At 60.5% G+C, this 111007-nt stretch carries 109 protein-coding genes (1 of these 109 cut by a window edge); 53 read left to right on the forward strand and 56 right to left on the reverse strand.

Annotation, left to right across the window (positions count from 1 at the left end; genetic code table 11):
- From glmS to mnmG, 16 genes are all read right to left on the reverse strand, one after another.
- Positions 1–1791, reverse strand: a 1791-nt coding sequence (gene glmS / locus DBR46_RS16330) for a glutamine--fructose-6-phosphate transaminase (isomerizing) (protein ID WP_124527122.1), incomplete at its 3' end; no start/stop codon positions are given.
- Between the two features lie 10 nt (positions 1792–1801).
- Positions 1802–2569 (reverse strand): DeoR/GlpR family DNA-binding transcription regulator, encoded by a 768-nt coding sequence (locus DBR46_RS16335; RefSeq protein WP_124527017.1) that lies wholly within the window; start codon positions 2567–2569, stop codon positions 1802–1804.
- Between the two features lie 228 nt (positions 2570–2797).
- A complete protein-coding gene (gene glmU, locus DBR46_RS16345; RefSeq protein WP_124527019.1) occupies positions 2798–4165 on the reverse strand; it encodes a bifunctional UDP-N-acetylglucosamine diphosphorylase/glucosamine-1-phosphate N-acetyltransferase GlmU in 1368 nt (455 codons plus the stop codon).
- A gap of 123 nt (positions 4166–4288) precedes the next feature.
- On the reverse strand, positions 4289–4705 hold the full coding sequence (locus tag DBR46_RS16350) for a F0F1 ATP synthase subunit epsilon (protein ID WP_003177061.1): 417 nt from the start codon (positions 4703–4705) through the stop codon (positions 4289–4291).
- 44 nt (positions 4706–4749) lie between these two features.
- Entirely contained in the window at positions 4750–6126 is a 1377-nt protein-coding gene (atpD, locus tag DBR46_RS16355; protein ID WP_010207684.1) for a F0F1 ATP synthase subunit beta, read from the reverse strand.
- Positions 6127–6153: 27 nt separating this feature from the next.
- Complete coding sequence (gene atpG, locus DBR46_RS16360; RefSeq protein WP_010565870.1) at positions 6154–7014, reverse strand: F0F1 ATP synthase subunit gamma; 861 nt, start codon at positions 7012–7014, stop codon at positions 6154–6156.
- Between the two features lie 50 nt (positions 7015–7064).
- Positions 7065–8609: a F0F1 ATP synthase subunit alpha gene (gene atpA, locus DBR46_RS16365; RefSeq protein WP_010207686.1), complete on the reverse strand. Its 1545-nt coding sequence runs from the start codon at positions 8607–8609 to the stop codon at positions 7065–7067.
- A gap of 21 nt (positions 8610–8630) precedes the next feature.
- The gene (locus DBR46_RS16370) at positions 8631–9167 is read right to left on the reverse strand and encodes a F0F1 ATP synthase subunit delta (protein ID WP_017736229.1); all 537 of its coding nucleotides are present in this window, start codon (positions 9165–9167) and stop codon (positions 8631–8633) included.
- Positions 9168–9179: 12 nt separating this feature from the next.
- Positions 9180–9650, reverse strand: coding sequence for a F0F1 ATP synthase subunit B (locus tag DBR46_RS16375; RefSeq protein ID WP_017736230.1), 471 nt, complete (start codon positions 9648–9650; stop codon positions 9180–9182).
- 56 nt (positions 9651–9706) lie between these two features.
- Positions 9707–9964: a F0F1 ATP synthase subunit C gene (gene atpE, locus DBR46_RS16380; protein ID WP_002555987.1), complete on the reverse strand. Its 258-nt coding sequence runs from the start codon at positions 9962–9964 to the stop codon at positions 9707–9709.
- 134 nt (positions 9965–10098) lie between these two features.
- Positions 10099–10968 carry a F0F1 ATP synthase subunit A gene (atpB, locus tag DBR46_RS16385; RefSeq protein ID WP_017736231.1) on the reverse strand — a complete coding sequence of 290 codons (870 nt, stop codon included), beginning with the start codon at positions 10966–10968 and terminating at the stop codon, positions 10099–10101.
- A 16-nt stretch (positions 10969–10984) separates the two neighbouring features.
- Complete coding sequence (locus DBR46_RS16390) at positions 10985–11392, reverse strand: F0F1 ATP synthase subunit I (protein ID WP_010565865.1); 408 nt, start codon at positions 11390–11392, stop codon at positions 10985–10987.
- Positions 11393–11540: 148 nt separating this feature from the next.
- Complete coding sequence (locus DBR46_RS16395) at positions 11541–12413, reverse strand: ParB/RepB/Spo0J family partition protein (RefSeq protein WP_124527020.1); 873 nt, start codon at positions 12411–12413, stop codon at positions 11541–11543.
- Positions 12414–12422: 9 nt separating this feature from the next.
- On the reverse strand, positions 12423–13220 hold the full coding sequence (locus DBR46_RS16400; RefSeq protein WP_017736233.1) for a ParA family protein: 798 nt from the start codon (positions 13218–13220) through the stop codon (positions 12423–12425).
- Positions 13221–13238: 18 nt separating this feature from the next.
- Positions 13239–13883, reverse strand: a complete 645-nt coding sequence (rsmG, locus tag DBR46_RS16405; RefSeq protein ID WP_071494728.1) for a 16S rRNA (guanine(527)-N(7))-methyltransferase RsmG — start codon at positions 13881–13883, stop codon at positions 13239–13241.
- The gene (gene mnmG / locus DBR46_RS16410) at positions 13880–15772 is read right to left on the reverse strand and encodes a tRNA uridine-5-carboxymethylaminomethyl(34) synthesis enzyme MnmG (RefSeq protein WP_026136734.1); all 1893 of its coding nucleotides are present in this window, start codon (positions 15770–15772) and stop codon (positions 13880–13882) included. The genes rsmG and mnmG overlap by 4 nt, the downstream gene beginning before the upstream one ends.
- Before the next feature lie 563 nt (positions 15773–16335).
- Between mnmG and DBR46_RS16415 the strand changes: the two genes are divergently transcribed.
- The 3 genes from DBR46_RS16415 to DBR46_RS16425 all read left to right on the forward strand — a co-directional run bounded on the left by DBR46_RS16415 (position 16336) and on the right by DBR46_RS16425 (position 20303).
- Positions 16336–16842, forward strand: coding sequence for a sigma-70 family RNA polymerase sigma factor (locus DBR46_RS16415; protein WP_124527021.1), 507 nt, complete (start codon positions 16336–16338; stop codon positions 16840–16842).
- Entirely contained in the window at positions 16842–17786 is a 945-nt protein-coding gene (locus tag DBR46_RS16420) for a FecR domain-containing protein (RefSeq protein WP_124527022.1), read from the forward strand. Before DBR46_RS16415 ends, DBR46_RS16420 begins: the two co-directional genes overlap by 1 nt.
- Positions 17787–17876: 90 nt before the next feature.
- Positions 17877–20303, forward strand: coding sequence for a TonB-dependent siderophore receptor (locus tag DBR46_RS16425; protein WP_124527023.1), 2427 nt, complete (start codon positions 17877–17879; stop codon positions 20301–20303).
- Between the two features lie 19 nt (positions 20304–20322).
- Here DBR46_RS16425 and mnmE read toward each other — a convergent pair whose 3' ends face one another.
- The 5 genes from mnmE to rpmH all read right to left on the reverse strand — a co-directional run bounded on the left by mnmE (position 20323) and on the right by rpmH (position 24272).
- Entirely contained in the window at positions 20323–21693 is a 1371-nt protein-coding gene (gene mnmE / locus DBR46_RS16430) for a tRNA uridine-5-carboxymethylaminomethyl(34) synthesis GTPase MnmE (RefSeq protein WP_124527024.1), read from the reverse strand.
- Between the two features lie 79 nt (positions 21694–21772).
- The gene (gene yidC / locus DBR46_RS16435; protein ID WP_124527025.1) at positions 21773–23476 is read right to left on the reverse strand and encodes a membrane protein insertase YidC; all 1704 of its coding nucleotides are present in this window, start codon (positions 23474–23476) and stop codon (positions 21773–21775) included.
- A 2-nt stretch (positions 23477–23478) separates the two neighbouring features.
- The gene (gene yidD, locus DBR46_RS16440; RefSeq protein WP_080752880.1) at positions 23479–23724 is read right to left on the reverse strand and encodes a membrane protein insertion efficiency factor YidD; all 246 of its coding nucleotides are present in this window, start codon (positions 23722–23724) and stop codon (positions 23479–23481) included.
- Positions 23717–24121: a ribonuclease P protein component gene (gene rnpA, locus DBR46_RS16445; RefSeq protein WP_207040237.1), complete on the reverse strand. Its 405-nt coding sequence runs from the start codon at positions 24119–24121 to the stop codon at positions 23717–23719. The genes yidD and rnpA overlap by 8 nt, the downstream gene beginning before the upstream one ends.
- Before the next feature lie 16 nt (positions 24122–24137).
- Positions 24138–24272, reverse strand: coding sequence for a 50S ribosomal protein L34 (gene rpmH, locus DBR46_RS16450; RefSeq protein WP_003213577.1), 135 nt, complete (start codon positions 24270–24272; stop codon positions 24138–24140).
- A gap of 586 nt (positions 24273–24858) precedes the next feature.
- Between rpmH and dnaA the strand changes: the two genes are divergently transcribed.
- From dnaA to gyrB, 4 genes are read left to right on the forward strand one after another with little or no spacing between them, the layout of a single operon-like run.
- Positions 24859–26370, forward strand: a complete 1512-nt coding sequence (gene dnaA / locus DBR46_RS16455; protein ID WP_124527027.1) for a chromosomal replication initiator protein DnaA — start codon at positions 24859–24861, stop codon at positions 26368–26370.
- 38 nt (positions 26371–26408) lie between these two features.
- Entirely contained in the window at positions 26409–27512 is a 1104-nt protein-coding gene (gene dnaN / locus DBR46_RS16460) for a DNA polymerase III subunit beta (RefSeq protein ID WP_017736244.1), read from the forward strand.
- A 10-nt stretch (positions 27513–27522) separates the two neighbouring features.
- A complete protein-coding gene (gene recF, locus DBR46_RS16465) occupies positions 27523–28626 on the forward strand; it encodes a DNA replication/repair protein RecF (RefSeq protein WP_124527028.1) in 1104 nt (367 codons plus the stop codon).
- A 4-nt stretch (positions 28627–28630) separates the two neighbouring features.
- Positions 28631–31048: a DNA topoisomerase (ATP-hydrolyzing) subunit B gene (gene gyrB / locus DBR46_RS16470; RefSeq protein ID WP_017736246.1), complete on the forward strand. Its 2418-nt coding sequence runs from the start codon at positions 28631–28633 to the stop codon at positions 31046–31048.
- Positions 31049–31145: 97 nt separating this feature from the next.
- Here the strand turns inward: gyrB and DBR46_RS16475 are convergent, their stop codons facing one another.
- On the reverse strand, positions 31146–31865 hold the full coding sequence (locus tag DBR46_RS16475; RefSeq protein ID WP_124527029.1) for a response regulator transcription factor: 720 nt from the start codon (positions 31863–31865) through the stop codon (positions 31146–31148).
- Between the two features lie 325 nt (positions 31866–32190).
- On the opposite strand from DBR46_RS16475, the gene DBR46_RS16480 reads away from it, so the two are divergent.
- The gene (locus DBR46_RS16480) at positions 32191–34473 is read left to right on the forward strand and encodes a CHASE2 domain-containing protein (protein ID WP_124527030.1); all 2283 of its coding nucleotides are present in this window, start codon (positions 32191–32193) and stop codon (positions 34471–34473) included.
- A gap of 181 nt (positions 34474–34654) precedes the next feature.
- On the opposite strand, the gene DBR46_RS16485 is transcribed toward DBR46_RS16480, so the two are convergent.
- The 4 genes from DBR46_RS16485 to glyQ form a co-directional block, all read right to left on the reverse strand.
- Positions 34655–35425 carry a 1-acyl-sn-glycerol-3-phosphate acyltransferase gene (locus tag DBR46_RS16485; protein WP_124527031.1) on the reverse strand — a complete coding sequence of 257 codons (771 nt, stop codon included), beginning with the start codon at positions 35423–35425 and terminating at the stop codon, positions 34655–34657.
- A gap of 82 nt (positions 35426–35507) precedes the next feature.
- Entirely contained in the window at positions 35508–36044 is a 537-nt protein-coding gene (gene gmhB / locus DBR46_RS16490) for a D-glycero-beta-D-manno-heptose 1,7-bisphosphate 7-phosphatase (protein ID WP_177414067.1), read from the reverse strand.
- 2 nt (positions 36045–36046) lie between these two features.
- Positions 36047–38101, reverse strand: a complete 2055-nt coding sequence (gene glyS / locus DBR46_RS16495; RefSeq protein WP_124527032.1) for a glycine--tRNA ligase subunit beta — start codon at positions 38099–38101, stop codon at positions 36047–36049.
- Positions 38098–39051, reverse strand: coding sequence for a glycine--tRNA ligase subunit alpha (glyQ, locus tag DBR46_RS16500; RefSeq protein WP_003187265.1), 954 nt, complete (start codon positions 39049–39051; stop codon positions 38098–38100). The genes glyS and glyQ overlap by 4 nt, the downstream gene beginning before the upstream one ends.
- Positions 39052–39132: 81 nt before the next feature.
- Here glyQ and DBR46_RS16505 point away from each other — a divergent pair, with 81 nt between their 5' ends.
- Both DBR46_RS16505 and DBR46_RS16510 read left to right on the forward strand, forming a co-directional pair.
- On the forward strand, positions 39133–39690 hold the full coding sequence (locus DBR46_RS16505; RefSeq protein WP_124527033.1) for a DNA-3-methyladenine glycosylase I: 558 nt from the start codon (positions 39133–39135) through the stop codon (positions 39688–39690).
- Between the two features lie 40 nt (positions 39691–39730).
- Complete coding sequence (locus DBR46_RS16510) at positions 39731–40618, forward strand: lysophospholipid acyltransferase (RefSeq protein WP_017736254.1); 888 nt, start codon at positions 39731–39733, stop codon at positions 40616–40618.
- A gap of 130 nt (positions 40619–40748) precedes the next feature.
- Here the strand turns inward: DBR46_RS16510 and DBR46_RS16515 are convergent, their stop codons facing one another.
- From DBR46_RS16515 to def, 5 genes are all read right to left on the reverse strand, one after another.
- Complete coding sequence (locus DBR46_RS16515; RefSeq protein WP_124527034.1) at positions 40749–41060, reverse strand: hypothetical protein; 312 nt, start codon at positions 41058–41060, stop codon at positions 40749–40751.
- An 18-nt stretch (positions 41061–41078) separates the two neighbouring features.
- Positions 41079–42452 (reverse strand): Trk system potassium transporter TrkA, encoded by a 1374-nt coding sequence (gene trkA, locus DBR46_RS16520; protein WP_017736256.1) that lies wholly within the window; start codon positions 42450–42452, stop codon positions 41079–41081.
- A gap of 23 nt (positions 42453–42475) precedes the next feature.
- Positions 42476–43786 (reverse strand): 16S rRNA (cytosine(967)-C(5))-methyltransferase RsmB, encoded by a 1311-nt coding sequence (rsmB, locus tag DBR46_RS16525; RefSeq protein ID WP_124527035.1) that lies wholly within the window; start codon positions 43784–43786, stop codon positions 42476–42478.
- On the reverse strand, positions 43783–44736 hold the full coding sequence (gene fmt, locus DBR46_RS16530) for a methionyl-tRNA formyltransferase (protein WP_124527036.1): 954 nt from the start codon (positions 44734–44736) through the stop codon (positions 43783–43785). Before fmt ends, rsmB begins: the two co-directional genes overlap by 4 nt.
- A 69-nt stretch (positions 44737–44805) precedes the next feature.
- Positions 44806–45312, reverse strand: a complete 507-nt coding sequence (def, locus tag DBR46_RS16535; RefSeq protein ID WP_017736259.1) for a peptide deformylase — start codon at positions 45310–45312, stop codon at positions 44806–44808.
- A gap of 135 nt (positions 45313–45447) precedes the next feature.
- Here def and DBR46_RS16540 point away from each other — a divergent pair, with 135 nt between their 5' ends.
- From DBR46_RS16540 to DBR46_RS16550, 3 genes are all read left to right on the forward strand, one after another.
- Complete coding sequence (locus DBR46_RS16540; RefSeq protein ID WP_124527037.1) at positions 45448–46224, forward strand: peptidoglycan-binding protein; 777 nt, start codon at positions 45448–45450, stop codon at positions 46222–46224.
- Between the two features lie 63 nt (positions 46225–46287).
- On the forward strand, positions 46288–47382 hold the full coding sequence (gene dprA, locus DBR46_RS16545) for a DNA-processing protein DprA (protein ID WP_124527038.1): 1095 nt from the start codon (positions 46288–46290) through the stop codon (positions 47380–47382).
- A gap of 54 nt (positions 47383–47436) precedes the next feature.
- Complete coding sequence (locus tag DBR46_RS16550; RefSeq protein ID WP_124527039.1) at positions 47437–47994, forward strand: L-threonylcarbamoyladenylate synthase; 558 nt, start codon at positions 47437–47439, stop codon at positions 47992–47994.
- 130 nt (positions 47995–48124) lie between these two features.
- On the opposite strand, the gene DBR46_RS16555 is transcribed toward DBR46_RS16550, so the two are convergent.
- The gene (locus DBR46_RS16555; protein ID WP_124527040.1) at positions 48125–49102 is read right to left on the reverse strand and encodes an NADPH:quinone reductase; all 978 of its coding nucleotides are present in this window, start codon (positions 49100–49102) and stop codon (positions 48125–48127) included.
- A gap of 159 nt (positions 49103–49261) precedes the next feature.
- On the opposite strand from DBR46_RS16555, the gene hemF reads away from it, so the two are divergent.
- Entirely contained in the window at positions 49262–50194 is a 933-nt protein-coding gene (hemF, locus tag DBR46_RS16560) for an oxygen-dependent coproporphyrinogen oxidase (protein ID WP_124527041.1), read from the forward strand.
- Complete coding sequence (gene aroE, locus DBR46_RS16565; RefSeq protein ID WP_124527042.1) at positions 50194–51012, forward strand: shikimate dehydrogenase; 819 nt, start codon at positions 50194–50196, stop codon at positions 51010–51012. Before hemF ends, aroE begins: the two co-directional genes overlap by 1 nt.
- 114 nt (positions 51013–51126) lie before the next feature.
- On the opposite strand, the gene DBR46_RS16570 is transcribed toward aroE, so the two are convergent.
- The 3 genes from DBR46_RS16570 to betC all read right to left on the reverse strand — a co-directional run bounded on the left by DBR46_RS16570 (position 51127) and on the right by betC (position 55298).
- The gene (locus tag DBR46_RS16570) at positions 51127–52695 is read right to left on the reverse strand and encodes a SulP family inorganic anion transporter (RefSeq protein ID WP_124527043.1); all 1569 of its coding nucleotides are present in this window, start codon (positions 52693–52695) and stop codon (positions 51127–51129) included.
- A gap of 158 nt (positions 52696–52853) precedes the next feature.
- On the reverse strand, positions 52854–53768 hold the full coding sequence (gene choX / locus DBR46_RS16575; RefSeq protein ID WP_124527044.1) for a choline ABC transporter substrate-binding protein: 915 nt from the start codon (positions 53766–53768) through the stop codon (positions 52854–52856).
- 15 nt (positions 53769–53783) lie between these two features.
- The gene (betC, locus tag DBR46_RS16580; protein ID WP_124527045.1) at positions 53784–55298 is read right to left on the reverse strand and encodes a choline-sulfatase; all 1515 of its coding nucleotides are present in this window, start codon (positions 55296–55298) and stop codon (positions 53784–53786) included.
- A 103-nt stretch (positions 55299–55401) separates the two neighbouring features.
- On the opposite strand from betC, the gene DBR46_RS16585 reads away from it, so the two are divergent.
- The 6 genes from DBR46_RS16585 (at position 55402) to DBR46_RS16610 (ending at position 60991) form a co-directional block, all read left to right on the forward strand.
- The gene (locus DBR46_RS16585) at positions 55402–56352 is read left to right on the forward strand and encodes a LysR family transcriptional regulator (protein ID WP_124527046.1); all 951 of its coding nucleotides are present in this window, start codon (positions 55402–55404) and stop codon (positions 56350–56352) included.
- 31 nt (positions 56353–56383) lie between these two features.
- Positions 56384–56713 (forward strand): DOPA 4,5-dioxygenase family protein, encoded by a 330-nt coding sequence (locus DBR46_RS16590; RefSeq protein WP_017734738.1) that lies wholly within the window; start codon positions 56384–56386, stop codon positions 56711–56713.
- A gap of 95 nt (positions 56714–56808) precedes the next feature.
- Positions 56809–57768 (forward strand): 2-dehydro-3-deoxygalactonokinase, encoded by a 960-nt coding sequence (locus DBR46_RS16595; RefSeq protein ID WP_124527047.1) that lies wholly within the window; start codon positions 56809–56811, stop codon positions 57766–57768.
- A 1-nt stretch (position 57769) separates the two neighbouring features.
- Complete coding sequence (locus tag DBR46_RS16600) at positions 57770–58390, forward strand: 2-dehydro-3-deoxy-6-phosphogalactonate aldolase (RefSeq protein ID WP_124527048.1); 621 nt, start codon at positions 57770–57772, stop codon at positions 58388–58390.
- Positions 58391–58437: 47 nt separating this feature from the next.
- Positions 58438–59586 carry a galactonate dehydratase gene (dgoD, locus tag DBR46_RS16605; RefSeq protein ID WP_124527049.1) on the forward strand — a complete coding sequence of 383 codons (1149 nt, stop codon included), beginning with the start codon at positions 58438–58440 and terminating at the stop codon, positions 59584–59586.
- Between the two features lie 94 nt (positions 59587–59680).
- Positions 59681–60991 (forward strand): MFS transporter, encoded by a 1311-nt coding sequence (locus DBR46_RS16610; protein WP_124527050.1) that lies wholly within the window; start codon positions 59681–59683, stop codon positions 60989–60991.
- A 60-nt stretch (positions 60992–61051) separates the two neighbouring features.
- Here the strand turns inward: DBR46_RS16610 and DBR46_RS16615 are convergent, their stop codons facing one another.
- The 3 genes from DBR46_RS16615 to trpB form a co-directional block, all read right to left on the reverse strand.
- Positions 61052–61495 carry an anti-virulence regulator CigR family protein gene (locus DBR46_RS16615; RefSeq protein WP_124527051.1) on the reverse strand — a complete coding sequence of 148 codons (444 nt, stop codon included), beginning with the start codon at positions 61493–61495 and terminating at the stop codon, positions 61052–61054.
- A gap of 139 nt (positions 61496–61634) precedes the next feature.
- On the reverse strand, positions 61635–62444 hold the full coding sequence (gene trpA / locus DBR46_RS16620) for a tryptophan synthase subunit alpha (RefSeq protein WP_124527052.1): 810 nt from the start codon (positions 62442–62444) through the stop codon (positions 61635–61637).
- Positions 62445–63671: a tryptophan synthase subunit beta gene (trpB, locus tag DBR46_RS16625; RefSeq protein ID WP_017734731.1), complete on the reverse strand. Its 1227-nt coding sequence runs from the start codon at positions 63669–63671 to the stop codon at positions 62445–62447.
- Between the two features lie 110 nt (positions 63672–63781).
- On the opposite strand from trpB, the gene DBR46_RS16630 reads away from it, so the two are divergent.
- Positions 63782–64678 (forward strand): LysR family transcriptional regulator, encoded by an 897-nt coding sequence (locus tag DBR46_RS16630; protein ID WP_124527053.1) that lies wholly within the window; start codon positions 63782–63784, stop codon positions 64676–64678.
- Here the strand turns inward: DBR46_RS16630 and DBR46_RS16635 are convergent.
- Complete coding sequence (locus DBR46_RS16635) at positions 64675–65001, reverse strand: YqjD family protein (RefSeq protein ID WP_003170746.1); 327 nt, start codon at positions 64999–65001, stop codon at positions 64675–64677. The genes DBR46_RS16630 and DBR46_RS16635 overlap by 4 nt on opposite strands.
- Before the next feature lie 156 nt (positions 65002–65157).
- Between DBR46_RS16635 and DBR46_RS16640 the strand changes: the two genes are divergently transcribed.
- Both DBR46_RS16640 and DBR46_RS16645 read left to right on the forward strand, forming a co-directional pair.
- Positions 65158–65373 (forward strand): dodecin, encoded by a 216-nt coding sequence (locus DBR46_RS16640; RefSeq protein ID WP_003220389.1) that lies wholly within the window; start codon positions 65158–65160, stop codon positions 65371–65373.
- A gap of 103 nt (positions 65374–65476) precedes the next feature.
- The gene (locus tag DBR46_RS16645) at positions 65477–65701 is read left to right on the forward strand and encodes a DUF1161 domain-containing protein (protein ID WP_124527054.1); all 225 of its coding nucleotides are present in this window, start codon (positions 65477–65479) and stop codon (positions 65699–65701) included.
- Positions 65702–65824: 123 nt separating this feature from the next.
- On the opposite strand, the gene DBR46_RS16650 is transcribed toward DBR46_RS16645, so the two are convergent.
- Entirely contained in the window at positions 65825–66826 is a 1002-nt protein-coding gene (locus tag DBR46_RS16650; protein ID WP_124527055.1) for an LLM class flavin-dependent oxidoreductase, read from the reverse strand.
- A gap of 219 nt (positions 66827–67045) precedes the next feature.
- Between DBR46_RS16650 and DBR46_RS16655 the strand changes: the two genes are divergently transcribed.
- Both DBR46_RS16655 and DBR46_RS16660 read left to right on the forward strand, forming a co-directional pair.
- A complete protein-coding gene (locus DBR46_RS16655) occupies positions 67046–67477 on the forward strand; it encodes an OsmC family protein (RefSeq protein ID WP_124527056.1) in 432 nt (143 codons plus the stop codon).
- Positions 67478–67687: 210 nt separating this feature from the next.
- Entirely contained in the window at positions 67688–67927 is a 240-nt protein-coding gene (locus DBR46_RS16660) for a DUF1161 domain-containing protein (protein WP_017734725.1), read from the forward strand.
- Here DBR46_RS16660 and DBR46_RS16665 read toward each other — a convergent pair whose 3' ends face one another.
- Positions 67928–68350 carry a hypothetical protein gene (locus tag DBR46_RS16665; protein WP_124527057.1) on the reverse strand — a complete coding sequence of 141 codons (423 nt, stop codon included), beginning with the start codon at positions 68348–68350 and terminating at the stop codon, positions 67928–67930.
- A gap of 101 nt (positions 68351–68451) precedes the next feature.
- Here DBR46_RS16665 and DBR46_RS16670 point away from each other — a divergent pair, with 101 nt between their 5' ends.
- Entirely contained in the window at positions 68452–69495 is a 1044-nt protein-coding gene (locus DBR46_RS16670; protein ID WP_124527058.1) for an aminopeptidase, read from the forward strand.
- Positions 69496–69590: 95 nt separating this feature from the next.
- Here the strand turns inward: DBR46_RS16670 and DBR46_RS16675 are convergent, their stop codons facing one another.
- Positions 69591–70250 (reverse strand): HAD family hydrolase, encoded by a 660-nt coding sequence (locus DBR46_RS16675; protein WP_124527059.1) that lies wholly within the window; start codon positions 70248–70250, stop codon positions 69591–69593.
- Positions 70247–70789 carry a gamma carbonic anhydrase family protein gene (locus DBR46_RS16680; protein WP_124527060.1) on the reverse strand — a complete coding sequence of 181 codons (543 nt, stop codon included), beginning with the start codon at positions 70787–70789 and terminating at the stop codon, positions 70247–70249. Before DBR46_RS16680 ends, DBR46_RS16675 begins: the two co-directional genes overlap by 4 nt.
- 76 nt (positions 70790–70865) lie before the next feature.
- On the opposite strand from DBR46_RS16680, the gene prlC reads away from it, so the two are divergent.
- Both prlC and DBR46_RS16690 read left to right on the forward strand, forming a co-directional pair.
- Entirely contained in the window at positions 70866–72941 is a 2076-nt protein-coding gene (gene prlC, locus DBR46_RS16685) for an oligopeptidase A (protein WP_177414069.1), read from the forward strand.
- Positions 72938–73213: a YheV family putative zinc ribbon protein gene (locus DBR46_RS16690; protein ID WP_017528719.1), complete on the forward strand. Its 276-nt coding sequence runs from the start codon at positions 72938–72940 to the stop codon at positions 73211–73213. Before prlC ends, DBR46_RS16690 begins: the two co-directional genes overlap by 4 nt.
- A 7-nt stretch (positions 73214–73220) precedes the next feature.
- Here DBR46_RS16690 and DBR46_RS16695 read toward each other — a convergent pair whose 3' ends face one another.
- Positions 73221–73907 carry a tyrosine-protein phosphatase gene (locus DBR46_RS16695; RefSeq protein WP_124527062.1) on the reverse strand — a complete coding sequence of 229 codons (687 nt, stop codon included), beginning with the start codon at positions 73905–73907 and terminating at the stop codon, positions 73221–73223.
- A gap of 233 nt (positions 73908–74140) precedes the next feature.
- On the opposite strand from DBR46_RS16695, the gene DBR46_RS16700 reads away from it, so the two are divergent.
- The 6 genes from DBR46_RS16700 to DBR46_RS16725 all read left to right on the forward strand — a co-directional run bounded on the left by DBR46_RS16700 (position 74141) and on the right by DBR46_RS16725 (position 81656).
- Positions 74141–74893 (forward strand): gluconate 2-dehydrogenase subunit 3 family protein, encoded by a 753-nt coding sequence (locus tag DBR46_RS16700; protein ID WP_124527063.1) that lies wholly within the window; start codon positions 74141–74143, stop codon positions 74891–74893.
- A 2-nt stretch (positions 74894–74895) separates the two neighbouring features.
- Entirely contained in the window at positions 74896–76680 is a 1785-nt protein-coding gene (locus DBR46_RS16705; RefSeq protein ID WP_124527064.1) for a GMC family oxidoreductase, read from the forward strand.
- A 12-nt stretch (positions 76681–76692) separates the two neighbouring features.
- A complete protein-coding gene (locus DBR46_RS16710; protein WP_124527065.1) occupies positions 76693–77943 on the forward strand; it encodes a cytochrome c in 1251 nt (416 codons plus the stop codon).
- 81 nt (positions 77944–78024) lie between these two features.
- Complete coding sequence (locus DBR46_RS16715; protein WP_124527066.1) at positions 78025–79083, forward strand: PA0069 family radical SAM protein; 1059 nt, start codon at positions 78025–78027, stop codon at positions 79081–79083.
- A gap of 226 nt (positions 79084–79309) precedes the next feature.
- Positions 79310–80041 carry a carbonic anhydrase gene (locus DBR46_RS16720; protein WP_124527067.1) on the forward strand — a complete coding sequence of 244 codons (732 nt, stop codon included), beginning with the start codon at positions 79310–79312 and terminating at the stop codon, positions 80039–80041.
- Between the two features lie 85 nt (positions 80042–80126).
- On the forward strand, positions 80127–81656 hold the full coding sequence (locus DBR46_RS16725; RefSeq protein ID WP_124527068.1) for a SulP family inorganic anion transporter: 1530 nt from the start codon (positions 80127–80129) through the stop codon (positions 81654–81656).
- Between the two features lie 143 nt (positions 81657–81799).
- Here the strand turns inward: DBR46_RS16725 and DBR46_RS16730 are convergent, their stop codons facing one another.
- Positions 81800–82447, reverse strand: a complete 648-nt coding sequence (locus tag DBR46_RS16730; RefSeq protein ID WP_017734712.1) for a hypothetical protein — start codon at positions 82445–82447, stop codon at positions 81800–81802.
- A 366-nt stretch (positions 82448–82813) separates the two neighbouring features.
- Between DBR46_RS16730 and coxB the strand changes: the two genes are divergently transcribed.
- From coxB to DBR46_RS16750, 4 genes are all read left to right on the forward strand, one after another.
- On the forward strand, positions 82814–83941 hold the full coding sequence (coxB, locus tag DBR46_RS16735; RefSeq protein WP_124527069.1) for a cytochrome c oxidase subunit II: 1128 nt from the start codon (positions 82814–82816) through the stop codon (positions 83939–83941).
- Positions 83942–83999: 58 nt separating this feature from the next.
- A complete protein-coding gene (ctaD, locus tag DBR46_RS16740) occupies positions 84000–85586 on the forward strand; it encodes a cytochrome c oxidase subunit I (protein WP_124527070.1) in 1587 nt (528 codons plus the stop codon).
- 150 nt (positions 85587–85736) lie between these two features.
- Positions 85737–86288, forward strand: coding sequence for a cytochrome c oxidase assembly protein (locus DBR46_RS16745; protein WP_124527071.1), 552 nt, complete (start codon positions 85737–85739; stop codon positions 86286–86288).
- Positions 86289–86323: 35 nt separating this feature from the next.
- Positions 86324–87211: a cytochrome c oxidase subunit 3 gene (locus tag DBR46_RS16750; RefSeq protein WP_124527072.1), complete on the forward strand. Its 888-nt coding sequence runs from the start codon at positions 86324–86326 to the stop codon at positions 87209–87211.
- Positions 87212–87217: 6 nt separating this feature from the next.
- Here the strand turns inward: DBR46_RS16750 and DBR46_RS16755 are convergent, their stop codons facing one another.
- On the reverse strand, positions 87218–87421 hold the full coding sequence (locus DBR46_RS16755) for a twin transmembrane helix small protein (RefSeq protein WP_017734707.1): 204 nt from the start codon (positions 87419–87421) through the stop codon (positions 87218–87220).
- Positions 87422–87449: 28 nt separating this feature from the next.
- Between DBR46_RS16755 and DBR46_RS16760 the strand changes: the two genes are divergently transcribed.
- The 5 genes from DBR46_RS16760 to DBR46_RS16780 are packed head-to-tail and all read left to right on the forward strand — an operon-like array spanning position 87450 to position 91373.
- Positions 87450–88214 (forward strand): SURF1 family protein, encoded by a 765-nt coding sequence (locus DBR46_RS16760; RefSeq protein ID WP_124527073.1) that lies wholly within the window; start codon positions 87450–87452, stop codon positions 88212–88214.
- A complete protein-coding gene (locus DBR46_RS16765; RefSeq protein ID WP_124527074.1) occupies positions 88180–88764 on the forward strand; it encodes a hypothetical protein in 585 nt (194 codons plus the stop codon). Before DBR46_RS16760 ends, DBR46_RS16765 begins: the two co-directional genes overlap by 35 nt.
- Before the next feature lie 10 nt (positions 88765–88774).
- Positions 88775–89854: a heme A synthase gene (locus tag DBR46_RS16770; protein ID WP_124527075.1), complete on the forward strand. Its 1080-nt coding sequence runs from the start codon at positions 88775–88777 to the stop codon at positions 89852–89854.
- Positions 89842–90741, forward strand: coding sequence for a heme o synthase (cyoE, locus tag DBR46_RS16775; RefSeq protein WP_124527076.1), 900 nt, complete (start codon positions 89842–89844; stop codon positions 90739–90741). Before DBR46_RS16770 ends, cyoE begins: the two co-directional genes overlap by 13 nt.
- Entirely contained in the window at positions 90738–91373 is a 636-nt protein-coding gene (locus DBR46_RS16780) for an SCO family protein (protein ID WP_124527077.1), read from the forward strand. The genes cyoE and DBR46_RS16780 overlap by 4 nt, the downstream gene beginning before the upstream one ends.
- A gap of 142 nt (positions 91374–91515) precedes the next feature.
- Here DBR46_RS16780 and DBR46_RS16785 read toward each other — a convergent pair whose 3' ends face one another.
- Genes DBR46_RS16785 through DBR46_RS16795 form a run of 3 tightly spaced genes read right to left on the reverse strand, consistent with a single transcriptional unit; the run spans position 91516 to position 94019 of the window.
- Positions 91516–92286: a MetQ/NlpA family ABC transporter substrate-binding protein gene (locus DBR46_RS16785; protein ID WP_124527078.1), complete on the reverse strand. Its 771-nt coding sequence runs from the start codon at positions 92284–92286 to the stop codon at positions 91516–91518.
- A 51-nt stretch (positions 92287–92337) separates the two neighbouring features.
- A complete protein-coding gene (locus tag DBR46_RS16790) occupies positions 92338–93012 on the reverse strand; it encodes a methionine ABC transporter permease (protein ID WP_124527079.1) in 675 nt (224 codons plus the stop codon).
- Positions 93012–94019, reverse strand: coding sequence for a methionine ABC transporter ATP-binding protein (locus DBR46_RS16795; RefSeq protein WP_017734699.1), 1008 nt, complete (start codon positions 94017–94019; stop codon positions 93012–93014). Before DBR46_RS16795 ends, DBR46_RS16790 begins: the two co-directional genes overlap by 1 nt.
- A 228-nt stretch (positions 94020–94247) precedes the next feature.
- Here DBR46_RS16795 and katE point away from each other — a divergent pair, with 228 nt between their 5' ends.
- A complete protein-coding gene (gene katE, locus DBR46_RS16800) occupies positions 94248–96377 on the forward strand; it encodes a catalase HPII (protein WP_124527080.1) in 2130 nt (709 codons plus the stop codon).
- Positions 96378–96478: 101 nt separating this feature from the next.
- On the opposite strand, the gene DBR46_RS16805 is transcribed toward katE, so the two are convergent.
- From DBR46_RS16805 to DBR46_RS16820, 4 genes are read right to left on the reverse strand one after another with little or no spacing between them, the layout of a single operon-like run.
- Positions 96479–97198, reverse strand: a complete 720-nt coding sequence (locus tag DBR46_RS16805) for a PA5502 family lipoprotein (RefSeq protein WP_124527081.1) — start codon at positions 97196–97198, stop codon at positions 96479–96481.
- A 37-nt stretch (positions 97199–97235) separates the two neighbouring features.
- Positions 97236–98024, reverse strand: a complete 789-nt coding sequence (gene znuB, locus DBR46_RS16810) for a zinc ABC transporter permease subunit ZnuB (RefSeq protein ID WP_017734696.1) — start codon at positions 98022–98024, stop codon at positions 97236–97238.
- Positions 98017–98802: a zinc ABC transporter ATP-binding protein ZnuC gene (znuC, locus tag DBR46_RS16815; RefSeq protein ID WP_124527082.1), complete on the reverse strand. Its 786-nt coding sequence runs from the start codon at positions 98800–98802 to the stop codon at positions 98017–98019. Before znuC ends, znuB begins: the two co-directional genes overlap by 8 nt.
- Positions 98802–99296, reverse strand: coding sequence for a Fur family transcriptional regulator (locus DBR46_RS16820; protein ID WP_169898891.1), 495 nt, complete (start codon positions 99294–99296; stop codon positions 98802–98804). Before DBR46_RS16820 ends, znuC begins: the two co-directional genes overlap by 1 nt.
- 46 nt (positions 99297–99342) lie before the next feature.
- Between DBR46_RS16820 and DBR46_RS16825 the strand changes: the two genes are divergently transcribed.
- Positions 99343–100272, forward strand: coding sequence for a zinc ABC transporter substrate-binding protein (locus DBR46_RS16825; protein WP_124527083.1), 930 nt, complete (start codon positions 99343–99345; stop codon positions 100270–100272).
- 127 nt (positions 100273–100399) lie between these two features.
- On the opposite strand, the gene DBR46_RS16830 is transcribed toward DBR46_RS16825, so the two are convergent.
- Together DBR46_RS16830 and DBR46_RS16835 are read right to left on the reverse strand one after the other, a co-directional pair.
- Positions 100400–101353 (reverse strand): homoserine kinase, encoded by a 954-nt coding sequence (locus tag DBR46_RS16830; RefSeq protein ID WP_124527084.1) that lies wholly within the window; start codon positions 101351–101353, stop codon positions 100400–100402.
- Positions 101354–101409: 56 nt separating this feature from the next.
- Positions 101410–101700 (reverse strand): DUF2782 domain-containing protein, encoded by a 291-nt coding sequence (locus DBR46_RS16835; RefSeq protein WP_017734691.1) that lies wholly within the window; start codon positions 101698–101700, stop codon positions 101410–101412.
- A 74-nt stretch (positions 101701–101774) separates the two neighbouring features.
- Here DBR46_RS16835 and polA point away from each other — a divergent pair, with 74 nt between their 5' ends.
- Positions 101775–104552 carry a DNA polymerase I gene (gene polA, locus DBR46_RS16840; RefSeq protein WP_124527085.1) on the forward strand — a complete coding sequence of 926 codons (2778 nt, stop codon included), beginning with the start codon at positions 101775–101777 and terminating at the stop codon, positions 104550–104552.
- 270 nt (positions 104553–104822) lie between these two features.
- Here polA and yihA read toward each other — a convergent pair whose 3' ends face one another.
- A complete protein-coding gene (gene yihA, locus DBR46_RS16845) occupies positions 104823–105464 on the reverse strand; it encodes a ribosome biogenesis GTP-binding protein YihA/YsxC (RefSeq protein WP_124527086.1) in 642 nt (213 codons plus the stop codon).
- Positions 105465–105656: 192 nt separating this feature from the next.
- Between yihA and DBR46_RS16850 the strand changes: the two genes are divergently transcribed.
- The 6 genes from DBR46_RS16850 to DBR46_RS16875 all read left to right on the forward strand — a co-directional run.
- Complete coding sequence (locus DBR46_RS16850; protein ID WP_124527087.1) at positions 105657–105959, forward strand: cytochrome c5 family protein; 303 nt, start codon at positions 105657–105659, stop codon at positions 105957–105959.
- 34 nt (positions 105960–105993) lie between these two features.
- Positions 105994–106605, forward strand: coding sequence for a cytochrome c4 (locus tag DBR46_RS16855; RefSeq protein ID WP_124527088.1), 612 nt, complete (start codon positions 105994–105996; stop codon positions 106603–106605).
- Between the two features lie 168 nt (positions 106606–106773).
- On the forward strand, positions 106774–107409 hold the full coding sequence (gene dsbA, locus DBR46_RS16860) for a thiol:disulfide interchange protein DsbA (protein ID WP_017734686.1): 636 nt from the start codon (positions 106774–106776) through the stop codon (positions 107407–107409).
- A 10-nt stretch (positions 107410–107419) separates the two neighbouring features.
- The gene (locus DBR46_RS16865; RefSeq protein WP_017734685.1) at positions 107420–108298 is read left to right on the forward strand and encodes an endonuclease/exonuclease/phosphatase family protein; all 879 of its coding nucleotides are present in this window, start codon (positions 107420–107422) and stop codon (positions 108296–108298) included.
- Positions 108295–110328, forward strand: a complete 2034-nt coding sequence (locus tag DBR46_RS16870) for a GGDEF domain-containing protein (protein ID WP_124527089.1) — start codon at positions 108295–108297, stop codon at positions 110326–110328. Before DBR46_RS16865 ends, DBR46_RS16870 begins: the two co-directional genes overlap by 4 nt.
- 88 nt (positions 110329–110416) lie before the next feature.
- Positions 110417–111007, forward strand: partial view of an N-acetylmuramoyl-L-alanine amidase gene (locus DBR46_RS16875; protein WP_124527090.1) — the 5' portion only. It continues 186 nt past the right edge of the window; 591 of the gene's 777 nt are visible here — the first part of the coding sequence; its start codon is at positions 110417–110419; the stop codon falls past the right edge of the window.

Below are 111007 nucleotides of genomic sequence, written 5' to 3' on the forward strand. Positions count from 1 at the left end.
AACGTCTGTGCCCTTGAGCACGGCAACGTAGTACGACAGCAGTTGCAGCGGGATGGTGTAGAGGATCGGCGACAGGATGTCGTGGATATGCGGAACGTTGATGACGTGGGTGCCTTCGCCGTTGGTCATGCCGGCTTTTTCGTCGGCGAATACCACCAGTTGGCCACCACGGGCGCGCACTTCCTGCAGGTTGGACTTGAGCTTCTCCAGCAGTTCGTTGTTGGGTGCAACGGTGACCACCGGCATGTCGTCGTCCACCAAGGCCAATGGGCCGTGCTTCAACTCGCCGGCTGGGTATGCTTCGGCGTGGATGTAGGAGATTTCCTTGAGCTTGAGCGCGCCCTCCATTGCCACTGGGTATTGCGCGCCACGGCCGAGGAACAGGGTGTGGTTCTTGTCGGCAAACAGCTCGGCGACTTTTTCCACGGTGCTGTCCATGGCCAGGGCTTCGCCGAGGCGAGTGGGCAGGCGGCGCAGTTCTTCGACCAGGGTGGCTTCGATGCCTTCGGCGAGGGTGCCCCGCACTTGGCCCAGGGACAGGGTCAGCAGCAACAAGCCAACGAGCTGGGTGGTGAAAGCCTTGGTGGAGGCGACGCCGATTTCACGGCCGGCCTGGGTCAGCAGGGTCAGGTCGGATTCACGCACCAGGGAGCTGATGCTCACGTTGCAGATCGCCAGGCTGGCGAGGAAGCCCAGTTCCTTGGCGTTACGCAGGGCGGCCAGGGTGTCGGCGGTTTCGCCGGACTGGGAAATGGTCACGAACAGGGTGTCGGGCTGCACCACCACCTTGCGGTAGCGGAACTCGCTGGCGACTTCGACCTGGCACGGGATGCCGGCCAGTTCTTCCAGCCAGTAACGGGCAACCATGCCGGCGTGGTAGCTGGTGCCACAGGCGACGATCTGCACGTTGCGCACTTTGGCAAACAACTCGGCAGCTTGTGGACCGAAGGCGTTGACCAGCACCTGGTTCTGGCTCAGGCGCCCTTCCAGAGTGCGTTGCACCACAGCCGGTTGCTCATGGATTTCCTTGAGCATGAAGTGGCGGAACTCGCCTTTGTCGGCCGCTTCGGCGCCGTCGCGGTACTGCACGGCTTCGCGCTCGACGGTGTTGCCGTTTACGTCCCAGATCTGCACGCTTTCACGGCGGATGTCGGCAATATCGCCTTCCTCCAGGTACATGAAGCGGTCAGTGACCTGGCGCAGGGCCAGTTGGTCGGAGGCGAGGAAGTTTTCCCCCAGGCCCAGGCCAATCACCAGCGGGCTGCCACTACGGGCGGCGACGACGCGGTCGGGTTGGCTGGCGCTGACCACGGCCAGGCCGTAGGCGCCGTGCAGTTCCTTGACCGTGGCCTTGAGGGCGGTGGTCAGGTCGCTGTGGTCCTTGAGTTTGTGGTTGAGCAGGTGGGCGATGACTTCGGTGTCGGTGTCCGAGGTGAACACGTAGCCCAGGCCCTTGAGTTGTTCGCGCAGCACTTCGTGGTTTTCGATGATGCCGTTGTGCACCACCGCCAGGTCGCCGGAGAAGTGTGGGTGGGCGTTACGCTCGCACGGCGCGCCGTGGGTGGCCCAGCGGGTGTGGGCGATGCCCAGACGACCGACCAGCGGCTCGCCTGCCAGGGCCTGTTCCAACTCGCTGACCTTGCCCGGACGGCGCATGCGCTCCAGTTTGCCGGCGTTGGTGAAGACGGCCACACCGGCGCTGTCGTAGCCACGGTATTCCAGGCGCTTGAGGCCTTCGAGCAGGATGGCGGTTACGTTACGTTCGGCGACTGCGCCAACAATTCCACACATGATGTTTCTCCTAGATGATTGCCGCGCATATCAGCGTAATGCCGCGGGCTTGGATCTGGTCGCGGGCCTCAAGCGGCAGGCGATCATCGGTAATAAGGGTATGGACGCTGCTCCAGGGCAGTTCCAGGTTGGGAATCTTGCGGCCGATCTTGTCGGATTCGACCATCACCACCACTTCCCGGGCGACCTCGGCCATCACGCGGCTCAGGCCCAGCAATTCGTTGAAGGTGGTGGTACCGCGCTGCAGGTCGATGCCATCGGCACCGATAAACAGCTGATCAAAGTCATAGGACCGTAGCACCTGCTCCGCGACCTGGCCTTGGAACGAATCCGAGTGAGGGTCCCAGGTGCCGCCGGTCATCAACAGCACCGGCTCGTGTTCCAGTTCGCTCAAGGCGCTGGCCACGTGCAGGGAGTTGGTCATCACCACCAGGCCGGGCTGGTGGCCCAGTTCGGGGATCATCGCGGCGGTGGTGCTGCCGCTGTCGATGATGATGCGTGCGTGTTCGCGCAGGCGCAGCACGGCGGCACGGGCGATGGCGCGCTTGTACACCGAGATGGGCTGGGCGGCGTCGCCGACCAATTCCTGGGGCATGGTGATGGCGCCACCGTAGCGACGCAGCAACAGGCCGTTGCTTTCGAGGGCCGCCAGGTCCTTGCGGATGGTCACTTCCGAAGTTTCGAAATGCTTGGCCAATTCGTCCACGCTCACTTCGCCCTGTTCATTGAGCAAGGTCAGAATGTTGTGGCGTCGTTGGGGTGTATTTCGTTTCGACATGGTGATGATAAGTTTCGTTTCGAAAGATAACGAAGGCAATCAAAACCTATTGGCGAAAGATCGTCAAGCGGGGTGCAACAAATTTTTGCGTCGACGCAGGTCAAATGTGGGAGCGGGCTTGCTCGCGAATGCGGTGTATCAGTCGAATCATCGGTGACTGATACTCCGCATTCGCGAGCAAGCCCGCTCCCACATTGGATATTTGTCGCAGGTGAAATTGTGGGTAACTCAGGTCTTTTTGATTTTGACCGGACGCTTCCAACCATCGATGTTGCGTTGGCGGGCGCGGGCTACCGCCAGTTGAGACTTATCCACATCCTGATTGATCGTTGAGCCGGCGGCGGTGTTCGAGCCATCACCAATAGAGACAGGCGCAATCAGTGAGTTATTGGAGCCGATGAAGACGTCCTCACCAATAGTCGTCTGGTATTTGTTGGCGCCATCGTAATTGCAGGTAATGGCGCCCGCACCAATGTTACTGCGTGCACCAATCACCGCATCACCGAGGTAGGCCAAGTGGCCGGCCTTGGCATCGTCACCCATTCGGGCGTTCTTTAGTTCGACGAAATTGCCCACATGCGCCCTGGCACCCATCACGGTTCCCGGACGCAGTCGCGCAAACGGACCGGCATCGCTGCCCTCCCCCATCACCGCACCGTCCAGGTGACTGTTGGCCTTGACCACCACGCCTTTGCGCAGGGTGCTGTCCTTGATCACGCAGTTCGGGCCGATCACCACGTCGTCTTCGATGATCACGCGGCCTTCGAGGATCACGTTGATGTCGATCAGCACGTCGCGGCCCACGGTCACTTCGCCGCGTACATCGAAACGCGCCGGGTCGCGCAGGGTCACGCCCTGGGCCATCAGGCGGCGGCCTTCACGCAGCTGGTAGTGACGCTCCAGTTCGGCGAGTTGCTTGCGGTCGTTGGCGCCCTGCACTTCCATGGGGTCGAGGGGCTGCTCGGTGGCGACCAACAGGCCATCGCTCACGGCCATCTCAATCACGTCGGTGAGGTAGTACTCGCCCTGGGCGTTGTTGTTGGACAGACGGCTCATCCAGTCGGCGAGCTTATTGCCCGGCACCGCCATGATTCCGGTGTTGCCTTCGGTGATGGCGCGCTGGGCTTCGCTGGCATCTTTGTGCTCGACGATGGCCGCGACCTTGCCGTCAGCGTTGCGCACGATACGGCCATAGCCGGTAGGATCATCCAGCTCGACGGTGAGCAGGCCCATCTGCCCTGGCACCACGTGCTTGAGCAGGCGTTGCAGGGTTTCCACTTCGATCAGCGGTACGTCACCGTAGAGGATCAGCACGGTGTCGGCAGTGATGAACGGCACGGCTTGCGCGGTGGCGTGGCCGGTGCCGAGTTGCTTGTCTTGCAATACGAAATTCAGGTCATCCGCGGCCAGGCGTTCACGCACAACATCGGCACCGTGGCCGATCACCACGTGAATGCGCTGTGGATCGAGCTGCCGCGCGCTGTGGATAACATGGCCAAGCATGGAATTGCCGGCAACCGGATGCAGCACCTTGGGCAGGGCCGAACGCATGCGGGTGCCTTGGCCTGCGGCGAGAATGACGATTTCAAGAGACATGAATGGCTACCAATCCTGGGCGGTCCGACGTCAGACCAGAGAAGTGTATTGCTGAAAAAGAAAAAGGGTAGCCGAGGCTACCCTTTTTAATCAATCGCACATGAAACAAGACGGCGTGGCCGCTTACTTCTTGCGGATCTGCTGGAGCGTGCGCAGCTGGGCTGCAGCCTCGGCCAGACGTACAGCAGCAGCGCTGTAGTCGAAGTCCGCACCCTTTTCGTTCAGGGCCTTCTCGGCAGCCTTGACGGCTTCCTGAGCGGAGGCTTCATCCAGGTCGCCAGCACGTTGCACGGTGTCGGCAAGTACCTTGACCATGTTCGGCTGAACCTCAAGGAAACCACCGGAGATGTAAAACACCTCCTTTTCCCCGCCTTGCTTGGTCAGAGTGATCGGACCCGGCTTCAAGCTGGTGATCAACGGCGCGTGACCCATGGCAATACCAAGGTCACCGAGTTCGCCGTGTGCAATCACCATCTCTACCAGACCGGAGAAGATTTCCCCTTCCGCGCTGACGATATCGCAATGGACTGTCATAGCCATCTGATTGCCTCAACCTGATGAGCGCCCGTTTCCGGGCGCTTGGATTACAGTTTCTTGGCTTTCTCGATCGCTTCTTCGATGCCGCCAACCATGTAGAACGCTTGTTCTGGCAGGTGGTCGTAGTCACCGTTGAGGATGCCTTTGAAGCCAGCAATGGTGTCTTTCAGGGAAACGTATTTACCCGAGGCACCGGTGAAGACTTCAGCCACGAAGAACGGCTGCGACAAGAAACGCTGGATCTTACGAGCACGGTTTACCAACTGCTTGTCGGCTTCCGACAGCTCGTCCATACCCAGGATCGCAATGATGTCCTTCAGTTCTTTGTAACGCTGCAGCACGTACTGAACGCCGCGAGCGGTGTCGTAGTGCTCCTGGCCGATCACGTTCGGGTCCAGCTGGCGCGAAGTCGAGTCGAGTGGATCGACCGCTGGGTAGATACCCAGGGAAGCGATGTCACGGGACAGAACGACGGTGGCGTCCAAGTGGGCGAAGGTGGTCGCTGGCGACGGGTCAGTCAAGTCATCCGCAGGTACGTATACCGCTTGGATCGAAGTGATCGAACCTTCTTTGGTCGAAGTGATACGTTCTTGCAGAACGCCCATCTCTTCGGCCAGGGTCGGCTGGTAACCTACTGCGGAAGGCATACGGCCCAGCAGTGCGGATACTTCAGTACCGGCCAAGGTGTAACGGTAGATGTTGTCGACGAACAGCAGAACGTCGTTACCTTCGTCACGGAACTTCTCGGCCATGGTCAGGCCGGTCAATGCTACGCGCAGACGGTTACCCGGCGGCTCGTTCATCTGACCGTAAACCAGTGCCACTTTGTCCAGAACGTTGGAGTCCTTCATCTCGTGGTAGAAGTCGTTACCCTCACGGGTACGCTCGCCCACACCGGCGAACACGGAATAACCGCTGTGCTCGATGGCGATGTTACGGATCAGTTCCATCATGTTTACGGTCTTGCCTACACCGGCACCACCGAACAGACCGACTTTACCGCCTTTGGCGAACGGGCAAACCAGGTCGATAACCTTGATGCCAGTTTCCAACAGGTCGTTGCCGCCAGCTTGTTCCGCGAACGAAGGTGCTGGACGGTGAATGCCCCAACGCTCTTCGGTGTCGATCGGACCAGCTTCGTCAATCGGGTTGCCCAGTACGTCCATGATCCGGCCCAGGGTCGCTTTACCGACCGGTACGGAGATGGCTGCGCCAGAGTCGACAACGTCCAGACCGCGCTTCAAGCCTTCGGTGGAACCCATCGCAATGGTACGAACTACGCCGTCGCCCAGCTGTTGCTGAACTTCCAGAGTAGTGTCCGCGCCTTGTACTTTCAGCGCGTTGTAGATGCTCGGTACGCTGTCGCGTGGAAATTCCACGTCGATAACGGCGCCGATGATTTGAACGATACGTCCGCTACTCATAGCTGGATCCTCTGAATATTTGAACCGTTAAACCGCGGCAGCGCCGCCGACGATTTCCGAGATCTCTTGGGTGATCGCAGCCTGACGCGCCTTGTTGTAGATCAGCTGCAAATCGCTGATCAGATCACCGGCGTTATCGGTAGCGTTTTTCATCGCGATCATCCGCGCCGCTTGTTCAGCTGCGTTGTTCTCGACCACCGCCTGGTACACCTGCGACTCCACGTAGCGCACCATCAAGCCGTCAAGCAGCTCTTTGGCGTCTGGTTCGTAGAGGTAGTCCCAGTGGTGCTTGAGTTCCTGATCCGGAGTCGCCACCAGTGGAATCAATTGCTCCACGGTTGGCTGCTGGGTCATGGTGTTGATGAACTTGTTGGATACCACGGAGAGGCGGTCAATCCGGCCTTCCAGGTATGCATCCAGCATCACCTTCACACTGCCGATCAAATCATTGATCGACGGCTCTTCACCCAGGTGGCTGATAGCTGCTACGACGTTGCCGCCGAAGTTACGGAAAAAGGCCGCACCCTTGCTACCAACTACACACAGATCGATCTCGACGCCGTTTTCGCGGTTTACCGCCATGTCCTTGACCAGGGCCTTGAACAGGTTGGTATTCAAACCACCGCACAAACCACGGTCACTGCTCACAACCACATAACCCACACGCTTAACTTCGCGGTCGATCATGAATGGGTGGCGGTATTCCGGGTTGGCGTTGGCCAGATGCCCAATTACCTGGCGGATACGCTCCGCATAAGGACGGCTAGCAGCCATGCGCATTTGTGCCTTGCGCATTTTGCTGACCGCCACTTTTTCCATGGCGCTGGTAATTTTTTGCGTGCTTTTGATGCTCGCAATCTTACTGCGAATCTCTTTTGCGCCTGCCATGTAACACCTATCAGGTTAGCAAGCGGGAGCCTTGCGGCCCCCGCTGCGGCTTACCAGGTTTGGGTGGCCTTGAACTTCTCGATACCGGCTTTCAGGCCAGCGTCGATTTCGTCATTGAAGTCACCCTTCACGTTGATCTTGGCCAACAAGTCGGCGTGATCGCGGTTGAAGTAAGCAATCAGCGCTTGTTCAAAGCTGCCAACCTTGGCGATTTCAACGTCAGTCAGGAACCCACGCTCAGCGGCATACAGCGACAACGCCATGTCAGCGATCGACATTGGGGCGTATTGCTTCTGCTTCATCAGCTCGGTAACGCGCTGACCATGCTCAAGTTGCTTACGGGTCGCTTCGTCCAGGTCAGAAGCGAACTGGGCGAATGCCGCCAGTTCACGGTACTGAGCCAGAGCGGTACGGATACCACCGGAGAGCTTCTTGATGATCTTGGTCTGAGCGGCACCACCCACACGGGATACCGAAACACCGGCGTTCACTGCAGGGCGGATGCCCGAGTTGAACATGGCCGATTCCAGGAAGATCTGACCGTCGGTGATGGAAATCACGTTGGTCGGAACGAACGCGGAAACGTCGCCAGCCTGGGTTTCGATGATCGGCAGTGCGGTCAGGGAACCGGTTTTGCCGGTCACTGCGCCGTTGGTGAACTTCTCTACGTACTCTTCCGAAACGCGGGATGCGCGCTCCAGCAGACGGGAGTGGAGATAGAACACGTCGCCTGGGTAGGCTTCACGGCCTGGTGGACGGCGCAGCAGCAGGGAAATCTGGCGGTAAGCCACTGCTTGCTTGGACAGATCGTCATAAACGATCAGCGCGTCTTCACCGCGGTCGCGGAAGAATTCACCCATGGTGCAACCGGCATACGGAGCCAGGTATTGCAGCGCAGGAGATTCCGAAGCACTGGCAGCCACGATGATCGTGTTTTTCAGTGCGCCGTTCTCTTCCAGCTTGCGAACTACGTTGGCGATGGTCGATTGCTTCTGACCGATGGCTACGTAGACGCAGAAAATGCCGCTGTCTTTCTGGTTGATGATCGCGTCGATGGCCAGAGCGGTTTTACCGATCTGACGGTCACCGATGATCAGCTCACGCTGGCCACGGCCGACAGGGATCATGGCATCGACAGCCTTGTAGCCAGTCTGTACAGGCTGGTCTACCGACTTACGCCAGATCACGCCTGGAGCAACTTTCTCGACCGCGTCGGTCTCGGTGTTGCCCAGTGGACCTTTACCGTCAACAGGGTTACCCAGTGCGTCGACTACGCGACCCAGCAGTTCCTTACCAACCGGAACTTCCAGGATGCGGCCAGTGCACTTGGCGCTCATGCCTTCAGCCAGGGACTGGTATGCGCCGAGAATAACGGCACCTACGGAGTCCTGCTCCAGGTTGAGAGCCATACCGAAGACGCCGCCCGGAAACTCGATCATCTCGCCGGACATTACGTCGGCCAGACCGTGAATCCGCACGATACCGTCAGATACGCTGACGACAGTGCCTTCGTTACGGGCTTGGGAGGTCACATCGAGCTTGTCGATGCGGCCCTTGATAATTTCACTTATTTCGGAAGGATTGAGTTGCTGCATTGCTCTGCTGCCCCTTCAAACTCAAGATTTCAATGCTTCGGCAAGATTCGCGAGTTTGCCGCGAATCGAGCCATCGATAACCAGGTCGCCGGCGCGAATGACAATGCCCCCAATGAGGGATTTGTCTTCCGCAACTTGCAGGCGCACTTCCCGGTCGAGTCGTGCACTGAGAACCTTGGCGAGTTTGTCTTGCTGTTCTTGGTTCAATGCGAAAGCACTGGTCACTTCAACGTCTACCGATTTCTCTTGCTCGGCCTTGTACAGGTCGAACAGAGCGGCAATCTCCGGCAAAAGCAGGAGACGGTCGTTTTCGGCAACGACGTGCAAGAAGTTCTGCACTTTCACATCAAACTTGTCGCCGCACACTTCAATAAAAGTGGCGGCCTTGTCTGCGCTCGTCAGTCGCGGGGCCTTGAGCACGCGCTGCATGGTGTCGTCTTGCGACACTGCTGCAGCCAGGCCGAGCATGGCTGACCAAGAGGCCAGCTGCTGGTGGGCCTGGGCGTGCTCGAAGGCTGCCTTAGCGTAAGGTCGGGCCAACGTGGTCAATTCTGCCATGATCGCCCTCGCTTAAATTTCAGCAGCCAGTTTGTTAACCAGCTCCGCGTGCGCGTTTTGATCGATTGTGGCACCCAGGATCTTCTCAGCACCGCCAACGGCCAGGGCACCCAGTTGGGCACGCAGCGCGTCTTTGACACTATTCAGTTCCTGCTCGATCTCGGCCTGAGCCTGAACCTTCACACGGTCAGCGTCGATACGGGCTTTTTCAACAGCCTCTTCAACAATCTGGTTACCGCGTTTCTTGGCTTGCTCAATGATTTCGGCTGCTTGAGCTTTCGCTTCGCGCAGTTGTTGACCCGCTTTATCTTGGGCCAACTCCAGGTCGCGAGCTGCTCGTGCTGCAGCGTCCAGTCCATCCGCAATCTTCTTCTGACGTTCGTGCAGAGCTGCGATGACCGGAGGCCATACGAACTTCATGCAGAAAACGACAAAAATCAAGAACGCTAAGGACTGACCAATAATGGTTGCATTAATGTTCACGCCAATACCTCGCTCATTCGTTGCACAACACACCAATCACTCGAAAAGACGAGTGATTAACCGGCGAGTTGACCAACGAAAGGGTTCGCGAAGGTGAAGAACAGAGCGATACCAACACCGATCATGGTCACGGCGTCGAGCAGGCCGGCGACGATGAACATTTTAACTTGCAGCATTGGAACCATTTCTGGCTGACGCGCTGCGCCTTCCAGGAACTTGCCGCCCAGCAGGCCGAAACCAATGGCAGTACCCAGGGCGCCCAGGCCGATCAACAGTGCAACAGCGATAGCGGTTAGACCAACTACAGTTTCCATCTTTCCTCCCGACTTTTACGTCGTATGGTTTAGGTTTTTTAGATTTTAAAGCGGTAAAACAAATCGTTTCATAGCCCGGTAGGGCCTACCTTCCCGTTTTACCGGGAAGGACATCAGACTAGTCGAGACTGGTCTTAATGGTTCTCTTCGTGCGCCATCGACAGGTAGACGATGGTCAGCATCATGAAGATGAAGGCCTGCAGGGTGATGATCAGGATGTGGAACACAGCCCACGCCCACTGCAGAACAATGCCCAGGCCGCTAAGCCAGAGCAGGCCGCTGCCGAACATCACAGCGATCAGAATGAACACCAGCTCGCCGGCATACATGTTGCCGAACAGTCGCAGGGCCAGGGAGATCGGCTTGGCGATCAGGGTCACGAATTCCAGCAGGAAGTTCACCGGGATCAGCAGGGCTTGAACGAAGATGTTCTTGCTGCCGAACGGGTGCAGGGTCAGTTCGCCGATGAAGCCGCCGATGCCCTTGATCTTGATGCTGTAGAAAATGATCAACGCGAATACCGACAGGGCCATGCCCAGGGTAGCGTTCGGGTCAGTGGTCGATACGGCACGGAATGGGATGTGCGGGTCGCCGCTGATCGCCATGGCGAGCTGAGGAATCCAGTCAACCGGGATCAGGTCGACGGCGTTCATCAGGAACACCCAGACGAAGATGGTCAGTGCCAGCGGTGCAATCACCGGGCTACGGCCATGGAAGCTGTCTTTCACGCTGCCATCGACGAATTCGACCAATACTTCAACGAAGTTCTGCAAAGCACCTGGCTGACCGGAAGTCGCCTTCTTTGCCGCCATGCGGAAAATCAGGACGAAGATCAGACCCAATGCGACCGACCAACCCAGAGTATCCAGGTGGAAAGCCCAGAAGCCCATTTCTTTGGCCTCTGCTGCGGAGTGGGCAAAGCCCCAGCCGCCATTAGGAAGCTGACCGAAGGTCAGGTTCTGCAAGTGGTGCTGGATATAGCCCGAAGCGGTTGTTTCTGCCATGGTTGCCTCAAACGCCCTAAGGTTTCGAAAGTCTTGTTTTCATTAGCAGGGGAGCGAACCAGCTGACCAGTTGGGTCAACACGAAGACGCCGAATACAGCCAGCGGCGCCAATGGCTTCACACCTGCAAAGGTCAGTGCAAACAGCACTGCCGTCAAAATCAGTTTCCCTGCTTCGCCGGCATAAAATGACCGGACGATCGCCTGGGCTGCTCGGGCGCCGGAAAACCGAAAGGCCCTGTGAGCAAAATACATATTGGGCAGCAAGGCTATCAGGCCTCCGCAGAGTCCTGAATATCCGGCTACGACTCCATGCCAGTACCAAAGCGCCAAAGCGGCGATCAGCAAAATGACAAATTGAGCCAATAAAACCGGAAAAACGGCCAAGCGATGGAACGGCAACGTGTTTGGCGTGCGGGTTTCCATCACTCTTGCTCCTCAATGGTCGGCTGCCGGAAATCAATAACTTGGCATAATTTGTGCCGACAAAATGCGCGCAGAGTATAGGGGCGGTTCTGCCCCTATTCAACTGCCGGGTAGTGATTTCCGATCACACGCTACATGAGTAAATGTTTCAGCGGATGTGGGCAAGGACGCCCTGCAGCTCATCGAGAGAGTTATAGCCGATGACCAATTGGCCTTTGCCTTTCTTCCCGTGGCGAATCTGCACCGCAGAGCCTAGGCGTTCGGCCAGGCGCTGTTCGAGACGGGCGATATCCGGATCAGGTTTGCTCGTTTCGACCGGTGCAGGTTTGCCGCTCAGCCACTGGCGAACCAGGGCCTCGGTCTGACGAACGGTGAGCCCTCGTGCGACAACGTGTCGCGCCCCTTCAACCTGTTGATTTTCCGGCAAACCCAGCAAAGCACGGGCGTGACCCATTTCCAGGTCGCCATGGGACAGCATGGTCTTGATGACTTCCGGCAAGGCGATCAGGCGCAGCAGGTTGGACACGGTCACGCGGGACTTGCCCACCGCGTCAGCCACTTGTTGCTGGGTCAGCTGGAATTCCTGCTGCAAGCGCTGCAACGCAATCGCTTCTTCGACCGGGTTGAGGTCTTCCCGCTGGATGTTCTCGATCAACGCCATGGCGATCGCGGTTTCATCCGGCACATCGCGCACCATCGCCGGGATGGTGTCCTTGCCGGCCTGCTGGCTGGCACGCCAGCGGCGCTCACCGGCGATGATCTCAAAGCGCCCGCCACCGATCGGGCGAACCACGATCGGCTGCATCACGCCCTGGGCCTTGATCGAGTTGGCCAGTTCTTCCAGCGCCTGGGGGTCCATGTCCCGGCGTGGCTGGTATTTACCGCGCTGGATCAAGTCCAGGGGCAGGTGTTGCAGCTCGCGCTCGTCGGCCTGCACCGCTTGCTCTTCAAGCGATGTGACGGTCGGACCACTCAACAGTGCATCCAGTCCACGTCCGAGACCTCGTTTCTTGACGGCCATGGGGATTCCTTAAGTTGGCTGGGCTGCAGCGGTGCGTGAGTTGCGGCGTTGACGGCGAACCATCTCGCCAGCCAGGGCCAGGTAGGCAATGGCGCCACGCGAGGATTTGTCGTACGCCAGCGCGGGCATGCCGTAGCTTGGCGCTTCGGCCAGACGGATGTTGCGCGGTATCACGGTGTCGTAGAGCTGGTCGCCAAAGTGTTCCTTGAGCTGTGCCGACACGTCGTTCATCAGGCTCAGGCGCGGATCGAACATGGTCCGCAACAGGCCTTCGATCTGCAGGTTCGGGTTGAGCAGCTCGGCGATGCGCTTGATGTTATCCACAAGGTCGCTCAAACCTTCCAGCGCGTAGTACTCGCACTGCATGGGGATAATCACCCCATCGGCCGCCACCAACGCATTCAGCGTGAGCATCGACAGCGACGGCGGGCAGTCGATCAAAATGTAATCGTAGTTCTCGCGGATCGGTGCCAAGGCGCTGCGCAGACGGCTTTCTTTCATCTGCATTTCCAGCAGCACCACTTCCGCCGCGGTCAAATCGCGGTTGGCCGGCAGCAGTTGGTAACCACCGTGCTCGGAGAAGTGCATGGCCTGGGCCAGGTCGCACTCGCCGATGAGCAAGTCGTAGACCGAGTTTTCCAGGCCGTGTTTATCCACACCGCTACCCATGGTGGCGTTGCCCTGTGGATCGAGATCGATCAACAGCACCCGGCGCTTGGTAGCCACCAGGGATGCTGCGAGGTTGATGCAGGTGGTGGTTTTGCCCACGCCACCTTTCTGGTTCGCTATCGCGAATACCTTAGCCATTCTTGCTTGTGTTCCCAATCATGCCGTGCGGCGCAGTATCAGCAGATGGCGTTGGCCTTGGCAACCGGGTACGGCCAAGGCGTGTTCGCTATCGAGGTGGAAGTCTGCCGGCAATGCTAACAGCTCGTCGCTTGGATGGACGCCCTTCATTGCCAGCCAGCGGGTGTCACGGTCGCCGAGGTGGCGAGTCCAGTTGCTGAAGTTCTCCATGCTGCTGAAGGCCCGGGAAACAATTCCGTTGAAGGGCTGTTCAGGCGTGAAGGCTTCGACGCGACTGTGGATAACTTGCAGGTTATCCAACTTGAGTTCGAGTTTGACCTGGGTCAGGAAGCGGGTTTTCTTGCCGTTGCTGTCCAGGCAGGTCACTTGCGACTCGGGAAACAGGATGGCCAATGGAATGCCAGGCATGCCGCCGCCACTGCCGACGTCGAGCCAGCGACCGTTTTCGATAAACGGCATCACGCTCAAGCTGTCGAGCAAGTGGCGTGAAACCATTTCGTCTGGATCACGCACGGCGGTCAGGTTGTAGGCCTTGTTCCATTTGATCAACAGGGCCAGGTAACCCAGCAGCAATTCGTGCTGGGCCGGGGTCAGGTCGACGCCCAACTGGCGCGCACCTGTGGATAACTCTTCGGCGTGTTGCGAGGTGACCAACGAACTCAAGCGCTTTGCTCCAACTGACGGCCCGCGCCGCGTTTTTTCAAATGAATCATCAACAGCGAAATGGCTGCCGGGGTGACGCCGGGGATACGTGAAGCCTGGCCCAGGGTTTCTGGCCGAGTTATCCCCAGCTTGCTTTGAATTTCTTTCGACAACCCGGAAATCCCGGTGTAATCGATATCCACAGGCAGCTTGGTGTCTTCACTGGCGCGCAGGCGAGCGATCTCATCCTGCTGGCGATCGATGTAACCGGCGTACTTGGTCTTGATCTCGACCTGTTCGGCGACCTGTGGGTCTTCTGCGCCACCGCCGGTCACTTCGACCAGACCAGCGTAGTCGATTTCCGGGCGCGACAGCAGGTTGAGCAAGTTGTACTCGTGGGTCAGCGGCGTGCCGAATTTCTCGGCAATCGCATCGCCCTGCTCGGTGCCCGGGCGAACCCAGGTGCTTTTCAGGCGTTGCTCTTCCAGGGTGATGCTTTCGCGTTTCTTGCAGAAGGCTTCCCAACGCGCGTCATCGACCAAGCCCAGCTCGCGACCTTTTTCGGTCAAGCGCAGGTCGGCGTTGTCTTCGCGCAGGATCAGACGGTATTCCGCCCGGGAAGTGAACATCCGGTACGGTTCCTGGGTACCCAGGGTAATCAGGTCATCCACCAACACGCCGATGTACGCTTCGTCGCGACGCGGGCACCAGCTGTCTTTGCCCTGTGCACGCAGTGCGGCGTTGGTCCCGGCCAGCAAACCTTGGGCGCCGGCTTCTTCGTAACCGGTGGTGCCGTTGATTTGGCCGGCGAAGAACAAACCGCCGATCACTTTGGTTTCCAGGCTGTACTTCAGGTCACGCGGATCAAAATAGTCGTACTCGATGGCGTAGCCCGGACGCACGATGTGCGCGTTTTCCATGCCACGAATCGATTGCACGATCTGGATTTGCACGTCGAACGGCAGGGAAGTGGAAATGCCGTTCGGGTACAGCTCATGGGTAGTCAAGCCTTCGGGCTCGATAAAGACCTGGTGGCTTTCCTTGTCGGCAAAGCGGTGGATCTTGTCTTCGATCGACGGGCAATAACGCGGGCCAATACCTTCGATTACCCCGGAATACATCGGCGAACGGTCGAGGTTCGCGGCAATGATTTCGTGGGTACGCGCGTTCGTGTGGGTAATCCAGCAGCTCACCTGTTTCGGGTGCTGCTCTTTGGAACCCATGAACGACATCACCGGAATCGGTGTATCACCGGCTTGTTCGGTCATGACCGAGAAATCCACAGAACGCCCGTCGATACGCGGCGGGGTCCCGGTTTTCAGGCGACCGACGCGCAGCGGCAATTCACGCAGGCGTTTTGCCAGGGCAATCGACGGCGGATCACCGGCGCGACCGCCGGAATAGTTCTGCATACCTATGTGGATAAGTCCGCCGAGGAACGTACCGGTGGTCAACACCACGGATTCTGCGAAGAAACGCAGGCCCATCTGAGTGACAACACCGCGTACCTGGTCTTGCTCGACGATCAGGTCATCCGCAGCTTGTTGAAATATCCACAGGTTCGGTTGGTTTTCCAGGGTTTCGCGTACAGCCGCCTTGTACAGGATGCGGTCGGCTTGTGCCCGAGTGGCACGCACGGCCGGGCCTTTACGGCTGTTCAGCACGCGAAATTGAATACCACCCTTGTCGGTAGCCATGGCCATCACGCCGCCAAGGGCGTCGATTTCTTTAACCAAATGGCTTTTGCCGATCCCACCAATGGCGGGGTTGCAACTCATTGCACCGAGGGTTTCCACGTTGTGCGTGAGCAACAGGGTTTTTACGCCCATGCGTGCTGACGCCAGTGCTGCCTCGGTACCGGCATGACCGCCGCCGATGACGATCACTTCAAAACGGGAAGGGAAATCCACCACGCACCTCGTGCCTGCTTATGTAGGTAATCAGGAATTGTCTGTTGAAAGGGTTTTGGAGCTTTGGCGGCAAGTATAGGGACTTAGCCCTTCCTAAAGAACCCTTTGCACAAAATTTAACCAGCTGTGGATGAATCACAGACAATAGAAATTAAAAGAGAGAAATTTATTAAATCTTTGTTTTTATGTTTATTTCTACTGAGCCTACTTTCTGTGGATAGATCTCTACAGGCCTTTATTTACGTTGTGTACAGCGATTCAAAAGTCTGTGGTCATGTGCCAATGAGGGCCTTGGATAAGTGCTTTAAGCCTGTGGATTAAACAGGTGGTTATCCACAGACGGGTTTATCTTCAGTTTTCAAGCCCTGTTATCAACTGGGCACAGGGGCGGTTATTCACAGGGCTTAATCCACAGAAATCGATGAATCGCTGGGTATTTCGGGCGTAACGAAGCCGCCGTAATCTTTCGATTCGCAGCTGGGCACGTAAAAGAGAGACCTATTGTGAGAAAACCGCAGTGCAGTTAATAATAGCGATTATCATTAACCTGCCTGTCGCGCCCTATGTCCCCTCCTTCACACACGGCCGCCGTCCAGCACATCTACGAACAGCACCATTCGTGGCTGCAGGGATGGCTCAAAGGCAAATTGCATGACGCTTGCGATGCGGCCGACGTAGCACACGATACGTTTGTGCGAATCCTGGCCGGGCGCCATGCTGCGCAGATCATGGAACCGCGTGACTATCTGGCGACCATTGCCAGAGGCCTGGTGATCGACCGTTATCGTCGGCATGCCGTCGAACAGGCTTATAAGCAAACCCTGGCCGAGCGCCCTGACGCCACAGCCATCAGTGAAGAAGACAAGGCAATCATCATCGAAACCCTGGTGGCTGTGGATAAAGCACTGTCTGGCCTGGGGGAGCGAGCGCGGCGGATTTTCATGCTGTCGCAGATCGACGGGCTGACTTATCAACAAATCGCCGATCAACTGCAGGTTTCCCTGACCACCGTGAAAAAACACATGGTCCGCGCGCTGACCGAGTGCGCGTTGATCATGGCCAGCCTCTGATGGCAGCGCCTGACCGCAAGACCTTCGAGGCGGCTGCCAGCTGGTATGTGCAGTTTCAGTCACAACCGCCAACACCTGCCGAACGATACGCCTGGCAACAATGGCTCAATGGCGATCCGTCTCATCAAGCGGCGTGGAACCAGATGGAACAATTGCAGCGCAGTCTTGGTGCCCTGCCCCAGGACGTTACCCGCCGAGCCTTGTCGACCACGCAACAACGCCGGGAGGTGCTCAAGTGGATGCTGGCACTCGGCGGCGCTGGGTATCTCGGTTGGAATGTTCAGCAACACACGCCCCTGGGCAACGTATGGGCCGACTACCGCACTGCTGTAGGACAGCGGCGGCGTATCGAACTGGCCGATGGAACGCAGATTGACCTCAATACCGGCACCGCCATCGATGTCGCGTTCGATGGACGCCAGCGCCTGATTCGTCTGCGCGAAGGTGAAGTACTTATCCACACCGGTAAATTGGGTGGCCAAACGCCCTTTTATGTCGACACTCGCCAAGGCCGGGTCCAGGCATTGGGTACGCGGTTCAGCGTACGCCAACTGGCGGATTCCACCCGGGTCGGTGTGTTGGAGGACACGGTAAGCGTGTCGCCAGGTGATCAGCCTTCACACCGCCGTGTGCTCGTCGCCGGCGAAAGTGCTGACTTCGATCGGCAGAACGTCGGACCGGATCAACAGTATTTTCGTACTCAAGCTGCTTGGGTTGATGGCCAGTTGATCGTTTTGGACGCCCGCCTTGGTGACGTCATCGACGAACTGGCCCGTTACCGCCCCGGCACCCTCCAGTGCGACCGGGCTTCGCAGCGCCTGCGCGTGTCCGGCACGTTTCGCCTGGATTCCACCGATGCCGTGCTGGCCAACCTGCAGGCGACGCTGCCGATCCAGGTGAAATACTTCACCCGCTATTGGGTGTCGGTGCAGCGAATCGGCTGACAAAAAAATAGTCCACAAGGGGGTTATCTTTTTTCTACCTGGCGCGGCCCTACAGGTAATTACGACGCAACCTTCAGGGCTTCCTCACACATGCGCCTTCCTAACCAGCTTCGCCAGCGACTCTCCTGCCACGGCATTACGTACGGTCTACTGTTGAGCGCCGCCACTGCCGTCGGGGTGTTCCTGCCTTCCAGTGCGATGGCTGCGCACTACAGCATTGCCGCCGGCCCGCTGGACAGCGCCTTGAGCCAATTCGCCGCCAGGGCCAATATCATTCTGTCTTTTTCCCCACAGCAAACCGCACGATTGCGCACTCCGGGGTTGGTTGGGGATTACTCGGTAGAGCAGGGTTTCGCACAGCTACTGCGTGAATCTGGCCTACAAGCCGTCGTCCAGGCGCCGGGCAGTTATGTATTACAAGCCGCACCCACCGGGGAATTGACGTTGGCCCCGACCACCATCAGTACTTATCAACAGGCTGGTTTCACTCAAGAGATCGCCGGGGACGTCGGCTACAAGGCACAAAACAGTCGGGTCGGCACCAAGACCAGTACGCCTTTGTCGGAAACCCCGCGTTCGGTATCAGTAGTCACCGGACAGCGCATCAAGGACCAGAAGTCCCAGACCCTGACCGAAGTGCTCGGTTATGTGCCCGGTATCTTCGCACCGCCGTTCGCTGCCGGTGATGGTCTGGCGGGTGACCTGTTTTTCATTCGCGGTTTCAACGCCACCGATTACGGCTACGGATTGCTGCGCGATGGCCTACGCGTACAAGGCAATCGGTACGACACTACCAGCGAGCCCTATGGCCTGGAACGGGTCGAGATCTTCCGTGGCCCGTCGTCCCTGCTTTATGGCGAAAACGCTCCCGGCGGCCTGGTGAACCTGGTGAGCAAGCACCCAACCGCTGCGCCACAGGGCGAGGTGCAACTGGGTTATGGCTCGAATAACCGTCGCCAACTGGGTGTGGATATCTCCGGCCCGCTCACGGATGCCGGCAATATCCTGGGTCGCGTGGTGATGCTTGGCCGCAAGTCTGAGACCCAAACGGACCATGTCCCGGATGACCGCCTCTACATCGCGCCGTCCCTGACCCTGAATTTCGACGATTACAACACCCTGACGCTGTTGGCCAACTACCAGAAAGACCACACCAACCTGGAGCTTGGCTTACCCGCCGCGGGCACTTTGCTGACCAACCCGAATGGCAAGTTATCCAAGCACACCATGCTCGGTGATCCGGACTGGAACACCTTTGAGCGGGAAGCCTGGAGCACCGGCTACGAGTTCAGTCACAGCTTCAACGACGAATGGCAGTTCCGCCAGAACTCGCGTTACATGCAGTCACGCATCAACCGTCATGAGACCTGGCCGGGCGACCTGAACAACCAAGGCTTCGGCACTCAGCTGAACATGAACGCCTACGACCGCTACAACAAGTCGATGGTGTACTCCCTGGATAACCAACTGGAAGGAAAATTCCAGCTGGGCGAACTGGAAAACACTGTGCTGTTCGGCGCGAGCTACGACCGGACCTCGTTCAACCAGGATTGGGACGCTGGTTTCGCCGGAACCATCAATGTGTATAACCCGGTTTACCTGCGCGAACCGACCACACCGCTCGCTATCCAAAACACCCTGCTGGAACAGCAGATGAAAGGGGTTTATGCACAGATCCAGAGTAAGTATGACCACTGGTTGTTCTTGCTTGGCGGTCGTCAGGATTGGGTAGACAGTGACTTCCGCGACAAGGTGAAGCCTTCGACCGACTCCAGCACCACGGAACAGAAGTTCACCTACCAAGGTGGCGTGATGTACCAATTCGACAACGGCCTGACGCCGTATGTCAGCTACTCCACCGCATTTGTGCCGGTGCAGCAGATCTCGGTGACAGGCTCACCGCTCAAGCCGATCACCAGTCGTCAATACGAAGTGGGTTTGAAGTACGAGCCGATTGGCTGGGACACGGCGATGACACTGTCGGTGTATGACTTGCGCAAGGAGGACGATACCTACCTCGATTCCACGACCAACACGTACCGCCAAGTGGGCGAGAGTCGCGCCAAAGGTGCGGAAGTCGAGATCAACAGCAACCTCACGCCGAACCTGAATGTGACGGCGGCTTACACCTATACCGACGCTCGGATAACCAAGGATACGGTCGGTTCCCTGGTAGAAGGCCGGCAGATGACGGGAGTTCCCCGCAACCAGGCGTCGATCTGGGGCAAATACCGCATGCTCGATGGCCCACTCAAGGGGCTGTCTTTTGGCGGCGGCGTGCGTTACTTCGACAGCGCGTTTTCCTACAGCAAGCCGAGCTTGTACGGCAAGCTCGACCCTGGAAGCGTCACATTGGTGGATGCGGTTGTGGGTTATCAGATCGACCCGCACTGGTCGCTGGACCTGAACGCCAAGAACCTGTTCGACAAAGAATATGTGTCAGGGTGCAACGATGCGGGGCGTTGCTACTGGGGCGACAGCCGTACCTTGCTGGGTACGGTGTCGTATAACTGGTAAAGCGCTGTGGATAACTCGGCTATTTGCCGATGCAGAAACTGGAAAAGATCCGCCCCAACAAATCATCAGAGCTAAATGCCCCGGTGATTTCCCCCAACAGCTGCTGCGCCTGGCGTAAATCTTCGGCCAGCAGCTCTCCTGCGCCCGCCAAGGTCAGCTGTGCCCGACCATGTTCCAGCGCCGCGCTGGCATGGCGCAGCGCCTCCAGGTGCCTGCGGCGCGCACTGAAGCTGCTTTCCGAGGTCTGCTCGTAGCCCATGCAGGCCTTGAGATGGTCGCGAAGCAGTTCCAGGCCATCACCCGCTGACTTGGCGCTCAGGCTGATGGTGACGTGGCCATCCTCGCTGGTTTCCATGGCAATCGCCTCGCCCGTCAGGTCAGCCTTGTTACGGATTAACGTGACTTTGGCCGGGTCTGGCCGCTGTTCGAGGAATTCCGGCCACAGGGCAAAGGGGTCCACTGCCTCAGGCGCGGTGGCATCCACCACCAGCAACACGCGATCGGCCTCACTGATGGCCTTGAGCGCCCGTTCCACGCCGATTTTCTCGACCTGGTCATCCGTATCACGCAAACCGGCGGTGTCGACCACATGCAGCGGCATGCCATCGATGTGGATATGTTCGCGCAGGATATCCCGCGTCGTGCCGGCAATCTCAGTGACGATCGCCGCTTCGCGCCCTGCCAGGGCGTTGAGCAGGCTGGATTTGCCGGCATTGGGGCGCCCGGCGATCACCACGGTCATGCCATCACGCAGCAAGGCACCCTGCCCGGCTTCGCGCAGCACTGTGGATAATTCCTCGCGGACTTTATCCAGCATCGCCAGCACGTGGCCATCGGCGAGGAAGTCGATTTCCTCTTCGGGAAAATCAATCGCCGCCTCGACATAGATGCGCAAGCTGATCAGTTGCTCGGTCAAGTTATGCACACGCAGGGAAAACGCGCCCTGCAACGAGCGCAACGCATTACGCGCAGCCTGTGCAGAACTGGCCTCGATCAAGTCGGCAATCGCTTCGGCCTGGGCCAGGTCGAGCTTGTCGTTGAGAAACGCGCGCTCGCTGAATTCCCCCGGCCGCGCCAGGCGGCAGCCCAATTGCAGGCAGCGTTGCAGCAACATATCCAGGACGACCGGGCCACCGTGGCCCTGCAATTCCAGGACATCTTCACCGGTAAACGAATTTGGCCCTGGGAAATAAAGGGCCAGGCCTTCGTCCAACACGCTTTTGTCAGCATCCAGGAAGGGGCCGTAATGTGCGTACCGCGGTTTCAACTCCCGCCCGCTGATGGCCTGGGCAGCCACACCGGCAAGCGGCCCGGAAATACGCACAATACCGACACCGCCGCGACCTTGAGCGGTAGCGACAGCAGCGATGGTTTCACGAGGAGCACTCATCAGCAGGTTCCAGAACAAAAGTGACGGAAAGCAAAACGCCCCACTAGGGGGCGTCTTGAGTGGTTACCCACAGAGTAAATTACGCTTCGGCTTTTTTGGTAGCCGCTTCGATTTTACGTGTGATGTACCACTGTTGAGAGATCGACAACACGTTGTTGACTACCCAGTACAGCACCAGACCAGCTGGGAACCACAGGAAGAAGAAGGTGAAGATGATTGGCATCATTTTCATTACCTTGGCCTGCATCGGATCCGGCGGAGTCGGGTTCAGACGCTGCTGGATAAACATGGTCGCGCCCATGATGATCGGCAGAATAAAGAACGGGTCTTTGATCGACAGGTCAGTAATCCACAGGATGAACGGCGCCTGGCGCATTTCCACGCTTTCCAGGAGAACCCAGTAAAGCGACAGGAATACTGGCATCTGTACCAGAATCGGCAAGCATCCACCCAGCGGGTTGATCTTCTCTTTCTTGTACAGCTCCATCATGGCCTGCGACATTTTCTGCCGGTCGTCACCATGTTGCTCTTTCAACGCTGCCAGTTTCGGCGCCACGGCACGCATGCGCGCCATCGACTTGTAGCTGGCTGCCGACAGAGGGAAGAAGATCCCTTTGATCAGCATGGTCAAGAAGATGATCGAGAAGCCCCAGTTACCGACGATGCTGTGGATATGTTGCAGCAGCCAGAAAATCGGCTGGGCAATGAACCACAGAATGCCGTAGTCCACAGTCAGTTCCAGACCTGGGGACAACTCTTTGAGCACAGCCTGGCTTTTCGGGCCGGCGTACAGAGTGGCGCTGGTTTCAGCCTTGGCACCTGGTGCGACGGTCAACGCCGGGCCAGTGTAGCCAATGATGTAGTTGCCTTTGGTGTCCTTGCGCGCCGCAACCAGGTTGTTCTGGCCAGGCTGAGGAATCCACGCGGTCACGAAGTAGTGTTGCAACCAAGCAACCCAGCCGCCGTTCACGTTGTAGGTGATCGGTGCCTTTTGTTTGTCTTCGGCAACCTTGTCGATATCTTTCATCGACACTTTTTTGTACGGCTCCGAACTTGTCCACAGGGCAGCGCCCAGGTAAGTCGCGGTGCCAGTAGCGGTGCTGGACGACGGATCGGAGCTGGCATCACGCTTGAGCTGGGCAAACATTGCGCCAGTCCAAGGCTGCGCGCTCTGGTTGTCGATCAAGTAGGTGACAACGATGTCGTACAGACCGCGTTTCAGAGTGAAACGCTTGATGTAGTTGACGCCATCCTTGCTGAACTTAAGGTCGACGACCAACTGGTCCTGGCCATCGGCCAGCTGATAACTCTTCTTCTCCGAGGAGAAAACCGGACGACCGGTAGGGCTCGCATCAGGGCCGTTGGTGCCGATCAAGCCACTTTGAGCCTGATAAACACGTTCGCCACCGTTATCGAACAACTGGAATGGAATTTCCGGGTGATCCTGACGACGCGGGTACAGAGGAAGTGTCAGTTTGGCGACATCGCCACCTTGCGGGTCGATAGCCAGGTCCAATACATCCGTTTTTACCTGGATGAGGTCTGTGCTGGCGGCAACTGGTACTTCGGCGGGTGCGTTTGTTTCGCCCGCTGCGCGTGGAATGTCATCACTGGCGGCAGTGTTGGTGCCACTCACTGTATCGGGAAGCCCCGCTGGAACAGCATTGGCAGCAACATTCTGAGTCGGCAGGGCAGCTTGGCCGTAGTCCTGGTTCCAATTAAGGACCATGACGTAGGACACGATTGCCAGGGCGACGATCAGGATCGTGCGTTTAATATCCATGATTACTCGGCCATCGAAGAAGAACGGGAGGTAGGGATAGGCGGAACCGGGTCATAACCACCGGGATTCCACGGATGACAGCGACCTAAACGACGAAAGGTCAGCCAGCCACCGCGCAGAAGACCATGATTTTCTATGGCCTCTAACGCGTAGCAGGAACAACTGGGGTAGAAACGACAGTGGTTGGCCATCAGGGGACTAATGGCATAGCGGTAAAACTGGATCGGAACGATTGCCAGTTTACGCATCAGGACTGTCTACCCCTACAGTTTCGGTGCTGACTGCTGGTGCTGGCTTGTTGGTACGCGCCAAACGTTTCCAGAGCTTGCCGAAATGCTGAATCAATTCGGGGTTTTCTACGTCCCCCAAGCCTTTGCGCGCGACGATAACAATATCCCAACCAACCAGAGTGTCCTGGTGGAGGCGAAACGATTCGCGCATCAGACGCTTGAGGCGATTGCGCTCAACGGAGAGCTTTACGCTCTTCTTGCCGATCACCAACCCGAGACGGGGGTGATCCAGATCGTTGTTACGCGCAAGGAGCAGGAGATTTTTCCCCGGAACCTTGCCGGTGGGGGAGTCAAAGACTGCCTTGAAGTGCCGGGGGGTTAGCAGACGCTTTTCCCGACTGAAGTCCTGACTCACCACAGGTACCGGATTATCAAACTGCCAGACGTGCACGACCTTTGGCGCGACGACGCGACAGGACAGCACGGCCGTTCTTGGTAGCCATGCGAGCACGGAAACCGTGGGTGCGGGCGCGTTTGATGGTGCTTGGTTGGAAAGTACGTTTCATGGCGTTGTTACCTGGTTCGTCCACAACGGGCCGGAATGGCCCCCGTTTTAAGAGACCGGCGATTCTAGAGAAAGCAAGCCTCTAGGTCAATTTCCAACCAGCTTTTCCTTCAATTAGATCTCTATAGGGCAAAGCGTCCTTTTCTATCCGCTCGGCTTTCACGGGTAATGCCATAGATATAAAAATAAAGAAGGAAGTTATTTAAAGCTTTTCTGTAAAGCTTATAAAAGCTAGGGCGGCGATCATCTGTGGATAACTGCCTTGAGGCCATATTCCACCTGATGTACAGAGAATGACAACACGGGGGAGAAACTGGGCTCTGCCTGTGCTGCACTGTCGGATAAGCTGTGGGTGGAATGGGTTGTTATCCACAGGCCAGTTACCCACAGACTTTCGCCCCCACTTGTACAACGACCTTAGGTGCGCTTATCCACAGAGCTTATGCACAGACCATTGGTCGCTTTTTTTGTGGTTAACGCGTTGATTTTGGCTGCCTTGTGCGCAACCTACATGTGGATAAGTGGGCAGCGCGCCGCTACAATGGCGGCTGTTTTTGCCTCACCGGCTTTCAACTTAGGGGATATCCGTGTCAGTGGAACTTTGGCAGCAGTGCGTGGAGCTTTTGCGCGAGGAGCTGCCTGCCCAGCAATTCAACACCTGGATCCGTCCACTACAAGTCGAAGCCGAAGGCGACGAGTTGCGTGTCTACGCACCCAATCGGTTTGTTCTCGACTGGGTCAACGAGAAGTACCTGAGCCGCGTTCTCGAGTTGCTCGACGAACACGGTAACGGCGTCGCGCCCGTGCTCTCCTTATTAATAGGTAGCAAACGCAGCTCCGCCCCTCGTGCTGCGCCGAATGCGCCGCTGGCGGCTGCCGCTTCGCAAGCCCAGGTCGCGACTGCACCGGCTGCGCCGGCTCCAGCCCCCGCGCCATCCAAGTCCTCCGCGCAAAAAAGCGCGCCTGAGAACGAGGAACCGTCACGCGACAGCTTCGATCCGATGGCTGGCGCCAGCTCCCAGCAAGCACCGGTTCGCGCCGAACAGCGCACCGTGCAAGTCGAAGGCGCGCTCAAGCACACCAGCTACCTGAATCGTACCTTTACCTTTGAGAACTTTGTCGAAGGTAAATCCAACCAGCTGGCCCGCGCCGCTGCCTGGCAGGTCGCCGACAACCCCAAGCATGGTTACAACCCGCTCTTCCTTTATGGTGGCGTTGGCTTGGGTAAGACCCACTTGATGCACGCTGTGGGTAACCACCTATTAAAGAAGAACCCGAATGCCAAGGTCGTGTACCTGCACTCGGAGCGCTTCGTGGCTGACATGGTCAAGGCCTTGCAGCTGAACGCCATCAACGAGTTCAAACGGTTCTACCGTTCCGTTGATGCCTTGCTGATCGATGACATTCAATTCTTCGCGCGCAAGGAACGTTCCCAGGAAGAGTTCTTCCACACCTTCAACGCCCTGCTCGAAGGCGGCCAACAGGTCATCTTGACCAGTGACCGCTACCCGAAGGAAATCGAAGGCCTGGAAGAGCGCTTGAAGTCGCGCTTCGGCTGGGGCCTGACCGTTGCGGTAGAGCCGCCGGAACTGGAAACCCGCGTCGCGATCCTGATGAAAAAGGCTGACCAGGCGAAGGTCGACCTGCCCCACGACGCTGCCTTCTTTATCGCCCAGCGCATTCGTTCCAACGTGCGCGAGCTGGAAGGCGCACTCAAGCGGGTCATCGCCCACTCGCACTTCATGGGCCGCGATATCACCATCGAGCTTATTCGCGAATCCCTGAAAGACCTGCTGGCGCTGCAAGATAAACTGGTGAGTGTGGATAACATTCAGCGCACGGTTGCCGAATACTACAAAATCAAGATTTCCGACCTGCTCTCCAAGCGCCGTTCGCGCTCGGTGGCACGTCCACGGCAAGTGGCCATGGCGCTCTCCAAAGAGTTGACCAACCACAGCCTGCCGGAAATCGGCGATGTGTTTGGTGGCCGCGATCACACCACCGTGTTGCACGCGTGCCGCAAGATTAACGAACTCAAGGAATCCGACGCGGATATTCGCGAGGACTACAAGAACCTGCTGCGTACACTGACAACGTGATGACACCAGCGCAGCTTATTAAGGCAAGGGACTAGACCATGCATTTCACCATTCAACGCGAAGCCCTGTTGAAACCCCTGCAACTGGTCGCAGGCGTCGTCGAGCGCCGACAGACCTTGCCGGTGCTTTCCAACGTATTGCTGGTGGTCGAAGGCCAGCAATTGTCCCTGACCGGTACCGACCTGGAAGTCGAACTGGTCGGTCGTGTGCAGTTGGAAGAGCCCGCCGAACCTGGCGAGATCACCGTGCCGGCGCGCAAGCTGATGGATATCTGCAAAAGCCTGCCGAACGACGCGCTGATCGATATCAAGGTTGATGACGCCAAGCTGGTGGTCAAGGCCGGCCGTAGCCGTTTTACCCTGTCCACCCTGCCAGCCAATGACTTCCCAACCGTGGAAGAAGGCCCGGGCTCGCTGACCTGCAGCCTGGAGCAGAGCAAGCTGCGTCGTTTGATCGAACGCACCAGCTTCGCCATGGCGCAACAGGATGTGCGTTACTACCTCAACGGCATGCTGCTGGAAGTGTCTGAAGGCATCATCCGCGCCGTGGCCACCGACGGTCACCGCCTGGCCATGTGCTCCATGAAAGCCGATATCGGCCAACCGGACCGTCACCAGGTGATCGTGCCGCGCAAAGGTATCCTCGAACTGGCGCGCCTGCTCACCGAGCCGGACGGCAATGTCAGCATCGTCTTGGGCCAACACCACATCCGCGCCACCACCGGCGAGTTCACCTTCACCTCCAAGCTGGTTGACGGCAAGTTCCCGGATTACGAGCGCGTACTGCCCAAGGGCGGCGACAAGCTGGTGATCGGCGACCGTCAGGCCTTGCGTGAAGCATTCAGCCGTACGGCGATTCTGTCCAACGAGAAGTACCGGGGTATTCGTCTGCAACTGGCCAACGGTCAGCTGAAAATCCAGGCCAACAACCCGGAGCAGGAAGAAGCGGAAGAAGAAGTGGGCGTTGACTACAACGGCGGCTCCCTCGAAATCGGCTTCAACGTGAGCTACTTGCTCGACGTGCTGGGTGTGATGACCACCGAACAGGTTCGCCTGATTCTGTCGGACTCCAACAGCAGCGCCCTCGTGCAGGAATCTGACAACGACGACTCGGCTTACGTTGTTATGCCGATGCGCCTGTAATAGAAGCTAGATGTCCCTTAGTCGCGTCTCGGTCACCGCGGTGCGCAATCTGCACCCGGTGACCTTCTCCCCCTCCCCCCGCATCAATATCCTCTACGGCGCCAACGGCAGTGGCAAAACCAGCGTGCTGGAAGCCATCCATTTGTTGGGGCTTGCCCGTTCCTTCCGCAGTGCCCGCTTGTTACCGGTTATCCAGTACGAACAATTGGCGTGCACGGTATTCGGCCAAGTCGAACTGGCGGAAGGCGGCAACAGTGCCTTGGGGATATCCCGTGATCGCGGTGGTGAGTTCCTGATCCGCATTGACGGCCAAAACGCACGTAGTGCGGCCCAGTTGGCGGAAATTCTGCCACTGCAACTGATCAACCCCGACAGCTTTCGCCTGTTGGAAGGTGCGCCAAAAATCCGCAGACAGTTCCTCGATTGGGGAGTGTTCCACGTGGAACCGCGATTCATGGCCACTTGGCAGCGCCTGCAGAAGGCCCTGCGGCAGCGGAACTCGTGGCTGCGGCATGGTACACTTGACGCCGCTTCGCAAGCGGCCTGGGACCGGGAACTGTGCCTGGCCAGCGACGAAATAGATGAATACCGCCGCGCTTATATCAAAGCCTTGAAACCAGTCTTTGAGCAGACTTTGAGCGAGTTGTTGGATCTCGAAGGGCTGACACTGAGCTACTACCGTGGCTGGGACAAAGAGCGTGAACTGAGTGCAGTGCTCGCGACGTCCTTGCAGCGGGACCAGCAAATTGGCCATACCCAGGCCGGCCCCCAACGGGCTGATCTGCGCCTTAGATTAGGCGCACATAATGCCGCGGATATCTTGTCCCGTGGCCAGCAGAAGTTGGTGGTGTGCGCGCTGCGTATCGCCCAGGGCCATTTGGTTAGCCAGGCCCGACGCGGTCAGTGTATTTATCTGGTGGATGACTTGCCGTCCGAACTCGACGAGCAACATCGCCGCGCGTTATGCCGCTTGTTGGAAGACTTACGCTGCCAGGTGTTTATCACCTGTGTAGACCACGAATTATTGAGGGAAGGCTGGCAGACGGAAACGCCAGTCGCTTTGTTCCACGTGGAACAGGGCCGTATCACCCAGACCCACGACCATCGGGAGTGAAGGCATGAGCGAAGAAAACACGTACGACTCGACCAGCATTAAAGTGCTGAAAGGTTTGGATGCCGTACGCAAACGTCCCGGTATGTACATTGGCGACACCGATGATGGTAGCGGTCTGCACCACATGGTGTTCGAGGTGGTCGATAACTCCATCGACGAAGCGCTGGCCGGTCACTGCGACGACATCAGCATCATCATCCACCCGGATGAGTCCATCACCGTGCGCGACAACGGTCGAGGCATTCCGGTCGATGTGCACAAAGAAGAAGGCGTTTCGGCGGCAGAGGTCATCATGACCGTGCTCCACGCCGGCGGTAAGTTCGATGACAACTCCTACAAAGTCTCCGGCGGTTTGCACGGTGTAGGTGTGTCGGTGGTGAACGCACTGTCCGAAGAGTTGATTCTGACCGTTCGCCGCAGCGGCAAGATCTGGGAACAGACTTACGTCCACGGTGTTCCACAAGAACCGATGAAAATCGTTGGCGACAGCGAAACCACCGGTACGCAGATCCACTTCAAGCCATCGGCTGAAACCTTCAAGAATATCCACTTCAGCTGGGACATCCTGGCCAAGCGTATTCGTGAACTGTCCTTCCTCAACTCCGGTGTGGGTATCGTCCTCAAGGACGAGCGCAGCGGCAAGGAAGAGCTGTTCAAGTACGAAGGCGGCCTGCGTGCGTTCGTTGAATACCTGAACACCAACAAGACCGCGGTCAACCAGGTGTTCCACTTCAACATCCAGCGTGAAGATGGCATCGGCGTGGAAATCGCCCTGCAGTGGAACGACAGCTTCAACGAGAACCTGTTGTGCTTTACCAACAACATTCCACAGCGCGACGGCGGTACTCACCTGGTGGGTTTCCGTTCCGCACTGACGCGTAACCTGAACACCTACATCGAAGCCGAAGGCCTGGCCAAAAAGCACAAAGTTGCCACCACCGGTGACGATGCCCGCGAAGGCCTGACCGCAATTATCTCGGTAAAAGTGCCGGACCCTAAGTTCAGTTCCCAGACCAAAGACAAGCTGGTGTCTTCCGAAGTGAAGACCGCAGTGGAACAGGAGATGGGCAAATACTTCTCCGACTTCCTGCTGGAGAACCCGAACGAAGCCAAGCTGGTCGTCGGCAAGATGATCGACGCCGCACGTGCCCGTGAAGCCGCGCGTAAGGCCCGTGAGATGACCCGCCGTAAAGGCGCATTGGACATCGCTGGCCTGCCGGGCAAACTGGCTGACTGCCAGGAGAAGGACCCTGCCCTCTCCGAACTGTACCTGGTGGAAGGTGACTCTGCTGGCGGTTCCGCCAAGCAGGGTCGTAACCGTCGTACCCAGGCCATCCTGCCGTTGAAGGGTAAGATCCTCAACGTTGAGAAGGCACGCTTCGACAAGATGATTTCCTCCCAGGAAGTCGGCACCTTGATCACGGCATTGGGCTGCGGTATCGGCCGTGACGAGTACAACATCGACAAGCTGCGTTATCACAACATCATCATCATGACCGATGCTGACGTCGACGGTTCGCACATCCGTACCCTGCTGCTGACCTTCTTCTTCCGTCAGTTGCCGGAGCTGATCGAGCGCGGCTACATCTACATCGCTCAGCCGCCGTTGTACAAAGTGAAAAAGGGCAAGCAAGAGCAATACATCAAAGACGACGATGCCATGGAAGAGTACATGACGCAGTCGGCTCTGGAAGATGCCAGCTTGCACCTGAACGACGAAGCCCCGGGCATCTCCGGTGAGGCGCTGGAGCGCCTGGTTAACGACTTCCGCATGGTGATGAAGACTCTCAAGCGTCTGTCGCGCCTGTACCCTCAGGAACTGACCGAACACTTCATCTACCTGCCAGCCGTCAGCCTGGAACAGTTGGGCGATCACGCAGCGATGCAGGATTGGCTGGCCCAGTACGAAGTGCGCCTGCGCACCTCCGAGAAGTCTGGCCTGGTGTACAAAGCCAGTCTGCGTGAAGACCGTGAACGTAACGTCTGGCTGCCAGAGGTCGAGCTGATCTCCCACGGCCTGTCGAACTACGTCACCTTCAACCGCGACTTCTTCGGCAGCAACGACTACAAAACCGTGGTGACCCTGGGCGCTCAACTGAGCACCCTGCTGGACGACGGCGCGTACATCCAGCGTGGCGAACGCAAGAAGCAAGTCAAGGAATTCAAAGAAGCCCTCGACTGGCTGATGGCCGAAAGCACCAAGCGCCACACCATCCAGCGATACAAAGGTCTGGGTGAAATGAACCCGGATCAGCTGTGGGAAACCACCATGGACCCAAGCCAGCGTCGCATGCTGCGTGTGACCATCGAAGACGCCATTGGCGCAGACCAGATCTTCAACACCCTGATGGGTGATGCGGTCGAACCTCGCCGTGACTTCATCGAGAGCAATGCGCTGGCGGTTTCTAACCTGGATTTCTGATCCAGGCATACCGCTAAACCAAAAAGGCCAACGCTTAGCGTTGGCCTTTTTTATTGGGTGAAAACAACGTCTATTCCAAAATGCTCCACGTGGAACATCACGGCGAAGTCGTCGACACACTCTCCAACCGATACCCATACCCGTAGATCGTCAACAGCTGCCAACCCCTGTCTGCAGTGAGCCCCAGCTTGTTTCGCAGCCGGTAGATATGCGTGTCCAGTGGCCGCGATGACACCATCTCTTCATGGGTCCAAAACCGCTCATACAGGTACTCACGGGACAGTGGCCGTGCCAGGTTGGCAAATAGGCAACTGGCCAATCGGTATTCACGCTCAGTGAGGTTGATCGGCTTCCCTGCTCGGGTCACGGTCAATTCGGCGTCGTCAAAGGTCAGGTCATTGAAGCTCTGCACTTCATGGGTTGCCGACCTTTGCAGGCCGTGCCGGCGCAACACCGCTGTGACCCGGGCCTTCAGTTCGTTGGGCCGAAAAGGCTTGCTGACGTAATCATCGGCGCCGCTGTTCAATGCGGTAACGATGTCACTCTCGGCATCCCGGCTGGTGAGCATGATGACGGCGGGCGGCGACTCCATGTGTTCGCGGGTCCAGCGCAGCAAAGCAATGCCGGTGATATCCGGCAGTTGCCAGTCGAGGATCAGCAGGTCGAAGGTTTCCCGGCGCAGTTGACGCAGCAGGTCTTCACCGCGTTCAAAGCAGTGCAGGGTCCAAGGCTGTTCGGCGGTGCTGGGGATCTGTCGCAGTGTCTGTTCCACCCGGCGCAGTTCGGCGGGTTCGTCATCCAGTATTGCGACACGCATGGGTGGTCCTTTCGTCTTGAAAAGTATGGCAGCCGTTGGCCTGTTTCGAATAAGGGCACGTGCTGCATAGATGCCGGTCGTTGAATCTGAAGAATTGTGCGCAGATTCATCGACCCCTTGGATCTCTCGGTACGCTGGGATCAATCAGCGGTTAAGCCTTTGAAAGTCCTCGGTACCTGTGTGGGAAAGATACCGGCTCCTGACCGTAAGTAAAAGGATCAGCCGACGCGTGCGCTGTCGTAAACTCCAGTGTCGTCCTACGATGAGCAAAGCCACGGTCCATGACCTCGTCCACTACTCAACAACAGCACAGGCACGTTGACCTATGATGCTCTGGGGCAAGCCCGAAAAACGCCAACCCACCCACGCCCAACGGCTGTTCCATGGCCTGGTACGCGAGTGGTTGTGGATTGGTCTGCTGTTGTTGCCCATCACCGCGTACTTGTCCATGAGCCCAGGCCTGGCGTTGAACAACCCGCTTTACGACAGCCTTCGCCGCCTTACGCCCTTACCGGTAGACCCGCGCATTCTGTTGGTGACCATCGACGGCCCCAGCCTCAAGAAGTTGGGGCAATGGCCTTGGCCGCGCAGCTTGCACGCCGACTTGATCGACCGCCTGAGCGCCGCGCAACCGGCCGCGATCCTGTTCGACGTGGTCTTCAGCGAGCCGGGCAACCCTGCCAATGACAAACGCCTGGCCGATGCGGTGTGCAACGCCGGCAACGTGCTGTTGCCGTTGCTGCGTGAAGGGCCGGCGAGTTACATCCAACCTGCTGAACAAATGCAGCCGCTGCTCAAATGCGCCAAGGGCGTGGGGCATATCAATGTCGAGGCAGACAATGACGGCGTCGTGCGCAGCCTGTATTTGCGTGAGGGCCCATTGGATGCCATGGCACCGCAACTGGCTTGGCTGGCCTATCAGATGGGCACCCAGGAGCCCACGCCGATGCCCGCTGAATCCCATGGCAAAGTCAGTGAACAATGGCACCGTGAGCATGGCATTCGCATTCCGTTCATCGCGGCCCACAGCCACTTCCCCAGTGTGTCCTACGTCAGCGTATTGCGGGGTGAAGTCTCCCCTGAGTTGCTACGCAATCGTCTGATCCTGGTCGGGGCGACCGCATCTGGAATGGGTGATCGTTTCGCCACACCTATTTCTTCCACGCTGGGTACCACGGCGGGTGTCGAGATCCAGGCCAACGTGCTCAACGGTTTGCTGCAGGAGCGCAGCATTGTTGATCTGCCTGGGTGGCTGGCGGCGCTGATGGCGACGTCCGTGGTGGCGTTGCTGCTCGGCCTGTTGCTCTATCGCCCACGTTACGCACTGTGGATGACGCTGGGCTGCATGGCCGCTGCGCTGGTCGGGTCTCTGGCATTGTTGCGCCTGGGCCATTGGTGGTCCCCTGCCGCCTGCCTGATCGGTTTGCTGCTCAGCTACCTGATCTGGAACTGGCGGCGCCTCAGCGTGATCCTGGCCTACTTCGGCTGGGAACTGGCGCGCCTGGACAACGAACCCAAAGTGCTGCCCGAACGCCGTCGTGCACCCGCCAGCAAAGGCGATGTCTTGCAGGGCCGTATCTTTGCCCTGGAGCAGGCCGTCAGCCGCACACGCGACACCCGGCGCTTCATGGCCGATGGCCTGGAGTGCCTGCCGGTGGCGACGCTGATTACCGACCCCAAGGGCAATATCCTGCTGGCCAACCGCATCGCCCGAGAAGTGTTCGGTAATGATCTAGTCAGTGAAAACCTCCTCGAACAACTGGCCGATCTTGGCTACCCACCGCTGCACAATGGTGTGCGCCCTGCCCTCTCGGCGTTGGAGTTGATCGAATTCCGGGATATCCACCAGCGCAGCCTGCGCATGGAACTCGCGCCGCTGCTGCCCGCAGAAGGTGACGTTGCACTGGGCTGGCTGCTGAGCCTGACGGACTTGAGCAAGGAGCGCGAAGCCCAGCAGCACCGCGAGACGATGCTGCGTTTCCTCTCCCATGACTTGCGTGCGCCGCACTCGGCGATCCTGGCGCTGCTGGATGTACACGGCAGCGAGTCGCCGGTATTTGCCCAAATCGAGCAACAGGTACGCCGTGCCTTGAGCCTCACCGAATCCTTTGTGCAACTGGCGAAGGCCGAGGCGGACGGCTACCACTTCCAGCCGACATTGTTTGCCATGCTGGTGATGGATGCGTTTGACCAGGTCGCGTTGCTGGCCCAGCTCAAGGGCATTCATCTGGTCCATGACCTGGATGAGGCTGACGAGGGCATGGTGTCGGCCGATCAATCGCTGCTGACCCGTGCATTGTTCAACGTCCTGGAAAACGCCATCAAGTATTCGCCTTCCGGCACCACCGTCAGGTTGCGCCACGGCACCACAGAGGGCTGGCTGGAATGCCGCATCAGCGATCAGGGGCCGGGGATTGCCGCCGAGGACTTGCCGGAGTTGTTCAGCCAATACCGACGCTTTGAATCGGCCCAGGGCAGCGATGGCCTGGGGTTGGGGTTGACCATGGTCAAGGCCGTCGTGGAGCGCCATGGCGGGCGTATCAGCTGCGAGAGCACGGTGGGCAAGGGCACCACGTTCAGCCTGCAATTGCCGTTGCTTGACGACTGAAAAACGTATTTTTCGCTGTGCATAAAAAACCGGTCACAAGGACCGGTTTTTTTATGCGGGAAAAAACTTATGCACCTTTTTCCGAATTTTATGACCTCGGGAAATATGTAAGTAAATCAGCTTGTTATGAAGCAAAAAAGCCAATTCGCCAACAATCCGTACACAGGTTATCCACAGAAGCTCAAGCCGCAGGGACCTGCGTCACTACCGGCTCCGGTGGCAGGGAGCCCATGGCGCGTTGCTGAGCCTCATTCCAGGCCGCAGCCCGGTCATTCAGCGTAGCGATAGCCCGTGGGCCTTCGCCTTCGGCATACATCGGTTCACCAATCACCACGGTGATGGTGCCGGCGCGCTTGGCCCAGCCTTCCTTGGGCCAGAACTTGCCGGCGTTGTGTGCGATCGGCAGTACCGGCAGGTTGGCATTGACCGCCAATGCCGTACCGCCCCGGGAGAATTTGCCCACGGTGCCAAACGGCACTCGTGTACCTTCCGGGAAGATCAGTACCCACACGCCATCCTTGAGCAGCTCGTCACCCTTCTTGGCCACGTGCTTGAGCGCAGCCTTGGGGTTGTCACGGTCGATCGCGATCGGACGCAACATGGCCATGGCCCAGCCAAAGAACGGCACATACAGCAACTCACGCTTGAGCACCTGGCTCAGGGGCGAGAAGTACGCCGAGAGGAAGAACGTCTCCCAGGTGCTCTGGTGGTTCGACAGAATCACGCAGGGCTGGTCCGGGACGTTTTCAGCACCCTTGATCTCGAAGCGAATGCCCAGGAACACCTTGGACAGCCACAACGCACAGCGGCACCAATAAACGTTGATAAAGCGATAGCGCGCCTTGAACGGCAAAAAGGGCGCAATAAAAAAGCTCAGGGTGCACCAGAGAAACGAACTGGTGCCCAGCAGCAGGTAAAAGAAAAAGGTTCTGATGGCCTGCAAGATCGACATGGCGGCATTTACCGTTGCGGGGCATGGCCCGCCTGTTAAAAGCGCACTCCCGAACACTCCTTGGTCAGGATGTCGAGGGCGACTAGTTGTTGATAAGTTCTGCGGCAACCGCCGCCAGATCGTCAAAAATCAAGGTGCCCACCGGCAGGGTTTTCGCCTGGGTCTTTTCGCCTTTTCCGGTTTTCACCAAAACTGGCTGAGAATCGACGGCTTTGGCCGCCTCCAGGTCACCGAGGCTGTCCCCGACGAACCATATCCCAGCCAACGGCACCTTGTAATGTTCTGCAATGGTTTTCAACATGCCAGGTTTGGGCTTGCGGCAATCGCAGCCCTCATCCGGCCCGTGGGGGCAGTACACCACCAGCCCCACCTCACCGCCCTGCTCGGCCACCAACGTGCGCAAGCGCGCGTGCATGGCGTCCAGGGTGGCGATGTCGTAGTAACCGCGGGCGATGCCGGACTGGTTGGTGGCGATGGCCACCGTCCAGCCGGCTTTGCTCAACTGCGCGATGGCCTCGATCGAACCGGGCAGTGGCACCCACTCCGCCACCGACTTGATGTAAGCGTCGGAGTCGTAATTGATCACCCCGTCCCGATCGAGAATCAGCAGTTTCAACATGGTCAGCTCAGCGTCGAAATGTCAGCGATGTTGACGAACAGACCACGCAGGCGCGCCAGCATGGCGTAGCGGTTTTTACGCACACCCGCATCTTCGGCATTGATCATCACGGCTTCGAAGAACGCATCCACCGGGTCACGCAAGGTGGCCAGGCGCGCCAACGCTTCGGCGTAGTTGCGCTCGGCGATCAGCGGTTTCACCGCCGTCTCTGCCTTGGCGATGGCCGAGTTCAGCGAGAACTCCTTGGCGTCGGCAAACAGGCCAGGGTCGACGTCCGCATTGCCCAGGCCTTCGGCCTTGCTCAACAGGTTCGACACACGCTTGTTCACGGCGGCCAGGGCGTCGGCTTCCGGCAGTTTGCGGAAGGCCTGCACGGCTTGTACGCGCTGATCGAAGTCCAGCGCCGAACCCGGTTGCAGGGCACGCACCGCCAGGTACACCGACACGTCCACGCCTTCGTCTTCGTAACGCGCACGCAGGCGGTCAAACACGAATTCCAGCACTTGCTCGGCCAGGCCGGCTTGCTTGACCTTGGCCCCGAACTGGCCAACCGCGAACACCACGGCCTGGGTCAGGTCGAGGTCGAGCTTCTTGTCGATCAGGATACGCAGCACGCCCAGGGCTGCACGGCGCAGGGCATACGGGTCTTTGCTGCCGGTGGGCAGCATGCCGATACCGAAGATACCCACGAGGGTGTCCAGTTTGTCGGCGATGGCCACGGCCGCACCGGTCAGGGTGCTTGGCAGCTCAGCGCCAGCACCGCGCGGCATGTACTGCTCGTTCAGGGCCAGGGCCACATCGTCCGGCTCGCCGTCGTTGAGGGCGTAGTAGTAGCCGGCAACGCCTTGCATCTCCGGGAACTCGCCGACCATCTCGGTGGCCAGGTCGCACTTGGACAGCAGGCCCGCACGTGCGGCCCAGGCGGAATCACCGCCAATGCGCGGCGCAATGTAGGCCGCCAGCTTGGAAACGCGCACAGCCTTGTCGTAGACGCTGCCGAGCTTCTCCTGGAACACCACGTTCTGCAGGCGCAGGTTGAAGTCTTCCAGCTTCTGCTTCTTGTCTTGCTTGAAGAAGAACTCGGCGTCGGTCAGGCGCGGGCGCACGACTTTTTCGTTACCGGCGATGATCTGCTGTGGGTCTTTGCTTTCGATGTTGGCCACGGTGATAAAGCGCGGCAGCAACTTGCCGTCCACATCCAGCAGGCAGAAATACTTCTGGTTGTCCTGCATGGTGGTAATCAGGGCTTCTTGCGGCACGTCGAGGAAACGCTCTTCGAACGAGCACACCAGCGGCACCGGCCATTCAACCAGGGCGGTCACTTCGTCCAGCAGGCTTGGCGGCACGATGGCGGTGCCTTCCTGCAGACGGGCCAGCTCTTCGGTGCGCTTGCTGATCAGCTCGCGACGCTCATTGGCATCAGCCAGCACGTAGGCCGCACGCAGGTCGGCAGCGTAGTTGGCCGGCGACGTGATGCGCACCGCTTCTGGATGATGGAAGCGATGGCCACGGGACTCACGACCGGCCTTCTGGGCGAGGATGGTGCAGTCGATGACCTGGTCACCGAGCAGCATCACCAGCCATTGGGTCGGACGCACGAACTCTTCCTTGCGCGCACCCCAGCGCATGCGCTTGGGGATCGGCAGGTCGTTCAGGGAATCTTCAACGATGGTCGGCAACAGGCTCGCGGTCGGCTTGCCGGTGATGACCTGGCTGAAGCGCAGTTTCGGGCCGCTCTGGTCGATCTCGCTCAGCTCGACGCCGCACTTCTTGGCGAAGCCCAGCGCGGCTTGAGTCGGGTTGCCTTCGGCATCGAAAGCCGCCTGGCGTGGCGGGCCGTCGAGGTTGATGCTGCGGTCCGGCTGCTGGGTTTCCAGCGCGGTCAGCAACACGGCCAGGCGACGTGGCGCGGCGTAGACTTTTTTCGCGGCGAACTTCAGGCCAGCGCTGTGCAGGCCTTTTTCGATACCGGCCAGGAACGCGTCGGCCAGGGTATTCAGTGCCTTGGGTGGCAGCTCTTCGGTGCCCAGTTCAACCAGGAAATCTTGAGCACTCATTGTGCAGCCTCCAGCTTAGCCAACACTTCATCACGCAGGTCCGGGGTAGCCATCGGGAAGCCCAGCTTGGCGCGAGCCAGCAGGTAGGCTTGGGCGACGGAACGCGCCAGGGTGCGTACGCGCAGGATGTATTGCTGACGCGCGGTTACCGAGATCGCCCGGCGCGCATCCAGCAGGTTGAAGGTATGGGACGCCTTCAACACCATTTCGTAGCTCGGCAACGGCAGCGGCTGGTCGAGTTCGATCAGGCGCTTGGCTTCGCTTTCATAGAAGTCGAACAGTTCGAACAGCTTGTCGACGTTGGCGTGTTCGAAGTTGTAGGTGGATTGCTCCACTTCGTTCTGGTGGAACACGTCGCCGTAGGTCACTTTGCCGAACGGGCCGTCAGCCCACACCAGGTCGTAGACCGAGTCCACGCCTTGCAGGTACATGGCCAGGCGCTCGAGGCCGTAGGTGATTTCGCCGGTCACCGGGTAGCACTCGATGCCGCCCGCTTGCTGGAAGTAAGTGAACTGCGTCACTTCCATGCCGTTGAGCCAGACTTCCCAGCCCAGGCCCCAGGCGCCGAGCGTTGGCGACTCCCAGTTGTCTTCGACGAAGCGGATGTCGTGGACCAACGGGTCCAGGCCAACGTGCTTGAGCGAGCCCAGGTACAGTTCCTGGAAGTTGTCCGGGTTCGGCTTCAGTACCACCTGGAACTGGTAGTAGTGCTGCAGACGGTTCGGGTTTTCGCCGTAGCGGCCGTCAGTCGGGCGCCGACTGGGCTGCACATAAGCGGCGTTCCAGGTTTCCGGGCCGATGGCCCGCAGGAATGTAGCGGTGTGGAAAGTGCCGGCGCCTACTTCCATATCGTAGGGCTGAAGTACCACACAACCTTGCTCGGCCCAGTATTGCTGGAGGGCGAGGATCAAGTCTTGGAAGGTACGCACGGCTGGCGTAGGCTGGCTCACGAAATTCACCTGTTACTTGGGCTGCGATTTAAAGAGCGGGAGTATACCCGATTCGGCCGCGCCACCATCCCCTGGAGCCTTATGCCACGCTGCTTTTGGTGTTCTGAAGATCCGCTATACATGGCATATCACGATCAGGAGTGGGGAACGCCGCTGCGCGATGCGCAGGGCTTGTTCGAGTTGCTTTTGCTCGAAGGGTTCCAGGCGGGCCTTTCCTGGATCACCGTTTTACGCAAACGCGAGCATTATCGAAAGGTCTTGTTTGGTTTTGATGCACAACGCCTGGCGCGGCTCACCGATGCCGAAATCGAAGCGCTGATGCTCGACCCGGGCATCGTGCGCAATCGCCTCAAGCTCAACGCCACCCGGCGCAATGCCGCTGCCTGGCTGGCGCTGGAGGACCCGGTGAAGTTGCTCTGGTCGTTTGTCGGCGGCGTGCCCAAGGTCAATCACTTCAAGGACCGCAGCGAAGTCCCGGCGATCACCGCCGAGGCCGAAGCGATGAGCAAAGCCTTGAAAAAAGCCGGTTTCACCTTTGTTGGCCCGACCATTTGCTACGCGTTCATGCAGGCCAGCGGCATGGTCATGGACCACACCCAGGACTGCGACCGTTACGCGGACCTGGCCAACGCCGGTTAGAATGCCGGCTTTGCGCACCACACACGATCAGGAGTGACCTGTGGAAAAGTTGAAAGGCGCCTTGCTGGTAGGCGCTCTCCGGTTATTTGCCCTGCTGCCTTGGCGCGCCGTCCAGGCCGTCGGCACGGCCATTGGCTGGGTCATGTGGAAAACCCCCAACCGCTCCCGCGACACGGTGCGGATCAACCTGTCCAAATGCTTCCCCGACATGGACCCGGCCGCCCGCGAGCGCCTGGTGGGCCAGAGCCTGATGGACATCGGCAAATCCCTCACCGAAAGCGCGTGTGCCTGGATCTGGCCGGCCCAACGCTCGATTGACCTGGTCCGCGAAGTCGAAGGCCTGGAAGTGCTGCACGAAGCCCTAGCCTCCGGCAAAGGCGTGGTCGGCATCACCAGTCACCTGGGCAACTGGGAGGTGTTGAACCACTTCTATTGCAGCCAGTGCAAACCGATCATTTTCTACCGTCCGCCCAAGCTCAAGGCGGTGGATGAACTGCTGCGCAAACAGCGCGTGCAGTTGGGCAACCGTGTGGCGGCGTCGACCAAGGAAGGCATTCTCAGCGTGATCAAGGAAGTGCGCCGTGGCGGCCAGGTGGGCATTCCCGCCGACCCGGAGCCGGCCGAATCCGCGGGGATCTTCGTGCCGTTCTTCGCCACCCAGGCCCTCACCAGCAAGTTCGTGCCGAACATGCTCGCCGGCCACAAGGCCGTGGGTGTTTTCCTGCATGCCCTGCGGCTGCCGGATGGTTCGGGTTACAAAGTGATCCTGGAAGCGGCGCCGGAAGACATGTACAGCACCGACACCGCTACGTCCTGCGCGGCGATGAGCAAGGTGGTGGAACGGTATGTCGGCGCGTATCCGAGCCAGTACATGTGGAGCATGAAGCGCTTCAAGAAGCGCCCGCCGGGTGAGGAGCGGTGGTACTGATTAACCGCTGATCTCCCTGCCAATGGAGATCAAATGTGGGAGCTGGCTTGCCTGCGATGCGGGCAACTCGGTGTTTCAGTTACACCGGTGTGATGCTATCGCAGGCAAGCCAGCTCCCACAGGGATCACCTCAGGCCTGACGGTCGAGTTTCTTCAGGAACACCGTCATCTCTTTTTCGGCCTGTTTGTCGCCATGGGCCTGAGCCGCCACGATCCCTTGTTCCCAGGCCAACCTTGCTGCTGCACGATCCTCCAAACCCAGTTGGGCCTTACCCAACAACTTCCACGCCGCCGAATACTTCGGATCGAACTCGACGCATTTCTGCAAATGCTCCGCCGCCTTGGCGTTGTCCTTCAAATCCAAATAACCCTTGCCCAAACCAAAGCGCAGCAACGAGTTATCCACACCCTTGGCGAGCATTTTTTCCAGGGAATCGAGCATGTCGGTCACTCCGTCAAATCAGAAAAAGCTCAGGCCCACGTGGAACAGCTTCTCCACATCGCGGATATGTTTTTTATCCACAAGGAACAGGATTACATGGTCGCCGGTCTCGATGACGGTATCGTCGTGGGCAATGATCACCTCTTCATCGCGAATAATCGCGCCGATGGTGGTGCCCGGCGGCAGGCCGATATCGCGGATGGCCTTGCCGATGACCTTGCTCGATTTCGCGTCACCGTGGGCGATCGCCTCGATGGCTTCCGCCGCGCCCCGGCGCAAGGAGTGCACGCTGACGATGTCGCCACGGCGCACGTGGGCGAGCAAGGTGCCGATGGTGGCCAGCTGCGGGCTGATGGCGATGTCGATATCGCCGCCCTGGATCAGGTCAACGTAGGCCGGGTTGTTGATGATGGTCATCACCTTCTTCGCCCCCAGCCGCTTGGCCAGCAACGACGACATGATGTTGGCCTCGTCGTCGTTGGTCAGGGCCAGGAAGATGTCGGCGTCGGCGATGTTTTCTTCCATCAGCAGATCGCGGTCCGAGGCACTGCCTTGCAGTACGACGGTGCTGTCGAGGGTGTCGGACAAATGCCGGCAGCGTGCCGGGTTCATCTCGATGATCTTCACCTGATAGCGGCTTTCAATGGCCTCGGCCAGGCGCTCACCAATCTGCCCGCCACCGGCGATGACGATGCGCTTGTAGCTCTCGTCGAGCCGACGCATTTCACTCATGACCGCGCGAATATTCGCCTTGGCGGCGATGAAAAATACTTCGTCGTCCGCTTCGATCACCGTATCGCCCTGGGGCAGGATCGGCCGGTCCCGGCGGAAGATGGCCGCCACGCGGGTTTCCACATTCGGCATGTGTTCACGCAGCTGGCGCAGTTGCTGGCCCACCAACGGCCCGCCGTAGTAAGCCTTCACGGCCACCAGTTGCGCCTTGCCCTCGGCGAAGTCGATCACCTGCAAGGCGCCGGGGATTTCGATCAGGCGCTTGATGTAGTGGGTCACCACCTGTTCCGGGCTGATCAGCACGTCCACCGGAATCGCGTCGTTGTCGAACAGGCCGGCGCGGGTCAGGTAGGCGGCTTCGCGCACGCGGGCGATCTTGGTCGGGGTGTGGAACAGGGTGTGGGCGACCTGGCACGCGACCATATTGGTCTCGTCGCTGTTGGTCACCGCCACCAGCATGTCGGCGTCGTCGGCACCGGCCTGGCGCAGTACCGTGGGAAACGAGGCGCGTCCTTGCACGGTGCGGATATCGAGGCGGTCGCCGAGGTTGCGCAGGCGCTCGCTGTCGGTGTCCACCACGGTGATGTCGTTGGCTTCGCTGGCCAAGTGTTCAGCCAGCGTGCCGCCGACCTGCCCTGCCCCAAGGATGATGATTTTCATCCGGTCACTCCCTTAAACCCGTTTCAGCCGCGCGCGGCGGCGATCTTGATCAGTTTGGCGTAGTAGAAGCCGTCGTGTCCGCCTTCTTGCGCGAGCAATTGGCGGCCATGGGGCTGCTTGATGCCGGCCGCGGTCGCGAGGTCCAGCTCCCGTGCGCCGCTGGTGCGAGCGAGGAAGGCTTCGATCACTTCGGTGTTTTCCGTCGGCAAGGTCGAGCACGTGGCATAGAGCAGGATGCCGCCGACTTCCAGGGTTGGCCACAGGGCGTCGAGCAGTTCGCCTTGCAGCACGGCCAGGGCGGCGATGTCGTCGGGTTGGCGGGTGAGCTTGATGTCCGGGTGGCGGCGGATCACGCCGGTGGCGGAGCATGGCGCGTCGAGCAGGATGCGCTGGAAGGGCTTGCCGTCCCACCAGGTGGCGGTGTCGCGGCCGTCGGCGGCGATCAGCTCGGCGCTGAGGCCCAGGCGGGCGAGGTTCTCGCGCACGCGCACCAGGCGCTTGGCTTCCAGGTCAACAGCGACTACACCGGCGAGGTCTTTTTCGACCTCCAGGATGTGACACGTCTTGCCGCCCGGTGCGCAGCAGGCGTCGAGCACACGCTGGCCGGGCGCCAGGTCGAGCAGGTCGGCGGCCAGTTGTGCGGCTTCGTCCTGCACGCTGATCCAGCCTTCGGCAAAGCCCGGCAGGCTGCGCACGTCGGTGGCGGCTTCGAGCACGATGCCGTCAACGCTGTACACGCAGGGCGTGGCGTTGATGCCGGCGGCGCTGAGCAATTGCAGGTAGGCGTCACGGCTGTGATGGCGACGGTTGACCCGCAGGATCATCGGCGGATGCGCGTTGTTCGCCGCGCAAATGGCTTCCCATTGCTCAGGCCAGAACGCCTTTAAGGATTTTTGCAGCCAGCGCGGATGGGCGGTGCGCACCACCGGGTCATGTTCCAGCTCGGCCAGCAGCGCTTCGCTTTCACGCTGGGCGCGGCGCAGTACGGCGTTGAGCAGGGCCTTGGCCCAGGGCTTTTTCAGCTTGTCGGCGCAACCAACCGTTTCGCCGATGGCGGCGTGGGCCGGTACGCGGGTGTAGAGCAATTGATAGAGGCCGACCAGCAGCAGCGCTTCCACATCCGCGTCCGCCGCCTTGAACGGCTTTTGCAGCAACTTGGCCGCCAGCGCCGACAAGCGCGGCTGCCAACGGGCGGTGCCAAACGCCAGGTCCTGGGTAAAACCACGGTCGCGGTCTTCTACCTTGTCCATCTGCGTGGGCAACGAACTGTTCAACGACGCCTTGCCATTGAGGACGGCGGCGAGAGCCTTGGCGGCAGCCAGACGAGGGTTCATTGCGCGACCACCCCGAGCACGGTGCCGACGGCAAATTTCTCACGACGGCTATTGAACAAATCGCTGAAATTCAGCGCCTTGCCACCGGGCAATTGCAGGCGGGTCAGACACAGCGCTTGTGCACCGCAGGCGACCAACAGGCCGTCTTTGCTGGCGCTGATGATTTCACCGGGTGCGCCGTTGCCTTCGGCCAAGGTCGCGGCCAGCACTTTCAGGGCTTCTCCGTTGAGGGTGCTGTGGCAGATCGGCCACGGGTTGAACGCACGCACCAGGCGCTCCAGCTCCACGGCCGGGCGGCTCCAGTCGATGCGCGCTTCGTCTTTGTTCAGTTTGTGAGCGTAGGTGGCCAGGCTGTCGTCCTGCACTTCGCCTTCCAGGGTGCCCGCCGCGAGACCGGCGATGGCCTGGAGCACGGCCGGCGGGCCCAGCTCGGCGAGGCGATCGTGCAGGCTGCCGCCGGTGTCCTGGGCGGTGATCGGGGTGGTGACTTTGAGCAGCATCGGACCGGTATCCAGGCCCAGTTCCATGCGCATCACGGTCACGCCGCTTTCGCTGTCGCCGGCTTCCACGGCGCGTTGGATCGGCGCCGCACCGCGCCAGCGTGGCAGCAACGAGGCGTGGCTGTTGATGCAGCCCAGGCGTGGGATATCCAGCACCACTTGCGGCAGGATCAAGCCATAGGCCACCACCACCAGCAGGTCCGGTTGCAGCGCAGCCAGTTCGGCCTGGGCCTCGGCATTGCGCAGGGTCGGCGGTTGCAGCACGGGAATGTTGTGCTCCAGCGCCAGCTGCTTGACCGGGCTTGGCATCAGTTTTTGCCCGCGACCGGCCGGGCGATCCGGCTGGGTGTACACCGCGACGATGTCATAAGGGCTGGCGAGCAGCGCCTTGAGGTGTTCGGCGGCAAATTCGGGTGTACCGGCAAAAACAATGCGCAGTGGCTCGGTCATGGGAGGTCTCGGTTAAAAACAGTCACAAAAGAAAAAGGCTTGCCGCAGCAAGCCTTTGGAAGACGGGCATCAAGCTTGCTGGCGATGCTTTTTTTCCAGCTTCTTCTTGATCCGGTCACGCTTGAGCGTGGACAGGTAATCGACAAACAGCTTGCCGTTGAGGTGGTCGCATTCGTGCTGGATGCACACCGCCAGCAGGCCTTCGGCAATCAGCTCGAACGGCTTGCCGTCGCGGTCCAGGGCCTTGATCTTCACGCGCAGCGGGCGCTCGACGTTCTCGTAGAACTCCGGCACCGACAGGCAGCCTTCCTGGTACTCGCCCATCTCTTCGGTCAGCGGTTCGAACTCTGGGTTGATGTACACCATCGGCTCGCTGCGATCTTCCGACAGGTCCATGACCACGACACGCTGATGCACGTTGACCTGGGTCGCGGCGAGGCCGATGCCCGGGGCTTCATACATTGTTTCAAACATGTCATCGACCAACTGACGAACCTTGTCGTCCACTACGGCCACCGGTTTGGCGACAGTGCGCAGGCGCGAGTCGGGGAATTCGAGGATGTTCAAAATAGCCATAAGCGTAATTGCTGCACATGTGAGGTAAAGGCAAATCGGCGTTGGGATGGACCCAAACGACCGGTGTGAAACCCTTAAAAGCCGCGAAGGCCAAGGCATTTCACGCGAACGCACATAATAAAGGAGATTCACCCCATGAGGAAATCGCTGCTCGTCTTACTGTTGTGGGCCCCGTTCGCCATGGCCCTGCTGCCATCACCGGGCCAGCGCCTGGATCAGCCGACGCAACAGGCCATCCAGCGCTTTTTATTGCATAACCGCGTGCTGGATTCCCTTCAAGACCTGGACAACGCGCCCTACATCGTCGCGGCTGACGCCGGCCGGGTGCTGGGCGCGCCGGGTGAGCAGGTGCATGCGCGAGGCGTGCTGGACCCTTCCCAACCGCTCCACGGAATATTCCGACGCGGCAAGGTTTACATCGATCCACAGACCCACGAACTGCTGGGTATCAACGCCGATGACATCGGCACCGCGCGCTTTGTGACGGCGGGCGATCTCTCCACCCTGACCGTGCAGCGGGTGACCCAAGAGGTACGCCCCGGCGATCGCTTGCTTCGCGCCCAGACACCCGTAGATCTGACACGCCTGGAGGTGTCGGAGCCTGCGAACTTCATTGAAGGAACAATCATCGATATCCCCAGGGGCGTCACCCAGATCGGCGTGCTGGATGCCGTGACCCTGAATAAAGGCCGGCGCGATGGCCTGATCGAAGGGCAACGGTTGGCAGTGATCAAAACCGGAGCCAGCGTACGCGACCCTCTCACCGGCGCACCGTTGAAACTTCCCGATGAGCGCGCGGGCACTCTGCTGGTGTTTCGCACCTACGAAAAGCTCAGTTACGGCCTTGTCCTCAGTGCCTCACGCCCCCTGGCGGTCATGGACCGTTTCGAGACTGCCCATCAAACACAATAAATAGCCTGCTAAATAAGTTACCAACAGAGTTATCCACAGCTTATTCCGGTCAAGGATGATCAGATGTATCCGACAAACAGCCATGAAATATCCCCAGCAGAACTGGAAGCACGACTACGCTTGCACAGGCTGCCGGAACTGGGTCCCAAGCGTTTTCGCTTGTTGATCGAAGCATTCGGTAATGCGTCAAAAGCCATCAGTGCCCCCGCCAGTGCCTGGCGTTCCCTGGGGTTGCCAGCCATCAGCGCGGATGCCCGGCGCAGTCATGAGGTGCGCGACGGCGCCAGCGCGGCACTGGCCTGGCTGGCGCGCCCGGCCCAGCATTTGTTGATGTGGGACCAGCCCGAGTACCCCGCGTTGCTCGCCCAGATCGACGACGCGCCGCCCTTGTTATTCGTCGCCGGCGACCCTCGGATCCTGGAAAAACCGCAATTGGCGGTGGTCGGCAGTCGCCGTGCTTCGCGTCCCGGCATGGACACCGCCGCCGCGTTTTCGCGCAGTTTGGCGAGCGCTGGTTTTGTCATCACCAGCGGCCTTGCGTTGGGTATTGATGGTGCGGCGCATCAGGCGGCATTAGATGTCGGTGGTCAGACAATCGGCGTACTCGGTACCGGCCTCGAAAATTTTTATCCACAGCGCAACAAACGGCTTGCGGCAACGATGATTGAGCAGGGCAGCGCCGTGGTTTCCGAGTTCCCGCTGGACACCGCGCCCCAGGCCGGCAACTTTCCCCGGCGCAACCGGATCATCAGCGGCCTGTCCCTCGGCGTGCTGGTGGTGGAAGCCAGCATGGCCAGCGGTTCGCTGATCACCGCAAAGCTCGCTGCCGAGCAAGGCCGCGAGGTGTATGCGATCCCGGGTTCCATTCACCATCCCGGCGCCAAGGGCTGTCACCAGTTGATCCGCGAGGGTGCGGTGCTGGTGGAAACCATCGAGCACATCCTGGAAGCCTTGCGCGGCTGGCAGGCGTTGTCGCGCCCGGCACCGGTGCCAGTCACCCATCCGTTGGTGGCGCTGCTGCACGCGGCGCCCCACACCAGCGAAGCCCTGGCGACTGCCAGCGGGCGGCCGTTGTCCCAGGTGCTGGCGACCCTCACCGAGCTGGAACTGGAGGGTCGCGTGACTTGTGAAAGCGGGCGCTGGCTCGCGCGCTGCTAGGTTTTGTAACAGAGATCGGTAAACTGCCCAGAGCTTTGGTCTGGAGAGTAAACAATGGTCAACAGGTGGCGTGTGCTGGAAGCCGCACGAGAAATTCGCGCAGGTGCGGTGATTGCCTACCCAACCGAGGCGGTGTGGGGTCTGGGCTGCGACCCTTGGAATGAAGAAGCGGTGGACCGCTTGCTGGCGATCAAGAACCGTTCAGTGGACAAAGGCTTGATCGTGGTCGCGGATAGCATTCGCCAGTTCGACTTTTTGTTCGAAGACTTCCCGCAAGACTGGATCGACCGCATGGCCAGCACCTGGCCGGGGCCGAACACCTGGTTGGTGCCCCATCAGGGCTTGCTGCCGGAGTGGGTTACCGGTGTGCACGACACGGTGGCGTTGCGGGTCAGTGATCATCCGTTGGTGCGGGATTTGTGTGCAGAAGTTGGGCCGTTGATTTCCACCTCGGCCAACCCGCAGGGCCGCCCGGCGGCGCGTACGCGGATTCGCGTGGAGCAGTATTTCCGTGGTCAGGTGGATCTGGTGCTGGGTGGCGCCCTGGGTGGGCGCAAGAACCCGAGCCTGATTCGCGATTTGGCCACGGGTAGGGTGATGCGCCCCTCTTGAGACCGAGGTGCGGCCATCGCGGGCAAGCCCGCTCCCACAGGTTGATCGGGTTCCAACTGGAGAAACTCGGTCAAATGTGGGAGCGGGCTTGCCCGCGATGAGGCCCTTGAATCAGTAGAGTCCTGAAGCCTTACGGCAACAAGATCGTCGACCCCGTCGTGCGCCGCCCCGACAACTCCGTCTGCGCCTTCGCTGCATCCGCCAGCGCATACCGCTGGTTGATATCAATGCGCACCTTGCCGCTCTTGATCATCGAGAACAGATCATCCGCCATCGCCTGCAAGTTCTGCGGGTTGTTGGCGTAGGTGGCCAAGGTCGGTCGGGTCACGTACAGCGAACCTTTCGCCGACAAAATCCCCAGGTTCACCCCATCCACCGCCCCCGACGCATTGCCGAAGCTCACCACCAAACCGCGTGGTGCGACGCTGTCCAGCGAGGTCAGCCAAGTGTCCTTGCCGACGCCGTCGTACACCACCGGCACCTTTTTACCGTCGGTCAATTCCAGCACGCGTTGTGCGACGTTTTCCTTGCTGTAGTCGATGGTTTCCCAGGCACCGAGGGATTTCGCCAGGGCGGCTTTTTCCGGCGAACTGACCGTACCGATCAGCTTCACGCCCAAGGCCTTGGCCCACTGGCACGCCAGGGAGCCCACGCCACCGGCAGCGGCGTGGAACAGGATGGTCTCGCCACCTTTCAACTCATAGGTCTGGCGCAGCAGGTATTGCACCGTCAGGCCCTTTAGCATGGCGCCGGCCGCTTGTTCGAAGCTGATCTCGTCCGGCAGGTGCACCAGGTTGGCGGCCGGCAGTACATGCAGTTCGCTGTACGCACCCAGCGGCCCACTGCCGTAGGCCACGCGGTCGCCGACCTTGAACTGGGTGACTTCGCTGCCGACGGCATCGACCAAACCGGCACCTTCCGCACCCAACCCCGATGGCAACGCAGGCGGTGCGTACAAACCGCTGCGGAAATAGGTGTCGATAAAATTCAGGCCAATCGCCTGGTTACGTACGCGAACCTGTTGTGGGCCGGGTTCCGCAGGCGTGTAGTCCACATACTCAAGCACGTCGGGACCGCCATGGGCGCTGAACTGGATACGTTTTGCCATCTGCCTTCTCCTCTGGTCGAATTCGCGTAGTTGGCTATCGAACTCCTAAGCTTGATCTTCGTCAACTGCGGCGCAACGGGGTGCGGTGGTATCCTGTGCGCCCATTTGCCGCCGACGCCCAATGGCCTCGCGTAGCTTTGCCCGATTCAAGGTGATGCCATGACTACCCGCACCGAGGCTGTAAAGGCCTACCTGCTTGACCTGCAAGACCGCATTTGCAGCGCCCTGGAAACCTTCGAGACGGACACTCGCTTTATCGAAGACGCCTGGACCCGGCCTGCCGGCGGCGGCGGTCGTACCCGTGTGATTGCAGACGGTGCGGTGATCGAAAAAGGCGGCGTTAACTTTTCCCACGTGTTTGGTAGCGGTCTTCCTCCGTCCGCCAGTGCCCATCGCCCGGAACTGGCCGGCCGTGGTTTTGAAGCCCTGGGCGTGTCGCTGGTGATTCATCCGCACAACCCTCATGTACCGACGTCCCACGCCAACGTGCGCTTTTTCATCGCCGAAAAAGAAGGCGAAGAGCCGGTGTGGTGGTTCGGTGGCGGCTTTGACCTCACGCCCTACTACGCCAACGAAGAAGACTGCATCCACTGGCACCGCGTGGCCGAGCAGGCCTGTGCGCCGTTCGGTGCAGACGTTTATCCGCGTTACAAAGCCTGGTGCGACACCTACTTCCACATCAAGCATCGCAATGAACCGCGCGGCATCGGCGGTCTGTTCTTCGACGACTTGAACGAGTGGGACTTCGACACCTGCTTCGCCTTTATCCGTGCCATTGGCGACGCCTACATCGACGCCTACCTGCCGATCGTGCAGCGCCGCAAGGCCACCGCCTATACCGAGCAACAGCGTGAATTCCAGGAATTCCGCCGTGGTCGCTACGTTGAGTTCAACCTGGTCTACGACCGTGGCACCCTGTTTGGCCTGCAATCGGGCGGGCGTACCGAGTCGATCCTGATGTCGCTGCCGCCGCAAGTGCGCTGGAGCTACGACTGGAAAGCCGAGGCCGGCAGCGAAGAAGCGCGCCTCACCGACTACTTCCTGCAAGACCGTGACTGGCTCGGCCTTGCCGCGCCCAAGGCGGCGGTCTGATGGACCGTTATGTGGTGTTCGGCAACCCCATCGGCCATAGCAAGTCGCCGCTGATCCACCGGATGTTCGCCGAGCAGACTGGCGAACAACTGGACTACAGCACCTTGCTAGCGCCGCTGGAGGATTTCACCGGCTGTGCCCGTGAGTTTTTTCAGCAAGGCCGTGGCGCCAACGTCACCGTGCCGTTCAAGGAAGACGCCTACCGCCTGGCCAACAGCCTCACCGAGCGCGCCCAGCGCGCTGGTGCGGTGAACACCCTGAGCAAGCTCGCCGACGGCAGCCTGCTGGGTGACAACACCGACGGCGCCGGCCTGGTGCGCGACCTCACGGTCAACGCCGGGCTGAGCCTGCACGGTAAACGCATCTTGCTGTTGGGCGCTGGCGGCGCCGTGCGTGGCGCGCTGGAGCCGTTGCTGGCCGAGCGGCCGGCCTCGCTGATCATTGCCAACCGCACCGTGGAAAAAGCCGAAATGCTCGCCGAGTTGTTTGACGACCTGGGCCCGGTGTCTGCCAGCGGATTCGACTGGCTGCGTGAGCCGGTGGACGTCATCATCAATGCCACGTCCGCCAGCCTGTCAGGCGATGTACCGCCGATTGCCGGCAGCCTGATCGAGCCGGGCAAGACGTTTTGCTACGACATGATGTATGGCAAGGAGCCAACGGCCTTTTGCCGGTGGGCGACGGAGCAAGGTGCAGCCGTGGCGATGGATGGCTTGGGTATGTTGGTGGAGCAGGCGGCGGAGGCGTTTTTCCTGTGGCGCGGCGTGCGCCCGGAATCGGCGCCGGTGTTGGCCGAGCTGCGCCGCCAGATGATCTAACACAGATCCAAATGTGGGAGCGGGCTTGCTCGCGAAGGCGGTGGTTCAGTCACTGATGTGTCGACTGATACACAGCCTTCGCGAGCAAGCCCGCTCCCACAGTTTTAACCGTGTTTAGTCTTCAAAATGGATGGGGCACCTGTCGGCCCCTTCCAGCTTCTTCAGTTCTTCAACGACCTGCGGCCGCGCCCGGCGCAACGTCAAACTCCGCCCCAACCCCCGCAATCGCCGTGCCTCCTGGTGCAACATCTCCACCCCGGAATAGTCGATAAAGTTGATCTGCTGCGCCTCGATCACCACCCGCTCGCCCTGTAACCGTTGCAGGCGCACTTGCAGGTAATGGCTGGCGCCAAAAAAGATCGAGCCGCCGACCCGCAGTACATCTTCATCGCCATCGCGCCACTGCTGTACTCGCGGCTGCGACGTGCGCTTGAGGTAGAAAAACAACGAGGCCAGCACCCCCGCATAAATCGCCGTTTGCAGCTCCAGCAACAAGGTCGCGACGCAGGTCAGGCCCATCACCACAAACTCGGCGCGGCTCACGCGAAACAGGGCGCGAATGCCTCGGTGATCCACCAGCCCCCAGCAAATCAGGAGGATGCTCGCGGCCATGCTCGGGATCGGGATATGGGCGATCAACGCCGCGCCAAACAGCGCAAACAGCGCCACCCACAGGGCCGAGAACACCCCGGCCAGGGGCGAGCACGCACCGGCTTCATAGCTGAGCCCGGAGCGGGTAAAGGAACCGGCTGACAAGTATCCGGAGAAAAATCCGCCGGCGATATTGGATAAGCCCTGCGCACGGACTTCCTGGTTGGCATCGAGCAATTGTTGCGAACGGGCCGACAGAGAGCGGGCAATCGACAGGCTGGTCACCAGCCCCAGCATGCCCACCGCCACGGCGCTGGGCAGCAGGCGCAGGAGCATGTCCAGGTCCATCGGCAACGGGCTGAACGGCGGCAGCTTGCCGACAAACGAACTGACCCGCGCCACATGCCCGAACATCGCCGGCCACAGCCACGCCACCAGGCTGCCGAGCGCCAACGCGATCAGCAGCGTCGGCCAACGTGGCAGCAGGTATTTGAGCAATGCGCCCACCAGCAACGTGCCGAGGCCCAGGGCGAGCGAGGCGTGGTCCCACTCCCCGCCGTGATCCACCAGCGCCAGCAGACTCTTGATCGCCGTGGCCTGGCTCGGCAGCTCCAGCCCCAGCAGGTTGGGCAACTGCCCCAGGGCAATCACCACGGCAGCCCCCAGGGTGAAGCCCAGCACCACCGAATGGGAGACGAAATTCACCAGCGCGCCGAAGCGCAGCATGCCCAGCAACCACTGGAAAACCCCGGCGAGGAAGGTCAGCAGCAGGATCAACGTGATGTAGTCCTGCGACCCCGGCACGGCCAGTGGGCTGACGCTGGCGTAGAGCACGATGGAGATTGCCGCCGTGGGGCCGCAGATCAGGTGCCAGGACGAACCCCACAGGCACGCGATCAACACCGGAATGATGGCGGCATACAGCCCATATTCCGGTGGGAGACCGGCGATGAGTGCGTAGGCAATCGACTGCGGCAGGGCCAGCACCGCGCCGCTGAGGCCGACGATGGCATCCCGGCCAACGCTGGCGCGGGTTTGGCGCGGCAGCCAGCGCAGAAAGGGGAAGAGTGTGTGGCGGGTGGGCCGGGGCATCAGGGTCTCGGTTTGAAGGTTTGCCGCAGAATATCAGCACAGGCTGGCCCCTGTGGGAGCGGGCTTGCTCGCGAAAGCGGTCTGTCAGCCAAAAATGTTCCAACTGACCCACCGCATTCGCGAGCAAGCCCGCTCCCACATTTGAATAGCATCAGGCCTTAGAGTTTGGCTTTTACCGCTGGCAATGCATCTTTGCCATCCACGGTTTTCACCCCCTCCAACCACTTATCCAGCACCGCCGGATTCGCCTTGATCCACGCCTTCGCCGCCTCGGCATTGCTGACCTTGTTATTGGCCACCTCAGCCATGATGCTGTTCTCCATCTCCTGGGTGAAACTCAGGTTGGTCAGCAGTTTTCCTACGTTCGGGCAGGCTTGTGCGTACCCCTTGCGGGTCAGGGTGTACACGCCGCCGGTGTCGCCGAAGTACTTCTCGCCGCCCTTGAGGTAGTGCATTTTCAACTGCACGTTCATCGGGTGCGGTGTCCAGCCGAGGAAGGTGACAAAGCGCTGTTTCTTCACCGCCCGTGACACTTCGGCGAGCATCGCCTGTTCGCTGGACTCGATCAGCTTCCACTGGCCGAGGTCGAAGTCGTTCTTCTTGATGATCTCCTGTAACGAGATGTTCGCTGGCGCGCCGGAGCCGATGCCGTAGATCTTCTTGTCGAACTTGTCGGCGAATTTGTTCAAGTCGGCAAAGTCATGCACACCGGCGTCCCACACATAGTCCGGCACGGCGAGGGTGAACTCGGTGCCGTCGAGGTTTTTCGCCAACTGCACCACCTCGCCATTGGCGACGAACTTGTCATAGAAGCCCTGCTGCGCCGGCATCCAGTTGCCGAGGAACACATCCACCTGGCCGTCCTTGAGCCCGCCAAAGGTGATCGGCACCGCCAGGGTATCGACCTTGGGTTTGTAGCCCATGCCCGTCAGCAGAAAACCGGTGATGGCATTGGTGGCGGCGATATCGCTCCAGCCTGGATCGGCCATTTTTACCGTTTCACAGCTTGTGTCCGCGTACACATTGGCGCTGCCGAGCGCCAACATGCCCAGTATCACAGTCAACTTTTGCATGGCCTTCCCTCAGTTTTATTGGTGTTGGCAGGGTTGTGGATAACGTGCCTTGCGCTCCAGGTCGTCGAGGTCGATATGGTTGCGCATGTACTGCTGACTGGCGTCCACCAGTGGCTGGTGATCCCAGCTCTTCAGCTTGCCCTGGGTCAGTGCTTCAAACACCAGGCGACGGCGGCGTTGGCTGGCGAGCACCTGCTGGTGGATCGCCGGGATGTCCCATTTGGCCCGCGCTTCCTTCAAAAACGCCTCGAACAGCGGCCGGTGTTCCGGTGACTGGCTGAGGTTTTCCCGCTCGTGCGGGTCATTTTGGACATCGAACAGCAGGCAAGGGTCGTCTTCGCTGTAGATGAATTTGTAGGCGCCCCGGCGAATCATCATCAACGGGCTGATCGTGCCTTCGGCCATGTATTCGCCAAACACTTCGTCGTGCCCGCCCTGCCCTTGCAAGTGCGGGACCAGTGAGCGGCCGTCCAGTGGCAGGCGCGGGTCGAGCGTGCCGCCGGCCAGTTCCACCAACGTTGGCAGCAGGTCGGCGGTGGACACGGCCTGGCTGACACGGCCCGATGCAAACTGCCCTGGCGCACTCACCAGCAGCGGCACGCGGGCGGCCATTTCAAACCAGTGCATTTTGTACCAGAGGCCGCGTTCGCCGAGCATGTCGCCATGGTCACCGGAAAAAATGATGATGGTGTCGTCGGCCAGGCCGGTGTCTTCCAGGGTTTGCAGGAGTTTTCCGACATTGCTGTCGATGTAACTGCACGCGCCGAAGTAGGCACGGCGCGCATCGCGGATCTTATCCACAGGTAGCGGCTTATCCCACAGGTCGTAGACCTTGAGTAGGCGCTGGGAGTGCGGGTCGAGATTCGCTTGCGTCGGCGTTGTAGGCAGTGGGATGTCGGCGTCGTCGTACAGATCCCAGAACGGCTTGGGAATGGTGTACGGGTCATGGGGATGGGTCATCGACACGGTCAGGCAGAACGGCTGGTCGCTGTCCTCGCGGATATGGTCGAACAGGTACTGCTGGGCCTTGAACACCACCTCTTCATCGAAATCCAGCTGGTTGGTGCGCACGCACGGGCCGGCTTGCAGCACCGACGACATGTTGTGGTACCAACTGGGGCGCACGTCCGGTTCATCCCAGTTCACTGCCCAGCCGTAGTCGGCGGGGTAGATGTCGCTGGTCAGGCGTTCTTCATAGCCGTGCAACTGGTCGGGGCCGCAGAAATGCATCTTGCCCGACAGCGCCGTACGGTAGCCGAGGCGACGCAGGTAGTGGGCATAGGTCGGTACATCGGCGGGGAAATCAGCCGCGTTGTCGTAGGCGCCGATCTTGCTCGGCAATTGGCCACTGACCAGGGTAAAACGCGACGGCGCGCACAATGGGCTGTTGCAATAGGCGGCGTCGAACACCACGCCCTGTGCGGCGAGGCGGCTCAAATTGGGCAACTTGATCGGCGAAGAACCGTAGAACGGCAGCAACGGGGCGGCCATTTGATCGGCCATGATGAAAAGAATGTTCTTGCGCTTCATGGGTTGTCGGCATTCCATAGGCGGTGTTTATGCGAATGAGCATGCAGCCCATGCAAATTGGGGTAAAGCCCATGAAAAGCAATGTCTAGGATAAGCACAGCTTATGTATGAAGCCCTCGGTGATGTGTCCCTCGACCTGTTGCGCGCCTTTGAAGCGGCCGCGCGACACCGCAGCTTTACCGCGGCCGCGATGGAGTTGGGCACCACCCAGCCGGCCATCAGCCAGCAGATCAAGCGCCTGGAGGAACAGCTGGCGATTCGCCTGTTTGACCGCATTTATCGTGGCATCGAGTTGACCGACGCCGGCGCGTTGCTGTTCGACCATGTGCAGGGCGGCTTGCAGAGCATCAACGCCGGCCTGAGTGCTATCACCCAGCAGGACCAGCACGAAGTGCTGCAAGTGGCCACCGACTTTGCTTTCGCCGCCTATTGGCTGATGCCGCGCCTGCACCGCTTCCACCAGGCCAACCCGCAAGTCGACGTGAGCCTGGTGACCAGCGAACGCAACCACGCCACCCTGCGCAGCGATATCGACGTGGCGGTGTTGTTTGGCGACGGGCGCTTCAAGCAGGGCGAGAGCTTGTGGTTGTTCAACGAGGAAGTGTTCCCGGTGTGCAGCCCGCAGTGGCTGAAGGAGCAGGTCACGCCACTGACTGTACAAAATTTGCACGATTTCCCGTTGCTGCACCTGCGCCAGGAAAACAATAGCCAGTGGTTCGACTGGAGCGGCGTATTCCGCGAACTGGGCATCAGCGCGGCGCCCACCCCCGGCCAGCTGCGTTTCGACAACTACACCTTGCTGATCCAGGCAGCGATTGCCGGCCAGGGCGTGGCCATCGGCTGGCGCCACCTGGTGGACAACCTGCTGGAGCAGAACTGGCTGTGCCGGCCGGTCAGCGACACGGTGATTTCGCGGTTTGGCTATTACGTGGTGCAACCCCAGCGTAAACGCCGAGGCCAGTTGGTGGAGCGCTTTGTCGAGTGGCTGCTGGCCGAGCAAGCCAGCAGTGCGCAGTCGTTGACCGGGCTGGCTCTGCCGTCGATTGCGGTCTAGGATTTGCCGCTTACTGGATCCGGAGTCCGTCATGCAACGTATCAAGGGCTACCACGCCCATATCTACTTCGACGCGAGCACCATAGAACAAGCGCGCACCCTGTGCGAAGACGCCGCCAAACTGTTCCCGCTGCGCATGGGCCGTGTCCACGAAAAACCCGTCGGCCCGCACCCGGACTGGAGCTGCCAGCTGGCGTTCGATCCCGAGTACATCGGCGTGGTGCTGCCGTGGCTGGTGATCCATCGCAATGGGCTGGTGGTGTTCCTGCACCCCGATACCGGCGATGACCTGAAGGATCACACCGACTACGCGGTCTGGATGGGGGCGATGCGGGAACTGAATTTGTCAGCTTTTTCCTAAATAAAATCCCTAAATATGGGATTGATATTTATATATTGAGACTTTCGCTCGCGTAGGTTTATATTCCTGCATCCGCTCATAACTCAGGTGAAGCGATGCAGGCGCAATTGATCGCGCTCGATTGGGGGACCAGCTCCCTTCGTGCTTACAAATTAGGACCGGCAGGTGTCGTGCTGGAACACCGCGCGCTGGCGTGCGGGATCATGCATTTGCCCAGCGAGCCCCGGGACATTGCCGGCGTGCATTGCAGCAATGGCTTCGAACTGGCCTTCGACGCAGCCTGCGGCGATTGGCTCGACGCCCAGCCCGGCCTGCCGGTGATTGCCTGCGGCATGGTCGGCAGTGCCCAGGGCTGGAGCGAAGCGGCCTACCGCCATACGCCGGTGGATGTCGCCCGCCTGGGCCAGGCGCTGCATTGCGTGCGCAGCCTGCGCGGTGTGGATGTACATATCGTGCCCGGCGTGATCGAGCAGGCTGGTTTGCCCAATGTGATGCGTGGCGAAGAAACCCAAGTGCTGGGCGTGCTGCAAGGCCTCGGTGCGGAGGTGTTGATCGGCCTGCCGGGCAGCCATTCCAAGTGGGTCGAGGTGGTCGATGGCTGCATCACCCACTTCGATACCTTCATGACCGGCGAAGTCTTCGCGGTACTGAGCAAACACAGCATCCTCGGGCGCACCCAACTGCCGACCGAACATTTCCAGGCCGAGGCCTTTGACCGTGGCGTGCAGGTGGCGCTCTCGCAAGACGGCCAACGCGGCGTGCTGTCCACCCTGTTCAGTGCCCGCACCCTTGGCCTGACCGGCGAACTCGCCCCCGAGCAGCAGCCGGATTACCTTTCCGGGTTGCTGATTGGCCATGAACTCGCCGGCTTGCCGGCCCGCGCCAAGCAGCAGTCGATCATTCTGGTCGGCGCCGCCGCCCTCTGCACCCGCTATCAACGCGCCCTCGCCCTCTGCGGTTTCGCCCACGTCAGCCTGGCGCCGGAGGCCAGCGAACGTGGCCTGTGGCAATTGGCCGTGGCCGCCGGGCTCACTCAACCTGCATCGGAGGCCTGAGATGCTCAAGCACGCACTCGCACAAAACGGTTTGATCGCCATCCTGCGCGGTATTCGCCCGGACGAAGCCCAGGCCGTCGGCCAGGTGTTGTACCAGGCCGGGTTTCGCGTGATCGAAGTGCCGCTCAACTCGCCGGACCCGTACACCAGCATCCGCACCCTGCGCGACAGCCTGCCCGCCGATTGCCTGATCGGTGCCGGCACGGTGTTGACGCCCGAGCAGGTCGAGCAGGTCAAGGCGGCCGGGGGCCAGGTAATCGTCATGCCCCACAGCGACGCCAAGGTGCTGCGCGCAGCGAAAGCGGCGGGGCTGTTTTTGTCGCCGGGCGTTGCCACGCCCACGGAAGCCTTCGCCGCCCTGGCTGAAGGTGCTGACGTATTGAAGCTGTTTCCCGCCGAGCAAATGGGCCCGGCGGTGATCAAGGCGTGGCTGGCGGTCTTGCCGGCGGGCACGTTGCTGCTGCCGGTGGGCGGCATCACCCCGGACAACATGCAGGTGTTTGTCGACGCCGGCGCCAAAGGCTTCGGGTTGGGTTCCGGTTTGTTCAAACCGGGTATGAGCGTGGATCAGGTAGCGAGCCGTGCCCAGGCTTATGTCGCCGCCTGGAAAGCCCTGAACTGAATCAAGCTTCGCGCCCACAGGCGCTGCATCTATAAGAGAGATAACAGATGAAAATCACCAAACTGACGACTTTTATCGTCCCGCCGCGCTGGTGCTTCCTGAAGGTTGAGACCGACCTGGGCGTGACCGGCTGGGGTGAGCCCGTAGTCGAAGGCCGCGCTCACACCGTTGCTGCTGCCGTTGAAGAACTGTCCGACTACCTGATCGGCAAAGACCCACGCAACATCGAAGACATCTGGACCGTGCTCTATCGCGGCGGCTTCTACCGCGGCGGCGCCGTGCACATGAGCGCTCTCGCCGGCATCGACCAGGCGCTGTGGGACATCAAGGGCAAGGCCCTCGGCGTGTCGGTCAGCGATCTGCTCGGCGGCCAGGTGCGTGACAAGATCCGCGTGTACTCCTGGATCGGCGGCGACCGCCCGGCCGACACTGCCCGCGCCGCCAAAGAGGCCGTGGCCCGTGGTTTCACTGCCGTGAAGATGAACGGCACGGAAGAATTGCAGTTCGTCGACAGCTTCGAAAAAGTCGACCTGGCCCTGGCCAACGTCGCCGCCGTGCGTGACGCGGTGGGCCCGAACGTCGGCATCGGCGTGGACTTCCATGGCCGGGTGCACAAGCCCATGGCCAAGGTGCTGATGAAAGAGTTGGACCCGTACAAACTGATGTTTATCGAAGAACCAGTGCTCAGCGAAAACTACGAAGCGCTAAAAGAGCTGGCGCCGCTGACCAGCACGCCGATTGCCCTCGGCGAGCGGCTGTTCTCGCGCTGGGACTTCAAGCGCGTGCTCAGCGAAGGCTACGTTGACATCATCCAGCCCGATGCTTCCCACGCGGGTGGCATCACCGAAACCCGCAAGATCGCCAACATGGCCGAAGCCTACGACGTGGCCCTGGCCCTGCACTGCCCGCTGGGCCCGATTGCCCTGGCGGCATGCCTGCAACTGGACGCGGTTTGCTACAACGCGTTTATCCAGGAGCAAAGCCTGGGCATTCACTACAACGAGAGCAACGACCTGCTCGACTATGTGAAAGACCCGGGCGTGTTCGACTACGACCAAGGTTTTGTGAAGATCCCCAACGGGCCGGGCCTGGGTATCGAGATCAACGAGGAATACGTGATCGAACGCGCGGCTATCGGCCACCGCTGGCGCAACCCGATCTGGCGCCATGCCGACGGCAGCTTTGCCGAGTGGTGATAACCCCCTGACGGAACCGGCTCCCACACTGACCGCGTTCCTCCAGTGAGTTTTTTCCTCAGTCCTCAATAAACATAAGAAGAGGCACCCCCTCATGCATCCTGAATCCTTCACCGGCCAGGCTTCTTTAGTCACGCCTACCCGAAAGCGCTACTTCATCATGGTGCTGCTGTTTATCACCGTGGTCATCAACTACCTCGACCGCAGCAACCTGTCGATTGCCGCCCCGGCACTGACCAGTGACTTGGGGATCGACCCGGTGCACGTCGGGCTGATTTTCTCCGCGTTCGGCTGGACCTACGCTGCGATGCAGATCCCCGGTGGTTGGCTGGTGGACCGTGTGCCGCCGCGCATTCTCTATACCGCTGCCCTGTTGCTGTGGTCCATCGCCACCGTGATGCTCGGGTTTGCCGCCAGTTTTATCGCGCTGTTTGTGCTGCGCATGGCCGTGGGTGCGCTGGAAGCCCCGGCCTACCCGATCAACAGCCGAGTGGTCACCACGTGGTTCCCTGAGCGTGAACGTGCCACGGCGATTGGCTTCTACACCTCCGGGCAATTTGTCGGGCTGGCGTTTCTGACGCCGGTACTGGCCTGGCTGCAACACCACTACGGCTGGCACATGGTGTTTGTGGTCACCGGTGGCGTGGGCATCTTGTGGGCGGCGATCTGGTACGCGGTGTACCGCGAGCCCAAGGATTTCAAAGGTGCCAACGCTGCGGAAATCGAGCTGATCCGTGAAGGCGGCGGCCTGGTGGACATGCAGGAAAAAGCCGCGAAGGCGCCGTTCAGCTGGGTCGATCTGGGCATTGTGTTGAGCAAGCGCAAACTCTGGGGCATTTACCTGGGGCAGTTTTGCCTGAACTCCACGCTGTGGTTTTTCCTGACGTGGTTCCCCACCTACCTGGTGAAATATCGCGGCATGGACTTCATCAAATCCGGCCTGCTGGCGTCGCTGCCGTTTCTCGCAGCGTTTGTCGGCGTGCTGTGTTCCGGGATCTTTTCCGACTGGCTGATTCGCCGGGGCGCCTCGGTGGGCTTTGCGCGCAAGTTGCCGATCATTGGCGGGTTGCTGATCTCCACGGCAATCATCGGCGCCAACTATGTGGACTCGACGGCGTGGGTGATCGCGTTCCTGGCGCTGGCGTTCTTTGGTAACGGGTTGGCGTCGATTACCTGGTCCTTGGTGTCGACCCTGGCACCGGCGCGCCTGTTGGGGCTGACCGGTGGGGTCTTCAACTTCATTGGTAATTTGTCGGCGATCGCCACGCCGATCGTGATTGGCTTTTTGGCCAGTGGTGATTCGTTTGCGCCGGCGATTACCTATATCGCGGTGCTGGCGTTGCTTGGGGCGCTTTCCTACATACTGCTGGTGGGTAAGGTCGAGCGCATCGAACTCAACGAATAACCGGTGGCAGGGGCGCTTGTTGTGGCGAGGGAGCTTGCTCCCTCGCCACAAGGTCAGTGTTCAGTTCAGTACGCCGTCGAGAATCTCGTAGACGATGCCGGTTCCTACGGCAATCAACACCACATCCGGCCCCGAACGGCGCCACTCATAACCTTGGTACACCGGCAGGCGTGCCAAGGCGCGGCTGTCCAGGCGTTCGCCGTAGTAACCATGGGGCAGTGGCTGGCCCCGCACCAGGCGCACATTCGGCGGTGGCGGTGCGCCACGGGAGAACTGGCCGTGGTTGTCGCGGATCACCTGGCGTACCGGGCCGAAGTCCTGGGGCGGGCCGCCGCGACGGTTGTCCTGCGGGCCGCGATGGTCGTTGCCACGCTGCTGTTCGTGCTGGCCTTGCGGGCCGCCACGGTCAGGACCGCCCTGATCATTCGGCGCGGCCTGCACCAGGGCGCTGGCGCCGAGGACCAGCACGCCAAGACTGGCAATCACGGTTTTAGGCATTTTCATTGGGGGCTTCCTCAACTGCACAAACAACAAAAAGGGATTTCGAACGAGGTTCGAAATCCCTTGGTCTTGTCAGTTTAGGTAGCGGATCGACAGGATGATTCCTCTGTATCAGGAACTTTACCTACCGCTTACGAGCCGCTTACTTACGGGCGCTGCGGACACCTTCCGACAGCGCTGCGCACAGCCCCAGCACGCCATCAATCGCTTGCTGATCATTTTTCGCAGTGGCGATGTGATCGATCAACGCCGAACCGACCACTACGCCGTCAGCCAAACGGGCGATCGCCGCCGCTTGCTCCGGGGTGCGGATACCAAAACCGATGCTGATCGGCAGGTCGGTATGGCGACGCAGGCGGGTCACGGCCTCTTCGACGTGTTCCAGGGTGGCGGCACCGGCACCGGTCACACCGGCCACCGACACGTAGTACACAAAGCCGGAGCTGCCGTTGAGCACGGTAGGCAGGCGCACGTCGTCGGTGGTTGGCGTGGTCAGGCGGATAAAGTCGATACCTGCGGCCTGGGCCGGGTCGCACAGCTCGCCGTTATGCTCGGGTGGCATGTCGACCACGATCAGGCCGTCGACGCCGGCTTCCTTGGCGTCGGCGATGAACTTCGGCACGCCATATTTGTGGATCGGGTTGAAGTAACCCATCAGCACCAGCGGGGTTTCGCTGTTGTCCTTGCGGAACTCGCGGACCATTTGCAGGGTTTTCAGCAGGTTCTGCTTGGCTTCCAGCGCGCGGATGTTGGCCAGCTGGATCGCCGGGCCGTCGGCCATCGGGTCGGTGAAGGGCATGCCCAACTCTATCACGTCGGCGCCAGCGGCGGGCAGGCCTTTCAGGATGGCCAGCGAGGTGTCATAACCCGGGTCGCCAGCGGTGACGAAGGTCACCAGGGCGGCGCGGTTTTGTTCTTTAAGCTGGGCGAAGCGGGTTTGCAGGCGGCTCATTTAGTGTTTCTCCTGCTGAGACTGTTCCATATGGTGCATCACGGTCTGCATGTCTTTGTCGCCGCGGCCGGAAAGGTTAACCACCATCAGGTGATCCTTCGGCAACGTCGGTGCGCGTTTGAACACTTCGGCCAGGGCGTGGGCGCTTTCCAGTGCAGGAATAATCCCTTCCAGGCGGCAGCATTTGTGGAAGGCGTCGAGGGCTTCGTCGTCGGTCACCGAGGTGTACTGGACGCGGCCGATGTCATGCAACCACGCGTGTTCCGGGCCGATGCCCGGGTAATCGAGGCCGGCAGAAATCGAGTGGGCGTCGATGATCTGGCCGTCGTCGTCCTGCAACAGGAAGGTGCGGTTGCCGTGTAATACACCGGGTACGCCGCCGTTGAGGCTGGCGGCATGCTTGCCGGTTTCGATGCCGTGGCCAGCGGCTTCAACGCCGATGATTTCCACGCTGGTGTCGTCGAGGAACGGGTGGAAGAGGCCCATGGCGTTGGAACCGCCGCCGATGCATGCAACCAGGCTGTCCGGCAGGCGGCCTTCCTGGGCTTGCAGTTGGGTGCGGGTTTCCTTGCCGATCACGGCCTGGAAGTCGCGGACCATCGCCGGGTAAGGGTGTGGGCCGGCCACCGTGCCGATCAGGTAGAAGGTGCTGTCGACATTGGTCACCCAGTCACGCAGGGCTTCGTTCATTGCGTCCTTGAGGGTGCCGGTGCCAGCGACTACGGGGATCACTTCCGCGCCCAGCAGCTTCATGCGGAACACGTTGGCCTGCTGGCGCTCGATGTCGGTGGTGCCCATGTAGATCACGCATTGCAGGCCGAAACGTGCAGCGACGGTGGCGGTGGCCACGCCGTGCATGCCGGCGCCGGTCTCGGCGATGATGCGTTTCTTGCCCATGCGCCGTGCCAGCAGGATCTGGCCGATGCAGTTGTTGATCTTGTGCGCGCCGGTGTGGTTCAGCTCTTCGCGCTTGAGGTAGATCTTGGCGCCGCCGCAGAATTCGGTCAGGCGTTCGGCGAAATACAGTGGGCTTGGGCGGCCGACGTAGTCCCGTTGGAAGTAGGCCAATTCCTCGTTGAACGCCGGATCGATCTTGGCCGCTTCGTATTCGCGGGCCAGGTCGAGGATCAACGGCATCAGGGTTTCAGCGACGTAGCGGCCGCCGAACGCGCCAAACAGGCCGTTGGCATCTGGGCCGTTGCGTAGGTCGGTCTGGGACTGAGTCATGGGACGCTCCAGGAAAGAATGGGTGTAGGAAACAATGACGGCCACTCTACCCCTCACGCTGTGGCCTGAAAACCGATAAGATTGCCGCAACCTGTCAGGAAAAATCACAGATGAGCCGAGACCTTCCGCCCCTCAATGCCCTGCGGGCATTTGAAGCTACAGCGCGACTGAACAGCGTCAGTCAGGCAGCCGAGCAATTGCACGTGACCCACGGTGCAGTCAGTCGGCAGCTGAAGGTGCTGGAAGAGCACCTGGGTGTGAGCTTGTTCGTCAAGGATGGGCGCGGCCTTAAACTCACAGATGCGGGTATCCGTCTACGGGACGCCAGCGCTGAGGCGTTCGAGCGGTTAAGGGATGTTTGCGCCGAACTGACCCAGGCCAGTGCCGAGGCGCCCTTCGTTCTGGGTTGCTCGGGGAGTTTGCTGGCGCGCTGGCTGATCCCGCGCCTGGGCCGCTTGAACGCTGACCTGCCGGACCTGCGCTTGCACCTGTCGGCGGGTGATGGTGACCTTGACCCCCGTCGCCCAGGCCTGGACGCCCTGCTGGTATTCGCCGAGCCGCCTTGGCCAGCGGATATGCAGGTGTACGCGTTGGCCAGCGAACGCATCGGGCCAGTGATGAGCCCGCGTTTCGCCGGTTATGAGCGTTTGCGCCACGCGCCGGCTTCGGCCCTGTGCGCTGAGGCGCTGCTGCACACCACATCCCGCCCGCAAGCCTGGCCCAGTTGGGCGCAGCAGCACGGCATCGCGCCCGGCGCGTTGAAACACGGCCAGGGGTTTGAGCATTTGTATTATTTGCTGGAAGCCGCGGTAGCCGGGCTTGGCGTGGCTATTGCGCCCGAGCCGCTGGTGGCCGAGGACTTGCGTGCGGGCCGGTTGGTGGCACCGTGGGGTTTCAGCGAAACCCCGGCGCACCTGGCGTTGTGGCTGCCCAAGCGCGCCGCAGACGGGCGCGCCGGGCAACTGGCGCAGTGGCTCAAGGCTGAGCTGTTGCGCCAGCCGGATTAGTCACCGCGTTTGCACAGCAAGTACGCGGCCAGCAGACCCAGCGCACCTACAGCAACACCGGCTGTAGTCCATGGGTGTTCCTGCGCGTAGTCCCGGGTCGCAACGCCGGTTTCGCGGATTTTCACTTTGCTTTCCTCGTAGGCATCGCTGATCAGGTGGCGGGAGTGCTTGAGGGCATTCTCGGCATTGCTTTTCAGGGCCTTCAAGGTCTTGCGCGACTCGTCAGACGCATCGTCCTTGAGGCTTTCCAGAGACTTGAGCAGGCTCGAAATCTCGGCTTCCATGCTTTCCAGCGACGCTTTGCGTAAAGAAGTGTTGGCCATGTGGACTCTCCTGAAGTGATTGAGTGGCGTGTGTAGATACCGACTCCCGTGGTTTCAGAAAGTGCAGTAAATCTGAACTTTCGCGTAGGAACGGTCGCCAGAAGCATTATGAACATTGACTGCTAGGCTTTATTGACGACCCTCAGGAGAAACCTCATGTCTGATCATCACACCTACAAGAAAGTCGAATTGGTGGGCTCGTCCACCTCCAGCATCGAAGATGCCATCAACAACGCCCTGGCCGAGGCCAACAAAAGCATCAAGCACCTGGAATGGTTTGAGGTGGTCGATACCCGTGGCCACATCAAGGACGGCAAGGCCGCGCACTTCCAGGTCACGCTCAAGGTGGGATTCCGAATTGCCAGTAGTTGAACTTTGCTAACTGGCTGATTGCCATAACCTGCGCTACAACCAATGGGTGCCGATGCCACGAGCGTCGGCACGCTCTTTTCGAATAGCGCAAGGAAGGTAACGGATGAAGAAGTTTCTGTTAGCGGTAGGTTTGTTGAGCATTGCGGGCACTGCCCTGGCGGCCGGCAAGCCTTGTGACGAGCTGAAAAGCGAGATTGCAGCGAAACTGGATGCCAAGGGCGTTGCGCATTATTCCCTGGACGTCGTGGATAAAGGTGCTGCGGGCGACGCCAAAGTGGTTGGCTCGTGCGAAGCCGGCTCCAAGGAAATCGTCTACAAACGCGGTTGATCCCGTGTTGCAAAAACCTGTGGCGAGGGAGCTTGCTCCCGCTGGGCTGCGCAGCGGCCCCAAAATCTTGGGAGCGCTGCGCACTCCAGCGGGAGCAAGCTCCCTCGCCACAGATGGGTTTTTTTAGCCCTTCATCAACTGCGCCAGCAATTCGTAGGAATGAATCCGGTCGGCATGTTCGTACAGGTCGCAGGTAAAGATCAGTTCATCGGCGCCGGTTTGTTCCACCAGCACTTCCAGCTTGGCGCGGATTTTTGCCGGGCTGCCGACCATCGCCAAGCCAAGGAAACTGCCCACCGCATCTTTTTCATGGGGCAGCCACAGGCCCTCCATGCTCTTCACCGGTGGGCGTTGCACCAGGCTTTGCCCGCGCATCAACGCGAGGATGCGTTGGTACACCGAAGTGGCCAGGTAGTCAGCCTGCTCATCGGTGTCGGCTGCGACCAAGGGAATACCGAGCATCACGTAGGGCTTGTCCAGAACCGCTGAAGGCTTGAAGTGATTGCGGTAGACGCGAATCGCCTCGTGCATCAAGCGCGGTGCGAAATGGGAGGCGAAGGCGTAGGGCAAGCCGCGCTCACCGGCCAGTTGTGCACTGAACAGGCTGGAACCCAGCAGCCACACCGGGACGTTGGTGCCAGTGCCGGGTACGGCGATGATGCGTTGGTCCGGGGTGCGCGGGCCGAGGTAGGCCATCAGTTCGGCGACGTCTTCGGGGAAATCGTCGGCGCTGCCGGAGCGCTCACGGCGCAGGGCGCGGGCGGTCATCTGGTCGGAGCCGGGCGCGCGGCCCAAGCCCAGGTCGATACGCCCGGGGTAGAGGCTTTCCAGGGTGCCGAACTGCTCGGCGATCACCAACGGTGCATGGTTGGGCAGCATCACGCCGCCGGAACCCACGCGAATCGTCGAAGTGCCACCGGCCAGGTAGCCGAGCAACACCGAGGTGGCCGAGCTGGCGATGCCGTCCATGTTGTGGTGTTCAGCCACCCAGAAACGGTTGTAGCCGAACTTTTCCACGTGTTGGGCCAGGTCCAGGGAATTGCGCAACGACTGCGCCGGGCTGCCGTTGGCGCGCACGGGCACGAGGTCGAGGGTCGAGAACTTCACGTCGGACAGCGATTTCATAAGCCTGCTTCTCCAAAGGGGCGCGCAGGCTGTTTAGACGAATCAAAACCTGCCGCTTCATGTGCATGGTCTATGCAATGAGGGCATATACCCGAGATTCAATAGCGATGTCGGAAATTTCCTACTGTGTAGCTAGGTTTTCCCGACAGTATGAACTTTGCCGGTCCGACTATCCTCAGAACTCTTACCTACGCAAAACCACAGCTTGAGGAGAAGGCTATGAGTATCGTGAAAAAAGCATCCGCGCATTGGGAAGGTGATCTGAAGACGGGCCTGGGTTCCATTTCCACGGAAACCGGCGTGCTGCGCGAAGCGCCCTACGGCTTCAAGGCACGTTTTGAAGGTGGCAAGGGCACCAACCCTGAGGAATTGATCGGGGCGGCGCATGCCGGTTGTTTCTCCATGGCCTTCTCCATGATTCTCGGCGATGCCGGACTCAAGGCTGACAGCATCGACACCCAGGCTGAAGTAACGCTGGACCAGGTCGATGGCGGCTTTGCGATCACGGCGGTGCACCTGATCCTCAAGGCCAAGATCCCCGGCGCGAGCCAGGCACAGTTCGAGGAACTGAGCACAAAGGCCAAGGAAGGGTGCCCGGTGTCCAAGGTGTTGAATGCGAAAATAACCCTGGATGCCACGCTGGTTAACTAACACCGCAGATCTAAAAATGTGGGAGCGGGCTTGCTCGCGAAAGCGGAGTGTCAGGCACTGAATGTGTTTCTGATACGCCGCATTCGCGAGCAAGCCCGCTCCCACATTTGGTTTTGCGTTAAATCAGAACCTGCGTGTGCAAACTATGGTCGAATAGCCATTGCAGCCTAGGCGCACACCCGTGCGCAGTGCATTCAGGGAGCTACACACATGAAACGTTTTGCCTTGGCGATCATCTGCGGCGTATTGGCCACTTCGGCCGTGGCCGCGCCCAAAGATTGTGAAGAGCTGCGTAAGGAGATCGAGGTCAAGATCCAGGCGAACGCGGTTCCGTCCTACACCCTGGAAATCGTCAGCAAGGAAGAAGCCGACAAGCACGACGTGGCCATGGTCGTCGGCAGCTGTGAGAACGGCACCAAGGCCATCATCTACCAGAAGAACAACGACTGATCAGATGCAGTTGACGCTGCGCTCCTCTGCCAGCAACTGACGCGCCGCGTTGTAGAGCCGGATATTCGGTGTGAAGGCCAGCGAACGGCCTTCCAGTACATAGCGTTGGCCCGCCTGGAAGTTGTCGTATTGCAGCGTCATGAAGCAGGTGCGTTCGGTGGTCTGCCCCAGCCCGCCGAAGCCGCTGCCCGTTGGCACTTCGAAATCAAAGCGCACCATCAACTCGTGGCTGCCGGGCGGGATCTGGAAGAATCGACCGTCATCGAGGTTCTTGCCGTCCAGACGCTGGGCCATCACCAGTTTGGCGTTGGGTGTCGGGGTGGCGAAATCGACCCAGGCTTGCTGCGGATCCACCGCTGGCAACGGCGTAAGAGCGCATGCGCTGAGAAACAGGACGGTAATGGCAAGCAAGAGCTGGCGCATGGCGTGTACTCAATGGAAGAAAAGAAATGGGCCTGACGCAGCAGGCGCCCCTTGAGTATAAACACCACATGGCGTGGAAAAGTCCCAGGAGCAATCGGTGCATGGTCAGGCGTTTTTTCCCAGGGGTGATGCTTGTGCTGCTCAGCGGCTGCTCAAGCATCAGTTATTACGGGCAGTTGGCCAGCGGCCAGTGGCAATTGTTGCGGGCTCGCGAGCCGGTTACCCAGGTCATTGCCGACCCCGCGCGGCCGCCGCTGCTGCGTGAGCATCTGGCGCAATCACAGAAGGCGCGCACCTTTGCCAGTGAGCACCTGCACTTGCCTGACAACCAGAGTTACCGGCTGTACGCCGACATTGGCCGGCCCTATGTCGTCTGGAATGTGTTTGCCACCACAGAGTTTTCGCTCTTGCCTGAAACCCACTGCTTCCCGATCGCCGGTTGCGTGGCCTATCGCGGCTACTACAACCAGGGCGCGGCGCGGGGTGAGGCGGCATTGTTGCGCCTGCGGGGCATGGACGTGTCGATTGGCGGCGTCGAGGCCTACTCCACCTTGGGTTGGTTCAACGACCCGATCCTCAACTCGATGATGAACTGGGGGGATGAGCGCTTGGCCACGCTGATTTTCCATGAGCTGGCGCACCAGCGGTTTTATGTGAAGGACGACACCGAGTTCAACGAGTCATTTGCCAATTTCGTCGAGCAGGAAGGCACGCGGCAATGGCGTGCCGCGCGTGGGCTGGCGCCGGCCAGCGTGTCGACTTCCAAGCAGCGTGATCAGTTTATCCAGCTGATCCTCGATACCCGTCAGCGCCTGGAAAAGGTCTATGCCCAACCTTTGGCGGCCGATGCGATGCGCGCGGCCAAAGCGGCGGAGTTCGAGCGCCTGCGCAGCGATTATCGGCAGATGCGTGACCGCTTGTGGGCGGGTGATAAGCGCTATGACGCGTGGATCAACCAGCCGATGAACAACGCGCGGTTGTTGCCGTTTGGGCTGTATGACCAGTGGGTGCCGGCGTTTGCGGCGTTGTTTCGGCAGGAAGGTGGGGATTGGCTGAGGTTTTATGCGGCGGTGGAGAAGATGGGTGGGTTGCCGGTGGAGCAGCGCAAGGCGGCGTTGAGGCAGTTGGAGAATGGTGCCCTTTAGGGCCCCTTCGCGAGCAAGCCCGCTCCCACATTCGACCGCGTTCTTATGTTGGAAATCGGTCAACTGTGGGAGCGGGCTTGCTCGCGAAAGCGGTCTCAAGGCCGCCGCAAAAACGCCTGATGCATCTCGGCCAACGTCTCAAAGTGCCAAGTCGGTGCCTCGGCATTCAGCTCTTCAAAGCTGCCAAACCCATACCCTACCGCCGCCGAATCCAGGCCATTGCTGCGGGCGCCGATCAGGTCGTGTTTGCGGTCACCAATCATCAAGGTGGTTGCCGGGTCCAGGCCTTCTTCGCGCATCAGATGGGCAATCAACTCGACCTTGTTGGTACGCGTACCGTCCAGCTCGCTGCCGTAGATCACCTTGAAGTGCTTGGCAAAGTCGAAATGCCTGGCGATCTCGCGGGCAAACTCCCACGGCTTGGAGGTGGCGACATACAGTTGGCGACCTTGGTTGTTCAACTCTTCCAGCAGCGGTAGCACGCCGTCGAACACGCGGTTTTCATACAGCCCGGTGACCTTGAAGCGCTCGCGGTAGAAATTCACCGCTTCCCACGCTTTGGCTTCTTCGAAACCGTAGAACTGCATGAACGCTTGCAGCAACGGTGGGCCGATAAAGTGTTCGAGCTTGGTCAGGTCCGGCTCGTCGATGCCGAGTTTGGCCAGGGCGTACTGGATCGAGCGGGTGATGCCTTCACGCGGATCGGTAAGGGTGCCATCCAGGTCGAAGAGGACGGTGGGGTAATGCAGGGTCATTGATCGAATCCTTCAGCCAGGTGCAGGTCTTTGAGTTTCACGTAGTTCGCCGCGCTGTAGGTGAAAAACGCGCGTTCCTTGTCAGTCAGAGGGCGGATCTGTTTAACCGGGCTGCCCACGTACAAGAAGCCGCTGTCGAGTTTCTTGCCCGGCGGCACCAGGCTGCCGGCGCCGATGATCACGTCATCTTCCACCACCGCGCCATCCATGACGATGCTGCCCATGCCGATCAACACCCGGCTGCCTACGCTGCAACCATGCAGCATGACTTTGTGAGCGATGGTCACATCGTCGCCGATCAGCAGCGGGAAACCGTCCGGGTTGAACGGGCCGGCATGGGTGATGTGCAGCACGCAGCCATCCTGCACGCTGGTGCGTGCGCCAATACGGATGCGGTGCATGTCGCCGCGAATCACGGTCAGCGGCCAGACGGAGCTGTCGGTGCCGATTTCGACATCGCCGATCACCACCGCCGAAATATCGACAAAAGCCCCGGCGCCCAGGGTTGGCGTGTGGTTCTGATAGGTGCGAAGGGTCACGATAGCCTCTCTCTCTTTTGCTGATAGCTGCGGTGGGCGTTGATTGTAATTAAGATGGCCCCATCTTTGTTCTTACATGTCTTCAGCCAAGGTACCCACCGTGAGCGCGAACAACCCGCTTTTGCAGTCCTACGACCTGCCGCCGTTCTCGGCGATCCGTGCCGAGCACGTACAGCCGGCCATCGAACAGATCCTCGCTGACAACCGCGTTGCCATCGAAGGCATCCTGCAAAGCCAGGGGAAAAATCCGACGTGGGCCGGCCTGGTCCTGGCCATGGATGAGCTGAACGACCGCCTTGGCGCCGCCTGGAGCCCGGTCAGCCACCTCAACGCCGTGTGCAACAGCGCCGAATTGCGTGAGGCCTATGAAAGCTGCCTGCCGGCGTTGAGCGCCTACTCCACCGAGATGGGCCAGAACCGCGAGCTGTTCCAGGCCTTTGAAGCCCTGGCCAACAGCCCGGAAGCCGCCGGTTTCGACGTGGCGCAAAAGACCATTCTGGAACACTCCCTGCGCGACTTCCGCCTGTCGGGTATCGACTTGCCGCCGGAGCAGCAAAAACGCTACGCCGAAGTGCAGAGCAAACTGTCCGAGCTGGGCAGCAAGTTCTCCAACCAGTTGCTGGACGCCACCCAGGCCTGGACCAAACACGTTACCGAGGAAGCCACCCTCGCCGGCCTGACCGATTCGGCCAAGGCCCAGATGGCCGCCGCTGCACAATCCAAAGATCTGGATGGCTGGCTGATCACCCTGGAATTTCCGAGCTACTACGCGGTAATGACCTACGCCCACGACCGGGCCCTGCGCGAAGAAGTCTACGCGGCCTACTGCACCCGTGCGTCGGACCAAGGCCCGAATGCCGGTCAGAACGATAACGGCCCAGTGATGGAACAGATCCTCGACCTGCGTCAGGAACTGGCCAAGCTGCTGGGCTACGCGTCCTTCTCCGAGCTGAGCCTGGCCACCAAGATGGCCGAGTCCAGCGACCAGGTGCTGAGCTTCCTGCGCGACCTGGCCAAGCGCAGCAAGCCGTTTGCCGCCCAGGACCTGCAACAGCTCAAGGCTTACGCCGCCGAACAAGGCTGCGCCGACCTGCAAAGCTGGGACAGCGGCTTCTACGGCGAAAAACTCCGTGAGCAGCGCTACAGCGTGTCCCAGGAAGCGCTGCGCGCCTACTTCCCCATCGACAAAGTGCTCGGCGGGCTGTTTGCCATCGTGCAACGGCTGTACGGCATCGAGATTGCCGAGCTGAAAGGCTTCGACACCTGGCACCCGGATGTGCGCCTGTTTGAAATCAAGGAAAACGGCCAGCACGTCGGCCGCTTCTTCTTCGACCTGTACGCCCGCGCCAACAAACGTGGCGGCGCCTGGATGGACGGCGCGCGCGACCGCCGTCGCACCATTGATGGTGTACTGCAAAGCCCGGTGGCCAACCTGGTGTGCAACTTCACCCCGGCCGACAGCGGCAAGCCTGCGCTGCTGACCCACGACGAAGTGACGACGCTGTTCCACGAATTCGGCCACGGCCTGCACCACCTGCTGACCCGCGTTGAACATGCCGGTGTGTCCGGTATCAACGGCGTGGCGTGGGATGCGGTGGAGTTACCGAGCCAGTTCATGGAGAACTGGTGCTGGGAGCCGGAGGGCCTGGCGCTGATCTCCGGTCACTATGAAAGCGGTGAGCCGCTGCCCCAGGACCTGCTGGAAAAAATGCTCGCGGCGAAAAACTTCCAGTCCGGCCTGATGATGGTGCGCCAGTTGGAATTCTCGCTGTTCGACTTTGAACTGCACGCCACCCACGGCGACGGCCGCAGCGTGGCCCAGGTGCTGGAAGGCGTGCGCGATGAGGTCTCGGTGATGCGTCCGCCGGCCTACAACCGTTTCCCCAACAGCTTTGCGCACATTTTCGCCGGCGGTTATGCGGCGGGGTACTACAGCTACAAGTGGGCCGAAGTGCTGTCGGCCGATGCCTTCTCCAAGTTTGAAGAAGAAGGTGTATTGAATGCCGAGACCGGCCGCGCCTTCCGCGAGGCGATCCTGGCCCGTGGCGGTTCCCAGGAACCGATGGTGTTGTTCGTCGATTTCCGCGGACGGGCGCCGTCGATTGACGCACTCTTGCGCCACAGCGGCCTGAGTGAGGAAGCGGCAGCATGAGTGAAGGGCCTGTGATCACCAAAAAGCAATTTATCGCCGGGGCGGTTTGCCCGGCATGCAGCGAGCCGGACAAGTTGAAGATGTGGACCGAAGACAGCGTGCCGCACCGTGAGTGTGTGGCCTGCGGTTATACCGACACGTTGAATGACCAAGGTCTGTCAGTGCCCAAGGAATTGGGCACGCGGGTCAATACGTCGGCGTTGAAAGCGCCGGCTGACCCGAAGGTGCAGGCGGTGCAGTTTTTCCCCAATCCCAAGCTGAAAAAAGACTGACGCCTGTTTAGGGTTTTACCGTCAGTCCAATCTCGCTCTTTGGCTCGGCACGGCTTGTTCCTGCCGTGTTGAGCCAACTGTTCATCGAGCACAGTGCAAATGCACTGGTGCTGCAATCGCCATTCGCCAAGGCTGTACGCAACTTGTCGATATCGGCCTTCATCATGTAGCGAACGCCGTCCTTGAAGCCATTGCTGGTGCCAAAGCCGCCCAGGGTCATCTCGTTCAGCGCATCCTCCTTGCTCCATCCCTGCACCACCACGCGATACATCGCCGCCATCAGGCCGGTGCGGTCGGAGCCGTGTTTGCAGTGCATCAGCACCGGGCCGTTGGCCTCGGCGTCCTTGATCGCCCTGAGTGCCGCCAGTACGTCGGAATCATCTACATGGTTAGTGCGATAACTCAGCTGAACTTGACGGATGCCGGGGGCTTTCAGCCAGTTGGCGTCGGACTCCGGCAGGAAGTTAATCACGGTGCCGATCTTCAGTTGTTCCAGCAAAGGCACCGCGCTGCTGTCGGGTAAAGCGCTGCGATACAGGGTGGGCGTCATCTGGTGCAGGTTGTATTGGCTGCCCACGGGCTGGGCCCATTCGGGCGAGCGAATGGACGTGGACTCGTCGGCCTGGGCAGGCACGAGGGTAAACAAGGCCACGAGCGCGAGGCCAAGAGCCGACAGCCATTGATGCTTGAACATGGGTGACGTTAACCAGACATGAGGGTTGGGGAATGGTCCACAGGTTGGTTTACGGGGGGTCAACGGGGTGTGAGGCGGTCGTCAAAGATTCGTGAATCCTCAGTCTTTAGTCGCTGAAACGATTCCTCTCGATCCTTAGGCTGCTATCATTTGTAACCATTGATTGCCAAAAATACCCAAGCCGCTCCCCAGAAGCGGCTGCTAAACCCGTGACCACATGATGAGGTGCACCCATGTCTGATCAAGATCAAGACAACCCCCGGCGTGACTTTTTACGCAAATCCTTGACCTTGATCCCGGTGGTCACGGTTGCCAGTACTGGCCTTGGCGGCTCGATGCTGATGGCCACGCCCGAGCCCGCGCAGGCTGCTCCAGCCAAGCCTGCGGCCAGCGAAAAAGCCTACGAGCCAAGTTATTTTACGGCCGAAGAGTGGGCGTTTATCAACGCGGCCGTGGCGCAGTTGATTCCTGCTGATGCCCAAGGCCCTGGCGCCCTGGAAGCCGGCGTACCGGAATATATCGACCGCCAGATGAATACCCCGTACGCCAGCGGCGCCCTGTGGTTTATGCAAGGTCCGTTCAACGCTGATGCACCGCCGGAGATGGGCTGGCAGAGCAAACTGGTGCCCAAGGACATCTATCGCCTGGGTATCGCCGCGACGGACGCGTGGTCGAAAGCGTTCAACGGTAAAGCTTTTGCTGCGCAAGACAGCGCTACCCGAGACGATATGTTGCGTCGCCTGGAGGCTGGCGGCAGTGAAGTGGCCGCGCATTTCGACGCGGTGCCGCCGAAAATTTTCTTCAACTTGCTGCTGCAAAACACCAAGGAAGGGTTCTTCTGCGACCCGATCCACGGTGGCAACAAAGGCATGGTCGGCTGGACCATGATCGGCTTCCCCGGCGCGCGCGCCGATTTCATGGACTGGGTTGAACGCAACGAGCAGTACCCCTTCCCGGCAGTTTCCATCCGCGGCGAGAGGGCATAAACGTGGCGACCATCATGAAGAAAGTGGACGCAGTGATTGTCGGCTTCGGCTGGACCGGCGCGATCATGGCCAAGGAGCTGACGGAAGCCGGCCTCAACGTGGTAGCGCTGGAGCGCGGCCCGATGCAGGACACTTACCCGGACGGCAACTATCCCCAGGTCATCGACGAGCTGACCTACAGCGTGCGTAAAAAACTCTTCCAGGACATCTCCAAGGAGACGGTGACCATTCGCCACAGCGTGAATGATGTAGCCCTGCCCAACCGGCAGTTGGGCGCGTTCCTGCCGGGCAATGGCGTCGGTGGTGCGGGCCTGCACTGGTCGGGTGTGCACTTTCGTGTCGATCCGATCGAGCTGCGCATGCGCAGCCATTACGAAGAGCGCTACGGCAAGCACTTCATTCCCAAGGACATGACCATCCAGGACTTCGGCGTCAGCTATGAAGAGTTGGAGCCGTTTTTCGACTACGCCGAAAAAGTCTTCGGCACCTCCGGCCAGGCGTGGACCGTGAAGGGACAGTTGGTGGGCGAAGGTCGTGGCGGCAACCCGTATGCACCGGACCGTTCCAACCCGTTCCCATTGGAATCGCAGAAAAACACCGTCTCCGCACAGCTGTTTCAGAAAGCCGCTGCCGAGGTCGGTTACAAACCCTACAACTTGCCGTCGGCGAACACCTCGGGGCCGTACACCAACCCCTATGGCGCGCAGATGGGCCCGTGCAACTTCTGCGGTTTTTGCAGCGGTTACGTGTGCTACATGTATTCCAAGGCTTCGCCGAACGTGAACATCCTGCCGGCGCTGCGCCAGGTGCCGAACTTCGAGTTGCGGCCCAATTCCCACGTGCTCAAGGTCAATCTCGACAGCACCAAGAGCAAGGCCACGGGCGTGACGTACATCGACGCCCAGGGCCGTGAATGCGAGCAACCAGCCGACCTGGTGATTCTCGGCGCGTTCCAGTTCCACAACGTGCGCTTGATGCTGCTGTCGGGCATCGGCAAGCCTTACGACCCGATTACCAATGAGGGCGTGGTGGGCCGCAACTTTGCCTACCAGAACATGGCCACCATCAAGGCGTTCTTCGACAAGGACACCCACACCAACAACTTTATCGGTGCTGGCGGCAATGGCGTGGCCATCGATGACTTCAACGCGGACAACTTCGACCACGGGCCCCATGGCTTTGTGGGGGGCTCGCCGATGTGGGTCAACCAGGCCGGCAGCCGGCCGATTGCCGGGACGTCCAACCCACCGGGCACCCCGGCCTGGGGCAGCGCGTGGAAGCGCGCCACTGCCGATTACTACACCCATCAGGTATCGATGGATGCCCACGGTGCGCATCAATCCTACCGGGGTAACTACCTGGATCTGGATCCGGTGTATCGCGATGCCTACGGTCAGCCGTTGCTGCGGATGACATTCGACTGGCAGGAAAACGACATCAAGATGAACCGCTTCATGGTCGAGAAAATGGGCAAGGTCGCCGAGGCGATGAACCCCAAGGCCATTGCCGTGCTCGGCAAAAAGGTCGGTGAGCACTTCAACACCGCGTCGTACCAGACCACCCACCTCAACGGTGGCGCGATCATGGGCACCGACCCCAAGACCAGCGCGTTGAACCGTTACTTGCAATGCTGGGATGTACACAACGTGTTTGTCCCCGGCGCGTCCGCTTTCCCACAAGGCTTGGGCTACAACCCTACCGGCCTGGTGGCGGCGTTGACCTATTGGTCGGCCCGCGCTATCCGCGAGCAGTACCTGAAAAACCCCGGCCCACTGGTTCAGGCATAAGGAGCGATGACCATGAAAGCATTTGTTATCGCCTCTCTGGCGCTGTTCAGCAGTTGCTCGGTAAGCGCTGCCGAAACCGACCTGATCAAGCAGGGCGAATACCTGGCCCGCGCCGGTGACTGCGTGGCCTGCCACACCGCCAAGGGTGGCAAGCCGTTCGCCGGCGGCTTGCCGATGGAAACGCCGATTGGCGTGATCTATTCCACCAACATCACCCCGGACAAGAGCGGCCTGGGCGACTACAGCTTCGAAGACTTCGACAAGGCCGTGCGCCATGGCGTCGCCAAGAGCGGTAGTACGCTTTACCCGGCCATGCCCTATCCGTCTTACGCGCGCGTCAGCGATAGCGATATGCAGGCGTTGTACGCGTACTTCATGAAGGGCGTGGAGCCGGTGGCCCAGGACAACCAGGCCAGTGATATTCCATGGCCGTTGAGCATGCGCTGGCCGTTGGCCGCGTGGCGCTGGATGTTTGCGCCTGAGGTTGCCGAAGCGCAGCCAGCCGCGCAGGCCGACCCGGTGATCAGCCGTGGCGCCTATCTGGTGGAAGGGCTCGGCCACTGCGGCGCCTGCCACACGCCGCGAGCCCTGACCATGCAGGAAAAAGCCCTGAGTGCCAGCGAGGGCAGCGCGTTCCTGTCCGGCAGTGCGCCGCTGGAAGGCTGGATCGCCAAAAGCCTGCGCGGTGACCACAAGGACGGCCTCGGCAGCTGGAGCGAGGAGCAACTGGTGCAATTCCTCAAGACCGGCCGCAGCGACCGTAGCGCGGTGTTTGGCGGGATGAGCGATGTGGTCGTCCACAGCATGCAGTACATGTCGGAAAATGACCTGACGGCTATCGCCCGTTACCTCAAGAGCCTGCCGGCGGTCGATCCCAAGGATCAGCCGCACCTGTACGACAAACAGGTCGCCGAGGCCCTGTGGAAAGGCGACGACAGCCAGCGCGGCGCATCGGTGTACATCGACAACTGCGCCGCTTGCCACCGCACCGATGGCCATGGCTATACGCGGGTGTTCCCGGCCCTGGCCGGCAACCCGGTGTTGCAGACGGCGGACGCCACCTCGTTGATCAACATTGTGTTGAACGGCGGCACCCTGCCCGCTACCCACGCGGCGCCGTCCACCTTCACCATGCCGGCGTTCGCCTGGCGCCTGTCGGACCAGGAGGTGGCGGATGTCGTCAGCTTTATCCGTGGCAGCTGGGGCAACCAAGGCGCACCGGTGAAAGCCGGCGACGTGGCGGACTTGCGCGAAAAGCACTGATCGTTACCTGACCGCCAAACGGCACTGGTCAGAAACCTCGCGCCTCGATACTGTATATAAAAACAGTATCGAGGCGTTTTTATGTCTACTCCGCTGCCGCCCCGTGGCCGGGGCACGGCCACCAACCTGCATAACCGCTTTGCGCCCACCGTCAGCGTGGCCGAGGACGACGGCTGGTATCAGGAAGTGCCGCCGACCCAGGGCACCGAAGTGCGTATCGAAACGGCCAAGACCATCATCACCCGTAACAACTCCCCGGACTTGCCGTTTGATCGCTCGATCAACCCCTATCGCGGCTGCGAGCACGGCTGCATCTACTGTTATGCGCGGCCCAGCCATGCCTATTGGGACATGTCGCCGGGGCTGGATTTCGAGACCAAGCTGATCGCCAAGAGCAACGCCGCCGAGGTGCTGGAGCAGCAACTGTCGAAGCCGGGTTATGTGTGTGCGCCGATCAACCTGGGGTCCAACACCGACCCTTATCAGCCCATCGAGCGCGAGTACCGCATCACCCGGCAAACCCTTGAGGTGCTGCTGCGCTACCGGCACCCGGTGACCATCATCACCAAGGGCTCGCTGATCCTGCGCGATCTCGATTTGCTCACGGAGTTGGCTCGCCAGCGGCTGGTGGCCGTGATGATCAGCCTCACCAGCCTGGATGACGAACTCAAGCGCATCCTGGAACCGCGCACGGCTGCGCCCAAGGCACGGTTGCGGGCGATTCGGGTGATGCGCGAGGCGGGCATCCCGGTGGGCGTGTTGTGTTCGCCGATGATCCCGATGATCAACGACAGCGAGCTGGAAAGCCTGCTCACCGAAGCACACGCTGCCGGCGCGCAAAGTGCGGCGTACATGATGCTGCGCCTGCCGCTGGAGGTGGCGCCGTTGTTCGAGGAGTGGCTGGCGGCGCATTACCCGCAGCGCGCGGCCCATGTGATGAGCCTGGTGCGCCAGGTGCGTGGTGGTGAGGTGTATGACAGCCGGTTCGGCGTGCGCATGCGCGGCGAGGGGCCTTTTGCCGATCTGCTGGCCCAGCGTTTCAGCAAGGCGGTCAAACGCCTGGGGCTCAATCGTCGGGAAGGGTTTAATCTGGATTGCACGGCGTTCTGTCCGCCAGGCAGGCAGATGGCGTTGTTGTAGACTGTTGAGGAAAGGTGCGCGTTTTCTGTAGGAATAGTCTCACTTTGACATCACTGAAACCCGCGTTCTAGAGCGGTTCATTCAGTTTGAGTTAAGTTTCGGCGGCTACCTTGTTCAGCGAGTGACTGATGAGTCGGCGGCCTGGTTTTTGGCGTTTGCAACGATTGCACTGGCCTGGCGTCGAACGCACTTGAATACTCCCCTGCATTAACCAAGAGGAAGAATCATGAGTGATAAGGATAAACAGCCGTTGGCTGCGTCGGCTTCAGCCCCAGAGGTGGCGGAAACCGCCGATGCAGCGCTAAAGCATATCGTTGACGGCTTTTTGCATTTCCATCACGACGTCTTCCCCCAGCAGGAAGAACTCTTCAAGAAACTCGCCACGGCCCAGAGCCCACGGGCGATGTTCATTACCTGCGCCGATTCGCGCATCGTCCCCGAGCTGATTACCCAGAGTTCGCCGGGCGACCTGTTCGTGACCCGTAACGTCGGTAACGTGGTGCCGCCCTACGGTCAGATGAACGGCGGTGTTTCCACGGCCATCGAGTACGCGGTGCTCGCCCTGGGCGTACAGCACATCATTGTCTGCGGGCACTCCGACTGTGGTGCGATGCGCGCGGTGCTCAACCCCGACAGCCTGGAAAAAATGCCAACGGTAAAGGCCTGGCTGCGGCATGCCGAGGTCGCCAAGACCATGGTCCATGACAACTGCGACTGCGCCAATGAAAGCGAAAGCATGAAGGTGCTGACCGAAGAAAACGTCATCGCCCAGTTGCAACACTTGCGCACCCACCCTTCCGTGGCTTCGCGCATGGCCAATGGTCATTTGTTTATCCATGGCTGGATCTACAACATCGAGACCAGCGAGATCCGTGCCTACGATGCCGATCAGTCCACGTTCAGACCCCTGAACGGCGAAGGGCCAATCCCTTGCGCGACGCCTAAAGCGCGCTTCTAAAACACTTCCCTGCCGGGTAATGCGGTGGCTGCCATGGATGCAGCCAGGTATTACCGCGCCCGGCGAATGCCTCGGGAGAGTCATCATGCGTGCTGCTCAATTGAAAGCTGTATTACCACGGGAGCTGCTCGCCTCGGTGGTTGTGTTCCTGGTCGCCCTGCCCTTGTGCATGGGTATTGCGATTGCGTCCGGCATGCCGCCGGCCAAGGGTTTGATCACCGGGATCATTGGTGGCCTGGTCGTCGGGTGGCTGGCGGGTTCGCCGCTGCAAGTCAGCGGCCCGGCGGCAGGCCTGGCGGTGTTGGTGTTTGAGTTGGTACGCCAACACGGAATGATGATGCTGGGGCCGATTCTGCTGCTGGCGGGCTTCCTGCAACTGGTGGCCGGGCGGTTGCGCCTGGGGTGCTGGTTTCGCGTAACGGCGCCAGCGGTGGTGTATGGCATGTTGGCGGGCATTGGCGTGCTGATTGTGTTGTCGCAGATCCATGTGATGCTCGACGGTGTGCCCAAGCCTTCGGGGTTGGATAACCTGGCGGGGTTCCCGGCGGCGGTGGCGCAGGCCATTCCCAGCCTGGGTTGGCAGGCGGGCTTGCTCGGGTTATCGACGATGCTGGTGATGTACCTGTGGGATAAACTTCGCCCGAAAACCCTGCGCTTTGTGCCTGGCGCATTGCTGGGAGTGGGCCTGACCACGCTGGTCAGCCTGATGCTGGCGTTGCAGGTCAAGCGTGTGGAAGTCCCGGAAAACCTTGCGGACGCCATCGATTGGCTGCGCCCCAGCGACCTCTTGAACCTGGCCGATCCGCAACTGTTGATCGCGGCATTCGCCGTGGCCTTTATCGCCAGCGCCGAAACCTTGCTCTCCGCCGCCGCGGTGGACCGCATGCACAACGGCCAGCGTTCGGATTTCGACAAGGAATTGTCCGCGCAAGGTGTCGGCAATATGTTGTGTGGCCTGGTCGGCGCCCTGCCGATGACCGGTGTGATCGTGCGCAGCTCAGCCAATGTCCAGGCTGGTGCGACCACGCGGTTATCGGCGATGTTCCACGGGCTGTGGCTGTTGGCATTCGTGCTGTTGCTGTCGAGTGTGCTGCAAAGCATTCCGGTGGCGAGCCTGGCGGGCGTGCTGGTGTACACCGGGATCAAGCTGGTGGACATAAAGGCGTTCAAGGCGTTGGGACGTTATGGGCGCATGCCGATGTTCACCTATGCGGCGACGGCGCTGGCGATCATCTTTACCGACCTGCTGACCGGTGTGCTGGTGGGCTTCGGACTCACGCTGGTGAAGCTGGCATTCAAGGCGTCGCGCTTGAAGGTGAGCCTGATCGACCTGCCCCAGGACGGTGAAATGGAACTGCGCTTGAGCGGGGCGGCGACCTTTCTGAAAGTACCGGCGTTGACCCAGGTGCTGTCGACGGTGCCGGCGGGGACCACCGTGCATGTGCCGCTGAACAACCTGAGCTACATCGACCACTCCTGCCTGGAGCTGCTGGAGGAATGGGGGCGGGCCAATGCGGCGAAGGACTCGAAACTGGTGATCGAGGCGCGTGGGTTGAAGCGCCGGCTGGAAGGCCGGGTGCGGATGACGACGGGGATAGGTTCGGCGGCAGTCTGACCACCGCAAAACAATGTGGGAGCGGGCTTGTGTGGGAGCGGGCTTGCTCGCGAATGCGGTGGATCAGTCGGCACACTTGTCACTGACACACCGCATTCGCGAGCAAGCCCGCTCCCACATTTGACCTTCACCGGTCTCGAAAACTAAGCCGGTTGATCCAACGCCAACTCCACACCCAACTGCCGCGACAGGCACGGCCAGCGCTTCCACGCCGCTTCCGTGTCCGGGCTCTTGAGCGTTTCGCGATAAGCCTCCACCGACTCCAGCGCAAAGCTGTCTTCGTTGAGCATCTCATCCACCGCCAGATGCACGGCCTCATCCAGGCTGTTGGCAAATGCTTCGCCGATCAGTTGGTGCGCAATCAGGTTGGCGACGGTGGTGTCCGCCGGGATCAACGGCTGGCCGAAATGCTTGATATACAGATCGTTTACTTCTTCCACCAGGCGATGGGCCAGGTAGGCCTCGTCCAGCAGGCCGTCGAGCCCTTCGTGCCCGGCGAGGATCGCGGGCGGCTGCAGGAAGAATTGCTCGGCGATTTTCAGCACCGGCTTGATCTGGCTTTCGATACCGGCCTCGCGGGCCACGTCGTTGGCGGCGTCGAGCAAGTCCGGGACGAGGTCGATATAAGCGGTCACGAAGCGCGTCATGACAATGTTGCGATCACCGTCAGCCAGAGAGATGGCCGAATGCAGGTGCGGCAATTGGGTTTCCAGTTGCTGGGCAAGCTGGCCCGTGCTGGCTTCGTGTTGATGGGCACGGGAAATCTGCTCGCGCAATGCGGCGGTGTTCATGAGGGCTCCAGTGATGCAGGCGTAGGAAAAGGGAGAGGATAAGGTAGCTCGTTTATACGAGCGCCTCAGACGCATTTGTCATAATTATTTCATGGTTATGCGCCTGCGTTATATCGAAATGCCATCGTTCGTCGGATAAACGATTCCGCCCCCGGGTTTATTGGCTCCGCCCGTCTGTTTTCGCTGATTTGTCCCCACACATTGCGGGGTTGCAGGTGCTGTCTATACTCGGTTTTGTAAGCAATTAGCTGATGACGCCAGACTGCATAAGCAGGTGAGGCTAAGCGGTTGTAAGCAGTATGGAAGCCGCTCCCTTCGACGCAGGTGCAAACCGGCGGGATAACAAGAACGATAAGGGGAACCCGCATGACGCGACATCCACACGTTTGGATGGGCCTTCTGTTGTGGTCGGTATTCGGCCAGGCGCACGCCGCCTGGACCACGAATATGGCGCCAGGGGCGACTGAAGTCAGCCACGCTGTGTTTGACCTGCACATGACCATTTTCTGGATCTGTGTGGTGATCGGCATCATCGTGTTTGGCGCGATGTTCTGGTCGATGATCCTGCATCGCCGGTCCACGGGCCAGGTAGCGGCCAAGTTCCACGAGAGCACCACCGTGGAGATCCTCTGGACCGTGGTGCCCTTGCTGATCCTCGTCGCGATGGCCGTTCCGGCGACCAAGACCCTGATCAATATCTACGACAGCAGTGAGTCGGATATCGATATCCAGGTCACCGGCTACCAGTGGAAGTGGCACTACAAATACCTGGGCCAGGATGTGGAGTTCTTCAGCAACCTGGCCACCCCCGCCGAGCAGATCCACAACCAGGCGACCAAGGGCGAGCACTACCTGCTGGAAGTCGATCAGCCGCTGGTATTGCCGGTGGGCGCCAAAGTGCGCTTCCTGGTGACCGCCGCCGACGTGATCCACTCCTGGTGGGTGCCGGCCTTTGCGGTCAAGCGCGACGCCATCCCCGGCTTCGTCAACGAGGCCTGGACCCGCGTCGAGAAGCCCGGCATCTACCGTGGCCAATGCGCCGAGCTGTGTGGCAAGGATCACGGCTTCATGCCCATTGTGGTCGAGGTCAAGTCCAAGGCCGACTACGAGACCTGGCTGGGTGAGCGCAAGGAAGAGGCCGCCAAGCTCAAGGAACTGACCTCCAAAGAGTGGACGCTGGAAGAGCTGGTGGCCCGCGGCGACAAGGTTTACCACACCACCTGCGTGGCTTGTCACCAGGCGGAAGGCCGGGGCCTGCCGCCGATGTTCCCGGCGCTCAAGGGCTCGAAGATCGCCACCGGCCCTGCGGTTGACCACCTGAGCATCGTTTACCACGGCAAGCCCGGTACCGCGATGGCGGCCTTTGGCAAGCAGCTCTCGGAAGTGGATATCGCCGCCGTTGTCACCTACGAGCGCAACGCCTGGGGCAACAACAAAGGCGACATGGTCACGCCCAAAGACGTGCTGGCCATCAAGCAGGCGGAAAGCAAATGACTGACTTCAGAGCGTCCAACTCGACCGGCCCCGCCCACTCGCCTGCAGGAGAACGGCCATGAGCACTGTGATCGATGACCATGGTCACGCCGACCACGCCCACGGCCCCGCCAAAGGCCTGATGCGTTGGGTGCTGACCACCAACCACAAAGACATCGGCACGATGTACCTGTGGTTCGCCTTCGCCATGTTTCTGCTCGGCGGTTCGTTCGCCATGGTGATCCGTGCCGAACTGTTCCAGCCCGGCCTGCAGATCGTCGAGCCGGCGTTCTTCAACCAGATGACCACCATGCACGGCCTGATCATGGTGTTTGGCGCGGTGATGCCGGCGTTTGTCGGCCTGGCCAACTGGATGATCCCGCTGATGATCGGCGCGCCGGACATGGCCCTGCCGCGCATGAACAACTTCAGCTTCTGGCTGCTGCCGGCGGCCTTCCTGCTGCTGGTCTCGACCCTGTTCACTCCTGGCGGCGGGCCGAATTTCGGCTGGACCTTCTACGCCCCGCTCTCCACCACCTATGCGCCGGAAAGCGTGACGTTCTTTATCTTCGCCATTCACCTGATGGGCATCAGTTCGATCATGGGCGCGATCAACGTGGTCGCCACCATCCTCAACTTGCGCGCGCCGGGCATGACCTTGATGAAAATGCCGCTGTTCGTGTGGACCTGGCTGATCACCGCGTTTCTGTTGATTGCGGTGATGCCGGTGCTGGCGGGTTGCGTGACCATGATGCTGATGGACATCCACTTCGGCACCAGCTTCTTCAGCGCGGCCGGTGGCGGTGACCCGGTGCTGTTCCAGCATGTGTTCTGGTTCTTCGGCCACCCCGAGGTGTACATCATGATCCTGCCGGCCTTCGGCGCCGTCAGCTCGATCATCCCGACCTTCTCGCGCAAGCCGTTGTTCGGCTACACCTCGATGGTGTACGCCACGGCAAGCATCGCGTTCCTGTCGTTCATCGTGTGGGCGCACCACATGTTCGTGGTGGGCATTCCGTTGGTGGGCGAGTTGTTCTTCATGTACGCGACGTTGCTGATCGCCGTGCCGACGGGGGTGAAGGTGTTCAATTGGGTCAGCACCATGTGGCAAGGCTCGCTGACCTTCGAGACGCCGATGCTGTTTGCCGTGGCCTTTGTGATCCTGTTCACCATCGGCGGCTTCTCCGGGCTGATGCTGGCGATTGCCCCGGCGGACTTCCAGTACCACGACACCTACTTTGTGGTGGCGCACTTCCATTACGTACTGGTGCCCGGCGCGATCTTCGGCATCTTCGCCTCGGCCTACTACTGGCTGCCGAAATGGACCGGCCACATGTACGACGAAACCCTGGGCAAGCTGCACTTCTGGCTGTCTTTCGTGGGCATGAACATGGCGTTCTTTCCGATGCACTTTGTGGGATTGGCGGGCATGCCGCGGCGGGTGCCGGACTACAACCTGCAGTTCGCCGACTTCAACATGGTGTCGTCGATTGGCGCGTTCATGTTCGGTGCCACGCAGATCTTCTTCCTGTTTATCGTGATCAAGTGCATCCGTGGCGGCCCACCGGCACCGGCCAAACCGTGGGATGGCGCTGAAGGGCTGGAGTGGAGCGTGCCTTCGCCGGCGCCGTACCACACCTTCACCACGCCGCCGGAGGTCAAATGAGCACTCCGGCCAGCCAGCCACCACCAACCCCCTGTGGGAGCGGGCTTGCTCGCGAAAGCGGTGTGTCAGGCGCCACATGTAGTGCCTGGCAAACCGCATTCGCGAGCAAGCCCGCTCCCACATTGACCGCGTTCACTTTGGGAGGGCGTCATGGCTGAGTCCGTGCCAATCAGGCGGCTGGTCACCCGCCTGCTGATCCTGGTCGCCGCCATGTTCGCCTTCGGCTTCGCCCTGGTGCCTATCTACGACGTGATGTGCAAGGCGTTCGGCATCAACGGCAAGACCGCCGGGCAGTACGAAGGCTCGCAGGTGGTGGACCCGTCACGGCAGGTGCGCGTGCAGTTCCTGTCCACCAATGCCATCGACATGGTCTGGGAGTTTCACGCCAAGGCCGATGAGGTGGTGGTCAACCCCGGTGCGGTCACCGAGATGCTGTTCGTGGCCTACAACCCCACGGACAAGGCCATGACCGCCCAGGCCGTGCCGAGCATTTCCCCGGCGGAAGCGGCGATGTACTTCCACAAGACCGAATGTTTTTGCTTTACCCAGCAGGTGTTGCAGCCGGGCCAGCGCATCGAGATGCCGGTGCGTTTTATCGTCGATCGCGACATGCCCAAGGATGTGAAGCATTTGACCCTGGCGTACACGCTGTTTGATATCACTGCGCGCCAACCGCCGGTGGCCGTCCACAGCGGCGGCTAGCTACTGTTTGCCCCCTCAATCAGGAGAGCGAATACATGTCGTCTCATGATACGTACTACGTACCAGCGCAAAGCAAATGGCCAATAATTGCCACGGTTGGCATGCTGGTCACGGTGTACGGCCTGGCCGTGTGGTTCAACGATCTCAAGGCCGCGCGCCCGGAATCCCACGGCCCGTGGATCTTTTTCGTCGGCGGGCTGTTGCTGGCCTACATGTTGTTTGGCTGGTTCGGCGCGGTGATCAAGGAAAGCCGCGCCGGTTTGTACAGCCCGCAGATGGACCGCTCGTTCCGGTGGGGCATGACCTGGTTCATCTTTTCCGAGGTGATGTTCTTTATCGCATTCTTCGGTGCACTGTTTTATGTACGGCACATGTCGGCGCCGTGGCTGGCGGGCGAGGGCTCAAAAGGCATCGCGCATATGCTGTGGCCGAACTTCGAGTTTGCCTGGCCGTTGCTCAACAACCCTGATCCAAAACTGTACCCCGCGCCGGAAGGAACGATCAGCCCGTGGGGCCTGCCGCTGGTCAATACCATCTTGCTGGTGAGTTCCAGCGTGACCATCACCATTGCTCACCACGCGTTGCGCAAAGGTCATCGCGGTGCGCTGAAGATCTGGCTAGCGATCACCGTGCTGCTGGGGTTGGCGTTTCTCGGGTTCCAGGCCGAGGAATACATCCACGCCTACAAAGAGCTGGGCCTGACCTTGGGCTCGGGCGTCTACGGCGCGACGTTCTTCATGCTCACCGGTTTCCACGGCGCCCACGTGACCATCGGCACGATCATTCTGTTTGTGATGCTGATGCGCATCCTCAAGGGGCACTTCAATGCCGAGCATCAGTTCGGCTTCGAAGCGGCGAGCTGGTATTGGCACTTTGTGGATGTGGTGTGGATCGGCCTGTTTTTCTTCGTCTATGTGCTGTGAGGCGATTTACCACGGCGCGTGAGACACCAGCTGGCCGCTGAAAAAGCCCCAGGTGATCAGCGCCAGGGTGATGACGGCGAACACGACACGCACGGTCAAGGCAGTGACGAGGCGATTGGAGTTGCCCTCGTCCTTGACCAGAAAGAACAAGCCACTGAACAGGCTCACAACGGTCGCGATCAGCATCAGGGCAATAGCGGCTTTGAGCATGGTCGGGCTCCAATGGGATGGGCGGGCAATGAAAACAAGTATAGCCAGCGCCATGAAATGCTTTCGCCCCGGGATCGCGCCGACACTGGTGGTGTTGGTGCTGCTGCCCTTGATGGTAGGCCTGGGGTTTTGGCAACTGTCTCGCGGCCATGAAAAGCAGCTGCTGGTGGACAGTTACGCCGAGCGGCGCGCGGCGGAGCCGATCAGCAGCGCGCAACTCAATGACATGCCGGACCCGGCCTTTCGCCGCGTGCGCTTGCGCGGCCAATTTGACGCCGAACACAGCGTGTTGCTCGACAACCGCATGCGCGACGGCAAGGCCGGCGTAGAGCTGTTGCAACCCTTCCACGACCAGGCCAGCGGCCTCTGGCTGTTGCTCAATCGCGGCTGGCTGCCCTGGCCAGACCGACGCACCCCGCCCGCCTTCACCACCCCGGCCACGCCGGTGAATCTCGACGCCTGGGTGTATGTTGCCCCCGGCGAAACCTTCCAGCTGCATGCCGACCCGGCGACCGCGCAATGGCCGCGCCTGCTGACCGCCTTGCACCCTGGCGCGCTGTGGGCGGAACTGGGTCGCGGCGGCTTTGCCTACGAGCTGCGCGCCGAAGCCGGCCCCGGCACGTACGACACCACGTGGGCCGTGGTCGCCATGGGCCCGGAAAAACACCTCGCCTACGCCGTGCAATGGTTCGCCATGGCCCTGGCGTTGCTCGCGCTGTACCTCTACCTCGGCTGGCACAACACAAAGGAGAAGTCCCATGGGAGCGGCCATGAATCCACTCAACATGTCTGAGGCGCCGGACCGGCGCAAAGGCCGCTGGCAGTTGATCCTGATCCTGATGATGGTGATCGGCCCGATGGTGCTGGCCACGTTCATGTACAAATTGCAGTTCTGGGTGCCGGACAGCCGCAGCTACCACGGCGAGATGATCGGCAACGGCCAGACCCGCGCCGACATCGGCGTGCAGGCCGATGAAGAGCGCTGGCAGCTATTGGTCACCGCGCCCGCCGCCTGCGCTGCCGATTGCCAGCAACTGGTGTACCTGGCGCGCCAACTGCAAATCGGCCTGGGGCGTGATGCATCGCGGGCCAGCCATGCCTTGGCCAGTGCGCAGCCGGTGGGCGCCGAGTACGAGGCCAAGCTGAAGGCCGAATATCCGCAACTGCAACGTTACCCTCTGGACCTTCCGACGTTCCGCAAGGACGCCGCCGCGCCGGGCGATGCGCAGCTATGGATCGTCGACCCCCACGGCAACCTGGTGTTGCGCTACGACGCCACGGTCAAGGGCAAGGACTTGCTCAACGACCTGCGCCACCTGCTGAAACTGTCGAATATCGGATAAGGGCATCGTCATGGCCAAACCTGGATTTCGCCTCGCGTTGTTTGCCACCTTGCTGGCGTTGATCGTCGTGTTGCTCGGCGCCTATACCCGCCTGACCCACGCCGGCCTCGGTTGCCCGGACTGGCCGGGTTGCTACGGCTTTATCAGCGTGCCGCAAAGCGAAACCCAGCTGGCCCATGCCGAATTGCACTTCCCTGACACACCGGTGGAGGCGGACAAGGGCTGGAGCGAGATGATTCATCGCTACTTCGCCGGCTCCTTGGGGTTGTTGATCGCGTTGCTGGCCGCGCGCTCGTGGAGCCATCGCCGTGACCCAGGCCAACCGGTGAAACTGCCGCTGTTCCTGTTGGCGGTGGTGATTGCCCAGGCCGCATTTGGCATGTGGACGGTGACGTTGAAGCTGTGGCCGCAGGTGGTGACCGGGCATCTGCTGGGCGGTTTCGCCACCTTGAGCCTGCTGTTTCTGCTGACGCTGCGCCTGTCAGGCGTGCTGCCCGCGCTGATCGTGCCCAAGCGTCTGCAATACTGGGCGACGGCCGGGCTGGTGCTGGTGATCGGGCAGATTGCGCTGGGCGGCTGGGTCAGCTCCAACTATGCGGCGGTGGCCTGCATCGATCTGCCGACCTGTCATGGCGAGTGGTGGCCGGCGGCGGACTTTGCCAATGGCTTTCACCTGACCCAGCACATCGGGCCCAACTATTTGGGCGGGCAACTGGACAGCGAGGCGCGCACGGCGATTCACCTGACCCATCGCCTGGGCGCGGTGGTGGTTTCGCTGGTGTTGCTGGGCCTGGCCTGGCAACTGCGCGCCGTGGGCATGAGCCGTTTGGCCGGCCTGCTGCTGATCGCCCTGGGTGCGCAAATCTGCCTGGGCTTGAGCAATGTGTATTTCCACCTGCCGCTGCCGGTGGCGGTCGGGCATAACGCCGGCGGCGCGGCGTTGCTGCTGACACTGGTGCTGGTCAACTACCACGCCCGTACCAGCCTGGTGCGGGTGCGCAATCAGCTGCCGTTCGGCTGGCGTTTTATCCCGCGCAAACACGTCTCGGGCCTCATCACCCTTAAAGGAGAGATGCCATGGCGGCCTTGATCGGCGCGCGTCAACACCAGGCGATCTGGCGTGACTATTTGGAGCTGACCAAGCCGAAAGTGGTGGTGCTGATGCTCGTCACCTCGCTGGTGGGCATGTTCCTCGCCACCCGCGCCGGCGTGCCGTGGACGGTGCTGGTGTTTGGCAACCTGGGGATTGCCCTGTGTGCTGGCGGTGCGGCGGCGGTCAACCATGTGGTGGACCGGCGCATCGATGCGGTGATGGCGCGTACCCATAAGCGGCCGTTGGCCGAAGGACGCGTGTCGCCCGTGGCGGCGCTGGTCTTTGCATTGTTGCTGGCGGTTGCAGGGCTGGCCCTGCTGCTGGCGTTCACCAACGCCTTGGCGGCGTGGCTGACCTTGGCTTCGCTGTTGGGTTATGCGGTGATCTACACCGGCTTTCTCAAGCGTGCGACGCCGCAGAATATCGTGATCGGCGGCTTGGCCGGCGCAGCGCCGCCGCTGTTGGGTTGGGTTGCCGTCACCGGCCATATCAGCGCCGAGCCTTTGCTGCTGGTGCTGATCATCTTCGCCTGGACCCCGCCACACTTCTGGGCCCTGGCCATCCATCGCAAGGAAGAATACGCCAAGGCCGACATCCCGATGCTGCCGGTCACCCACGGCGAGCACTACACCAAGGTGCATATCCTGCTCTACACCTTCGCCTTGCTGGCGGTGAGCCTGATGCCCTTCGTCATTCACATGAGCGGCGTGCTCTATCTGGCGTGTGCCCTCTTATTGGGCGCGCGCTTTCTGCAATGGGCCCTGGTGTTGTACCGTGGCGCTCAGCCGCACGCGGCGATCAACACCTTCAAGTACTCTATCTGGTACCTGCTGCTGCTGTTTATCGCCCTGCTCGTCGACCATTACCTACTGTTGAGCCTATGACCCGTACTCAAAAAACCGTCTTTATCCTGGTGGCCATTGTCGCGTTGATCATGGGCCTGACCGTCAACAAAGTGCTCAGTGGCAAAGGCCAGGGCGACCCTACTGCGCTGATCGATGCCGGCATTATCCTGCTGCCGCAAAGCCGCCAGCTGCCGCCAGTGACCATGACCAATCAGGAAGGCCAGCCGGTGCTGGTCAATGAGTTGAAGGGCAAGTGGAGCCTGCTGTTCTTCGGCTACACCTTCTGCCCGGACATCTGCCCGACCACCCTCGCCCAGCTGCGCCAGATCAAGAGCGAGCTGCCCAAGGAGGCGGTGGACAAGTTGCAGGTGATCCTGGTCAGCGTGGACCCGAACCGCGACACGCCGACTCAGCTCAAGCAATACCTGGGCTACTTCGATCCGCAGTTTGTTGGCCTGACCGGCGCGAATGTGGAGGAGGTGCAGAAGGTCTCGAATGCGGTGAGCATCCCGTTCATTCCGGCGGATACCAGCAAGCCGAACTACACGGTGGACCACAGCGGTAACCTGGCGCTGATCGGGCCGGATGGGACCCAGCGGGGGTTTATTCGGGCGCCGTTGAATAACCAGAAGCTAATCGCGCAACTGCCTGGCCTGTTGCAGCGCAAGTAACTAGCAACGCAAAACAAATGTGGGAGCGGGCTTGCTCGCGAATGCGGTGTATCAGCTACGAATCTATCGACTGACACTCAGCTTTCGCGAGCAAGCCCGCTCCCACATTTTTTGATCTCCGGTGTTGGGAGATAGGGTTACATCAGAACGCCGGCTTGATCGCGCCTTTGTACTTCTCTTCGATGAATTTCTTCACTTCCGGCGTGTGCAGGGCTGCAACCAGCTTCTTCACCGCGTCCGAATCCTTGTTGTCTTCGCGGGTCACCAGGATGTTCACGTAAGGCGAGTCGCTGCCTTCGATGACCAGAGCGTCCTTGGATGGGTCCAGCTTGGCTTCCAGGGCGTAATTGGTGTTGATCAGCGCCAGGTCAACCTGGGTCAGTACGCGCGGCAGGGTGGCGGCTTCCAGCTCGCGGAACTTCAGTTTCTTGCTGTTACCGGTGATGTCCTTGATGGTCGACAGGATGTTGGTCGGGTCCTTCAGGGTGATCAGGTTGTGCTTGGCCAGCAGCAGCAGCGCGCGGCCGCCGTTGGTGGCGTCGTTCGGGATCACCACGTTGGCGCCGTCCGGCAGTTCGGCGAGGGTCTTGTACTTGCTGGAGTAAGCGCCCAGGGGTTCCAGGTGCACGGCGCCAACGCTCACCAGGTGCGTGCCCTTGGCCTTGTTGAACTCATCCAGGTACGGCTGGTGCTGGAAGAAGTTGGCGTCCAGGCGCTTTTCTGCAACCTGTACGTTTGGCTGCACGTAGTCGGTGAAGACCTTGACCTGCAAGTCCACGCCTTCTTTGGCCAGGACCGGTTTCACGAATTCGAGGATTTCTGCGTGCGGCACCGGCGAGGCAGCGACCGTGATGGTCTCGGCGTGGGCGGAAAACGCAGCAACGGCGGCGAAAGCAACCAGTAGTTTTTTCATCCAGCAAGCTCCTTGTTCGGGCATGTGCCGGCTTCTGGCCGGCAATGGCCGTTATTTTCGAGAAAAGTGCACCACCAGCTTGTCGCCGACGGTTTGCAGAATTTGCACCAGGATCAACAGCATGACCACGGTGACCACCATCACATCAGTCTGGAAACGCTGGTAACCGAAACGGATCGCCAGGTCGCCCAGACCACCGGCACCGACCACACCGGCCATCGCTGTGTAGGAAACCAGTGTAATTGCCGTCACAGTAATCGCCGCAAAAATGCCGGGGCGTGCTTCGGGCAGCAAGGCGTTGGTAATAATCTGACGCGTAGTGGCGCCCATCGACTGGGTGGCTTCGATGATGCCGCGGTCCACTTCACGCAGGGCGGTTTCCACCAGGCGCGCGAAGAACGGCGTCGCACCGACCACCAGTGGCGGAATGGCACCGGCCACGCCCAGCGACGTGCCGGTGATCAGCACGGTGAACGGGATCATCACGATCAGCAGGATGATGAACGGGAGCGAACGCAGGATGTTCACGATCAGCGACAGCAGTGCGTACAGGCCTTTCTGTTCGAACAGTTGGCGCGGGCTGCACAGGAACAGCAGCACACCCAGCGGCAGGCCGAGCAGTACGGTAAAGAACAGCGAACCAAACAGCATGATCATGGTGTCGCCGGTGGCGAGCCAGATTTCCGACCAGTCGATATTGGCGAAGAAACTCAACAGGACTTCCATTAGCGCAGGACCTCCATGTGGACGTCTGCGGCGGTGAAGCGCGCAAACGCGGCGTCCATGTCGCCGCCGGTGACGGCGAGGGTCAATTGCCCGTAGGGGATGTCTTTGATGCGGTCGATACGACCGGCGAGGATGCTGTAGTCCACACCCGTTTCACGGGCGACGGTACCCAGCAACGGCGCGTAGGTCGCGTCGCCCTGGAACGTCAGGCGCACGATGCGGCCGGGGACGTGGGCGAAGTCATCGCGCTGCTCGTTTTCATCGACCTGTTCGGACTCTTGCACGAAACGCTTGGTGGTCGGGTGCTTGGGGTGCAGGAACACGTCGGCCACCGAGCCTTGCTCGACGATGACGCCGGCGTCCATCACGGCCACCTGGTCGCAGACGCGGCGGATCACGTCCATTTCATGGGTGATCAGCACGATGGTCAGTTTCAGCTCGCGGTTGATCTCGGCCAGCAGTTGCAGGACCGACGCGGTGGTTTGCGGGTCGAGGGCGCTGGTGGCTTCATCGCACAGCAGGATCTTTGGCTTGGTCGCCAGGGCGCGGGCGATGCCGACGCGCTGTTTCTGGCCGCCGGACAATTGCGCCGGGTACTTCTTGGCGTGATCCGACAGACCAACGCGGGCCAGCAGCTCGGCGACGCGCAGGTCGATTTGCTTGCGCGACAGTTCGCCGGCCAGGGTCAGTGGCAGCGCCACGTTGTCGGCAACGGTCTTGGACGCGAGCAGGTTGAAGTGCTGGAAGATCATCCCGACCTGCTGGCGGAAACGGCGCAGGCCGTTGGCGTCCAGGGCGGTGACTTCTTCACCATCGACAGTGATCTGACCGCCGCTAGGTTGCTCCAGGCGATTGATCAGACGCAAAAGGGTACTTTTTCCCGCGCCGGAGTGGCCGATCAAGCCAAACACCTGGCCGTTCTCGACGCGCAGGCTGGTGGGGTGAAGCGCGGGGATTTCCTTACCGGCGACGCGGTAGGTTTTATGGACGTTATGAAACTCGATCACGTAGCGAACCTTGTGGGGCGCATGGAAAAGGGATCAGCGGTTAGCCGGGCGCGCATTTTAGCCTGTCCGTATAGCGTTTCTTAGCATTTATTTCGCATTCATCCAGCGATTTGGCAATAACGCGATCAAAGGTCATAAAAAAGGAACGGCCCAAAACCCCATCAGTCACTACTTAAGCAACGCGATTCCCGGGTGCCGTGCCTGGGTCTGAATAAGGAGTTTTGACTGATGAGTACGAAAAAGCCAAAGAGCGAACTCGCCGGAACCGACACCCTGGACCGTAAGAATACCAATGCCAAGCTAGAGGCTTTGGAAGCATTCCGCGCCGACGCTACCGGCCAGGCCCTGCGTACCAACCAAGGCGTGAAGATTTCCGACAACCAGAACAGCTTGAAGGTCGGTGCGCGCGGGCCTTCGCTGCTCGAAGATTTCATCATGCGTGAAAAGATCACGCATTTTGACCATGAGCGCATCCCCGAGCGCATCGTGCACGCGCGCGGCACCGGTGCCCATGGTTACTTCCAGGCCTATGAAAACCATGGGGCGCTGACCAAGGCCGGGTTTCTGCGTGATCCGGGGCATAAAACCCCGGTATTCCTGCGTTTTTCCACGGTGCAGGGCCCCCGTGGCTCCGGTGATACGGTGCGCGACGTACGGGGTTTTGCCGTGAAGTTCTTCACCGACGAAGGTAACTTCGACCTGGTCGGCAACAACATGCCGGTGTTTTTCATTCAGGACGCGATCAAGTTTCCTGATTTTGTCCACGCAGTAAAGCCTGAACCCCACAACGAGATTCCTACAGGCGGTTCGGCCCACGACACCTTCTGGGACTTCGTGTCGCTGCAGCCCGAATCGGCGCATATGGTGATTTGGGCAATGTCCGACCGAGCGATTCCTAAAAGCCTACGGGCCATGCAGGGTTTTGGGGTGCACACCTTTCGCTTCATTAACGCCGAAGGGACGTCCAACTTCGTTAAATTCCACTGGCGCCCTACGGCCGGCACCTGCTCGCTGGTGTGGGACGAAGCGCAAAAGCTCGCGGGTAAAGATACCGACTATCACCGCCGCGATCTCTGGGAAGCGATTGAGACGGGCGATTACCCCGAGTGGGAATTGGGCGTGCAGGTCATTCCTGAGGACAAGGAGCACGCGTTCGACTTCGATATTCTCGACCCGACCAAGCTGATCCCCGAAGAACTGGTACCGATCACGCCGCTGGGCAAGATGGTGCTGAATCGCAACCCGGATAACTTTTTCGCTGAAGTCGAGCAGGTCGCCTTCTGCCCAGGCCATATCGTGCCGGGCATCGACTTCTCCAATGACCCGTTGTTGCAGGGCCGTCTGTTTTCCTACACCGATACGCAGATCAGCCGACTTGGTGGCCCGAACTTTCATGAGTTGCCGATCAACCGCCCGGTGGCGCCGTTCCATAACGGCCAGCGCGATGCCATGCATCGCACCACTATCGATAAGGGGCGTGCGGCGTACGAACCCAACTCCATCGATGGCGGCTGGCCCAAGGAAACCCCGCCCGCTGCGCAGGACGGTGGCTTTGAGTCCTACCATGAGCGCATCGATGCCCATAAGGTGCGCGAGCGCAGTGAGTCATTTGGCGATCACTTCTCCCAGGCGCGCCTGTTTTTCCGCAGCATGAGCAAGCATGAGCAGGAGCACATCATTGCCGCCTACAGCTTTGAGCTGGGCAAGGTGGAGCGTGAGCACATCCGTGTGCGCCAGGTGAATGAGATCCTCGCCAACATCGACCTGGAGTTGGCCAAGCGTGTGGCGCAGAACCTGGGCTTGCCAGTGCCGAAAAAAGGCACGGTGCCGGAGCGCAAAGTATCGTTGTCGCGCTCTCCGGCCTTGAGCCAGACGAACCTGCTGTCGGGTGACATCAAGACGCGCAAAGTGGCGATTTTGGCCGCGAATGGCGTGGACGGTGCTGCAATCGAGGCCTTGAAAAAAGTGCTGAAGGCCGAAGGCGCCCACGCCAAATTGCTCGGGCCGACCTCGGCACCGGTCACCACGGCGCAGGGTAAGAGCTTGCCGGTGGATGCGTCCATGGAGGGCTTGCCGTCGGTGGCGTTCGACGCAGTGTTTGTGCCCGGCGGCGCCAAGTCGGTGAAGGCGTTGAGCGAAGATGGTGTGGCGCTGCATTACCTGCTGGAGGCTTACAAGCATTTGAAAGCGATTGCGGTAGTGGGCGAGGCCAAGCAGTTGCTGGAGCTGTTGAAGCTGGAGGCGGATGCGGGGTTGATCGTCGGCGGGGATGCCAAGGCATTGAAGGCGTTTGTGGCGGCGATTGCCCAGCATCGGGTCTGGGATCGGGAGCCGAGGGCCAAGGCGATTCCGGCTTAAGTCATTGGTTGTTGGTCAGATCGCTATCGCAGGCAAGCCAGCTCCCACACTTGAATGTATTCACAATTCAACATGTGGGAGCTGGCTTGCCTGCGATGGCTTTATTGCGTCTTGCGCGGAATCAACACAACCTGCGCCGGGATCTTCTTCAGGATCTGCCGATGCAGCTTCAGGTCATACGCCGAATCGATGCGCTTGACCCGCTTGGTCAGTAGTGTCGCCAACCATGGATAGTCTTCGGTGCGCGGCACCTGGATGCTCACATCACACTGGTAATTCACCACATCGGTGGCGATCGCATCCAGTTGGTGGCGAAGTTCTTCAATATCGCGCAGGTTCAACGCCACGGTGGTGCTTTCGGCCGTCGGATCGATGACCTTGGCCACCGGCTTGGCTTCGGCGGCTTTCAGGGCGGCTTCGGCCTGGTCCAGTTCGGCCTTGCGGGCGTGGCTGATGGCGCTGTTCACGCCGCCGGTCAACGCCGGGGCCTTGGGCATCAGTGCGCGGGCGCGGCTGAGGGCAGTGGCGGCGGCGTTGACGTCGCCTTTTTGCAGCACGATCTGGCTACGCTGCAGGTAGGCTTCGGCCAATTGGCGCTGGTAAGGCTCCAGCGCGGGATCGTTGGGCGACTGGGCTTGCAGCGCGGCCAACTGGTCTTCGGCGGTGGCCAACTCACTGCTGGCGAGGTTTTGCTCCAGCTGTGCGATGGCCGTAGCGCGTGCGTCCGGGGCCTGGACGGCGGCGGGCGGTGTGCTTTGACAGGCGCCCAGCAGCAGGGAAAATGCGGCAAGGAGCAGATAACGGGAGGTGAACGGCTTCATTCCTGCGACTCTCTATTTGCGCAAAAAGCGAGCAAGTCTACACCCCTCGACGGGGCAGGACAAAACTCAGCAGAAACAGCGCGGCGGCCGTGACCACAATCGACGGCCCGGCCGGCGTGTCCTTGAACCAGGACAGCGCCAGGCCCCCGCACACGGCGAGCATCCCCAGCAGGCTGGCACCAATCGCCATCTGCTCCGGTGAACGGGCATGGCGCTGGGCGGCGGCTGCGGGAATGATCAGCAGCGACGTGATCAACAATACGCCGACAATCTTCATCGCGACAGCAATCACCACGGCGATCAACAACATCAGGGCCATGCGCAGGGTCGGCACGGGCAGGCCTTCGACGGTGGCCAGCTCTTCATGCACGGTGATGGCCAGCAGCGGGCGCCACAGGGCTATCAGCAGCACCAGCACCACAGCGCTGCCGCCGAGGATCCAGCCCAAGTCGGTGCTGCTGATCGCCAGCAGGTCGCCGAACAGGTAGGCCATCAGGTCGATGCGCACTTCGTGCATGAAGCTCAGCACCACCAGGCCCAGGGACAAGGTGCTCGGCGCGAGGATGCCGAGCAGGGTGTCGGAGGCCAGCGGCTGGCGCTGTTGCAGGGTCACCAGCAGCACCGCCAGCAGCAGGCAGCCGACGGTGACGGCGATGGTCGGGCTGACATCCAGCAAGAAGCCCATGGCCACGCCCAGTAGCGCGGCGTGGGACAAGGTGTCGCCAAAATAGGCCATGCGCCGCCAGACGACGAACGAGCCCAACGGGCCCGCCACCAGCGCCAAAGCCAAGCCTGCCAGCAGGGCGTAGAGCAGAAAATCAGCCATGCTTGCAGCTATCTCCGTGAACGTGGGTATGGGGTGCGGCGGGATCTTCGACGACTTCGCCGTGCAAATCGTGGGCGTGGTCGTGGTGGTGATGGTAGATCGCCAGGCTCTGCGCGTTCTTGCCGAACAGCTCGACGAACGCCGGGTCGCCGCTGACCTGTTCCGGGTGGCCGGAGCAGCACACGTGGCGGTTGAGGCACACCACTTGGTCGGTGGTGCTCATCACCAGGTGCAGATCGTGGGACACCATCAGCACGCCGCAGCCATGACGGTCACGCAGGCGGGTGATCAGGCTGTACAGCTCGGCCTGGCCGGCGACGTCGACGCCTTGTACCGGTTCATCCAGCACCAACAGTTCCGGCTCGCGCAGCAAGGCGCGGGCCAGTAGCACGCGCTGCATTTCGCCGCCGGAGATACTTTGCACCGGGCTGTCGATCACCTGTTCGGCGCCGACTTCCTTGAGCGCGGCCTGGGCGCGGGCGCGGTCTACACCGGGCACCAGGCGCAGGAAGCGCAGCACCGACAGCGGCAGGGTCGGGTCGACGTGCAGCTTTTGTGGCATGTAGCCCACACGCAGCTTGGGCTTGCGCCACACGATGCCGGTGTCGGGCTTGAGCAGGCCGAGGACGGCGCGCACCAGGGTGGTCTTGCCGGCGCCGTTGGGGCCGATCAGGGTGACGATTTGCCCAGGTTCGACGCTCAGCGCGATGTTATCCAGCACGGCTTGCCCGGCGAACGTGACCCCGACCTGTTCCAGGCGGATTAACGCGTTGCTCATCAAGCCCCCTGGCAGCCCGAGCACAGGCCGACCACTTCGACCGTTTGCCCTTCGACCCGGAAACCGACGTCGGCAGAGCTCTTGATGATGGCGTCGCTGATGCTTTTTTGTTCAAGCTCAATGGCGGCGTGGCACTCGCGGCAGATCAGGAACTGGCCCTGATGCGCGTGTTCCGGGTGGTTGCAGCCGACAAACGCGTTGAGCGACGCGATGCGGTGCACCAGGCCGTTCTCCAGCAGGAAATCCAGCGCCCGGTACACGGTTGGCGGTGCAGCGCGGCGGCCGTCCTGCTCGCTGAGTACGCCGAGGATGTCGTAGGCGCCCAGCGGCTTGTGGCTCTGCCACACCAGTTCCAGCACGCGGCGACGCAAGGCGGTCAGGCGCAGGCCCTTCTGTGCGCACAGGGTGTCGGCTTCCGACAGCGCGGTATGCACGCAGTGAGAGTGGTCGTGGGGACGGCTGGCAAGCGGTGTTTTAGGCATGAGCGGCGACAGATATTTGATAGAGACGTTATTATGTTACCCGTTCCTACGCCATTGAGTGGTCATCGTGTCCCGACTTTTTCCCGTTTTTGTCGTATTTGTCGCCAGTTTGTTCGTAACCGGTGCCGCTCAGGCCGAGGTCAAGGTGCTCACCAGCATCAAGCCGCTGCAGTTGATCGCCGCCGCAGTGCAGGACGGCGTGGCCGTTCCAGAGGTGCTGTTGCCACCGGGCGCGTCGCCGCATAACTACGCGTTGCGGCCATCCGACGTACGGCGTGTGCAGTCGGTCGACCTGCTGTACTGGATCGGCCCGGACATGGAAAGCTTCCTGCCGCGCGTGTTGAAAGGTCGTACAGCGGCGACGGTGGCCGTGCAGGATCTTCCGGGGATGAAACTGCGTCGTTTCGCCGAAGATAGCCACTCTCACGCCGACGAAGCCGACGAGCATGACCACGATCACCGCCCAGGCAGCCTGGATGCACACTTGTGGCTGTCCACGGTGAATGCGCGGGTGATTGCTGCGCGCATGGCGTCTGACCTAGCGGCGGCTGATCCGGCGAATGCCGCGCGTTACCAAAGCAACGTGAAGGCGTTTAACGAGCGTTTGGATGCGTTGGATGCGCGGTTGAAAGAGCGTTTGGCGACGATTGGCGACAAACCGTACTTTGTGTTCCATGAAGCCTTCGATTACTTCGAAGATGCCTACGGGCTCAAGCACACCGGTGTGTTCAGCGTTGCTGCTGAAGTGCAGCCTGGCGCCCAGCACGTGGCCGCGATGCGCACGCGCTTGCAGGAAGTGGGTAAGACCTGTGTGTTCAGTGAGCCGCCGTTGCGTCCGCGCCTGGCTGAGACGCTGGTGGCTGGCTTGCCGGTGAAGCTGGCGGAGTTGGATGCGCTGGGTGGCTATACGCCGGCCACGGCTCAGGGGTATGAGCAGGTGCTGGAGAAGTTGGGGAATGACCTGGCGGGTTGCCTGGAATCGCTCTAACAGCCAATACAAAACCCATGTGGGAGCGGGCTTGCTCGCGAAGGCGGCGTGTCAGTCAGTACATCTGGCACTGAAACACCGCCTTCGCGAGCAAGCCCGCTCCCACATTTTTGACCGAGTTGATGCTTTAGAGCGCGAACGGCAGTTGGATTGTCACTTGCTGGCGTTGCGCCAGGCGGTGTTCGAACTCCGCCGGGTCGTGAATCAATACGTCCTGACCCGCAAACGACTCCGCCGCGATCAGGCGTGACAGCCAGAACCGCACACACGCCACCCGCAGCATCGTCGGCCACAATTCGGCCTCCTTGGCGGTGAACGGGCGCAGACCTGCATAGGCGCCCAGCAATGCGCGGGCGCGTTGGCCGTCGATCACGCCGTTTTCGTCCGAGCACCAGTCATTCAGGGCGATTGCTACGTCGTACAGCATCGGGCCGGAGCAGGCGTTGTAGAAGTCGATCAGCCCTGTCAGATGCGTGCCTTCGAACATCGCGTTATCGCGGAACAGGTCCGCGTGAATGTTCGCACGCGGCAGGGCGAGGATCTGCGCCTTGTGGGCTTCGATCTCATCAAGGGCGTCTTGCAGCAGGCGCTGCGGCGCTGCTTCCAGGTGCGAAATAAGCTGCGCACCTTCGCTAAGCATCCAATCCAGGCCGCGATCGGTCTTGCGCTCCAGTACTTTGTCGCCTTGTGTCGCCAGGTGCAGGTGGCCAAGCAGGTCGCCGACCTGGGCGCAGTGTTGCGCATTGGCATCCTTGATGTGCTTGCCGGCCAGGCGCGGTTGCAGCAGCGCCGGTTTACCTTTCAGCTCACGCAGGGCCATGCCGTCAGTGGTGCGCAAGGCGTAGGGCACGGGCAGGTCGGCGTCGTGGAGCACGTCGAGCAGTTCGATGAAGAACGGCATCTCGGCAACGGGGCCACGTTCAACCAGGGTCAGGACGAATTCGCCCTGTTCCAGGCTGATAAAGAAGTTGGTGTTTTCGCTACCGGCGGCAATTCCCTGGAAATCAAGCAGGCGGCCGAGGCCGTAAGGGGCGAGAAAGGTTTCCAGCTCGGGCCGAGCCAGGGGGGTGAACACAGACATGGTTAAAACTGCCAGTACGGGCGCCGCAGGGCGCGGCGCCAATTTAAGTTAAGAAATCATTTCCATTCGAAAATCTTCCATGACGGAATCAGCATATCCGGCTGGTCAGAGCGGATGAAGTTCGCATCGGTGCCGTCTGCGCGCACCAGGAAATACGGTGGCGCGCCCTTTGGCGTGACCTTGATCGCGTACAGGAAACCATTTTGGCGGTATTCCTGGATGGTCTTGTCGCCTTCGGTGCGGATCGTGACCTCAGGGTCACCACCGGGGGCGCTGTCGGCTGCCGTGGCGGCCAGCGGCAGGAGTGCAATCAAGCCGGTCAACAACAAGCGATTCGCTGTACGCATGATAACCTTGTCCCTTTGTCGTCATTGGTCCGGCTATTCTAGCGCCTGACCCGCCGAAAAGGTTGATCCTGCTCATGAGCCAAGCCCCCCTCGTCCTGGTGGACGGTTCTTCTTATCTGTATCGCGCCTTCCACGCGCTACCACCGCTGACCACCTCCAAAGGCCTGCCCACCGGTGCGGTCAAGGGCGTGTTGAACATGCTCAAAAGCCTGCGCAAGCAGTATCCGGGCAGCCCGTTCGCGGTGGTGTTCGACGCCAAGGGTGGGACCTTTCGCGACGACATGTACGCCGAATACAAGGCCAACCGCCCAAGCATGCCCGATGACATGCGTGTGCAAATCGAGCCGCTGCACCAGAGCGTGATCGCCCTGGGCTTCCCGTTGCTGTGCGTCGAAGGCGTCGAGGCCGATGACGTGATCGGCACCCTGGCCCGCAGCAGTGCGGCGGCCAACCGCCCGGTGGTGATCTCCACCGGTGACAAGGACATGGCACAGTTGGTCGATGGGCACATTACCTTGGTCAACACCATGACCGGTAGTTCGATGGATATCGACGGCGTAAAAGAGAAATTTGGCGTCGCTCCCGAGCAGATCATCGATTACCTGGCGTTGATGGGCGATTCGTCCGACAACATCCCGGGCGTTCCGGGCATTGGGCCGAAGACGGCTTCCGGCTTGCTGGTGGGCGTGAATGGCGGGATCAAAGAGCTGTATGAGCAGTTGGACATTGTGCCGACCTTGCCTATCCGTGGCGCCAAGACGCTGCCAGCCAAGCTGGAAGAACATAAGGAAATGGCGTTCCTGTCTTACCAGTTGGCGACGATCAAATGCGATGTGCCGCTGGACGTGGGTTTGGATGACCTGCACCTGATCGAGCCGGATCGTGAGAAACTGCTGGAGCTCTACACGCTTCTGGAGTTCAAAAGCTGGATTGATGAGATTCAACGCGATGCCAAGCGTGTCGAGCTTCAGGCCGCGCCTGTTGCTGAAGAAACTGTTGAAGTCGCAGCGCCCGTGGAAGCTGCCTACACCACCATCCTCGACCAGGCCACGTTCGATGTCTGGCTGAAAAAGCTCAACGACGCGAAGTTGTTCGCCTTTGATACCGAAACCACCGGCATCGACGCCCAGCAGGCGCAGCTGGTTGGGGTTTCTTTCGCCATTCAGCCCCATGAAGCGGCCTACATTCCACTGACCCACTCCTACATCGGCGTGCCGGAGCAGTTGGATCGCGACACCGTACTGCTGGCCCTGAAACCGCTGCTGGAAGACCCGACCAAGCTCAAGGTCGGCCAGCACGCCAAGTTTGACATGAATATCCTGGCCAACTGCGCCATCGGCGGCGACCCGGCCCACGGCATTACCGTGCGGGGCATCGCCTTTGACACCATGCTTGAATCCTACGTGCTGAACTCCACCGCGACCCGGCACGACATGGACAGCCTGGCCAAGAAGTACCTGGACTACGACACCGTCAGCTTCCAGGACATCGCCGGCAAGGGCGCCAAACAGCTGACGTTCGACCAGATCGCGCTTGAGCAGGCGGGCCCATACGCCGCTGAAGATGCTGATATCACTTTGCGCCTGCATCAGGAATTGCATGCGCAACTGGCCGCCATCCCGAGCCTGGCCAGCGTGTTGACCGACATCGAAATGCCGTTGGTGCCTGTGCTGGCGCGTATCGAGCGCCAAGGCGCGTTGGTGGATGCAGCCCTGCTGGGCGTGCAGAGCGTCGAGCTGGGCGACAAGATGGTGGAGCTGGAGCGCCAGGCCTACGAGATTGCCGGCGAGGAGTTCAACCTCGGCTCGCCCAAGCAGCTCGGCGCGATCCTCTACGAGAAGCTCGGTTTGCCGGTGCTGAAAAAGACCGGCAAGGGCCAGGCGTCTACCGCTGAGGAAGTGCTGGCCAAGTTGGCCGAAGATGACTATCCGCTGCCCAAGGTGCTGATGCAGTACCGCAGCATGAGCAAGCTGAAAAGCACTTACACCGACCGCCTGCCGGAGCAGATCAACCCGCGCACTGGGCGCATCCACACGTCCTATCACCAGGCGGTGGCGGCGACCGGGCGTTTGTCTTCCAGTGATCCGAACCTGCAGAACATTCCGGTGCGTACCGCTGAAGGCCGTCGGATTCGTCAGGCGTTTGTCGCGCCCAAAGGCTACAAGCTGCTGGCAGCGGACTATTCGCAGATCGAGCTGCGGATCATGGCGCACCTGTCCAAGGACGAAGGCTTGATGAACGCCTTCCGCGACAACCTGGACGTACACACGGCCACGGCGGCCGAGGTGTTCAAGGTTGAATTGGATGAGGTCACCACGGATCAGCGTCGTAGCGCCAAGGCGATCAACTTCGGCCTGATCTACGGCATGGGCGCGCAGAAGTTGGGCAAGGATATTGGCGTCGATACGAAGACGGCCAAGGCGTATATCGATGTGTACTTCGCCCGCTACCCGGGGGTTCGCGAGTACATGGAGCGCACCCGCGCCCAGGCGGCGGATCAAGGTTATGTCGAGACCTTCTTCGGCCGTCGCCTGTACTTGCCGGAGATCAACTCCAACAAGCCGCAGGAGCGCGCGGCGGCAGAACGCACCGCGATCAATGCGCCGATGCAGGGCACCGCCGCAGACATCATCAAGAAAGCCATGGTGCGGGTGGACAACTGGCTGGCCGATTCGGACCTGGATGCCAAGGTGATCCTGCAGGTGCACGATGAACTGGTGCTGGAGGTGCGTGAGGATCTGGTCGCCGAAGTCAGCGAGAAAATTCGCGAGCACATGAGCGCGGCGGCGCAGCTGGATGTACCGCTGCTGGTGGAAGTGGGCGTGGGTAACAATTGGGACGAAGCGCACTGATTCCGGGGCTTTGCCGCCACCGCAGGGTGGTGGCAGAGTGCTTTAGATCAGATAACGCCGTCAGTTATTTCCAATAGTTTTTTGTACCTGCCGGAACTTAACCCGTGAACGGCTACTCAGAGTTACTGAATGGGTGGTGAAGCCCTTCAATGCTCCTATGTTGTGTTAAGTGTTGGCAGATATCTGGACCCCGCCCTAGCGGTCCGGAACTTGAACCCCGAACTTCCCCTCCCCATACGAAGTCCGGGGTTTTTTTTGCCCGCAGAAAAGTTACTCGGCGATTTCCGCGCCCTTGTCGGCCAGTTCCATCCAGTCGGCCAGTACGGTGTAAGCCTCTTCCAGGCCTAGGCGCTTGGGCGCCGAGAACAGCTGGATGGTGATCGCGTCACCCCAACCTTTGCGGATTTCGGCCTGCACTTTGAGCAGGGTGTTCTTGGCTGCGCCGTAGGTCAGCTTGTCGGCCTTGGTCAGCAGGATGTGCATCGGCATGCCGCTGGCGACCGCCCAGTCGAGCATCAGCAGGTCGAAGTCGGTCATTGGATGACGGATGTCCATCATCAGGATCAAGCCTTTCAGGCTCTCGCGGCCACCTAGGTAAGCCTCCAGGTGACGCTGCCAGTGCAGCTTCAGCGGGATAGGTACTTTTGCGTAACCGTAGCCCGGCAGGTCGACCAGACGCCGATCTTCGTCTAGCTTGAAGAAATTGAGCAGTTGCGTGCGGCCCGGGGTTTTCGAGGTGCGTGCCAGGCTGGCGTGGGTCAGGGTGTTCAGCGCGCTGGATTTGCCGGCGTTGGAACGGCCGGCAAAGGCGACTTCAAAGCCTTCGTCATCAGGGCATTGGTCAACTTTGGCGGCGCTGAGCATGAACGTGGACTGTTGGCACAGGCCGAGGATGGGGTTCTTGAGTTGCATGAGATTTCCGATGTGGGCGGTGCCGAGAAAGGGTGCGGCAAGCGGTGTCGTTTCCGTTTCAGTAGCGCCAGTATATAATGCCGCAGATTTTGTGTGTGCTTTGTCCCAGCGAAGGATGAGGTTCACGGGAGCGAAAGACCTTTATTGCGCATTAGAACGCAAAACGCTCTCAAACCCTGAAAAGGTCGATGTATGACCCGATGGTTGCTCGCTTTTGGTGTCCTGATTCCGCTTTATGGCGCTCAGGCTACACAGGATCCGGAAGCGGTGTACAACCGAGTTTGCGTGGCTTGCCATGCTGGCCAGTTGCCCAATGCCCCCAGACGGGGAGATCAGGCAGCCTGGGCGCCAAGACTGGCGCAGGGCATGGACACGCTGGTGCAACACGTGACCCAGGGTTTCAAGGCAATGCCGCCGCGTGGTTTGTGCATGGACTGCAGTACTGAGGATTACCAGGCCGTCATTCAGTTGATGGTGAGTAAACCCGGTAGATAACTCTTAAACCCCTTAGCCGTAGTTGGATTAGCTGATGAACAAACTGATCGTGAGTCTGCTGTTGACCCTGGGCATCACCGGTGTTGCCCATGCTGCAGGCGACGCTACAGCGGGCCAGGCGAAAGCCGCCGTGTGTGGTGCTTGCCATGGACCGGATGGCAACAGCCCGGCGCCGAACTTCCCCAAACTGGCCGGCCAGGGTGAACGCTACCTGACCAAGCAGATGCACGACATCAAGGATGGCAAGCGCACGGTGCTGGAAATGACCGGCTTGCTGACCAACCTCAGCGATCAGGACCTGGCGGACATCTCGGCGTATTTTGCCAGCCAGAAGGGCAGCGTGGGAGCTGCCGATCCGAAACTGGTCGCCCGTGGCGAGAAGCTGTTCCGTGGCGGTGACCTGGAAAAAGGCCTGCCGTCCTGCATCGGCTGCCATTCGCCAAATGGCGCCGGTATCGCCGCCGCGGGCTTCCCGCACTTGAGCGGCCAACACGCCACCTATATCGCCAAGCAGCTGACCGATTTCCGCAAGGAAGAGGCAGGGCGAGCCAACGATGGCGACGCCGCAATCATGCGCACCATCGCCCGCAAACTGAGCGATGAAGACATTGCAGCGGTCTCCAGCTACATCCAGGGCCTGCACTAAGCTGCACGCAACGTTAACGCTCGATTAATCCGTCGATGCAAGCATAAAAAGGGTGGCTTAGGCCGCCCTTTTTTGTGGCCGGTGCCGTTACACTAACGAACTCATGCCCGCGTAGACCTGTCACAACAAAGGTCGCGTGAGGCGACTTTATTTGTCCAGGAGTAAAGCATGCGTAATCTGATCCTCAGCGCCGCTCTCGTCACTGCCAGCCTCTTCGGCATGACCGCACAAGCTGCCGACGTGCCGCTTGAAGCCGGTAAAACCTATGTTGAATTGACCAATCCGGTACCGGTTTCGGTGCCTGGCAAGATCGAAGTGGTGGAGCTGTTCTGGTACGGCTGCCCGCATTGCTACGCCTTTGAGCCGACTATCAACCCATGGGCCGAAAAACTCCCGTCCGACGTTAACTTCAAGCGCATCCCGGCCATGTTCGGCGGCCCTTGGGATGCCCACGGCCAACTGTTCCTGACCCTGGAAGCCATGGGTGTGGAGCACAAGGTCCACAACGCGGTATTCGACGCGATCCAGAAGCAAGGCAAGCGCCTGACCAAGCCTGACGAAATGGCTGACTTCGTTGCCACCCAAGGCGTGGACAAGGACAAGTTCCTGGCCACCTTCAACTCCTTCGCCATCCAGGGCCAGATCAAACAGGCCAAGGAACTCGCGCAGAAGTATGGCGTGCAAGGCGTACCGACCCTGATCGTCAACGGCAAATACCGTTTTGACCTGGGTACTGCCGGTGGTCCGGAGGCTGTCCTCAACGTCGCCGATCAACTGATCGCCAAAGAGCGCGCAGCCAAGTAAGGGGCCCACCATGCGCCGCTGGGGGACTGAACGTGTGGTTGGCCTGCATGATCCGCAGGTCAACGAGCACCACCTGGAATCCACGGGCCTGCCGGCCGACAGCCGGTTGCGCCTGCTCAGCTTCAATATTCAGGTGGGCATCAGTACCGAGAAGTACCGGCACTACCTCACCCGTGGCTGGCAGCACCTGCTGCCCCACAATGGGCGCGCCGGCAACCTGCAGAAAATCGGCAACCTGCTGAGCGACTTCGACCTGGTCGCCTTGCAGGAAGCCGATGGCGGCAGCATCCGCTCCGGTTACGTCAATCAGGTTGAGCACCTGGCGCAGCTTGGGGCCTTCCCCTACTGGTACCAGCAGCTCAACCGCAACCTCGGGCGCCTGGGCCAGCACAGCAATGGTGTGCTCAGCCGCTTGAAGCCTTGGGCGATCGAAGATCACCCGCTGCCCGGCCCCAAGGGGCGCGGCGCGATCCTCGTGCGATTTGGCGAAGGCCCTGAAGCCCTGGTGGTGGTGATGATGCATCTGGCGCTGGGTGCCCGCACCCGCACGATGCAACTGGCCTACATCCGCGAGCTGATCGGCAACTACAAACACCAGGTGCTGATGGGGGACATGAACACCCACGCCAGCGACCTGCTGAACAATTCTCCGCTGCGGGACCTCGGGTTGTTGGCGCCGCAAGTCGAAGCCACGTTTCCCAGCTGGCGCCCGCAGCGCTGTCTGGACCATATCCTGCTGAGCCCGACCCTCACGCTCGAAAGCGTGCAGGTCCTGGCGCAGCCCATCTCCGACCACCTGCCGGTCGCGGTAGAGATTCGCCTGCCGGGTTCGCTCACGGCCGATGCATTGCCCGCGTTGAGCCCTGGCCCCCGCGGACCCCTTGCATGAGCGACGACGCCCAGCGCTGGAAAGAAAAGTACCTGTTAAGCATCGAGCAACAAGAAAAGCTCGAACGCCGTTGGGCTGCCCGCCTCGACCTGCTGCGCCGAGGGCTGGTGCGCAGCACGCTGGCGGCGGAAGGCACCGACCGCGCGGTTGACCAATGCATGAAGGAAATGCGCGACGTGGTGCGCACCGACGACATGGACGCCGCCCTCGCCGCCCTGCTGCCACGCCTGGAAAAGGCCGTGCTGGATTCCGAGCAGCGCCGCGAAACCCGGGTCGAGCAGATCAGCACCGCGCTGACGGCACTGGTTGCGCAGCTGCAAAAACTGCCGTTGCCCCGTGACGTCGCGCGCCCGCTGAAAACCTTCGCCAAGCAGTTGGACAGCCGAGTGGGCCAGGCGCGGGAGATTCCGCTGCTGCTCAGTGAGTTGAGCAGCCTGCAAGGGCAGGCGCTGGATAACCTGGAGCCGGAAGGCGAAGCCACGCGCCCAGGGCCGGGCCTGCTGCAACGCTTGTTTGGTGGCAAGGACGTCGCCAGTGAGGCGCCGGTGAGCGAGCCGGCGGCGCTTGCCGCAGTGCCGCCCGCCCCTCCGAAGCCGGCGTCCGAACCTGCGCCCCAAGAGCCTGCTCAATCCGAAGAATTGTCCGAGGCGCTGCGGGCTTTCGCGCCACTGCCGCAAATCGGGGCCGCACCTGTGACTCCCGCCCCGGCGGCAGAGGTCGCCAAGCCAGCGGTTGTAGCTGACGCGCCGGTCCACACTGCTGCACCTGTCGCTACGCCAGAGCCCGAGCCGCCCGCGCCGCAGGCCGAAGCGCCAGCCGCCGAAAGCGCACTCGCCACCTTTGTCGACGCGCCGCAGGTGCCAATCGAAGCACCGGAGCAAACCGTCATCGGCAGCCTGTCGTTGCCGCCAGTGCTCGAACGCGACGATCCCGACGAGCTGCAATCAGAGGGCATCTACGCCCTGCCCGATTCGCCCGAGCCGTCCTACAGCTCCGTGGCCAAGCATATCGAAGACACCTTGCTCGGCCTGCTCGAAGACCTGTCGCTGCCCGAACGCCACCGGCCACAGGCCGAGGCGATGCGCGAGCGCCTGGCCCATGGCTTGAACTGGTACGAACTGCTGCCGATCCTCGATGATCTGGCGGTGTTGATGCTGGCGATCACCGACAGCGGCCAGCACGAGTTCGAGGCTTATCTCAAGCAACTCAACGAGCGCCTCGAAGCGTTCCAGGGTCATCTGCAAGTGGCCAGCGAGGGTCATGCCGACAGCCGTGACGCAGCCCGCGAGCTGGACACGCAGATCCGTGAGCAAGTCGATGGCCTGCAAAGCAGTGTGCAGGAAGCGGCTGACCTGGACAGCCTCAAGCACGTGTTGGAAAGCCATCTGGAAGGCCTGCTCGGCACCATGGACCAGCACCAGCAGCAACGCGACCAGCGTGAGCAAGAGGTCGCGGCGCGCTTGAAGGGCTTGGCCGAGCGGGTGGCGAACATGGAACAGGAAGCCCAGGGTTATCGCGAGCACCTGGAAGTGCAGCGCCAGAAAGCCCTGCTCGACCCGCTCACCGGGCTGCCGAACCGCGCGGCGTGGAGCGAACGCCTGGACCACGAGGTCAATGCCTGGCACCAGCGCGGCAACAGCCTGTCGCTGGCGATGCTCGACCTGGACCACTTCAAGCGGATCAACGACGGTTACGGCCATCTGGCGGGCGACAAGGTGCTGAAAATCATCGCCAACGTCCTGCGCAAGCGCCTGCGCCCGAGCGACTTCATCGCCCGTTTTGGTGGCGAAGAGTTTGTCTTGCTGATGCCCGACTCATCCCTGGCGGATGCGCTGGCGGTGGGCGAGGTGCTGCGTGCAGCCATCGAGGCGTGCCCGTTCCACTTCAAAGGCGAGCCGGTGACGGTCACCGTGTCCATGGGCGTGGCGCAGTTCCTGCCGGGCGAGCGCAGTGACCTGGCGCTCAAGCGCGCCGATGCGGCGTTGTACCGGGCCAAGGCGGCGGGGCGTAACCGCGTACAGGCAGCATAAAAGATGTTCCATTTTGTGATTTGAGCGCCGCGTCACAAACGGTACGTTACACTGTTGCATTATCGTCTTCAGCGTACTGCCTTCTGCCATGAAATCCTTATCCATTGCCTTTGTGTTTCTTCTGCTTGCGGGTTGCGCCAGCGGCCCGCGCCTGGACACCAGCCATCCCTCGGCGAACCACGACAACCGCGTGCAGTTCGTGATCGTCCACTACACCTCCACCGACCTTGAGCGCTCGCTGGCACTGCTGACCCACGGCCAGGTCAGCAGCCACTACCTGATCGGCGACGACGCCTCAGGCAAGATCTACAAATTGGTGGATGAGAGCCAGCGCGCCTGGCATGCCGGGGAAAGCGAGTGGATGGGCCGCACCTGGCTCAACTCCAGCTCCATCGGTATCGAAATCGTCAACCCAGGCTATCGCGACACGCCGACGGGACGCGTGTGGTATCCGTATTCCGAAGCGCAGGTGAAGTCGCTGGTGGTGTTGCTCAAGGACATCAGCAAGCGTAATGGCATCGACCCGAAGAACATCATTGGCCATAGCGATATTGCACCGCTGCGCAAGCTGGACCCGGGCCCGTTGTTTCCGTGGAAGCGTTTGGCCGAAGAAGGCCTGGGAGTGTGGCCGGACGCCCAGGCTGTGGCGCGATTCCAGGTGCAATTCGCCGCTGACCTG

The organism is Pseudomonas sp. KBW05 (assembly GCF_003852405.1).
GTDB lineage: Bacteria > Pseudomonadota > Gammaproteobacteria > Pseudomonadales > Pseudomonadaceae > Aquipseudomonas.

What these genes read in the sequence shown, in the direction of transcription:
- DBR46_RS16335 (WP_124527017.1), bottom strand. Translation starts at nt 2,569, where the DNA reads ATGTCGAAACGAAATACACCCCAACGACGCCACAACATTCTGACCTTG.
- glmU (WP_124527019.1), bottom strand. Translation starts at nt 4,165, where the DNA reads ATGTCTCTTGAAATCGTCATTCTCGCCGCAGGCCAAGGCACCCGCATG.
- DBR46_RS16350 (WP_003177061.1), bottom strand. Translation starts at nt 4,705, where the DNA reads ATGGCTATGACAGTCCATTGCGATATCGTCAGCGCGGAAGGGGAAATC.
- atpD (WP_010207684.1), bottom strand. Translation starts at nt 6,126, where the DNA reads ATGAGTAGCGGACGTATCGTTCAAATCATCGGCGCCGTTATCGACGTG.
- atpG (WP_010565870.1), bottom strand. Translation starts at nt 7,014, where the DNA reads ATGGCAGGCGCAAAAGAGATTCGCAGTAAGATTGCGAGCATCAAAAGC.
- atpA (WP_010207686.1), bottom strand. Translation starts at nt 8,609, where the DNA reads ATGCAGCAACTCAATCCTTCCGAAATAAGTGAAATTATCAAGGGCCGC.
- DBR46_RS16370 (WP_017736229.1), bottom strand. Translation starts at nt 9,167, where the DNA reads ATGGCAGAATTGACCACGTTGGCCCGACCTTACGCTAAGGCAGCCTTC.
- atpE (WP_002555987.1), bottom strand. Translation starts at nt 9,964, where the DNA reads ATGGAAACTGTAGTTGGTCTAACCGCTATCGCTGTTGCACTGTTGATC.
- atpB (WP_017736231.1), bottom strand. Translation starts at nt 10,968, where the DNA reads ATGGCAGAAACAACCGCTTCGGGCTATATCCAGCACCACTTGCAGAAC.
- DBR46_RS16390 (WP_010565865.1), bottom strand. Translation starts at nt 11,392, where the DNA reads ATGGAAACCCGCACGCCAAACACGTTGCCGTTCCATCGCTTGGCCGTT.
- DBR46_RS16395 (WP_124527020.1), bottom strand. Translation starts at nt 12,413, where the DNA reads ATGGCCGTCAAGAAACGAGGTCTCGGACGTGGACTGGATGCACTGTTG.
- DBR46_RS16400 (WP_017736233.1), bottom strand. Translation starts at nt 13,220, where the DNA reads ATGGCTAAGGTATTCGCGATAGCGAACCAGAAAGGTGGCGTGGGCAAA.
- DBR46_RS16415 (WP_124527021.1), top strand. Translation starts at nt 16,336, where the DNA reads ATGTCCCCTCCTTCACACACGGCCGCCGTCCAGCACATCTACGAACAG.
- DBR46_RS16420 (WP_124527022.1), top strand. Translation starts at nt 16,842, where the DNA reads ATGGCAGCGCCTGACCGCAAGACCTTCGAGGCGGCTGCCAGCTGGTAT.
- DBR46_RS16425 (WP_124527023.1), top strand. Translation starts at nt 17,877, where the DNA reads ATGCGCCTTCCTAACCAGCTTCGCCAGCGACTCTCCTGCCACGGCATT.
- mnmE (WP_124527024.1), bottom strand. Translation starts at nt 21,693, where the DNA reads ATGAGTGCTCCTCGTGAAACCATCGCTGCTGTCGCTACCGCTCAAGGT.
- yidC (WP_124527025.1), bottom strand. Translation starts at nt 23,476, where the DNA reads ATGGATATTAAACGCACGATCCTGATCGTCGCCCTGGCAATCGTGTCC.
- yidD (WP_080752880.1), bottom strand. Translation starts at nt 23,724, where the DNA reads ATGCGTAAACTGGCAATCGTTCCGATCCAGTTTTACCGCTATGCCATT.
- rpmH (WP_003213577.1), bottom strand. Translation starts at nt 24,272, where the DNA reads ATGAAACGTACTTTCCAACCAAGCACCATCAAACGCGCCCGCACCCAC.
- dnaN (WP_017736244.1), top strand. Translation starts at nt 26,409, where the DNA reads ATGCATTTCACCATTCAACGCGAAGCCCTGTTGAAACCCCTGCAACTG.
- recF (WP_124527028.1), top strand. Translation starts at nt 27,523, where the DNA reads ATGTCCCTTAGTCGCGTCTCGGTCACCGCGGTGCGCAATCTGCACCCG.
- gyrB (WP_017736246.1), top strand. Translation starts at nt 28,631, where the DNA reads ATGAGCGAAGAAAACACGTACGACTCGACCAGCATTAAAGTGCTGAAA.
- DBR46_RS16475 (WP_124527029.1), bottom strand. Translation starts at nt 31,865, where the DNA reads ATGCGTGTCGCAATACTGGATGACGAACCCGCCGAACTGCGCCGGGTG.
- DBR46_RS16480 (WP_124527030.1), top strand. Translation starts at nt 32,191, where the DNA reads ATGATGCTCTGGGGCAAGCCCGAAAAACGCCAACCCACCCACGCCCAA.
- DBR46_RS16485 (WP_124527031.1), bottom strand. Translation starts at nt 35,425, where the DNA reads ATGTCGATCTTGCAGGCCATCAGAACCTTTTTCTTTTACCTGCTGCTG.
- gmhB (WP_177414067.1), bottom strand. Translation starts at nt 36,044, where the DNA reads ATGTTGAAACTGCTGATTCTCGATCGGGACGGGGTGATCAATTACGAC.
- glyS (WP_124527032.1), bottom strand. Translation starts at nt 38,101, where the DNA reads ATGAGTGCTCAAGATTTCCTGGTTGAACTGGGCACCGAAGAGCTGCCA.
- DBR46_RS16505 (WP_124527033.1), top strand. Translation starts at nt 39,133, where the DNA reads ATGCCACGCTGCTTTTGGTGTTCTGAAGATCCGCTATACATGGCATAT.
- DBR46_RS16515 (WP_124527034.1), bottom strand. Translation starts at nt 41,060, where the DNA reads ATGCTCGATTCCCTGGAAAAAATGCTCGCCAAGGGTGTGGATAACTCG.
- trkA (WP_017736256.1), bottom strand. Translation starts at nt 42,452, where the DNA reads ATGAAAATCATCATCCTTGGGGCAGGGCAGGTCGGCGGCACGCTGGCT.
- rsmB (WP_124527035.1), bottom strand. Translation starts at nt 43,786, where the DNA reads ATGAACCCTCGTCTGGCTGCCGCCAAGGCTCTCGCCGCCGTCCTCAAT.
- fmt (WP_124527036.1), bottom strand. Translation starts at nt 44,736, where the DNA reads ATGACCGAGCCACTGCGCATTGTTTTTGCCGGTACACCCGAATTTGCC.
- def (WP_017736259.1), bottom strand. Translation starts at nt 45,312, where the DNA reads ATGGCTATTTTGAACATCCTCGAATTCCCCGACTCGCGCCTGCGCACT.
- DBR46_RS16540 (WP_124527037.1), top strand. Translation starts at nt 45,448, where the DNA reads ATGAGGAAATCGCTGCTCGTCTTACTGTTGTGGGCCCCGTTCGCCATG.
- dprA (WP_124527038.1), top strand. Translation starts at nt 46,288, where the DNA reads ATGTATCCGACAAACAGCCATGAAATATCCCCAGCAGAACTGGAAGCA.
- DBR46_RS16550 (WP_124527039.1), top strand. Translation starts at nt 47,437, where the DNA reads ATGGTCAACAGGTGGCGTGTGCTGGAAGCCGCACGAGAAATTCGCGCA.
- DBR46_RS16555 (WP_124527040.1), bottom strand. Translation starts at nt 49,102, where the DNA reads ATGGCAAAACGTATCCAGTTCAGCGCCCATGGCGGTCCCGACGTGCTT.
- hemF (WP_124527041.1), top strand. Translation starts at nt 49,262, where the DNA reads ATGACTACCCGCACCGAGGCTGTAAAGGCCTACCTGCTTGACCTGCAA.
- aroE (WP_124527042.1), top strand. Translation starts at nt 50,194, where the DNA reads ATGGACCGTTATGTGGTGTTCGGCAACCCCATCGGCCATAGCAAGTCG.
- DBR46_RS16570 (WP_124527043.1), bottom strand. Translation starts at nt 52,695, where the DNA reads ATGCCCCGGCCCACCCGCCACACACTCTTCCCCTTTCTGCGCTGGCTG.
- choX (WP_124527044.1), bottom strand. Translation starts at nt 53,768, where the DNA reads ATGCAAAAGTTGACTGTGATACTGGGCATGTTGGCGCTCGGCAGCGCC.
- betC (WP_124527045.1), bottom strand. Translation starts at nt 55,298, where the DNA reads ATGAAGCGCAAGAACATTCTTTTCATCATGGCCGATCAAATGGCCGCC.
- DBR46_RS16585 (WP_124527046.1), top strand. Translation starts at nt 55,402, where the DNA reads ATGTATGAAGCCCTCGGTGATGTGTCCCTCGACCTGTTGCGCGCCTTT.
- DBR46_RS16590 (WP_017734738.1), top strand. Translation starts at nt 56,384, where the DNA reads ATGCAACGTATCAAGGGCTACCACGCCCATATCTACTTCGACGCGAGC.
- DBR46_RS16595 (WP_124527047.1), top strand. Translation starts at nt 56,809, where the DNA reads ATGCAGGCGCAATTGATCGCGCTCGATTGGGGGACCAGCTCCCTTCGT.
- DBR46_RS16600 (WP_124527048.1), top strand. Translation starts at nt 57,770, where the DNA reads ATGCTCAAGCACGCACTCGCACAAAACGGTTTGATCGCCATCCTGCGC.
- dgoD (WP_124527049.1), top strand. Translation starts at nt 58,438, where the DNA reads ATGAAAATCACCAAACTGACGACTTTTATCGTCCCGCCGCGCTGGTGC.
- DBR46_RS16610 (WP_124527050.1), top strand. Translation starts at nt 59,681, where the DNA reads ATGCATCCTGAATCCTTCACCGGCCAGGCTTCTTTAGTCACGCCTACC.
- DBR46_RS16615 (WP_124527051.1), bottom strand. Translation starts at nt 61,495, where the DNA reads ATGAAAATGCCTAAAACCGTGATTGCCAGTCTTGGCGTGCTGGTCCTC.
- trpA (WP_124527052.1), bottom strand. Translation starts at nt 62,444, where the DNA reads ATGAGCCGCCTGCAAACCCGCTTCGCCCAGCTTAAAGAACAAAACCGC.
- trpB (WP_017734731.1), bottom strand. Translation starts at nt 63,671, where the DNA reads ATGACTCAGTCCCAGACCGACCTACGCAACGGCCCAGATGCCAACGGC.
- DBR46_RS16630 (WP_124527053.1), top strand. Translation starts at nt 63,782, where the DNA reads ATGAGCCGAGACCTTCCGCCCCTCAATGCCCTGCGGGCATTTGAAGCT.
- DBR46_RS16635 (WP_003170746.1), bottom strand. Translation starts at nt 65,001, where the DNA reads ATGGCCAACACTTCTTTACGCAAAGCGTCGCTGGAAAGCATGGAAGCC.
- DBR46_RS16640 (WP_003220389.1), top strand. Translation starts at nt 65,158, where the DNA reads ATGTCTGATCATCACACCTACAAGAAAGTCGAATTGGTGGGCTCGTCC.
- DBR46_RS16645 (WP_124527054.1), top strand. Translation starts at nt 65,477, where the DNA reads ATGAAGAAGTTTCTGTTAGCGGTAGGTTTGTTGAGCATTGCGGGCACT.
- DBR46_RS16650 (WP_124527055.1), bottom strand. Translation starts at nt 66,826, where the DNA reads ATGAAATCGCTGTCCGACGTGAAGTTCTCGACCCTCGACCTCGTGCCC.
- DBR46_RS16655 (WP_124527056.1), top strand. Translation starts at nt 67,046, where the DNA reads ATGAGTATCGTGAAAAAAGCATCCGCGCATTGGGAAGGTGATCTGAAG.
- DBR46_RS16660 (WP_017734725.1), top strand. Translation starts at nt 67,688, where the DNA reads ATGAAACGTTTTGCCTTGGCGATCATCTGCGGCGTATTGGCCACTTCG.
- DBR46_RS16665 (WP_124527057.1), bottom strand. Translation starts at nt 68,350, where the DNA reads ATGCGCCAGCTCTTGCTTGCCATTACCGTCCTGTTTCTCAGCGCATGC.
- DBR46_RS16670 (WP_124527058.1), top strand. Translation starts at nt 68,452, where the DNA reads ATGGTCAGGCGTTTTTTCCCAGGGGTGATGCTTGTGCTGCTCAGCGGC.
- DBR46_RS16675 (WP_124527059.1), bottom strand. Translation starts at nt 70,250, where the DNA reads ATGACCCTGCATTACCCCACCGTCCTCTTCGACCTGGATGGCACCCTT.
- prlC (WP_177414069.1), top strand. Translation starts at nt 70,866, where the DNA reads ATGTCTTCAGCCAAGGTACCCACCGTGAGCGCGAACAACCCGCTTTTG.
- DBR46_RS16690 (WP_017528719.1), top strand. Translation starts at nt 72,938, where the DNA reads ATGAGTGAAGGGCCTGTGATCACCAAAAAGCAATTTATCGCCGGGGCG.
- DBR46_RS16695 (WP_124527062.1), bottom strand. Translation starts at nt 73,907, where the DNA reads ATGTTCAAGCATCAATGGCTGTCGGCTCTTGGCCTCGCGCTCGTGGCC.
- DBR46_RS16700 (WP_124527063.1), top strand. Translation starts at nt 74,141, where the DNA reads ATGTCTGATCAAGATCAAGACAACCCCCGGCGTGACTTTTTACGCAAA.
- DBR46_RS16710 (WP_124527065.1), top strand. Translation starts at nt 76,693, where the DNA reads ATGAAAGCATTTGTTATCGCCTCTCTGGCGCTGTTCAGCAGTTGCTCG.
- DBR46_RS16715 (WP_124527066.1), top strand. Translation starts at nt 78,025, where the DNA reads ATGTCTACTCCGCTGCCGCCCCGTGGCCGGGGCACGGCCACCAACCTG.
- DBR46_RS16720 (WP_124527067.1), top strand. Translation starts at nt 79,310, where the DNA reads ATGAGTGATAAGGATAAACAGCCGTTGGCTGCGTCGGCTTCAGCCCCA.
- DBR46_RS16725 (WP_124527068.1), top strand. Translation starts at nt 80,127, where the DNA reads ATGCGTGCTGCTCAATTGAAAGCTGTATTACCACGGGAGCTGCTCGCC.
- DBR46_RS16730 (WP_017734712.1), bottom strand. Translation starts at nt 82,447, where the DNA reads ATGAACACCGCCGCATTGCGCGAGCAGATTTCCCGTGCCCATCAACAC.
- coxB (WP_124527069.1), top strand. Translation starts at nt 82,814, where the DNA reads ATGACGCGACATCCACACGTTTGGATGGGCCTTCTGTTGTGGTCGGTA.
- ctaD (WP_124527070.1), top strand. Translation starts at nt 84,000, where the DNA reads ATGAGCACTGTGATCGATGACCATGGTCACGCCGACCACGCCCACGGC.
- DBR46_RS16745 (WP_124527071.1), top strand. Translation starts at nt 85,737, where the DNA reads ATGGCTGAGTCCGTGCCAATCAGGCGGCTGGTCACCCGCCTGCTGATC.
- DBR46_RS16750 (WP_124527072.1), top strand. Translation starts at nt 86,324, where the DNA reads ATGTCGTCTCATGATACGTACTACGTACCAGCGCAAAGCAAATGGCCA.
- DBR46_RS16755 (WP_017734707.1), bottom strand. Translation starts at nt 87,421, where the DNA reads ATGCTCAAAGCCGCTATTGCCCTGATGCTGATCGCGACCGTTGTGAGC.
- DBR46_RS16760 (WP_124527073.1), top strand. Translation starts at nt 87,450, where the DNA reads ATGAAAACAAGTATAGCCAGCGCCATGAAATGCTTTCGCCCCGGGATC.
- DBR46_RS16765 (WP_124527074.1), top strand. Translation starts at nt 88,180, where the DNA reads ATGGGAGCGGCCATGAATCCACTCAACATGTCTGAGGCGCCGGACCGG.
- DBR46_RS16770 (WP_124527075.1), top strand. Translation starts at nt 88,775, where the DNA reads ATGGCCAAACCTGGATTTCGCCTCGCGTTGTTTGCCACCTTGCTGGCG.
- cyoE (WP_124527076.1), top strand. Translation starts at nt 89,842, where the DNA reads ATGGCGGCCTTGATCGGCGCGCGTCAACACCAGGCGATCTGGCGTGAC.
- DBR46_RS16780 (WP_124527077.1), top strand. Translation starts at nt 90,738, where the DNA reads ATGACCCGTACTCAAAAAACCGTCTTTATCCTGGTGGCCATTGTCGCG.
- DBR46_RS16785 (WP_124527078.1), bottom strand. Translation starts at nt 92,286, where the DNA reads ATGAAAAAACTACTGGTTGCTTTCGCCGCCGTTGCTGCGTTTTCCGCC.
- DBR46_RS16790 (WP_124527079.1), bottom strand. Translation starts at nt 93,012, where the DNA reads ATGGAAGTCCTGTTGAGTTTCTTCGCCAATATCGACTGGTCGGAAATC.
- katE (WP_124527080.1), top strand. Translation starts at nt 94,248, where the DNA reads ATGAGTACGAAAAAGCCAAAGAGCGAACTCGCCGGAACCGACACCCTG.
- DBR46_RS16805 (WP_124527081.1), bottom strand. Translation starts at nt 97,198, where the DNA reads ATGAAGCCGTTCACCTCCCGTTATCTGCTCCTTGCCGCATTTTCCCTG.
- znuB (WP_017734696.1), bottom strand. Translation starts at nt 98,024, where the DNA reads ATGGCTGATTTTCTGCTCTACGCCCTGCTGGCAGGCTTGGCTTTGGCG.
- znuC (WP_124527082.1), bottom strand. Translation starts at nt 98,802, where the DNA reads ATGAGCAACGCGTTAATCCGCCTGGAACAGGTCGGGGTCACGTTCGCC.
- DBR46_RS16830 (WP_124527084.1), bottom strand. Translation starts at nt 101,353, where the DNA reads ATGTCTGTGTTCACCCCCCTGGCTCGGCCCGAGCTGGAAACCTTTCTC.
- DBR46_RS16835 (WP_017734691.1), bottom strand. Translation starts at nt 101,700, where the DNA reads ATGCGTACAGCGAATCGCTTGTTGTTGACCGGCTTGATTGCACTCCTG.
- polA (WP_124527085.1), top strand. Translation starts at nt 101,775, where the DNA reads ATGAGCCAAGCCCCCCTCGTCCTGGTGGACGGTTCTTCTTATCTGTAT.
- yihA (WP_124527086.1), bottom strand. Translation starts at nt 105,464, where the DNA reads ATGCAACTCAAGAACCCCATCCTCGGCCTGTGCCAACAGTCCACGTTC.
- DBR46_RS16850 (WP_124527087.1), top strand. Translation starts at nt 105,657, where the DNA reads ATGACCCGATGGTTGCTCGCTTTTGGTGTCCTGATTCCGCTTTATGGC.
- DBR46_RS16855 (WP_124527088.1), top strand. Translation starts at nt 105,994, where the DNA reads ATGAACAAACTGATCGTGAGTCTGCTGTTGACCCTGGGCATCACCGGT.
- dsbA (WP_017734686.1), top strand. Translation starts at nt 106,774, where the DNA reads ATGCGTAATCTGATCCTCAGCGCCGCTCTCGTCACTGCCAGCCTCTTC.
- DBR46_RS16865 (WP_017734685.1), top strand. Translation starts at nt 107,420, where the DNA reads ATGCGCCGCTGGGGGACTGAACGTGTGGTTGGCCTGCATGATCCGCAG.
- DBR46_RS16870 (WP_124527089.1), top strand. Translation starts at nt 108,295, where the DNA reads ATGAGCGACGACGCCCAGCGCTGGAAAGAAAAGTACCTGTTAAGCATC.